Below are 115,343 nucleotides of genomic sequence, written 5' to 3'. Positions count from 1 at the left end.
TAATACCAAGTCGCTCATTCTCGGCGCGAAGGCTGCACTGGATGCATTGATCGCTTCTGAAGGTTCTATCATATTTACTTTGTCTAATTCGGCACTGTACTCCGCTGGCGGAGGCCCTGTATATACTGCATCTAAGCATGCAGGGGTGGGTATTATGAAAGAATTGGCCTATGAGCTTGCGCCTAAAGTACGAGTGAATGCGGTTGCACCGTCAGGTATGAATGTGAATATCAAAGGCGCAGCGTCGCTTGGTCAGGAAAATGTTGGCCTGCTCGATGCACGTGATCCTGAGAAAATTGCACGTGGTATGCCACTGAATTTCTTGCCTGAACCGGAAGATATGACAGGTTCATACGTACTCTTGGCATCTCGTCAAAATAACCGTCCTTTGACTGGCGTTCTGATCAATGCAGAATGCGGTCTGGGAATTCGTGGCTTACGTCAGCCCCGTGCCGGTTTCTTTGACGAATAAAAATCTGCTTTTAAAAATCTCCCCTTACCCCTCTTTATAAAAGAGGGGGAAATCTCCCTCCTTTTTAAAGGAGGGTTGGGGAGGATTTAAGTCTTCCTTTTTGGAGTCTCTCATGGCCGTTAAACTTATTTGTGCATCGCACAGTCCGTTAATGGAATTTGCTTCACCACAGGAAAAGCGTAAAGAACAAGCCGTTCGTGATGCTTTTGAAAAACTCTCTGCTGAAGTAAAAGCTTACGACCCAACTCTGATCATCACCTTTGGTCCTGACCATTTTAATGGTTTCTTCTATGACCTGATGCCAAGTTTCTGTGTCGGTATTCGTGCCAAAGCTGCGGGTGACTGGGATTATGGTAAAGACAATGATCACATTGATGTACCTGAAGACAAAGCATTAGGTTTGGTTCGACGTGTACTCGATGAAGGTGTCGACGTTGCATATTCTTACCGTATGCAGGCGGATCATGGGGTGACTCAGCCATTGCACTTCCTGTGTGACGGCAAACTCGATCGTTATCCAACGATTCCAATTTTTATTAATGGCGCTGCAGCACCGATGCCAACCCCCAAGCGTACCATTGCTTTAGGTCGTGCGGTCGGTCAGTTTATCAAGTCACTGAATCTTGAAAACGAACGCGTACTGGTTCTGGGTACGGGCGGTCTGTCGCATGATCCACCCACACCGCAAATGGGTTCGGTTCCACCACAAGTAGAAGAATTCCTGATTGCAGGTCGTAATCCAACGCCTGAAGCACGTGAAGCACGTCAGGGCAAAGTCATTGCAGTCGGTCAGAAACTGGCAGCAGGCGATACTTCGGTTGCAGTTCCTTTAAATGCTGAATGGGATCGTGCACTGCTTGAAACCTTCAAGAACGCTGATTTTGCGACCTTAGAAGCCATGACAGAAGATGAAATTCGTCGTGACGGCGGTCGTGGTGGTCAGGAAGTCCGTTCCTGGATGGCGGCATTTGCAGCCTTAAGCGAAATGGGCGAATACGACATGACAACACACTGCTATGAAGATATCAGTGAATGGATTGCGGGCTTCGGCATCGTATCTGCAGAGTTAAAAGGTTAATTGACATGAGCAACATCGAAACCATCGTAATTGTAGGGGCTGGCCAGGCAGGTGCAAGCGCGATTTTAGAACTTCGTGGCAACAAGTACGCAGGTAAAATCATTCTGATTGGTGATGAAACGCATCTTCCTTATGAGCGTCCGCCACTGTCGAAAGACGTGATTCTAAAACCTGAGGACACCAAGATTGAAATTCTGTCAGCAGAAAAACTGGCTGAACTTGGCGTGACCACCATTCGTGGCAATGGCGTGACTCAAATCAACGCGACCGCGAAAACGGTTGAACTTCAAAATGGTGATGTTGTTGCTTATGACAAATTGCTTCTCGCAACAGGCGGTGCCGCGCGCCGTCTGCCAAACTTCGATGCTTTGGGCAAACATGTTTATACGCTTCGTAACCTTGAAGATTCACAAGCCTTGGTTCCTGTATTGCAAGCAGGTCAACGTATTCTGCTGATCGGTGGCGGTGTGATCGGTCTTGAACTGGCATCCTCTGCGCGTTACAAAGACTGTCAGGTGACTGTGCTTGAGCAGGGACCAATGGTAATGGGTCGTTGTTCACCGCGTATTTTAAGTGAATTTCTGCTTGAACAACATCGTCTGGCAGGCGTAGATGTTCGCTTAAATACTCAAGTTGCAGCTTGCCGTTTAGATGGTGAAGAAATTGTGGTGACTTTAGCTGATGGCGAAGAGTTACGTGCTGATGCTGTAGTTTATGGAATCGGAATTGTGCCAAACGCACAGCTTGCCATTGCAGCCGGTTTAGATGCTGATCTAGCGATCAAGGTCAATGAAAACTGCCAGACTTCAAATGCCGATATTTATGCAGCAGGCGATGTCGCGACACAACTTCGTGAAGACGGCGAATTCCGCCGTGTCGAGACTTGGGAAAATGCCAATCTTCAGGCAGGCATTTTTGCGCGTCACGTGATGGGGGTGGAACATCCAAAAGCCAATCCGGCCTGGTTCTGGACCGATCAGCTGAATATCAACTTCCAGTTTGTCGGTGATATGGCAGCGACCCAATGGCTGGTTCGTGGCGACATGGATGCAGCCAAAGGCGCAGACAATTCATTTGTGATGTATGGTGTGACAGATGGTCAAATCGTTGCCGGTATTACCGTCAATGCGGCCAAAGAAATGCGTCATCTGAAAAAAATGATCAGCAAGAATACGGCTTTTGAAGCTGAAAAACATTTGGATCTGGCACAAGACTTACGCAAAATTGCTTAAGTTGTATTGAGATATCTTGGAACAGATCTATGTTTTGCATAGGTCTGTTTTTTTATGTTTATCGAATACTCTCTATATGATCACTACCTCAAGTTTCAGTTTTGGTTTGTATTACTTTGCGTAGGTAATGCCTCACTTTTGAGAGATGAGCCATACATGGCGCAAGGTGACAAAAATCTTTTTCTAAACTGAGGATATGTCCATATATCCCAGTTTAGCGGCGGCATCCATGCCGCAATCAGTATTGTCGATTGTGGATTTGAACGAGAAGTTAGTTCAATTCTTTCTGATTAACTTTAATTGAGTCTTTTATGAATTCAAATTCATCTCCCATGGTGGTCACGGCAAGCATTTATGCCTTGCTGGTGCTGATCTGGGCGGCAACACCGCTCGCGATTGTCTGGAGCGTGGCCGAGATTCACCCGATGTGGGTGCTCATTATTCGCTATTTCGGTGCTTCAATCATTGCGCTGTTTCTGCTGAAGGTTATGCGTGACCCATTGCCTTTCGACAGCACCTCATTGAAAAGCTATCTGGCAGGCAGTTTGAATTTAATAGGTGCACAGTTATTTATTTATCTGGCTGCCAACTATCTGACCTCAGGTTTGATGGCGCTGATCTTTGGTTTCTCGCCCTTGATTGCCGGTTTAATCGGTCATGTGATTTTAAAGACCCATAAACTGATCTGGCTGCAATGGCTGGGCATGGCGGTGGCTGTCGCGGGATTGTGTTTTGTGTTTGCCGATTCAGCCGACAGCAAGGTCAATCCTTGGGGTGTGGTGCTGATGCTGATCAGTATGGTGTCCTATATCAGCTCGATTTTCTGGGTGAAACAGATTAGTGCACCGTTGAGCCCGATGTCGCAAGCGACAGGTTCATTGCTGGTTTCCGCGGCCGGTTCACTCATTTTAGTGCCGTTTATCTGGCAGCATTTCCCGACACAGATGCCGAGTACCCATGCCATCATTGGCTTCCTGTTCACCATGATTTTGTCATCCATCGTGGCCATGTTGTGTTATTTCTGGCTGATTCGCCGTTTAAATGCCTCGACAGTTTCCTTGAGTAATGTGATGACACCGGTGATCGCTTTGGTATTAGGAGCGACCTTAAACCATGAAATCATCAGCTCTCATGCTTTTGCCGGTATTGCTGTGGTGATGTTCGGGATCGTGATGTACTTTTGGAAAGAGTGGCGCGAGCAGTATTTTTCCAAGCCTTAGAACCATCAAAATTAAAAGGGCGAAAGCCCTTTTTTATTGCCCTAATTTTTTGTAGATTAACCCTGCTGACAGGTTTACTGCCCCTAAGCTTAAATCAAGTTATTTGAAGCGAATACCAAAATGAGCAGGGTGAGGGCTTTGTATCATTTTGTATTTTTAGACAGAAAGGCATGAGCAATTTTTTGCTCGATCATCCAAGGATTCAACCCGTCAAAAGGCCGATGAAATGTACTTTTTTTGCTAAAAATAACAAAAACATACATGATTTTCTGTGACGGATTTCATACTATGTTGGCGTGTGCCTGTTTTTAGTTTGTATGCTAATTAAAAGATACACCGCTTGAACAGTTCAAGAGGTTGCTGTCTTGCATATAGCGAATAATAAATAGTGGATGTTTATGCAAGATCTTCTCAAAACTAAAAAATTCCAGTTAATCACGGAATCCAGTTGGAAACATCTCTGGTCTAAACCAGTATTCGAGTATCTGCATTCAGCGCATTTCGACGGCAAACAGTTTCGTAATCTTGAACATGCGACTTTATCGCGCGGTCGCTTCGATTTATATAAATGGCTCATTACCCGGAAGTCCAAGACCTGGAATGTCAATCTTGACGAGGAACGTGCCGAGTTTTTTGCGCGACCGCGTGCATTGCCACAGCAGCGTCCCGATGCGCCTTTAGATGACTGGCAAATCTGGTTTATTGGTCACGCCACTGTGCTCATTCAAATCGGGCCTTATAATTTCCTGACCGATCCGGTCTGGGCTGAATATGCCAGTCCTTCAGCCTCTACCGGCCCGCAGCGGGTCATTCCTGCCGGTATTGCGCTAGATGAACTGCCACATATTGATGCTGTGTTGCTCAGCCATAACCACTATGATCATATGGATCTGGCCACACTGGAATGGTTGCATAGCACATTTGAAATGCCAATTTATACCGGACTGGGCAATGCCTGGTATTTGCCAAAGCACTATACCGTGCATGAGATGGACTGGTGGGAAAATGCCTTCTTTGAAGAAATCCGCATTGTCTATACGCCGGCACAGCATGCCTCGGGGCGCGGTATGCGTGATCAGAATTGTGCTTTGTGGGGTGGCTTTTCCTTATTGCATGGTCAGGAACATTGTTTCTTTGCCGGAGATAGTGGTTATGCCTCGCATTTTAAAGAGGTTCGCAAGCGTCTGGGTGCGCCCCGAATTGCCTTGCTGCCCATCGGTGCCTATGAGCCGCGTGCACTGATGCGTGCGATTCATATGAATCCGGAAGATGCATTTCATGCACATCAGGACTTGCAGGCCAAATGCTCACTGGCGATTCATTACCGTACTTTCCAGCTCACTGATGAAGATCGGGATGCACCAGAGCATGAATTGCATGAAATTATCAAACATTCTTCCAAGCTGATTAATCCGTTTTACTGCGTACATGAAGGCAAACGGATTATTGTCTAATGGCTTCACGCTGTTCTTGCTTGATGAGTTGAATGGCAAGCACAGAAAGCATCAGCCAAACAGCATTTCACCTATGCCAGAAAATCCAACCAAGACTTTGGCCAGTACCCGCTCAAAGCCCAGGTTTTGCCAGATTGTGATTTCAGCAGGGGACTGAAACAGTATTTTTGGAATCAGTCCTTGATAGAATCAGCGCATTGCCAAGCTTAGCTGAATGTTGCGAAGTGTTTGGGTGAAAACAGGCTCAGAATTCACGAATAGCATTTTCCAGAAAATGGTGATTATTTTCGCTAGATGGAATCAGGCAATAATCAGTTTTACCAAATAGTTGGTAGCGCTTTAAAGCAACACCACGATACAGAAAGTCGCGGATAAAACGCGGCACTAAATAGCCTGTACTCATTAAATTCAACGGAAAACCGAGATGCTGCATGACTTTTAACAGGGCAGTGGATTCGGTATAAAGTGTGCCAGCTTGGATGACGAGCATCGTGCTGTAATGTGCAGTGGACATCTGGTAATGCTCGAGCAGGGCAACACCTAAAGGGGATTGGGCAGAGACCAGTTTAAACTGTATCTTGTTATCGTATTTAATCAAGAAACGTGCCCAGCCATTACAGATCACACAAACAGCATCAAATAAAATGATGTCGTGTTGTTGAATGATGTCTTCAATATCTTTGCTCATCGTTATATTTTTTCTAGTGACGTATTATTTGTATACTGCTTGATATCACACTAAAAAACCACCCGAGGGTGGTTTTTTATATATCGCTAAGGCAGCTTAAAGCAAGCTGGCTAAGCCTTTGGCTGGATCGGTTTCACGAGCAGCCTGTGCATCTGCCACTGTCATGCCGAGTGCTTGTGCCACGCCTTCGCCATAGGCCGGATCGCAACTATAACAATTGCGGATGTGACGGTATTTAATGAAATCTAGTGCATCACCCATCGCGCCAGCCGTGTTATTAAACAAGGCCTGCTTTTGTTCATCATTCATCAGGTTGAACAGGGCACGTGGCTGGCTGAAGTAATCGTTATCATCTTCACGAAAATCCCAGAAATCGGCAGCACCGGTGATTTTTAGTGGTGGCTCTCTGAATTCCGGTTGCTCCTGCCATTGGCTGAAACTGTTCGGCTCATAATGTGGCAAGGAACCGTAGTTGCCATCCATACGACCCTGACCATCACGACGGTTAGAATTGACCGGACAGCGTGCAGCATTGACCGGAACCTGTGAGTGATTCACGCCGACACGGTAACGCGCGGCATCGGCATAGTTAAATAAACGTGCTTGTAACATCCGGTCCGGCGAGTAGCTGATGCCCGGTACCAGATTGCTTGGTGCAAAAGCCGCCTGTTCCACATCCTGGAAATAGTTTTCCGGATTGCGGTTCAGTTCGAACTCACCGACTTCAATCAGTGGATAATCACCTTTCGGCCAGACTTTGGTCAGGTCAAATGGATGATAAGGAACGCTTTCAGCTTCCAGTTCCGGCATCACCTGGACATACATTTTCCATTTTGGATAATCACCACGTTCGATGGCATCAAACAGGTCAGTCTGGCTACTTTCACGGTCTTTAGCGATTAATGCTTCAGCTTCAGCATCGGTGAGGTTCTGGATGCCTTGCTGGGTACGCATATGGAATTTCACCCAGAAGCGTTCATTATTGGCATTGATAAAGCTAAAGGTATGGCTGCCAAAACCATGCATGTGACGATAACCGTCTGGAATACCACGATCCGACATGACAATGGTCACCTGATGCAAGGCTTCAGGCAGCAGCGTCCAGAAATCCCAGTTATTGGTGGCACTGCGCTTGTTGGTTTTCGGGTCGCGTTTAACGGCTTTGTTCAGATCTGGAAACTTGCGCGCATCCCGCAGGAAAAATACCGGGGTGTTATTGCCGACCAGATCCCAGTTGCCTTCTTCAGTATAAAATTTCAGGGCAAAACCACGGATATCACGTTCTGCATCGGCCGCACCACGTTCACCTGCGACGGTCGAGAAACGCGCAAACATGTCGGTTTTCTTGCCCACTTCCGAGAAAATTTTTGCGCGGGTATATTGGGTAATATCGTTGGTCACGGTAAAGGTTCCAAAAGCACCTGAACCTTTGGCGTGCATACGACGCTCTGGAATCACTTCACGGACAAAGTTGGCCAGTTTTTCATTCAGCCATAAATCCTGAGCGAGTAAAGGTCCACGCGCACCTGCCGTCATACTGTTCTGGTTGTCGACCACAGGCGCACCCGCTTCAGTGGTCAGGTGGGTAACAGGGCATTTTTTAAAATCTTGGCTCATTTTTCCTCTCCAATTTTTGAATATCTTGTAGCGTTTATCCAGTATTTATAAAATATTGAGTTATCTGCGAAGGGCATCAGGTTTTACTCTATTTTCAATATCTTGATATAAATACTGTTAGCGCACAAAGTGGAATTCACAGGATATAATTGAGTGATGTCACTCAAAAAATATTTTTAAAGTTAATAAAGTCTAAAATATTGAAAATTAAATGGTTACTTTTTAAAAGTAGCCGGTTTTCTACTCTTTGACAATATCAAATTCTCTATATTTTAGATAACTCAAATAATGAATCGGATTAAACGAAAATAACAATCTTCAAGTCCCTCATATGTTTTTATCCAAGGATCAAACTAATAGATGAATCGTGCTGTTTAAAATAAATATTATAACTGATTTATTTTAAATGCTTTTTTGATCAGGTTTTGTCTGTGTGAAAAACATCATGAAATGCTGAATGTAATCAGCATGTTTTCCGGCCATAGCACTCATTTTTGTAATACAGAATATCCTGCTTAAATGGTCTTTATTTTTAAAAAAAGCATTGGCAAATATGCTTGAAAATTGTCCAAAATGGCGTATCATTATTTTCCCACTCGCGTGGAAACTCACTGAAATCTAGTTAAAAGGCGAAAGTACAACATGGCCAAGAAGAAAACAGTCGAGCATGTGGTGATCCATAATTTTGTGGCAAAACACATGCATGAAGTCAACAAAAGTCAGGTTTTTGTAGACCGAAAGAAAAATGCAAAACGTGGCTACAACAAGCACAGACAAGGGCGATATTCCATGGAAGATCGCCCTTTTTTAATGGCAGCTTAAGATCTGTAAGGTGGTTGAGGATGACGCGTTGGCTGTTTGGGGTTGGTTCCAAGTGGAGAGAGCGGGGCAACGGGGCGGTTGCTACGATTTTGTGTATTTTGAGTGGAGCGCCGCGATGAATTTGTTGGCTCATCTCGTATAAAATCATTAAATAATTGATTCAGTCTTCCCTGATTTGGCTGTCCATAATGTGCAGGGTGAGGTTCAGTTCTGGCCTGCTGAAAACTGGCAAATTGATCTTTTTGCTGACGATAGAGTTTGGCCGCTATCACAGAGGGATCATTTCGGCCTAAACGCCGTCGCTGGGATGCTGAAATTTCGATGCCCAATAGAGGGGACATTTTAGGCCGATCGGCATAGCCGCTGGCAGGACGTGTATAAGATGAACCGGAATAATCCGCATTTTTCCGGGCCCGCAAGGCAGGTGCAATAATAACAATATAGAACACCGCAATGAGCATGAACAGGATAACCAGAAATTCCATAACCACCTCTACACTCGTCGAGGGACTGGAAAAGTCCCGGATTAGGCACTCACCATACGCGTGGCTGATTTCACCATATCACCCAAACCATGGGTTCTGAAATAATATTCCAGCCAGCTTTTTACCATCAGTGGATTGTCCATTTTTAACACATGCTGTAGCAATTCCTGTGCATCACTCATCGGCACGTGACAAATGGTTTTACGTACCTTCAGGATATTACTCGAACTCATTGACAGGGTATTAAAGCCCATGGCCATGAGCAAAACCGCAGACAGCGGATCACCTGCCATTTCACCGCAGATACTGACCGGTTTTTCATTACGATGACAGTCCTGCACCAGACGGGTCAGGGCACGCAGTACGGCAGGATGTAAATGTGAATAGACATTGGCAACCCGCGGATTATTGCGATCGACTGCCAAAAGATATTGAGTCAAATCGTTAGAGCCAACCGAGAAGAAATCGACCAGTTCGGAAAACTCATCAATCTGATGCAGCACACTCGGCACTTCCACCATGATGCCGAGTTTTGGCTTGTTCACTTTGACCTGTTCTTCTTCCTGAATCGCCGCATGATCACGTTCCAGTAAATAGAGGGCTTCTTCAACCTCACTGACACTGGTCACCATCGGCAACAGAATATGCAGGTTATTCAGTCCGATACTGGCTTTAAGCATGGCGCGAATTTGTGAAGAAAAAATTTCTGGATGGTCCAGGGTAAAACGAATGCCACGCCAGCCCAGTGCCGAATTTTCTTCTTCAATCGAGAAATACGGCAGGTCTTTGTCTGCCCCAATGTCCAGGGTACGCATCACTACCGGTTTATTGGCAAAGTGAGTGAGTTGCTGGCGATAAATCGCGCGCTGTTCTTCTTCGCCCGGGAAGCGGTCGCGTAGCATAAATGGAATTTCAGAACGGTATAAACCAACGCCTTTGGCACCACGTTGCACGCCACGGACCACATCGATCATCAGGCCGGTGTTGACGTATAGTTTTACCGCTACCCCATCTGGGGTAATCGCATCTTTGGTTTCGTACTGACGCAGATCTTTGGCGATCTGTTCTTCTTCTTTTTGAATTTCTTTATAGCGACTGCGCAAACGCCGTGGCGGATTGATGAAGACCCGGCCTTGATGCGCATCAACGATCATTTCTACATCATCCAGGGTATTAATTGGCAGTTCAGTCACACCGACCACAGTCGGAATGCCGAGGGCACGTGCCACAATTACCATATGCGAGTTCATGGCACCTTCAGTGGTGACAATCGCAGCAATTTTATCCACTGGCAGTTCAACCAGAGCTGCAGTGGAAATCTCTTCCCCTATCAGAATACTCTCATCGGTCAGCTCACGATGACTGGCATCAGCTTCCTGTAAACGCGCCAGAATACGGCGGCCCAAGTCTTTTAAGTCTGCCACCCGTTCACGTAAATAATCATCCTGCATCTGGGCAAACTGTGCCACATGACTATCAATCACGATGCGCACTGCACCCTGTGCCCAATGGCCTTCGCGAATGAGCGCCTTGATTTCTGCCGGCAGGGCATTTTCATCCAGCATCCGCAAGAATACGCTAAAGAGGGCGCGTTCTTCGGCCATCAGCGCATCCTGCATCTTGTCATCGAGCGACTGGATTTCTTCACGGACGGAGTTGAGGGCGCTGTCTAATAATTGTAGTTCTTCGCTGATGTCATCGGCTTCACGATCGGGAACGGCGGCCAGATCTGCTGGCGGGTAGAGAATCACGGCACGACCCAGAGCAATCCCGCCTGAACCGGACACACCCTGAAAGGTTTTATAGGCAGGCAGGTTATTTGGCTTGCGGAAGACATCAATATTGCCCACCGCATGGGCATGGGCAATCACGCCAGAGAGCTGCGCGCACAGTGTGACCAGAAATGATTCGGCGGCTTCAGAGAAATCCTGAGATTCTTTATTCTGAACCACCAGCACACCCATTACCTTACGGCGGTACATCACCGGGACGCCCAGAAAAGAGTTATACAGCTCTTCACCGGTTTCAGGCAGGAACAGGAAGCGTTCATGTTTGGGTGCATTGTCCAGATTGACAATTTCTTCACGCTGGCCGACCAGACCCACCAAACCTTCGCCAGTCTGTAACGATACGTGACCTACAGACTCAGCCTTCAGGCCCTTGGAAGCCATCAGCAGATAACGCTGGTTACGTTCATCCAGAAGGTAAATAGAGCAGACATCGACATGCATGGCGTCCGCGACATGCTTGACCATGATATCGAGGGATTCATGCAAACTGGCAGATGCATTGATCTCTTGAACAATACGTCTCAACGTGTCCAGTTGCATATTCGACATAAGGTCTGCTCCGTCTATTCAGAATTTCAGTGATACGTTTATTTATAACAATAGCCGACCAAAAAATCTGCATGATTTATGCGATTTTTTAAGGTTTTTGCTGGGGTAGCTGCTGACACAACTCCACCAGGGCTTTGCGATAAACATCACGTTTGAAATTCACGACTTGACCTAATGGATACCAGTAACTGACCCATTGCCATTGATCAAATTCCGGCGGATCAGACAGATTCAACTGAATATGCTGAACGGGGGCCGTGAGTTTGAGTAAAAACCACTTTTGTTTTTGACCGATGCACACCGGATCGGAGTCCGGTCGTATGTATCGATGCGGCAAACGATAGCGCAACCAGCCTTTGGTTTGCGCGATGATCTGGACGTGTTCGGGCAATAAGCCAACTTCTTCTCTCAGCTCACGATAGAGTGCCTGCTCAGGGGTTTCTCCATATTGGATACCTCCTTGTGGAAATTGCCATGCATTATGACCAATGCGTTTTGCCCATAAAACTTGTCCAGCATCGTTTGCCAAAATGATCCCGACATTTGGTCGGAAACCCTCAGAGTCGATCATTTGGCTACCTAAAAATTGTTTAATTTATACCTTTGCCATCGGGGAGCGTTATTTCTTTATCCAACTCGAAAAAAGCAAAGTTTAAAAATGTTAAAATTGCTATGATCTTAACGAATTTCTATCGACTAGCGGAGATAGATTTACAATTTTTTTCTTAAATTTCAGTTTTTACGAGTATTTTCATGAAATTGGCGCTATTTGATCTCGATCACACCTTGTTAAACACGGATTCGGATCATTCTTGGGGAGAGTTTCTGGTCAGCGAGGGCCTGGTCGATCCGGTGCAGCATCGTGCCATGAATGACAAGTTCTATGACGACTATAAAAAAGGTCAGTTAGACCCCTATGCCTATAATGAATTTGTGTTCCAGTTTCTGACCCAACATGAGCATGCTTATTTAACCGAGTTGCACCAGCTGTTTATGCAAAAGGTGATTCGCCCGCAAATGCGTCCAGAAGGTTTTAAGGCCATTCAACGGCATAAAGACGCCGGTCATGCTCTGGTCGGAATTACCGCGACTTCGGATTTTATTACTGCACCAATTTTTCGTGAATTCGGCATTACTGAAATTATTGCCACCAATGCTGAAGTACTCGATGGCAAATATACCGGAAAAGTGATCAATACCGCGTGTTATCAACAAGGCAAGCTGGTGCGTCTGGAACAGTGGCTGCAAGGTCGCGATGTGACCGAGTCTTGGGCCTATTCAGATTCGATTAATGACCGTTTCTTGCTGGAATATGCCGATCATGCCATTGCAGTGAATCCGGATGACCGCCTTGAAGTTTTAGCCAAAGCGCAGGGCTGGAATATACAGGACTGGTCGATTTAACTGATTGCATTTTATCCATCTGATTGATCCAGCACAACTTCGGTTGTGCTTTTTTATCTGCCCGAATTCAATATAAGTGTTAATGTTTTTTCACAGTCCGCTTGCCTCGGACATGTTATGCTCAAAAAACAGGACATGAAAATAATGGAAAAGTTTGAGGTGTAATGCTATGACTCACGTTCGACCGCGTATGACACATCTGTTTCAGCAGCTTGGCTTGGATGCCACTCAGGAAGGCATTGAAAAGTTTATTCACGAACATCAACTGCATAAAGATCTGACTTTACTCGATGCACCGTACTGGTCAGAAGCACAACGTCAGTTTCTAACCGAAAAAATTGCATCTGATGGTTCATGGGCCATTGTGGTGGATCAACTCAATGAATCCCTGCATGAAAACTCAACCAGTGAAGGATGAAATAAAAGCCAATCGAATGATTGGCTTTTTTAGCTTGAAGGCTTTAGTGAGTGCGTCGCCAGATGCTGACTTGCGACAAGCTATGTTGATATTTTCTGGCGGTTTCACGAATAACAAAAGGCACATCCTGAGGCTGGGTCACCAGCTCAAAATGAGCCTTTAATATTTCCGAGATACCCTCTAGCGTAGTGACCTCTCTGTCTGCCTGCTTGAACCCGCCCAGCCATTCATCACGTGCAGTATGTTCTTCCAGCCAGGTATAAGGCGAACTGAGCAGTAGAATTCCACCCATATTTATCCGTTGATGGATCTGCATCAAAAAGTCTTTGGGATGATGCAGCCGGTCAATTAGATTGGCCGCCAGAATAAAATCATAGCCAATAAAATGTGCTTTCAGATTACAGGCATCGGCCTGAAAAAATTCCACTTTAGAGGCAAGCCGATCCAAAGCGAAATCCTTAAGCGAGCAGATTTTCTCTTCGCTTAATTCACCTTCTACGGGGAGCTGATAACGGATTCGGTGACCTTGGGCCAGAAAGACGGCTTGCTGAATAAAGCGTGCAGAAAAATCCAGACCGGTGACCTGATCAAAATAGTGTGTCAGTTCAAAGCTGGCGCGGCCAGTAGCACAGCCAATATCCAGAGCACTTTTACATGCAGTTTCCCGGAAATACGGCTGTGCCAGCTGCACCAATGTTTTGGCAAAATTGGCGATGCCAAAGTATTCGGCGCCGTACTGAAACTCCAGATATTGAGACACCAACTGGTCACTTTCATACTGTGAAGGAAACTGTTGCAAGGCTTGATCAGAGGCGACATAGCGGAAGCCAGCGTGTTGAAAGAAATGCCGTCTAAAAGCATAACGTGAACTGTGCAGGGCTTCATTGCCTGCTGAAATCCAGGAGCCACCTTTAATAATATTATGCCGTCCATCAAAGGTCGGGGTGCTAAAATCATCATAAAGAGGATGCACCTGAAAGCCATGAAACGGATAGATTGGCGTTTCAGTCCATTGCCAGACATTGCCCTGAATATCATAGAAATCGCCCTGCTGAAAATGATCGACCGGGCAGGAACTGGTGCCATATTTCAATTCGATATTGGCCTGTTCAGGACTGGGTAAATCTGGATCCAGGTCTGAAACCGCATACAGGCGATACCATTCATCCTCAGTCGGGAAACGAATGGTTTTTTCAAGCTGTTGCGATTTCCACTGACAAAAGGCTTTGGCTTCATGATAATTTACGTCTACCGGCCAATCCCAGGGCATGGGGACTTCTTCCAGCATCAGGCGCAATGACCAGCCGAGTTCAGTCTTGCGCCAAAAACACGGATGAGTCGCTTGTGAAAATTGTAGCCAGCCTAAGCCTTCTTCACTCCAGTAGTGTCCGGTCTGGTAGCCATCTGCTTCGACAAAGGCCAGAAACTCCTGATTCGACACCAGATATTTTGCAGCTTCAAAGGCTGCAACTTCGGCTTCATGCTGGCCGTATTCATTGTCCCAGCCATAAAAAGGATGGTTAAAATCTTTCTGTAGATGTACCTGGCCTTCAGGCACAGCAATCAAACTATTTTCCGGGGCAATGCCGGTAATGATATTGGCACGCCACTGCGGATGCTGGTGTACATGTTCTAAAGCATGCTGACGAATCAGCACCGATGACGTTTCCAGATGAATCCGTTCATGTTCGATGCCCATAATCAGCGTCCACCACGGATTGTGCCAGTTTAAGGGCAGATTCAGCGGGGCATGCTCAACAATGTTCAGAATCAGCGCGCGTACCTGATGTCGATAATCCCGGACTGCCTGCACAGTCGGCCAGTCATAATGCACTTCATCCAGATCATCCCAACTCATTTCATCAACCCCGATCGCAAAAATACTTTCAAAATGCGGATTCAGACGTTCAGTAATGAGTTTGCTCAGCAGCAGTTTATTGACAAAAAAAGTCGCGGTATGACCAAAATAAAAAATCAGCGGATGACGCAAATTAATTGGCTTGATAAAAAAAGCATCTTCATGCTTGAGGCATTCAAATAACTGCTCATAGGTATCAAAGGTATTCAGGAAGTAATCACGTAGGCTGTGTCGCGCTGTCTGTTCGTCGGCAAAATCAAGCGCAGGTGTAGGCAACAGCATCGGTTTGGCCGAAAGCCATAGGCTGCTGGCATTTGTTTTATCTTGAGAGAGGGGTTTTAGGGGAGAATCGAGCTGCATCCGTCAGGCTCCATCGAATAATTTTAAGTATTCCTCTGCATCGCAAAAGAATAGATTTATCTTAAAAATACGCGAAAGAAATCCCCAGATGGGTGTATTTAGGTAACAAAATGCTGCACTGTTTTGAATGCAGCATTTTTAGAAATGAATTAAAGAGGCAGGGAACTACTTTGCATAAGTTGAACCAGAGCTTGCGCCGCTTTGGACTGAGTACGACCCGGATGCCAGACCATGCCTAGCCGGCGGTTCATTTCCAGATTGATATCCAGCTGATGCAGATCGTGATTGACCAGAGTTTTTGGCAGCACAGACCAGCCGAGACCAATGGATACCAGCATGCGGATTGATTCCAGCGGATTATTGCTCATGCTGACTTTTGGTTTAATGCCCTGTTTTTCAAACTCGGCCAAAGTAATCTGTGAGGTATAGGTTTGTGAAGACGGTAGCAGGCTCGGGTAATTCAGCAAATCTTCCAGGCACAGATTTTTTTGCTGGGCCAGTGGATGAAAGGGTGCAACTACAAAGACCAGAGGATCATTCCAGATGGTGACATAATTCAGACGTGCATCGCCCCGTGGCGGCAAGGTTAAAAATGCCAGTTCCAGATCGCCGGCAATGACTTGTTCGTGCGCCTGCTCGGAATCGACAAAATGTACATCCAGCCTTACATCCGGATATTCTTGTACATAGCGGCGCAAATGACTTGGAAGATGATGCAGGCCAATATGATGGCTGGTGCCGATTTTCAATTTTCCCTGTACCTGACCCTGTTCATGGCTCAAGGTATAATGAATATCACCGAGTTCATTCAGCCAGTTTTTCACTTTAGGCAATAGCGAATGCGCGGCATGGGTGGCTTGTACACCACGTCCGGCGGATTCAAACAGTTTGACCCCAAAATATTCTTCCAGACTGTGAATACGTTTGGTGACGGCAGGCTGGGTAATAAAAAGCTGATCTGCGGCCAGAGAAATCGAACCAGTTTCCATGACTTTTACGAAGGCTTCAAAAGCTGCGAGATTCATCTTAATCACCTATAAAGAATTTTTATGTGTAATTATATTATTGTTATTTTTTAAGAATAAATCAAAGCATAATTCGCTTGCTTCTATTGCATTGCTGCATTACTAAACATTTTCAAAGCCTTGGGATTTAAATAGCGCCAAAAAAAGACCCTCTTGGATGAGATGGTCTTTGGTCAGGAACATCGACAGAAAAGATCAGGCGGTGATGTCCTCATTCTGCTGTTCGATATTGCGCTCCCAAATTTTTTCGTGGAAGAAGAACGCAACTGCCTGTACTGTGGGTTCCAATAAACTTAAGGCAATTGCCATGGCCAAACTGCCAGTCACCAAATAACCGACAATCATCGCCACCGTGATGTGCATAATGTAATAGCTGAAGGTCTTTTTAAACATACGCTGATTATTGTCTACAAAACGTTGGATATGTGCCATGTCGAAGTTCCTCAAAATATAAATCTCTGTCTATGCAGGAATAATAATAATTCTCATTTGATTTGTAAAAACGAATATTTTTAATAAATTGATCGGAAAAGTAGATTTATAGGAATGCAGCGAAAGCATGATTTTATTCAGCTTTTGAAAGATTCCAAAAAGTTTTTTAACTAATAAAAATGATAAATTAGATTTATGTGACAGCAGCGATATAATCAAAATCAGAGCAAGAATTTACCCAGTCCAGTGGAGTACATCGACATGGCAGGCGCAACCCAAACAGCAAAAACATTATATGATAAATTGTGGGATGACCATTTAGTAACACAACGTGATGATGGTTCTGCCTTACTGTACATCGACCGTCACTTATTACATGAAGTAACGTCGCCACAGGCATTTGAAGGTTTACAACTCGCCGGGCGCAAGCCATGGCGTTTAAGCGCAAACATTGCTACACCAGATCATAACGTACCCACCTCGAAAAAAGAGCGTGAACAGGGTGTTGCCGGCATTGAAGATGAAACTTCGCGCATTCAGGTACAAACCTTGGACGACAACTGCAAGACCTTTAATATTGTTGAATTTGATATTAATGATATCCGTCAGGGGATTGCGCATGTGGTTGGGCCTGAGCAAGGTTTAACCTTGCCGGGCATGACCGTGGTCTGTGGTGATTCACATACTGCGACCCATGGTGCTTTCGGTTGTTTGGCGCATGGTATCGGTACTTCAGAAGTTGAACATGTATTGGCGACCCAATGCCTGGTTCAAAAGAAGATGAAAAACATGTTGGTACGCGTTGACGGTCAGTTGGGTCAGGGCGTGACACCGAAAGATGTGGTCTTGGCGATTATCGGCAAGATTGGTACAGCAGGGGGTACTGGTCATGCGATTGAATTTGGCGGTCAGGTGTTCCGTGACATGTCGATTGAAGGTCGTATGACCGTGTGTAATATGGCAATCGAAGCCGGTGCACGCGTAGGTATGGTCGCTGTCGATGACAAAACCATCGAATATGTTAAAGGCCGTCCTTATGCACCGACTGCAGAACAGTGGGATCAGGCCGTAGTGTATTGGAATACCTTACATTCGGATGAAGATGCACACTTTGATACAGTTGTGGTCTTGCAAGGCGAAGAGATCGAGCCGCAAGTGTCTTGGGGAACCTCTCCTGAAATGGTGATTCCAGTGTCTCAGGCAGTACCAACTTTGCAACAAGCCAAAGACGAAGTACAACGCAATGACTGGAACCGTGCTTATCAATATATGGGTTTAAATGCCGGTCAGGCCTTGGCTGAAATTCAATTAGACCGTGTCTTTATTGGCTCATGCACCAACTCGCGTATTGAAGATATCCGTGCTGCGGCTGAAGTGATCAAAGGTCGTAAAGTCGCGGCAAGCATCAAGCAGGCGATGGTGGTTCCGGGTTCGGGTCTGGTCAAGGCCCAGGCAGAAGCTGAAGGCCTAGATAAAGTGTTTGTAGAAGCCGGCTTTGAATGGCGTGAACCAGGTTGTTCAATGTGTCTGGCAATGAATGCTGATAAGTTACAACCGGGCGAGCATTGTGCATCGACGTCTAACCGTAACTTTGAGGGTCGTCAGGGCAATGGCGGTCGTACGCATCTGGTCAGCCCTGCAATGGCAGCCGCCGCGGCAATTGCCGGTCACTTTGTTGACGTGCGTAGTTTCTAAAAATCCCCCTCAGTCCCCCTTTTAGAAAAGGAGGAAGTTCCCCTCTTTAATAAAGAGGGGGTTAGGGGAGATTTAAAGTGATGACATTCTTTAGGAATAAAGACAATGAAAAAATATACCGTTGAACAAGGTATCGTTGCACCATTAGACCGGGCCAATGTCGATACCGATTTAATTATTCCAAAACAGTTTTTGAAATCAATCAAACGTAGTGGTTTTGGTGCGAATTTATTTGATGAATTGCGTTATCTGGATGAAGGCTATTTGGGTCAAGACAACTCAAAACGTCCTTTAAACAAGGATTTTGCATTAAACCAACCTCGTTATCAAGGCGCGAGCATTTTGATTTCACGCGCCAACTTTGGTTGTGGTTCAAGCCGTGAACATGCGCCATGGGCATTGGAAGAATACGGTTTCCGTACCGTGATTGCACCAAGCTATGCCGACATTTTCTATAACAACAGCTTTAAGAATGGCATGTTGCCTGTGATTTTGTCTGAAGAGATTGTTGATCAGTTATTCAAAGAATGCTTTGCAACTGAAGGTTATCAACTCACCATCGATTTGGACGCACAAGAAGTACGCACACCAAATGGTGAAAGCTTTCAATTTGAAGTCGATCCATTTCGTAAGCATTGCCTGTTAAATGGTCTGGATGATATTGGTTTAACTTTACAAGCTGCGGATGACATTCGTGCTTATGAGGAAAAAACCAAACAATCACGTCCATGGGTATTTGCCGAAATTCAGGGCTAAATCAGCGAAAATTGTCATAGCATGACTGCGATGCCCTTGCTAATATCGGAAGATTATTGGGTTTTTTGATTGGGTAAGACAGACATTATGGCGAATTATTGGAAACAGTGGCTTGCTTTAAGTACGGTGTCGGTGCTGATGACTGCATGTCAAAGCATCGATACCATGAAGCTCAAACATGCCAAAGAAAATGCCGAAAGCAAAAACAATGCGTTGATTTACTGTAAAGGAACATCGGATTGCCAGTTCGAGCGCTTAAACCAGACCATCATTGTCAATAACGACAATGGCCGCCTCAGTAATGAGGCGCGAAAGCAAAAACTGGTACGTTTGCAGGCTAAGAATTTGAATCAGGCCAATCCGATTTACTTGTCAGTACCCGCAGGACAGCATGAATTAGTCGTCCGTTTTTATCCAATCAGTAAGGATAAAGCGGAAATTTTACATGTGTTTCATCGCTTTCAGGCCAACAAAACTTATACCTTGAAAATGTTCCGCGACCGTAGTGCGCGTAGCAGCAGTTTATTAAATGCCTCTGCACCTGATCCGCTTTGCGTGGATTTATTGCAAGAGCAAAAAACCATTCGTCGTTTTTGCAAACCTTATAATGTGGTCAACGGCATTGCAGAGTTTGTAGAAAAGAAAATTTAACCTTTGTCAGGTCTGAATCTGACGCTTTAAACGGAAAATCTCATGTCTAAACAAATTTTGATTTTAGCTGGTGATGGCATCGGTCCTGAAATTGTCAAAGCGGCAGAGCAGGTACTGGATCGTGTAAATGAAAAATTTAATCTTGATTTGACATGGGAACAGGGTTTACTCGGTGGTGCGGCAATTGATGCCCACGGTTCACCATATCCTGAAGTGACCTCAGAACAGGCCAAAAAAGCCGATGCAATTTTATTGGGCGCCGTCGGCGGGCCAAAATGGGATACGATCGAGCGCTCAATCCGTCCGGAACGCGGTTTATTAAAATTACGTAGCGAACTGAACCTGTTTGCCAACTTGCGCCCAGCGATTCTCTATCCACAATTGGCTGATGCTTCAAGCCTGAAACCTGAAATCGTGGCAGGTCTGGATATCCTGATCGTGCGTGAATTGACGGGCGGTATTTATTTCGGTCAGCCACGTGGGATCCGTGAACTGGAAAACGGCGAGAAGCAAGGTTATAACACGGATGTGTATTCAGAATCTGAAATCAAACGCATTGCCAAAGTTGCCTTTGAAATGGCGAAGCTGCGCGGTGCCAAGGTCTGTTCAGTGGATAAAGCCAACGTACTTGAAGTCACTGAGTTGTGGAAACAAACCGTTACTGCGTTGAAAGAAGAACAGTATCCAGAAATTAACTTGTCACATATGTATGTCGACAATGCTGCGATGCAACTGGTGCGCGCGCCAAAGCAGTTTGACGTGATTGTCACCTCTAACCTGTTCGGTGATATCTTGTCTGACGAAGCAGCGATGCTTACCGGTTCAATCGGCATGTTGCCATCAGCCTCGCTAGATGAAAATGCTAAAGGCATGTATGAGCCTTGTCATGGTTCAGCCCCTGATATTGCGGGTCAAAACCTGGCGAACCCATTGGCCACAATTTTGTCTGTTGCGATGATGCTACGCTACACTTTCCGTGAAGAAGCTGCAGCCAAAGCGATTGAAGATGCCGTAGGCAATGTTTTGGATCAAGGCTTGCGTACAGCAGATATTATGTCTGAAGGCATGCACAAAGTCGGTACAGTTGAAATGGGTCAGGCAGTGGTTGCTGCATTGAACTAAGTCTGTTTTGATTAAAAAAATGATTAAAAAACGCAGCCTTGGGCTGCGTTTTTTTATGTCAGATTTCTCGTATCTGGCTCAGGTTAGCAGGTTCGACCTGTAGTACGAACTGCGGTTGCAATATTATCTTTGAGTAAGAAGGTGATCTTACATTGCAGATTGACGTCATAGCCACCTGAAGGACTCACAGGAACCGGAATAGGTACAGCACCGCCTGCTGCCGGAAACTGTGCTACAGGCAAAGGAATTGCAACAGGGCGCTGTACCACATAGCTTAATTGCTGGGCACTGAGTTCAGGCCCACTGACCTGCTGATAACCTAAACGTTTCAGATCCAGAGTTTGATCGATCAGCTGGCTGCTTTGTCCAATAAACTGCTGCAAATAGGCTTCGCGGTCAGATTGGCCCATATTAAGGGAATGTGCACAGCCCGCTATTAAAATACTGGCCAAAATACCGAGCGATAGTTGGAGATAGGAAAATCGCATCATTTCACTCCTGCACAGGAACGACTCATCAATAGTGTAGGCAGGAAGTGTGATTGGTATTGTTGTAATTTGACACGCGGTACAGATGGGAGCGAGAGCTAACTCAACATCAATCCATCCAAAAAATTGGACTACAGGATGACAGCTTAGCAAGCCCTGCCGGTATAGCGAACGGATTGGACAATTTCATCTTTCAGCTCAAACCGGATTTGGCATTTCATCTCGATGTTATAACCGCCATTTGAGGGCGTAGGCATTGGTACACCGATCGAAATACTCTGACTAATATTCGGTGTACCCATCGGAATATTCATGTCCCGAAAAATAGTGTAGCTGAGAAACTCTGTTGTCTGAATCGGTTGCTGGGCGGTTTTAAATCCCATTGCACTCAGATCAAGCTGGCTGCGAACCTGTGCTGCATTTTGACCGACATAGTGTTGTAGCGACTGATTTAGGTGATGTTTGCCGCCTGTGGCACAGGCGACGAGGATTAAGCTGCACAGCAGGACTAAGCACTTCATATTCATGGTTTTAGACATGTTATTTTAATTAAATGAATAGTCGTGAGTTTATAGTTCAGTGTCAAATTATTTTATTTTTCAATAAAAAATTAAAGCAATAAAAAAGCCACTAAAAGTGGCTTTTGCTTGCGCTAAAACTTAGCGTGCACGATAGGTGATACGACCTTTGGTCAAATCATAAGGTGTCATTTCAACCTTTACACTGTCGCCAGTTAAAATACGGATATAGTGTTTACGCATTTTACCAGAGATGTGGGCAATCACTTCGTGACCGTTCTCTAAACGTACACGGAACATAGTATTAGGAAGCGTCTCGGTGACAACGCCTTCGAACTCGATGAGTTCCTCTTTATTGGCCATAGCCTACCTGAATGAATAAATTGGAAAGGCGCAAATTATAGTCAATTTTTTTGCAAAATACAAGGTGAAACGGGTGTTAGACTGATCATCTGTCAGTAAAATAAGCGAACGATCAGGATAAACTTTTTAACTAAAAAAATGTCGGTTTCTGTTGTCAGTTTGGTCAATCGCAGTTAATCTAAAATTAATCTTTTTAAGTATAAATGAAGTACATACAAGGAAGGCTTTTGAGTGAGTCAGCTAACGGATGCATCAGTCGTATTGCGTTTGGGCTATCAGGCGATTCGTCGTGCGGGTTTGCCGACAGAAGAACTTTTGACCAAAGCAGGAGTTGCTTTAAATCAGGTCGAGGCCAATGACCGTACGCCGCTGAGTGCCCAGTATGCCTTTTGGGTGGCAGCTGAAGAAGTCAGTAAGGACCCGGATATTGGTTTGCATCTGGGCGAACATTTACCACTGTATCGTGGTCAGGTGATTGAACACCTGTTTGTTTCATCTGAAAATTTTGGTGAGGGACTGAAACGTGCCTTGGCCTATCAACGACTGATCAGCGATGCCTTTGCTGCCAAGTTGGTGATTGAAGATGATCGCTGCTATTTAACCAATGGCGAGCAGCCTTTTGCTGAAAGTCTGGTCAATCGTCATTTTACCGAGTGTGCCATGTCGGGTGTACTGCGTTTCTTCAAATTTATTACCGAAGGACGTTTTGAACCGATTTATATCGATTTTAATTTTTCCAAAGGTGCTCCTGACGAGGAATATTTCCGGGTTTATGAGTGTCCGGTCAGCTTAGGTCAAAAAGAAACCCGACTTTATTTCGATCCAAGTATTTTAGAGTTTCCGCTGTGGCAGGCTGAACCAGAGCTTTTACAATTACATGAGCAGCTTGCAATTGAAAAACTGCAGGAACTGGCGCGTTATGATCTGGTCGGTGAAGTTCGTCGTGCGATTGGCTCTACTTTGGAAAGTGGCGAAACCACACTGGAAACTGTAGCTGCACAGCTAAACATCACGCCACGCCGCCTAAGAACACAACTGAGTGAAGCACATACCAGCTTTCAACAGATTCTGTCGGATTATCGTTGTCGTCTGGCCAAGCGTTTGCTGGCGAGTACCAGTGAAAGTGTTGAAAGAATTGTCTATCTGACCGGATTCTCGGAACCAAGTACGTTTTATCGTGCCTTTAAACGCTGGACCAATGAAACGCCAGTGGAATATAGGAAACGCAAGCAGCGTTAAAAATCCCTCCTAACCTCCCTTTAAAAAGGGAGGAATTCCCCTCCTTTCAGAAGGAGTTAGGGGAGGTAAATATTCTAAAAAATTTAAAAATTATTCCGGCAGATTCAGCCAATGCGGCCCCAACGGTAATTTAGGCAATTCAAACTGCTCCGGATAGTCGGCATGAATAAAATATAAACCATCGGCAGGCGCAGTCACGCCAGCAGCTTTGCGGTCTTCGGCCGCGAAAATACTATCAATATGATCGGCAGCATACATGCCCTGACCAATTTCCAGTAGGCAGCCCATGATATTACGCACCATATGATGCAGAAAGCCATCGGCCTGAATATCCAGTACCAGATACTGACCATGCTGAATCAGACGGCAGTGGCTGACATGGCGCACCGGTTGATTGGATTGGCAGGCTGCAGCACGGAAGCTTTCAAAATTATGTGTACCTTCAAACTTTTTCGCAGACAGCATCATCTGTTCAATATCGAGTGGAGCATAGACATGGGTGACCTGTTTATGCAGCAAGGCAGGTCGCACAGGATGATTATAGACCACATAGCGGTAACGGCGTGCCTGAGCCTTAAAGCGGGCATGGAAGCTGTGATCCATCTCTTTGATCCACTGAATCGAGATATCTTTGGGCAACTGGCTATTGCAACCCATCAGCCAGCCACGTTCAGAACGAATGGCATCGCTATCAAAATGTGCCACCATATTGGTCGCATGTACCCCCGCATCGGTACGGCCGGCACCATGTAGGCTAATCGGTTGATCGGCAACCCGGCTCAGTACCTTTTCAATGGTTTCCTGCACACTTGCAACACCCGGCTGTTGAGTCTGCCATCCTCGATAATGCATCCCACAAAACTCAATTCCCACCGCAAAACGCTGCATAATGACCTCAAAACCTTATTGATCGTACCAATGACGATGCCATTGCTCTACAGTGTCATATTGTAAATACATTTTCAGGGCTTTTGCATACAGATCCGCATGGCCATAACTTTCATTCAGCAGAATTTTGCAGTGATTGACCCATTCTGCAATGGCATAGCGCTGATCTGTCGCGCCAAAAGGCACCTGGGTGGTCAGTACAGAGAGACAGCCTTGGTCATAGAGTTGATCAATGAGTGCGATCAGGGCCTCATTGACAGCGAGATTACCCGTGCCAAAACCTTGCAGAAATAAAAAATGCGGTGGTCTGGCTAATAAGCTGTGCAGGTTGTTCAGTTGCTGGGCCAGATCAATCGGTTGCATCATGATACTCATGCAGTTAAATCCAGCGGCTTTCCTAATATCTGCAGCTTTGACTTGATAACACTGCTGACTGGCCTGGATTGTAATATTGGCCTCAAGACCTGAGAAGGCATTTAACTCGGTGGTATGCTGTTTGAGTGCCGTCTGGGCATGCATTAGTTGATGATGAAAAGCCAGATAGACCCCGGCGCTACAGGTGCCAACCGAATCTAATGCAAATCTAAGGTTATCCAGCGCATCACTAAATTCGCGCTGCTTATTGCCCTGAGCATTCAGCAGCGGATATTGACTACCAGTCAGTACCACATGTGCCGAGTTGCCGAGAAAATGTGCCAGGACTGCACTGGCATAACTCAGCGTATCTGTACCGTGAATAATCACAAAATATTGGATCTTTCGAGATTGTAGTTCTTGAATAAACTGCACCAATTGCAGCCAGTCCGCTGCTGTACAGGCACTACTGTCTTTAATGGCTGGTGCGCGATGGCATTCAACGAAATATTGGTCTGCGAGTATCTGTTCGAGCTTGGGAATAAATAAATCCGCAGACATCGGGGCAAGTGGATCGCCGACACAGCCGAATGTGCCACCCATATAAATTAATGCAATATTTTTCATCATAAAAAAAGCAGCCAACCCTTGACTGCTTTAGTGTAAATCGAAATGCATCAAGATGCGATTTGATTCAGTAATTGCTCTGCGCGTTGCTGTTGCTCGGCCGTATATTCAGCTTCTCGCTCTGCAATGATCTCACGTGCGGCAACATAGGCACCGAGCTGAATATATTGCTGCGCAAGATCCAGATTCAGACTGGCCTCATTGATGTCCAGTAATTCCGGGAAAGATTGTACCAGTGGATCATGCTGGTCTGTGGCTGTTTGAACTGATGTAGCAGGAATGTCGAAAGTAACACCTGTTGCAGCAGGTTTAGTTTCTGCATGATCTAATTTAAAGTCTAGGCCTGATGAAAGGTCTGTCTGTGTCGCAGATTCACTCACAGGTGCAGCAGCAGAAAGACTAGACAGATCAAACTCAATTGCTGGTTCTGAGGTTTTTTTGGCGACAGGCGCTGGAGTTCCTATAGAAAATGAGAAATCCAGAGGCTTGATCTCTTCAGATACAGCAGCCGCTGTTTCTACTGGAGCAGCCTGCTGCAATTCCAGTTTAAAATCTAAAACAGGTGCAGTTTCTGTTGCTGCCGTAGGTGTAGTTTGCACAACAGCAGATGAAGTATCTTGAAATTCAAAATCTACAGCAGGTACCGGAGTTTCTTCAGATTTTGGCGCTATGACCGGCGTAGTTGTCGGTTCAAAATTAAATTCAAGTGGCTGAATATCCGCAACAGGCTCAATTGCTGGAGCTGGCTTGCTTGGTTGAAACTCTTGTTGCAACTGTTCAAATGCCTGCTCATTTGAAGGAGCGGGAGCGACCAGATCAGCAAAGGCATCGGAAGATGCCGAGGTTTCCTGTACAGATGAAGTTTTAAGCTGTGCACTTGGGAAATCAATCGTATCTTGAACAGCAGATAAAGATTGATCAAATTCACGCTGTTTGGCTTCAGCTTGCGCCAGAATCTCATCTAAATTTAAAGAACGGATATGGTTGAGCAGTTGTGAAATCGCAAACTCATCTTTCTGTAAGATATGAATATCTAACAACAGCAGATAGAGCTCATGCTGGGAATTGTCGCGATTCAATGCCTGGTTAATCTGAGCTTCGGCCGCAAAAAAATTACGTTCCTGAATCAGGCCTTCAATTTTTTTACGCGTTTCTGCGGATAATGGCGTTGCTGATTTTTTTGCGACCCCGACTGGCTCAACTACTTTGGTTTTTTGTGGGGCAGTTTTTGAAGCAGAGCCAGGTTTTTTCGCTTTTACAGTTTTAGTTTTTGCTTTATCTGATTCTTGAGCATCTTGTCGTTTTTTGACGACAATTAATACGATGATCAATATCACTAATGGAATCACATAAATCAGCATGTTTTACCCCTTGAGGATAGAGTGTATTCAATGTTCACTCATCCCAATAAATCGTCATGTGTAACTTTTAATTAACTGGCTTCTTATCTGCTTGTTGGGCTTTAAGCTGTTGTTGCAGCTGGGCCAGACGCGCATTTAATAATTGAATTCTGTGATCCTTCTGATTGAGTGCCAATTCTAATTCGGTTACGTTTCTCTGTAATTTAACGGTTTTTTCTCGGGCTGTCATAACTTTTAATGACAATTCCTTCGATGTTTGATTGTGTTCTGTGTTCTGGTTTGCAGAAAGCTGTCCGGAATCGTGCTGGTTCTCAGCAACCAGACTCATTTCAGCCTGATTCAGACGGTATTTAGTTTTGGTAGCAGGCTGAGAAGGTGCCTGTGTCTGCTTGGCGGCGGTGACTTTGATCGGAGCAGTTACAGTACTCATCATAGCTAAATTCAGTGCTGCACCTTTACGTAAACGATTGGCATTTCCTCCGATAAAGGCATGTTCATTGTTTTGCTTGATTTGCTGCATCACTTCATTAACCGGACGTTGCTGTTCTGCTGCAATTCGTGATGCGATTCCCCACAGCGACTCATTGGACTGAACCATATAAGTCGGTTGAGCTTGGGCTGAGGCACTCTTGGCTGGTGTAACTTTTGTTGTAATTGGAGCTGGGGTCTGTACAGGAGGAGTTGAGCCAGCCGATTTTCTGGCCTGTTCCTCGGCAAATTTCTTGACCAATGGATCGCTGGAAGCGCTTTGATGTTCAGAACCAGTCTCAGCCGGTTTTTGCATAGATACTTTATTTTGCTCTGGAGAAATATGATCTGCTGATAACTTGCTCGCTGGCGTATTTGCAGATACAGACTGTGCCGGCGTTGGTTTTACTGTAGCAACAGGCGGGGAGGGAATCGGCTGCGAAGTATGATGTGTTGAATCTGAAGTGGCCGATGCTGGAGTTTTAACCGTAGTTTGAGTATTGGCAGCAGTTACAGACTCGCTTTTAATTGTAGGAGCGATAGATTGCGCCGGAATCGATGGTGCTGCTGGCGCGAGTGTAGCTTGAGGAATTGAACTGCTAGACAATGTCGGCGGACTAACATGTTGCACAGCCAGCGGCTTTTCTAAAACCGGTTGCTTATTTGAAGTGGCTGGAGAGCTGTTATAATGGGTAGTCACTGGCAGGTTTAAAGCAATATCTTTTTCACTGACCATGACAACTGGCGCAAGTGGGCGTTCATTCTGTTTTAGACTGGCTTTTAATAAATCGGTTTTCGCTTGCAAAGGCGTGCGGATATGTTGCAAACGTGCAGCATTGCCTTCCTTAATTTTGACAATGATATTCAGTTCCCGATCGGTTATTGGTCGAGACGATGTAATGGTAATGACTCCGGTGCCATTAGTGCTACGCCGGGTGAAAAAGTTCAGATGACCAGGCGGTTGATGTGATGCACCCATCGAGATTAAATCTTCAGGCGAAGCCAGACTCACCTCAATCGGTAAATTCATATCAGATTGTCGAAAGGTCATTTCAGCATAGAGTAACTCTCCAGGCGCAGACTGGATCTGAACCGGATCTACGTTAATCGCATAAATATTCTGTGAAGCAACAATGGCTAAAATGGCAAGCTTTAATTTGTTATATACAGTCATCTTAATTGTGAGCTCAGTCATTATCGCATAGCGAAAATTATAGATTAACGGGATGTTTCTTTTTTGTAAAATACTTACGCAATAGTTACATAAAAAAGCCGATCAATAAAGATCGGCTTTTTGTTTTATATCCATCTCGGGATATTAAACGTTTTTATAATCAATCAGGATGCGCAGCATACGGCGTAATGGTTCAGCAGCGCCCCAAAGCAATTGGTCACCGACAGTGAATGCACCCAAGTATTCTTTACCCATGTTGAGCTTGCGCAGACGCCCCACTGGAACCGATAACGTACCTGTCACTGCAACTGGAGTCAGGTCAGTCATCGAGGCTTCACGGGTATTCGGAACCACTTTAGACCAGTCATTGGCACGTGCAATGATGTCTTCGATTTCATCCAGAGGCACGTCTTTACGCAGTTTTAGCGTCAATGCCTGAGAGTGGCAACGCATGGCACCAATACGCACACAGTGACCATCAATCGGCACGATCTGCTGGTTGCCCAGAATCTTGTTGGTTTCAACCTGGCCTTTCCACTCTTCTTTCGACTGGCCGCTTTCCAGTTGCTTGTCGATATAAGGAATCAGTGAACCGGCCAAAGGCACACCGAAGTTGCTGGATGGGAAGCCTTCACCGCGTTGTAATTCAGCAATTCTCGAATCGATATCCAGAATTGGAGAGCGTGGATCATCGAGTAATTCTTTGGTGTTATTGTATAAATAACCCATACCGCTGATCAGTTCACGCATGTTTTGCGCACCCGCACCAGACGCTGCCTGATAGGTCATAGACGTTGCCCATTCCACCAGATTGTTCTGGAACAGACCACCTAGACCCATCAACATCAAGGAAACCGTACAGTTACCGCCAACAAAAGTTTTGGTGCCTTTTACCAAACCGTCTTTGATCACATGCATATTGACCGGATCAAGTACGATGATGGCTTCATCATCCATACGTAAGGTCGATGCTGCATCAATCCAGTAACCATTCCAGCCTTCAGCTTTCAGTTTCGGGAAAACCTCAGAGGTATAGTCGCCACCTTGACAGGTAATAATGACATCCATCTGCTTCAGACTGTTAATATCTGATGCATCCATAAGTGCTGGGGCAGTCTTACCACCAAATGCTGGCGCTTCACCGCCTGCATTACTGGTAGAGAAATAAAATGGCTCAAAATGAGCAAAATCATTCTCTTCAACCATACGTTGCATTAGGACGGAACCGACCATCCCGCGCCAACCGACCAGACCTACTCTCATGTCACTTTGCCTCGGTGCGTTAAAAATTCTAAAGGGATTCGAGTGTATCAAAAAGGGACTCAACTGCAAGTGCTACACAATCAAAACATCAATATTCTTGAGCGAAATATCTGCTTTATGATACATACAAAATTGATAACGTCATTTTTCTTTCAGAAAAAATAATAACTTAATTAAGAGCACGCTTTATGATATGGGTTATCCAAATTGTGGCAATCATTGTCATTTGGTTAAGTTTCTGGTCACTGATCCCACACGATGAATGGTGGATTCGAGGTGCGGATTTTCCACGCTTACAAATTCTGGTCTTGGGCTTTATTGCCTTTGTGCTGTTTTTGGTGGTGGAGCATCCCTGGACTGTCTTGAATCAGCTGATTTTTGTGGCCCTGATTGCGGCTTTGGCTTATCAGCTAAAAATGGTATTGCCCTATACCTTTATCTGGAAAAAACAGGTCAAGCAGGTCAAACAGGATCAACTGGATCCGCAGCGGCAAATCTCCCTGATTGTTTCGAACGTACTGACCACCAATACTCAATATCATCGACTAATTGAACAGATCCAGACCCATCAGCCAGACTTGGTGTTAACGCTGGAAACGGATCAAACCTGGCAAAATGAACTGTCGGTGATTGAAGCAGATTATCCTTATCGTGTGCCTGTGCCTTTGGATAACCTGTATGGCATGCACCTGTATAGTAAACTGGAACTTCGCAATACCCAGGTCAAGTTTATTTTAAGCGACGAGATTCCGTCCATTCATACCACAGTGATTTTAGGCTCGGGACAGCCGGTGCAGCTGCACTGTCTGCACCCGAAACCACCGAGCCCAACTGAAGCCAAGGATTCTACTTTACGTGATGCGGAATTGTTAATTGTCGGGGATCAGATTAAAGATTTAGATGAAAGTTGCATCGTCATGGGGGATCTGAATGATGTGGCCTGGTCTCGTACTACGCGGCTGTTTCAGCGCATTAGCGGGCTACTGGACCCACGCGTCGGACGTCATTATGTAAACACCTTTCATGCAGATTATCCTTTTTTTCGCTGGTCGCTCGATCACGTATTTCACAGTACCGATTTTGCCCTGGTCCATATGGAACGTCTGCCCCATATTGGTTCTGATCATTTTCCGGTCTTTCTGGTTTTACAAACCGGTCGGGTCTTTGAGCATATTCAGGAAGAATTGGAGCAAACCGATGAAGATGAGCAGGAAGCACAAGAGGCCATAGAAGAGGGGATTCAAAAAGCAGAGAAAGAGGAAAAAATGGTGACCGATGAAATTGCCATGGCTTATAAAGATGGCGGCAAAATTTCTTAACTTTTTAAGAGAAAAGTGTAAGAGATTGCTTACATCAGTTTGCGCTTCTTGCGGATGGGCAATCATGAGCAATCCAGGTATTCTAGGTTTATCAGCACAGGGAGTCGAGAAAGGATATTCTCATAAGGAAGACGAAGCTGAATGAAAACATCATGGATATGATGCTGAAAGGGAAATCACAAAAAATAGAACCAATTATAATAGATGAAAGCACAACCTCATTAACCCGGGTTTTACAGGATGTAGAACTCGGGTTAAATTATTTTTAGGATGAATTTTTTTAAATATTTAATTGATTATTAAAGATAATTTTAGGTTTAAAGCTATATTTTTACAGTGCAGAATGGAAAATGTTATTGCCAGTGATGACTCAGTGAATGGATCAGAAATACTTCAGCTCTATCGTGCCAATCCATGGTCTACTGCCGAAAACCACAACATTTATTACAGGCTTTACAACATTCGCATGGTCTGGTCACTGCACGTATAAATGGTCAGCTGGTCGGACTGGCGAATGCGATTTCAGATGGCTCTCTGGGGGTGTATTTCCCCCATTTATTGGTTGGTCTAGACTGGCAACGACAAGGCATTGGTCGGCGGATCATGCAAAGTATGCTGCAATATTATTCAGGATTTCATCAGCAGATTTTAGTGGCCGATCAGCAGATAATAGGAATTTTATCAGGCTTTAGGCTTCACACGTGCGGGACTAACGGAAGCTATGTAGATCTATCAAGGTACAGATCATGAGCAGGATTTTAAACTATAGGAGCTGTAGCGATTTAAAGTCCGGGATCAAACAGATTTAGTAAATTTCCTTATAACCTTCAGGGCGAGTTTTAAAACGGCGGTGGAACCACATATATTGGGTCGGTGCGATGCGTAGCTGCTGTTCAATTATCAGATTCACGCGAGTAGCATCCTCGACTTCATTCTCACTAGGGAAATTCTCCAGTGCCGGTTCAATCAGTACATGGTAGCGTGGATTTTTGATATCGCCATGACGATAGAAATATAAAGGAATCGCAGCAGCTTTGGTCATTTTCAGTAAACGACGGTGCGCGGTGACGGTTGCCGCCGGTACACCAAAGAAAGGTGCCATCACCCCTTGTTTTAAACCATAATCCTGATCCGGACTGTACCAGATTGCATGGCCTTTTTTCAGATTACGTACCAGACCGCGCATATCATCATGATCAATTTGATGGGCATAAATCGTGGCGCGACAACGGTAAATCAGCATGTCCAAAAGTGGATTATTCTGTGGGCGATACACCACATCCGGTTCAAAATATTGTGCACACAGATATCCACCAGCATCCAGTAAGGTCGAATGCGTGCCTAGTAACAGCATACCCCGGCCTTCGGCTTGAGCATTCTGAATATGTTCCAGTCCTTCAATACTGACGCGATCCTGAAACCATTTCGGACTGTACCAGGCATTTAAGGTTTCAAAAACCCCCAGCATTTGATCGATAAAAACCTGACGCGCATTGTCCTGTATTTGCTCGGCAGACCATTCAGGAAAACAGACTTCCAGATTGCGCAGTGTGGTGTCGCGACGTGAGGGCAGATACTTAAAAGACAGATGGCCCAGCAGATAGGCCAGACGATACTGAATGGCCCATGGTAAAATCGCCAAAATCATCAGGAAAATAATACCCAGCCAATTGCCCCAGTATCGAGGTAACAGGAATGACCATTGAAATTCGCCGGGTTGATATGCAGGCTGGGTACTCATAGAACAATATAGGGCTAAAAGATTAAGTGCAGTCTAACAGAGAAGATTCTTGAAATAAAAAAAAGCATCTGTACGAATACAGATGCTTGAGCAAATACTCGTGGAATATTTAGCCGTTGCTAAGGTTATCCAGCTCTTCCCAACGTTCTAATTTTTCCAGTAACAGTTCATCAATTTCTGATAAACGCTGAGACAGTTGCATGGCTTTATCGGAATCACTGACAAATAAAGAGCCATCAGCCAGTTGTGTATTGATCTCGGCTTGCTCTTTTTCCAGCGCTTCCATTTCAGCCGGAAGTTGCTCGAGCGCGCGTTGATCTTTGTAGCTGAGTTTGACTTTTTTGGCAGCAACGGGTGCGGCTTCAGCTTTGGCCATGGCTTTTTTCACGGCACTTTTTTGATCGACCACGGTTTGATCCGGACGCTGTTCAAGATAATCCTGATAACCACCGACATATTCGTCGATATTGCCTTTACCATCAAAGACCCAAGTTGAGGTCACCACGTTGTCCATAAAGGCACGGTCATGCGAGATCAATAACAAGGTGCCTTTGTAGCCACCGAGCATTTCTTCCAGTAACTCTAGGGTCACCATATCCAGATCGTTGGTTGGTTCATCCATCACAATCAGATTCGATGGTTTCAGCAACAGTTTCGCCAGCAAGATACGGTTGCGTTCACCACCAGACAACGCTTTGACTGGGGTACGTGCACGTTCTGGCGAGAACAGGAAGTCTTGTAAATAGCTATAGATATGACGACGGTTACCATTCACATCCACGTGGTCAGAGCCTTCAGAAACATTATCTTTGACCGACTTTTCCAGATCCAGTGCATTACGCAGTTGGTCGAAATAGGCTACTTCCAGCTGTGTACCGGTTTTCACCGTGCCGCCATGCTCCAGCTCGCCCAGAATGGCTTTAATCAGTGTGGTTTTACCGACACCGTTATCACCGACCAGACCGATACGGTCACCGCGTAAAACCAGTGCCGAGAAGTTGTTAATGATCGGTGCATTGTCACCGAATTTCACACTCAGGTTCTCAATCTCAAAGACCAGTTTGCCGGAACGGTTGGCATCCTGAGTCGCCATCGCCACTTTACCTTGTTGCGAACGGCGCGCTTTGGATTCTTCACGCAGTGCTTTTAGAGCGCGAACACGACCTTCGTTACGGGTACGGCGTGCTTTGATGCCCTGACGGATCCAGACTTCTTCTTCCGCCAGCTTTTTATCAAACAGCGCATTCTGCTTTTCTTCAGCTTCCATTTGCATGGCTTTGAGTTCTAAGTAACGTGAATAGTTACCTTCATAACTGCGCAATTGACCACGATCCAGTTCCACAATACGGGTGGCAATGCTGTCGACAAAGGCACGGTCATGCGAAATGAACAACAGGGTCAAATTGTTTTGATCGAGCAGGAATTTTTCCAGCCACTCGATACTTTCAACATCTAAATGGTTGGTCGGTTCATCCAGTAATAAGACGTCTGGCTGAGTCAGCAAGGCACGTGCCAATAGGACACGACGCTTACGACCACCCGACAAATCGGCAAGATCTGCATCTGGGTCCAGACCCATTTTGCTTAAAATCGAATTGACCTTGGTTTCCAGCGCCCAGCCATCGAGCTGGTCCATTTTGTGTTGCAGATTGCCCATGCGGTCACAAGCGTCCATATCGCCCAGTACACAGGCTTCACTGGCTGCATGGTAGGCACGCAAAACTTCCGACGCTTCACCGGCACCGTCAGCCACGATATCCGCCACTCGGCCTGAGTCCATCGGTACATCTTGCGCCAGCATCGAAATCGTGATGCCATTTTGTAATGAAACTTCGCCGCTATCCGGCAGTAAACTTCCTTCAATCAGCTTAAGTAAGGTAGACTTACCCTCACCATTACGGCCAATCAAACACACTCGTTCGCCGCGCTCCAAGTTAAAATTCGCGCCGTTGAGCAGGGCGGGTCCACCAAACGCAAGTTGGACATCCCTAAGGGTAATATAGGCCATAATGTTTCCTGAAATCCCCAATGAGGACTTTAAATGACTAAACAACAAAATCTAAATGATCAGGCGTCATTTTCCGCACCCATTGAAGATTTGCAAGTGCGAATTGCATTTTTAGACGATTTAGTTGAACAGTTGAATGATCAGGTGGCTAAACAGACTCTGGAAATTGCCGATCTGAAAAAGCAAATGAGCCTGTTATATCAACGTGTTGAGTCCTCAGACCGCTCTGAAGGAATTGCGGATTTTGATCCAGTTGCTGATCGTCCGCCACATTATTAATTTGCAAGCAATCATTTAATAAAACCCTTATATGCGATAAGGGTTTTTTTATTACAGCTGCTATTTCACCGATGATTCGATTCATTTAATCAGCTCTCAGCCTGGAATCTAGCGATTTCTGACCTGCTTGCAGCAAGATCAAATATGTAATCTTCCACTCGGTTGGAATCTGGTAAATCCGCTGCAACCTGAATATTCACCATGAAATTATTTGACCTTTCACTCACTTCCTACTCTAATACTGGCTTTCAGGTACATTTCAGAAGCTTGTCCCATGCATCCAAAAGTTGTTCTACTCGACCTCGAAAATAATTTTCCGACGGCCAAGTTACTGCGTGAAATTGTGACGCATTATTCCAGCCTGTATCTGTTTAATTGTGCCGGAACATTTGAATTTTCATTAGAAGATTTAACCGAGCTGGCCGGCTGGATTGCGAGTGGACAGATCATCATTCTGGATACACCTGAATCGCCCCAGAAAGAATATGAATATGCGGTCATTGTCGGTCAGCTGATGGCGCTGTTGGAGCCGGAAACCGAAGTCGAGTTGATCTCGGCGATGGACCGCAGCGAGATGTTGCAGCAGATGCTGCAAGCCTCTGATATTAAATGTAGCCTGATTCAGATTCAGCCCGATGAAGTCTCTATTCCAGCAGAGCATGTTAAAAATTACCTGCCTAGTCTGGAGGCGATCCGCAACAAACCGGCCTTGCAACTGGTGAAAAAGTACTGTGATGCTCTAGGGGAAATGAGTGGTAAGCCAAATACCTTGGAAACCTTAAAAAATTCAGTTGCCAATATTCTGCACGTCATGCCCGTGAAGGCCCAGCATGTGGTCGGCATGCTGATTAACCTGAAAATCGTCAAACGCTATGATGAGCAGATCAGCTTCCGTAAAAAAGTCCTGAAACAGTGGCTACAGCTCAATCTGGATGAACAAGATCCGCTTGAAAATCCAAAACTGGATCAGGTCCTGTCCCGGCTCAAAGTGGATGATGCTCCAGTTGAATCATTGCAAACTCCGATCCAGTCAGCCCAGCAAGACCTGTTTAAAAACTTTAACCGGATTGATCCGGTGCAACTGGAAGTCGCACGTAAACTGCGTGAATTGCAGGGCGATAAACCCAAAGACATTTATGAGTTACGTGATTTACTGGAACAGTTATTTCCAAAATCGGACATTCGCTTGCTGCTGAAGGAGCTGATCGAGAAGGGTTATATTTACTGGAATGGTCACGAAGTTTTATATAGTCATGAAATGTTCTTGAATTAATTTTATCGTGCAAACTTGCGTTTTATATTGTGCTTATGCAACTCTAATAATAGAACATAAAGGTTGAACTATGGAAAACACTGGAATTTGGGTAGCGGTGATCATCATCATTTTTGTCATGGGGTCAATTTTTGGCTTACGTGTCAGCCCAAGAGAAAAAGCGCTTGGCATCATGCGTGACAAAGCCCGCAAAATGGGTCTGCATCCACGTTTGGTGGTTGCACCCGACTGGACCAAAATTCCAAAGGCCACTGAAAGTCGTGCCAGTATGGTTGCGTACTACAGCGTACTCATGCCAGATGCGCGTTTACCCTTGATGCGTGCCCGTGTTGTCGATAATAAACTCGAAATTGTGCAGGGTGATGAGAAATTTAAAGATTTTCCCATTGCATTAAAAGGCATTTATGCTATTGATATGCAGGCCAACTGTGTCGGATTGTATTGGGATGAACATGCTGATTTAAGAGCAGCCCAACTCGACGATATCAAAGCACTATTACACGCTTTGGCTGAACTTTAATTTAGAAATAAACAGGATTAACGGTTAATTATGGCGAACGCTCCTCGGTCCACATCAAAAAGCAGCACAGCAAAGTCTCCCGACGCTGGAAGTAAGCGTGCCTTAGTGATTGTGGAGTCGCCTGCAAAAGCGAAAACAATCAATAAGTACCTTGGTCCAAACTACATCGTAAAATCATCAGTCGGTCATGTCCGTGACTTGCCAACAGGCGGCTCTGCCAAATCGACAGAGAAAAAGCCGGCGACACGCACCAAACTGACAGATGAACAGAAAGCTGAAAAATCACAGAATGCGTTGATTAACCGCATGGGTGTCGATCCGGAACATGACTGGAAAGCCAAATACGAAGTGCTGCCCGGCAAAGAACATGTGGTTGCCGAACTGAAAAAACTGGCAGCGCAAGTCGATGAAGTCTATCTGGCAACGGATATGGACAGGGAAGGGGAAGCGATTGCCTGGCATTTAAAAGAAGTGATTGGCGGCGATGAGTCACGTTATCAACGTGTGGTCTTCAACGAAATTACCAAAAATGCCATTCAGGAAGCCTTTAAGCATCCTTCACGTCTGGACACCAATAAAGTCAATGCCCAGCAGGCACGCCGTTTCCTGGATCGTGTCGTCGGCTTCATGATTTCACCACTCTTGTGGGAAAAGATTGCCCGTGGCCTGTCAGCCGGTCGTGTACAGTCGGTTGCGGTGAAACTGGTGGTTGAACGCGAACGTGAAATTCGGGCCTTTATTCCTGAAGAATACTGGCAGGTGTTTGCCGATACCAAATCGAAAAAAGATGACATCCGTCTGGAAGCAGTCAAGCAAAATGGCAAGACTTTAAAGCTTCGTAATAAAGACGAAACGGATGCACTGTTAAACCTGATTAAAGATGCGGATTATACCGTTTCTGCCCGTGAAGATAAGCCAACCAAAGTCAATCCAAGCGCGCCCTATATCACGTCAACGTTGCAACAGGCGGCCAGTACCCGTCTCGGTTTTTCTGTGAAGAAAACCATGATGCTGGCACAGCGCCTGTATGAAGCCGGTTTCATTACCTATATGCGTACCGACTCGACCTTCCTGAGTGATGATGCGGTAAGCATGGTCCGTGGCCATATCGAATCAGAATTTGGTGAGAAGTACCTGCCGGCCAAACCCAACCGCTATGGCAATAAAGCCGGCGCGCAAGAAGCGCATGAGGCAATCCGTCCATCTACTGTGAGTCTCAAAGGTGACAGTCTGGTCGGTGTGGAGCGTGATGCACAGCGTCTCTATGACTTGATCTGGCGCCAGTTTGTGGCCTGTCAGATGACACCGGCTGAATACCTGTCTTCAACCATTTTAGTCAATGCCAATGGCGTAGAACTGAAAGCCAAAGGCCGGACGCTGGTCTTTGATGGTTTTACCCGGGTGCGTGGTGCCAACAAAGCGGATGACGATATTCTATTACCGGCAGTGAAAGTCGGTGAAGTGCTGAAACTTCAGAAGCTTGATCCATCTCAACATTTCACCAAGCCACCAGCTCGTTTTACTGAAGCCTCACTGGTCAAAGAACTCGAGAAAAAAGGCATTGGCCGTCCATCGACCTATGCTGCAATTATCTCGACCATTCAGGATCGTGGTTATGTGAAGCTCGATAACCGTCGTCTCTTTGCCGAGAAGATGGGTGAGATCGTCACCGACCGTCTGGATGAAAACTTCAATAACCTGATGAACTACGCCTTTACCGCAGATCTTGAAGGTCAGCTGGATAAGGTGGCAGATGGTGAACGTAATTGGAAAGAGCTGTTAGACAGCTTCTACGGCGATTTCAAGCAGCGTTTGACTACGGCACAAGGTGAGAACGGTATGCGCCGTAATCAGCCAGTGGAAGTGGATGCGGTACATTGTAAAGAATGTGAGCGCCCAATGCAGATTCGTACCGGAACCACAGGCGTTTTCCTGGGCTGTTCTGGTTATAACCTGCCACCGAAAGAACGTTGCAAGGGAACCTTGAACCTGACCCCAGTCGAGTCTTTGGCTGCACTGTCTGATGATGATGCGGCCGAAACCGCTGACCTGATGTCGAAGAAACGTTGTCCGGTGTGTGAAACGGCAATGGACAGCTATGTGATTGATGGCGGTCGTAAACTGCATGTTTGTGGCAATAACCCGGACTGTGATGGTTATGAACTCGAAGAAGGAGAGTTCAAGATCAAAGGTTATGATGGCCCAACCATTCCATGCGACAAATGTGATGGCGAAATGCAGCTTAAAACGGGTCGTTTTGGTCCATACTTCGCCTGCAACAGTTGTGACAATACCCGTAAAGTATTAAAGAGTGGTCAGCCGGCACCTCCGCGTGTCGATCCGATCAAGATGGAACATTTGCGCTCGACCAAGCACGATGACTTCTTTGTGCTGCGTGATGGTGCGGCCGGTTTATTTTTGGCTGCCAGCAAGTTCCCGAAAGTGCGTGAAACACGGGCACCGAAAGTTGCCGAGATTCGCTCTGTGGCTGAACAGCTAGATCCGAAATATCAGTTTATCTTGCAAGCGCCTGATGCAGATCCGGAAGGTAACCCGACTTTGGTGAAATTCAGTCGCAAGAACCAATCGCAATATATTGGCTCTGAAAATGCGGAAGGCAAGCAAACCAAATGGTCTCTGGTTTACCAGGATGGAAAATGGGTTGAAGCCTAAATAAAGTTTAAACTTGAAAAAAATGCTGACGAAAGTCGGCATTTTTTATTTATGATGTGTCGATATTTTAAAAAAAATAAATAAGGTTGCTTGGGGATATGTGGAAAAAGATTCGGATTCTGATTTTATTAAGTATTTTATTGATCGTTGCAGTCAATGCCTATCGTGATCAAAATCAGAACTGGTCAAAGCCGGTCATGGTTCTGTTGCATCCGATTAATGCAGATGGATTACCGACCACACAGCAATACATCCAGCAACTGTCAGTTCAGGATCTAGAAACGGCAAGAGACTTTCTACAAAAATCAGCACAGCAATATCGGAATCAACCCACTTATTTTTATTTTAATTTGGGTCGTGAGCTTAAAGTTTTACCGCCTAAAGTCCCTGAGCAGGCCTCAATTTTCGATACTGTTGTATGGAGTTTAAAGTTTCGATTTTATGCCTGGAAACAGCAACAAAGTTCGGACCCTTCTGCCAGTCTGACCCTGTTTTTAAATTATTATGATCCGGCACAAACCCGGCAATTAAAGCATTCAACTGCCTTGCAAAAAGGCCGGATTGGTTCGGTCAACCTGTTTGCCTCTCAAAAGCAGTCTGAACAAAATAAAATTGTTTTGGTACATGAGTTACTGCATGCCTTTGGTGCCAGTGATAAATATGATCTGGCCACAGGTCAGCCGATTTATCCAATAGGTTATGCATTTCCAGATCAGCAACCTGTGTTCCCACAAGCCAAGGCAGAACTGATGGCAGGACATATCCCGCTGTCCGAAACCACGAGTAAAATGCCGGGATCTCTGGATCAGACCCTGATTAATGAGATCACAGCAATTGAGTTGGGCTGGAAATAAAGACTTGTAGATTCTCTTGGATTTATCCAGAATCTAGACTTTATTGATAGATAAAAATAACCATATGCCGCTTACTTTTGTTCTTGCTCCAGATTCCTTTAAAGAAAGTATGAGTGCTGAACAAGCCTGTCAGGCCATGCAGCGTGGCATTCAAAACGTGTTGCCTGATGCTTTGTGCATTCATGTTCCTATGGCGGATGGAGGGGAAGGCACTGTCGATACACTGATCTCAAGTTCAAAAGGACAGCGCATTCCCTGTGAAGTGACCGGCCCATTGCCTGATCAGCGCATCCAGACGTATTTTGGCGTAATTGATGCAGGAAAAACCGCAATCATTGAAATGGCCAAAGCCAATGGCATAGATCTGCTGGAAGCTGCAAGGCGTAATCCTCTGCTGACCTCAACCTGTGGCACAGGAGAAATGATCAAGTCTGCGCTCGATTTAGAGGCCAGTAAAATCATCATTGGCTTGGGTGGCAGTGTGACGAACGATGCCGGTGCGGGAATGGCACAGGCTTTAGGCGCTCGGTTTTTAGATGCCCAAGGATTAGAAATACAGGCTTGCGGTGGAAACCTAGATCAAATCATAGCAATTGATTTATCCGAACTGGATTCACGGCTGGCGGATATTGAAATTATCATTGCATCGGATGTGAATAATCCGCTGTGTGGACCCAATGGTGCTTCAGCGATCTTTGGCCCACAAAAAGGTGCGACACCGGAAATGGTCAAGCAACTGGATCAAAACCTCAGTCATTTTGCCGATCTGGTTGCTCGGCACATTGGACGTGATCATCGTCATGTTGCAGGTGCGGGTGCGGCAGGTGGACTCGGTTTTGGCTTAATGGCATTCACAGCTGCTTCTATTCGATCAGGTGTGGAACTCATCATTCAGCAGACAGATTTAGCCAATAAAATAGCTCAAGCCGATTATGTTCTGACCGGTGAAGGCAAGCTTGATTATCAAACTAAGTTAGGAAAAACACCATTTGGCGTGGCACAAGTAGCGCAAAAATTCAATAAACCGGTAATCGCTTTTGCTGGTCTAATCGGTGAAGGAATTGAGGATCTGTTTGAGTCAGGATTTAGCCAGATTATTGGTATTAATCCACCAGATTGTCCTTTAGAAGAAGCCTTAAAAAATGCAGAAATGAACTTGGAGAAAGCTGTCGCTGAGATAGTTAAAAATCTTTTGACAGAGTGAAAGTATTTCTCTCTCCTGCAATCCAGCACGCCCTGTCATTAGCTAATATCAAATCAGGAAATAAAATTGGAGACAGTTTCAGGACAACTGAAAAGCCATAATTCTGGAAGCGATCTGTTAAACTACATACATCCACAAAATGATGAGTGAAAATGAGTTTAGCCACCCTGATTGATGAATTAAACCCCCAACAAAAGCAAGCAGCGACCACAGAAGCAAAACACAGTTTGGTGCTGGCCGGGGCAGGTTGTGGCAAAACCAAGACTATCGTGGCACGCGCAGCTTACTTGATTGAGCAGGGTGTGCCTGCCAACCAGATTCAAATTCTGACCTTTACCCGCCGGGCTGCCAGTGAAATTGTGGCGCGTGTCGAACTGGCACTTGGTGAAGAAGCCAAGGGACTGCGGGCCTCGACCTTTCATACCTTCTGTATGTATCTGCTGCGCCGTATTCCGAAAGTTTTTGGTCTGGAACAGTTTTCGATTATTGATCGTGATGATCAGCTGATGATGTTCCGCCTGATTCGCGGTCGTGATGACAAGAAAAATCCCAACCATCTGCCTAAGCCTCAGGAACTATGTGATCTATATTCTTTTGCACGCAATACCCGACAAAAACTCAGTCTGGCATTAGAAAAACAGATGCCGGAATATCTGGCCTTAAAGGACCAGATTGCCGAAATCATGAAAGAATATGAAGCACGTAAGCAAGCACGCAGTTTTCTGGATTATGACGATATTCTGGCGGTGGTGGCGACAGCTTTGGCACAATCAGAAGGCTTAGTCGATTATGTGGCTTCAATCTGTCGGCATATGCTGGTCGATGAAATGCAGGATACCAATCCACTGCAATGGGCCTTGCTGGAGCCGCTGAAAGACCGGATCAGCCTATTTTGTGTCGGCGATGATGCCCAGTCGATTTATGGTTTCCGTGGCGCAGACTTTGAAAATATTCATCATTTCAAAGAACGGGTACCAGATGCGCAAATTTTTAAACTGGAAAAAAACTACCGCTCGACCCAGGAAATTCTGGATCTGTCCAACTGGCTGCTGGATCAGTCTGAAATCAAATATGACAAACGTCTGGAAGCTTATCGTGGCGAGGGCCTAAAGCCGCGCATGCATATATTTCCGAATGAGTTTGATGAAGCCAAATGGATCGCAATTGATATTAAAGAGCGTCATTATTTACAGGGCAGCAAATGGGGCGAACATATGGTACTGGTGCGTTCCAGTTTTGCCGCGCGGCATATTGAAGCAGCCTGTATCGCGGCCAATGTACCGTATCGATTTATTGGCGGTATGAAGCTGCTGGAAACGGCACATGTCAAAGATTTGCTCAGCATGCTGCGTGTGGTCGCCAATCCGCTGGATGATATCGCCTGGATGCGTTTCTTGACCCTGTGGAATGGTGTCGGTGATGTCGGTGCAAGCAAGCTGGCGCAACACATTCTGCTGGAACCTGAAATCGATAAAATCTCCGATAAACTGGAGAAATTTGGCAAGATACCTCTAAATGCGATTCTGATCATGAAGCAGATGAGCGTGCTGAAAGGCGAAGTGCAGGCTTGTGTCAGTCTTGCGATTCAGGCAATTGAAACACAACTGGCAGAGAACTATAAAAAAGACTGGCCACGTCGTCAGGGTGATTTTGAACTGGTGAAACAACTGGCCTCCAAGCACTCACAGCTGAGTGAATTTTTAGAGGAATATGTGCTCGATCCAGTGTCGATTTCGGAAATTGAACGCCAGTCCGATCATGATGTGGTGACCCTGATTACCATTCATTCAGCCAAAGGCACAGAGCAAAATGTCTGTTATGTGGCCAATGTCACGCCGGGAAATTATCCGCATGCACGCGCCCAAGGCGACTTTGATGATGTTGAAGAAGAACGTCGTGTGCTGTATGTAGCGCTGACCCGGGCCAAAAATGAATTGATTTTGACCAAACAAAACCTGAATCACTGGGCGCGGGAAACGGTCGATGCGCAGGGGCGTAAAGTCGCAAGTTATTTCTTGAATGATCTCACCCGGCATTTATGTACCACGGAAACCCATTACAAAACCCGGCAGCAGACCGTGAAAAGTGCCTTAATTGAACGTCAATCGATTAATTTAGATTTTGGCATTGATCTCGATTAAACTATAGCAAAGTTGTTGCATACAAAAAGTAGAGTAGGCGCGTGCTTTTTGATATTTTTTGCCTATCTTCTTAAGGTTATCAGATGAAAATTTTAGTTCGTAATTTAGAACGTACGGTCACAGAAGCCGAGTTGCTGAAGTTGTTCCAGGAATATGGCACAGTGAATACTTGTACTTTGGTGCTCGATGCGGCAACCGGAAAATCAAAAGGCTTTGCCTTTGTAGAAATGCCGCATGCACGTGAAGCCATCAAAGCCATTAAAGGCCTGAATACTTTGCGTTTGCACGGACATGGAATCCGGGTAAAACAAGCAGAAGATAAGCCCGAGGCTTAAACTGGAAAAGGAGCACTTGATATGCTCCTTTTTTATGGCTGAAATTTAGCCTTGTTGTGCTCATGGTTGTACTCGTGCAGGCAGTTAGATTTTCTGGATTTCAGTACTGGATGGATTCAGTTTAAACATGTTTTGATTGCGAAATGAAAGCGAACCTTTTACTTTATAAAAGCCAAAATTTGTTTAAAACCTTAGGAAATATCAATGACCCGTGTTGCTCGCTATCATGCGGACCGTACCAATCAAAAACTGTATTTTGCCCGTCTTGCCTGTCAGCAGGCAGAGCAAACCGAGCATGTGCAACAGGCTCAGGCACAACGTGAGGCGACTGTGTTTCATTTGCATGGCGCTTTATTGGCATTTTTGCAGGAACTGGTGCGTTACTATCGCCTGAATGATGCCAATCCGACGTTAAAATCGATCGAAGAACTAATGGCAGCCAAAGGCCAGATTTCACCCGAAGTAGCCGTATTACAACACTTATCCAAGAGCGGTTTCATTGCTGAACTAAAACGTGCGTATCGTCTGTGCCAGTATGCGCCTGAACCGAGTACACCGGAACCCGAAGACGAAACCTCCTCAAATCTCATCATTAAAGTCACACAGTCTCCACAAGCATGGTTACCTGATCCTGCTATATTAAGAGAATGGCATCGTGACTTAACACAACTCATCGATGGTTTTCGCAATGAGATGATTGAATTTTAATCGGATCGACCGTACTTGAAATTAGAATTTTTAACCCTATATCAATTACTCTAATGATGCAAAGTGCACCCGGCTCTTTGCCACCATGTTGAACATGGAGGATATATGTCTATAGAACAGTTGAAAGACTTATTTGGTAATCAAGACGCGATTTTAGAACTCGTTCAACTTGAAGGTGGTGCCTTGGCTTTACGCAATGCAGGTTCGCATAAACAGCCTTTGGTCATGATTCAGTTTAATGACGAGGTGAAGGCTCTACTCGGAGAGCAGACGCCTGTGATTGCGCAGCAGATGATTCAGGCGGCCCTGTATGGCTTGCTGGAACAGCAGGTCAATGAATGGCAGGCTGAAGTCGTAGATGAAGAGCCGAAGTATATGAGTTAAGATTACAATGTATTCAAAAGCACACTATCGGTGTGCTTTTGATTTTAAAGGGTTGGGGAATAAGTTAGATTTTAAGTACGAGCTCAAGGTGAGTTTCAAGAAATGAAAACCTCGTTTCTTTGATTTTACTCCTGATGATTTGAAGTCAGCTTATTACAAAAAATCTTGTGATTATGCATAAAAAAAGTTGCCACATTGGGCAACTTTTTTTATGCAGAGAGATTAATGAGAAGGGGGATGCTGATGCGCAATTTCGATCTGGTTTAAAATATGATTACTCATATTTTTCGCCATTTCTTCTTTGGCATAATACACCGCGCCGATATTATCACGACGGATCGCTTCAGCTTCTTCCTTGCTTTCTGCACAGACCAGTACCTGAATTTGTGGATTCAAGGTCTTAGCAATGTCGACAATTTTATGAATATCGATGATATCCATAGGGGAAATGACCAGTAAGCGCGCATGCTGAATATGTGCCTGAATCAGGACCCCGGCTTCAGTAGCAACACCAGACACCGCAGCAATACCTTTTTCACGCAGATTTTCGACGATGTCACGGTTTTCTTCGGCAATGACCACCTTGATGTTTTCTTCCATCAATGAGCGGGTAATGCGACGACCGACCTCACCATGGCCAATAATCACCACCTGATCGCGCAGGTAATCCTGTGAGACTTCATCGGGTAACATTGCCAGAGGGTCACCACTGCGTTCCAGTAAACGTGCCAGGGTCGAGCGTTCCCGAATCCATTTCTGTACTGGCTCAATTGCGGAGAAGATAAAGGAGTTGAGAGTGATCGAGATCAATGCACCCGCCAGAATCAGGTTTTGACCTTCTAGTGAAAGCAGATTCAGTGACACCCCAAGTGCTGCCAGAATAAAGGAGAACTCACCAATCTGTGCCAGCGAAGCGCCGACGGTCAAGGCTGTATTGATCGGATAACGAAAGAACAGTACCAGTGCCATGGCTGCAATGGTCTTACCAATCATGATAATGCCCACTACTGCCAGTACATGTAAGGGCTGTTCCAGCAGGATACGCGGATCAAACAGCATGCCGACAGAGACAAAGAATAAAATCGAGAAAATTTCACGCAGTGGCAAAGTTTCCTCTTCGGCGCGATGACTGAAATCAGACTCTTTTACCACCATACCGGCAAAAAACGCACCCAGAGCCATAGAAACGCCAAAAATCTTGTAAGCGCCGAAGGCGATAGAAACAGCAGCAGCCACCACGGTTAAGGTGAACAGCTCACGTGAACCAAGACGTGCCACTACCTGTATGATCATTGGAATCAAGCGCTTACCAATAATCAGCATGAAGGCAATAAAGCCTGCGACTTTAAGTAGGGTAATGCCTAAGGTGAGCCAGATATTTTCATCGCTTGCACCTTCCAGGGCCTGACCACCGAGTAGCACTGCAGTCGCAGGTAACAAGACCAGCGCCAATACCATCACCAGATCTTCGACCAAAAGCCAACCGACGGCAATCCGGCCATTAATTGAATCGAGCAGACCACGATCACCGAGTGCTTTGAGTAGAACCACCGTACTGGCACAGGATAGGCTTAAACCGAATACGAGCGCAGAGCCAAAGCTCCAGCCCCATAACATCGAGACTCCCACTCCGAGCAGAGTGGCGACTGCAATTTGCAAAATTGCACCGGGCAATGCAATCCGCCGCACCTGCATCAGATCACTTAGCGAGAAATGCATCCCGACCCCGAACATCAGGAACATGACACCTAATTCTGCCAGCTGGTTGGCCAGATGAATATCACCGACCACACCGGGCGTGTGGGGACTAATCAGAATGCCGGCAATTAAGTAACCGATCAAAGGGGGGAGACGTAACCGTGCGGCGAGATAGCCAAAGACCAAAGCTAAGCCAAAACCAACAGCCAGTAATATAATGAGCTCTACGTCATGTGGCACTAAATACTCCTTTAGCTAGGTTTGCTGGGAAATAAGCACAAAAAGTGCCAAAACATGCAGAAAGTTTATCAAGTGGGGTAAAAAAAATGCAAAAAAAAACGACCTGAAAGGGTCGTTTTTTTTAAAAAGCCAAAATTATTTGATTTTAGCTTCTTTGAAGATTACGTGTTGACGGATTTTTGGATCAAATTTTTTGATTTCCATTTTTTCCGGCATAGTACGTTTGTTCTTAGTCGTGGTATAGAAATAACCTGTACCAGCTGAAGAAACTAAGCGAATTTTATCACGCATGGTTCAGACTCCTTAGATCTTTTGACCTTGAGCACGCAGGTCAGCAACAACCTTTTCAATGCCCAATTTGTCGATAATACGCATACCTTTAGTGGTTAAACGAAGACGTACAAAACGTTTTTCGCTTTCTAACCAGAAACGGTGGTGGTGCAGGTTCGGCTCGAACCGGCGCTTAGTTTTGTTGTTGGCGTGTGAGACGTTGTTACCAACGACTGGACGCTTGCCGGTAACTTGGCAAACCTTAGACATGGTGTAACTCCATTGATTTAGCCAACAGCAAATCTGTATGGCCAGTCAAAAATAAACGGATTGAAATCATTCAAGGGGCGTTTTATATCAAAAATGCGCTTAAAAGACAAGCGATTTTCGTCAAAACGCGGCACGAACTATATCGATAGCTCATGCCTTGATCATTTAGCGGAGAAGGGTCTTCCAAATCAGCTTGTGAATCGGCTTGTTGAACGGCGGCAGAATGTATTTCAAGCTATACAGCTTTGGATTCGACATCACTGAGCGTTCATGCGACAAACTGAAGAAGCCTTCTGGGCCATGGTATTTACCCATACCTGATGCACCGACACCCCCAAATGGTAGATCGTCCTGCGCAACATGGGTCAGTACCGTATTTTGCCCGAAATGCCCTGAATGGGTACGCTGTGCGACATAATCGGCACGCGCCTGATCAAAGTCGAAGTAGTATAAAGCAAGTGGGCGTGGACGGCTATTAATAAAGTCGATGACATCGTCAATTTGATCATATTCCATGATCGGTAACAGTGGGCCAAAGATTTCATGTTGCATGATCTGCATCATCGGGGTGACATTGGTCACGATGGTCGGCGCAATCTTACGCAGATCAGCTGAGTTTTCACTACGCGGATTAATTTCAATGACTTGCGCACCCTGTTCGCGTGCATCATCCAGATAACCTTGCAGACGGTTGTACTGTTTGTCATTCACAATCGAGGTGTAATCCTGATTATGGGTGATATCCGGATACATGCTTTCGACACAGGCTTTAAAATGGTCAATAAACTCAGCGGTCTTACCACGAGGCAGGAACATATAGTCCGGAGCTACACAGGTCTGACCGGCATTCCACAGTTTGCCCACCGCAATCCGCTGCGCAACATCACGTAAGTCAATCGACGGATGTACCAGTACCGGAGATTTACCGCCCAGTTCCAGAATCACCGGAACCAGATTTTCGGCAGCGGCTGCCATGACGGTTTTACCGACCGCAGTTGAGCCAGTGAAAATCAGTTTATCGAAAGGCAAACGACAGAAAGCATCTGAAATCACACCGCCACCATTTACCACAGCGACCAATTCTTTAGGGAAGGCTTCAGCTAGGGCTTTTTCCAGAACTTCACCAAAGGCAGCCGATGCGCTAGAAATCTTGATCATGGCGTGGTTGCCGGCAGCCAATGCACAAATGAGTGGGCCAATGGACAGCAACAATGGATAGTTCCACGGTGCAATAATCCCAATCACGCCCAAAGGCTGATATTGCACCCAAGCTTTGGCCGGTTGATGAATAATGCCGACATGGCGCTTGGAGGGTTTCATCCATCGGGTCAAGTTTTTGCTATAATATTTGATATGTTCCAGACAGGTGAGCAGTTCACCAATTTTGGTTTCCCCAATCGAGCGGTTACCATAATCCTGATTAATTGCCTCTGCAAATTGATCTTGATACTTAACTAAGATACGCTTAAGTCGAGCTAAACGATCGATGCGTTCCTTTGCCGTCGGCAAAGGATAGTTTAAGTAAGCATGTTTTTGTTGTGCCAAAAGCTCATTTAAGTATTGGCCATCAAAAAAATGTGGTGTCATTGATATTGTTTTTGTGTGACTGTTCATGCCGCACTACCATTATTCAAAAATCGATTAATTAATTTTTAGAGCAAATACTCTAATTAGTCAAGTGACTTTGTGTGTTAGCCTGCTAATGCACGAACTGAATGGTTATTTTAGGATGTCCCAAACCAAAACCTTAAAAACTAAAGAGCGTATCTTGCAGCTCAGTTTGCAGCTGTTTAACGAGCGTGGCGAACGATCGGTAACCACCAATCACATTGCGGCTGAACTCGGTATGAGCCCGGGTAACCTGTATTATCATTTCCGCAATAAAAATGAAATTATTAAAGAATTGATGGAACAGTACCAGCACCAGACGCTGGAAATGCTGGCGTTGCCGGATGATCGTGCTCTGGATGCCAATGACAAGATTCATTATTTTCAGGTACTGAGCAGTCAGCTGTGGGCTTATCGTTTCCTGCATCGCGATGTCTATCATCTGGTCGAAAATAACGAAGATTTCCGCAAGATGTATCCACGCTTTGCCGGCGAGGTGATGCAGCAAGGTCAGAAAATCTATAAGGCTTTTGTGAATGCTGGCTTGATGGACATGACCGATTCAGAAATTGAAGCACTGATCATTAACCTGTGGATTGTACTGACCAACTGGACCAACTTCCTATATATGTCAGGTCATCTGACCGATTCCAATACGCTGGAAGAAAAATGGGTCTGGCAGGCACTCCGTCAAATGGTGTTCCTGGAAGGGGCCTATTTACGCGGTGAAAGCCGTCAAACTTATGAAGGTTTGCTAAATAGCCTGGGTTCTTCGGAACTTTTTGCCAGCCTGTCATCTGCAAAAAACACAGAAGTCGAGTCGCCTATTCAGAATATTTCGGAAACGCGCTAGAATACTCGGCTTATTTTTAATTTAACTGATTAGTGACTTAAACCAACATGAATATGACGACTGCTAACACCGCACGTTTATTGATTACTTGTGAAGACAAGCCGGGCATCGTGCAGGCTGTTTCGAGCTTCTTGTATCATCAAGGTGCCAATATTACTGCGCTTGACCAATATGCGACAGCAGCGCAGGGCGGCCGTTACTTCATGCGCGTTGAATTTGAACTGGATCATCTGCAAAGCCGTAAAGAAAGCATTACCCAGACTTTTGCGGTAAATGTCGCAGAGCGTTATGGCATGCAATGGCGTCTGGCTCTGGTCAGCGATGTGAAGAAAGTCGGTATTTTGGTGTCTAAGGTCGATCATGCCTTGCTTGAGCTGTTATGGCGTCATGCCCGTGGTGGGTTGCCATGTGAAATTACCAAGGTGGTATCGAATCACGAGACTTTACGCGAAGCGGTTGAAAACTTTGGGATTCCATTTGAAGTGGTGCCGGTGACCAAAGACAACAAGCCTGAAGCCTATGCAGAAATTGACCAGTTAATGCAGGGCAATGACCTGTTGGTATTGGCACGTTATATGCAGATTCTAGATGAAGAATTTGTAAGTAAGTGGGAAATGAAAGTGATCAATATTCACCATTCATTCCTGCCCGCATTTGTCGGTGCAAATCCGTATAAGCAGGCGCATGAAAAAGGTGTCAAGCTGATCGGTGCGACTGCACACTATGTTACTGCCGATCTGGATCAGGGTCCGATCATCGAGCAGGACGTAGAACGTGTCAATCATGACTTTACCGTTGAACAGTTGCGTGAACTCGGTCAGGATGTAGAACGTAATGTACTGGCACGTGCAGTGAAATGGCATTTGGAAGACCGTATTATTGTCGATGGCAATAAAACTGTGGTGTTCCAATAAAACTTGCATCCCTATTTAAAAAGGCATACTTTTAGTGTGCCTTTTTTGTTTTGATGCAAAAAAAATCAGTGAAAGGCATGATTAGTAGTTGCAAATGAAAACACTTCTCATTTATTATTGGCGTACTTTAATTGTGCTAACCGATGAGCTTGATTGTTTGTTTCACATCATCTCCTCAAGGTAATAGATTTAATGAGTCAAGTTGCTGCTCCCATGCCACCTACACCGCCCAACAAGATGAAAAAGAAAGTCATCTCGATTCTGGCGGCCGTGTTCGTCGGACATGTGGGCCTATTGTGGGCAGTGAGCCAGATGGACGCACCGGAGCTCAAGCCTGTAGAGAAAGAGCCGCTTAAAGTGCGCTTTGTAAAATTGCAGGAAGCACCCAAACCTTTACCGCCAAAGCCGAAGGTCGAGCCACAAAAAGAGCCACCTAAGCCTAAAGAAGTCAAAATTGTCGATAAACCGCTGCCACCACCACCGAAAAAAGTAGAAAAAATCGAGCAGGTGAAAAAGGCTGAAGCGCCAAAAGTAGTCAAAGCACCACCCGTTGAAGCTAAACCAACCCCAAGTCCGGTGGTACCGACAGTGGTCACCGAAACCAAAGTGCAACCGGCACCAGCTCCAGTCGCGCCACCTGCGCCTGTAGCACCGCCAGCACCTGCTGCGCCGCCATCACCAAAAAGTGTCTCGATTGGGGGTGGAGTGAGCTGGCAGCGCGCACCGAAAGTTTCCTTGTCTTCAGGTGAGTTAAGAGCGACTTGTTCGATGGTAGTCGATGTGGCGGCAAATGAGCAGGGTAAAGTGGTTTCTGCGACTGCACGTAATTCGGATTGTAGCTCGGCAGTGAACCGTAAAGTTGAAGCAGCGGTACGCCGCGCGCAACTAACCAAATATGTGGAAAATGGTGTGGCTTATCCAACCCGGGTTGAGCAGCCTTTCGATTTTCAAATTACCAAATAACGGCTAACCCATTAGGAGTTCGAAGATGAACTTTTCAGTTTATTGGCAACACGCTGATGCAGTCAGTAAAACGCTGTACTTCGTGTTATTGGCAATGTCGATTGCGACATGGACCATTTTTGTGCTGCGTTTAATGGGCACTCGCCAGCTTAAACAAGTTGCTTATACCCAGCTGTCTCAAGCATTGGAGCAACTGAAAACCAAATTGGCTCCTTTGGGCTTTGAACAGCGTAAGGCAGTGGCAGAACAGGCGTTGTTACGTCAGATTTCAGCCGAAAAAGCCAATGCTGAAAAAGGGGTATCCGTCCTCGGTACGATTGCTTCGATTTCACCATTTGTCGGTTTGTTTGGTACCGTGTGGGGTATTTTCCATGCGCTGGTTGCAGTGGGTAAAAGCGGTCAGGCTGGTCTGGCACAAGTGGCAACCCCAGTCGGTGAAGCCTTGATCATGACGGGTCTAGGCTTGGCCGTCGCGATTCCTGCGGTACTGGCTTATAACATCTGTGTGCGTTTCAATCGTGGTTTGGCGCATGAGTTACAAGATCAGGCACATGGCTTGTTGATTGACACCATGTTGCAACAGGAATCTGCTGCAAAAAAGTCTGATGAAAAAGTAACACAACAGAGTTTAGTGGGAGGTCAAGCTTAATGGCTTTTCAACTGGGTGAAGACAACGATGTAGGTATGAATGAGATGAATCTCATTCCCCTCATCGACATTATGTTGGTATTGATGATCATCTTCTTGGTGACAGCGACCGTTGCGAACCCATCAATTCCATTAACCTTGCCACAAACCACCGCGGAGATTATTGATCTGCCGCCTGAAAATGTCACAATCAGCATCAATGCGGAAGGTGAGATTGCCTGGAATGGCAATGTCCTGACCCTAGACGAATTGCAGACCCGTTTTAATGAAGCAGGTCAGACCGAACGTCAGCCGACGATTGTGCTGAAAGCAGATAAAGAATCCCGTTATGACATGGTAGCTCAAGTCATGTCGCGTGCGAGTGGAGCCGGACTCAGCGATATTGCCTTTGCAACCGATAACTAAGATTCAGCTAACGAAAAAAAGCGACTGATTTCAGTCGCTTTTTTTATCCCCATTTTTTATGCAAATTAATGGGTTTTTAACAAAGTCATAAATTTACTGCGTAATTTATTCAGTTTTGGCGGAATGGCAAAATTGCAGTAACCTTGGTTTGGATTTTTCGCAAAGAAATTTTGGTGATATTCCTCAGCAGGATAGAAGGTCGGCATCGGGCTGAGTTCAGTCACAATATTCAGGCCTTCATTTTTTAAAGCATCCATGGCTGCTTCTGCCTGAGTTTTTTGTTCAGCATTCAGATAATAAATCACGGAACGATATTGGGTGCCGACGTCATTGCCCTGACGGTTCAAAGTGGTTGGATCATGCGTCGCAAAAAACACCTCAAGGAGCTGGGCATAGCTGATCTGGTTTTCGTCGAAATCAACCAGAATAACTTCAGCATGGCCGGTTTCACCGCCGCACACGGCCTCATAATTTGGCTCAGGGGTATGACCGCCGGCATAGCCACTCAGGACTTGCTGAACGCCCTGAATTTGTAAAAATACCGCTTCGGTACACCAAAAGCATCCACCACCAAAAAGTGCTTGTTGCATGGCTGATTCCTCATTCGATTGAACTGGGCTGATGGTTAAATCCTGGCCCATCAGTATGAAAGATAAAAAAAGCCCGCCAATACAGGCTTTTTGTAGGGAAGTCTTAACGTGGCTGAACTGCACTTTCCAGCTGAATTAACACATTACCATGACGATCCAATAGTTTTAGGGTTTTACCAAATACCTGATAATGCGTCACCTTGGCTAAAGCTTCATTAAATTTTTGATCAAGCTGATCATTATGCATACAGGCCATGCGTGTTGTTGCCATCTGGCTTAAATTCAAAGTATCTTTGCCCGCCGTATAGCTGCCCATGATCCGGTTACAACCATCTGAACCGGAAACACGCTGGGTGCTGGTATCAAATTGCAGACTTGGAAGATGAGGTGCAGTAGCTGCGGTCTTGATTTCAGTATTGCCAATCTGTGTGGCAATCCAGGTACGATTTTGCAAAAGTTGTAAATGATTCGTGGTTTGTGTGGTGGCGGTATTCGGTACGGTTTCGCAGCCCATTACAGCCAATACTGAACCCAATAGGGCGATTGCAGTTAATTTTTTTAGCATGAAAGATACTCTGATTATTGACTAGCTATTTGTATATAAACAAAAAAATGACTCAGGTTCCAGTTGATTTTGTATCTTTATTTACAGTGATAAAAACGCCAGTTAATGTGTCTGAGGTGCAGGCAGGCCTTGACGAAGTCGCTGCGAATATTCCTGGCTGGACAGATCGGCGCTCTGTTTGACTCGTGGATTCACATGCGCCCGTTGGTACCAGGTGTGCATATCCCAGGATTGATCCAGCACTTTCAGATCATAGAGATAATTCGGTAAATAGCCGGACGCTAACAGTCGATAATCTGAAGGCAATTGTTGTTGCGATACTGCCTGAACCATATCAAAGACCAGAGTGGTGCAATTACTGGTCAGGGTGTTATACCACTTGGGTTCTCTGGCCAATTCATCGGCCTGGGCCAGATATTCTTTGAATAAGGCTTTAGCCTGAGCTTGGGGCATATTTACCGGAAAGAAATACACCTGCTCCCCGCGAATATTACTACGTGTATACACAATATCTTTTTCGTCCGATGCCACCAGACTCAATTCATATTTACGGAAAAACCCACCAATTGCAGAAAACTCTTCATGTTTTTCCTTGCGGATTTCAATTGAAAAAGTGAGAGGTTTTTGATTGGCAAAATCGAAGCTGACCAGCGTGTGGGCAATTTTCGGACCCATCCAGTAGGAGGTAATGATATTCACCCCGCTAATCTGGTTCAGGTCAAAACTGCGGCTTTCCCAACGTTCGATATAACGACCATCAGCTTGCCAGTCAAAGTTCCGGATATTGTGCAGGGTGACCTGATTGCCTTGTTGTTCATAGTGCAACAACTGAGCCACTTCAGGATTCCACTCCCGATCCTGACGCGCTTGCAGGCTAAAATAGCCCAGCAGACAAAACAGAAAGACCAGAAGATATAGAATGCTATCGGCTTTACGCGAGATCAGGTGCCGGGTGAAGTAGATCCCGAGTACAAGCAGGGAAAACGTTAACCAAACACCAATCAGGATCAAGCTGCCAATCTTGCCGAGAGGTTGCTGAACCCAGAGCATCAGGCTGAGCCACAGGCTCGACAGAATGACAAAGAGGGTAAACAGGCTACCCAGCAGCCACAGACTCCAGTGCTTGGAAATATATTCGCGTCCCTGCATGGTCACTTTTTCATGAGAAATAGGCTTTATTTTCTGTAGGTTGCAAACTCAAAAGCAATCCCGGTTTTGTCGTCAATATGTTGCTCGGTCGCGACTTTTTTGAATTCTGCCGGAATTTCAGGATAATAGGCATGACCTTGTACATCCAGGTCGACATGAGTCAGTTCCAGACGGTCGGCAATGTCCATGGTCTGTTTAAAGATTTCACCGCCACCAATAATAAAAATAGACGTCGGTTTTTCTGAGCTGTGTACATCAGTAACTGCCTGAATAAGCGCATCTTCAATGTTATGAGCAACTTTAGTGCCTTGAAAAGACCAGTCAGGATCACGGGTAATGACCCAGTTCACGCGTTTAGGGAGCGCACGCCCCATCGATTCAAGGGTCTTGCGGCCCATGATAATCACACCGCCCTGAGTGATTTCTTTAAAATGCTTGAGATCGGCTGAGATATGCCAAGGCAGGTCATTGTCCTTACCAATACAGCGCTGCTGATCCATTGCAACGACATGAACGACTTCTAAATCCTGAAATGCCATACCTACACTCAAAAACAAATAAAAATTTGCTCCTATTAAAATGCAAAATCCCACTTTAAGCAAAGTGGGATTTTGATTTTCTTTGGTTTGGGAACATTTACACTGCAACGGGTGCCTTAATCCCCGGATGTGATTCATAACCAATAATTTCAATATCTTCAAATTTGAAGTCGAACAGGTTTTTGATTTCAGGATTCAATTTAAGTTGGCACAGGCCCAAGGGCTCACGGCTGAGTTGTAATTGCGCTTGCTCGAAGTGATTACTATACAGGTGTGTATCGCCACCGGTCCAGACAAAATCACCGACCTCCAGCTCACAGACTTGCGCGATCATATGTGTCAACAGGGCATAGCTGGCGATATTAAATGGAACACCGAGAAAAACATCGGCGCTACGCTGATACAGCTGACAAGACAATTTGCCATTGTGGACAAAGAACTGGAACAGGGTATGGCAAGGCGGTAATGCCACTTGGCCCGCTTCATTCGGATTCCAGCCAGATACAATCAGACGGCGCGAATTCGGATTGGTTTTAATTTCATTAATCAACCATTTGATCTGGTCAAAACCATCCTGATTATAGCTATTATCTGCATTTTTGCTGGCACCAAAATTACGCCACTGGTGACCGTAAACTGGCCCCAGTTCACCTTCAGGGCGGCCAAAACGTGCGGTCTGTTCGGCGGTTGCCCACTCATCCCAAATCGAAACTTTATGATCTTTTAAATATTGAACGTTGGTGTCGCCTTTTAAAAACCATAATAATTCAATCACGATAGAACGGAAATGAACTTTTTTGGTGGTAAGTAAAGGGAAACCTTGGGAAAGATCGAAGCGCAGCTGATGACCAAATATCGAACGTGTCCCTGTACCGGTACGGTCGCCTTTATCGCCGCCGTTGTCGAGGATATGTTGTAAAAGGTCAAGATATTGGCGCATAGTTCTCTCTATTTGAATCTGTTGAAAATTGCCGTTTTAACAGCAGAACGGATTATTTTATAATCAATTTTCTGTCGAAAGGGACAATTTAAATTGCGCACATCATAGCATTTTTTGATGAGCTTTCATCGCCCAAATTGAGAATAAAAAAGACCTCCTGATGGAGGTCTTTTGATTGCAGTTTAAGCGGTTTTATTGCCCGTATGGACTGTATGAATCAGATCAGACAGATCATAACCCAAGGATTCTGCATAACTTAAATATTCGCGTTGAGTCGCTTCGTCCAGACTGGTACCGCGATGCAATAGCCATAAATATTCTTTATTCGGTTCGCCTACAAGCGCCGTCTGATAATCTGGATCAATTTTTAATACCCAGTAATCACCCTTGGTAAACGGAATCCAACGCAGGCCTTCAGGTAAAAAACTGACTTCCAGCTTGGCATGTTCTGCATCGACAATGGTTGCTTCAGCAATGGCTTCATCCAGCTTGCCCTCGCCATCCAGACAACGGTTCTGAACCCGAACCTTGCCATTTTTATTCAAGCTATATACCGCAGAAATATCGGTGCTGTCCTCGGGTTGGTGCTTCATCGGCAAGCGTGCAATTTCATACCAGATACCTAAATATTGTTCTAAATTAAAATTTGAAATGGTACTTAAATTCTGACTCATTTTTCTTCTCCGTTTAGTTCAATATTTAAAAATGCTGCATCAGTGTAATACAGGGTGCAAAGCTCAAAATGATGTAATCATGTAGTGAAATGTTGTCTAAAAATAGCCGAGCTACAGATTAAATCCCTAGGGTTTGAGGAGAAGAAAATAACGGCTCATTTTCTCTATTTCCGGCTAAAAATGCTTTGCAAGGCGTCGGAGTTGGCTTTGCTTTACATTTTTTTTGCAAAGATGATGGGTTTTGTAACTGTATTAGAAAGAACGGCTTAATTTGAATGCCGGAAAAATAGACAAATTTATTTACATTTTTAATGTGAAAGATAACATTTAAACGACTAGTATTCTCGGCTTGTTAACAATATGAAAGCCTAAATTACAGGCGAGGAGCGGTTGGTAAGGCATGATCTATGATCATCAAGTAAACATGAGCGAAGTATATGCTCCTGTCCAAGCGAATATCATGGTGCGTTCCCAATCGGAGCAAAGACCTAAAAAGTCATCCCAAAAAGCCACTGTCCGTAACGCTTCAGGCGTAAGCAATGGCCATCGTATCAATATCGAGAAATTTACCAGTTATCTGCAAGGCATTACCCGAAATACCAGTACACAGAAATGTGCGCGCAGTATTCGTGTCGGTCTGCAATCCTCGGGTGCGAAAATTGTGAATCATCCGGTCGCAGCGGCAGATTGGGGAAGTACCCTGATGCAGCTGGGTTATAAGAAAATTAATGCTTCTTTTGATCGACCGAAAAAAGGCGATATCTATATTATTGACCGTACTCAGGGACATAAATATGGACATATCGCGGCTTATTCAGGTAGTGCCTGGGTATCGGATTTTAAACAGCGAGATCATGCGGTTTATCGCAATAAAAACGTGACTTATAGTTACTATCGTCTGGAAACTTACTTCTAAGAAAATACTGCGAAGTGATCAGTCCTCAAAACGCTTCGCACGGCTTTCATAGATTGAAACGATAAAAAATCCAATCGCGGTAAAACCAAAACATTGCAGACCCAAAGCAAATTTTGTCGATTGCTCATGTTGCCCGGGTAAATAGCCGAATAGGGTAATTAAGGCAATGATGGGAATCATCCGGCTCAAGGCGCTAAAGCCATTTGCATAGGGATTGGATTTTGAAATTTTCAGGCGGAAATGGTGCAGTAAATGCACGACAATTCCAATCGCTAAACTTACCCCTACAAATACCGGATCTAACTGGGCCACAGTCGATGCTGCATAAATAAAAATACAGGTCGCGATGATGACGATGAGTTTGATTTGACGGCTACAGCGTTCGGAATACCAAAATTCAAGCATGGGGTGGCTCTGGATCCTGAGAGTTCTGATTGAGCAGCGACAATGGTGAAAACAGGCAAATCGCCAGTGCCATAAATGCAATGCCTTGAGCACCCGGAATCAGGATTTCGCCCTGTTGCATATTCATAAAAACTAAAGCAATCAATAAGGCAATTGGAATCCAGGTCAGTAATCTATACAGCAAACCGGTCGGGTTTTTGCTGGCAAAGTGAATTTTGCAGTAACGGCAGATCAGAAAAATGATGCCGGTACCGACAAACATCAAAATCGAATCTAAGGGCAGTGGTTCCATCCAGTACAAGCCTGCAGCTGTCGCTGCAATCACAATAAAGATCAACAGTTTTTTGAGAACAGATACCTGCGGATTAAACCAGAACTCAAGCATAATGATGAAAGAATAGAAGAGATAATCGGCACTTTAGCATATTTTGAGTGTAAAAAAGCGAGGCCTTTGCCTCGCTAAATTAAGCTTTTTTCTTAGCTATTTTTTTGTGGACCCCAGTCATAAATTTTCTTCTGGTAGGCATACCACATCATCCACAAGCCAATCAGGATCATTGGTAGGCTCAGGAATTGTCCTTTGCTCATCCAGCCAATAAATAGCTGGCCATTGTCCGGCTCACGGAAGAATTCAACTACAAAACGTGCCAGACCATAACCGATCAGGAACAGCGCGGAAACTGCCATACGTGGACGCGGCTTAGAACTGAACCACCACAGTACAATAAACAGGATCAGACCTTCACACAGTGCCTGATACAGTTGTGAAGGATGACGCACAAGTTGCAGCGGATCGGTCGGGAAGATCATGCCCCAGGCAAAATTTGGATCGGTTACCTGACGGCCATACAGTTCGCCGCCAATAAAGTTACCAATCCGGCCAAACATCAGGCCTGTCGGTACGCAAGGTGCGATAAAATCCAGGGTCTGGAACCAGGTCATCTTATATTTCTTGCACCACCACAACATGGCCAGAATGACCCCGAGGAAACCGCCGTGGAAACTCATGCCACCGGTCCAGATCTGGAACAGCCATAAAGGATCTGCGAGGAACTGAGAAAAGCCATAGAACAAGACATAACCGACACGGCCACCGATGATGACACCAAGCGCACCGAAGAAAATCAGGTCAGAGACCATATCTGGCGTCCAGCCGCGTTGTTTGGCTCGAAACGTTGCCAATCCCCAGGCAAATAAAAATGCCAGTAAGTACATCAGTCCATACCAGTGGACTTGCAGGGGCCCGAGCGAAATCGCGACGGGATCAATATTGGGATAGGTGAGCATTCCTGTTCCTTGTGATTCTGTTTTGCACAGATTTTAGCTGAAAGCAAAGAAAAATGTTGTACATTCAATGTGTAAAGATCGAGAGCGTAAATTATGTGTATCGTGGCACTGGCTTGGCGGGTTGTGGATGAGACCCCATTATGTCTGATTTCAAATCGGGATGAATTCTATCAGCGGCCTACACAGGCATTGCATGAATGGGAAGATAGTCCGATTATTGCCGGGCAGGATTTGCAGTCGGGCGGCACCTGGATGGGTATCACGGCCTCAGGTCGCTGGGCAGTGATTACCAATTTTCGCAACGGGCAAGATCGGACAGATTATCCGACTTCACGTGGTCATATCATCCAGGATTTTTTAAATTCGGACTTAACGCCGATTCGTTTCGCACAAGATCTGGAACAACGGCAGTGTGACTATGCCGGTTTTAACCTGTTCGTTGGAGACCAGCAGCAGGCGGTGTATATGAGCAATCGCGGCGAAGCACCGCAAGTGCTGGCACAAGGCGTCTATGTGGTTTCGAATGGCCTGATGAGCGAAGACTGGTATAAGACCCGGCATTTGCGTAAACGCTTTACCCAGGAATTTTTACCCATGCTGCAACAACCAGCCATGCCAGAAACTGATCTGTGTCATGCGGTTTGGGATATTCTGGAAGATGAACGCAAGGTGATTCCTGAACTGCTGCCGGAAACAGGGATCTCGGTTGAAATGGAACATCTGCTGTCCTCGACTTTTATTCAAAGCCCGACTTACGGCACCCGTTGCTCGAATTTTCTAAGAATGCAGCAGGGACAATGGCACTGGATCGAGAAGTCACAACAAGGTACAACCGCAGGTCAAACTATTGAGAAAATAATTAGACTAAAATAATCACCGGATATAAAAAATGCCGACAGATGTCGGCATTTTTTAGGTCACTTCAGGGTTTAAGCTTTAGGGGTTTCTAACGACTCACCTGCAATGACACCGCCATCTTTACGGGTAATCACGACTGTTGCTGAGCGTGGACGTGAATACGCACGACCAGTACTGATTAAATGTTCAGCTTGGTTTGCAGGCCAAGTGCCACCTGGATGTTGCACGTTTACAAAAATGGCTTTGTAGTCAGGTGTCATAGTGACCCCTGTAATTTCACAGCCAGCAGGACCAACCAAGAAACGGCGTAGCTTCGAGTCATCGAGCTTCGCACCCATAGGTGTTTTTTGTGTGCCTGTCCCCGCTGTTGCGGTTTGTACAGAACCATCGCTCACTGAACCAGGAAGTGCTGCCAGCATCATGCAGTTGGTTGTATCCGTATATGCACCATCGTCAGTTTGTAACCATAATACGCCTCGGTCATCAAACCACATACCATCTGGGCTAGAGAAGTCATTTGCATCCGTCAAGCCAGAAAGGTTTACACCTGGGATTGAATCTGCTTCGGCACCAAATAGGAAAATATCCCATGTAAATGATGTTGCAGTAACATCGTCGCCTGTTTCACGGAAGCGAATCACGTGACCATTAATATTGCCACGTAGGCGGTTCGTTGTATCATCATCATCTGAATATTGGCGTGGATTAGCTGCATCAATTACATGTGCTGAACCGCGTTGTGAGTTATTGGTTAATGTGACATACACTTCGCCATTATGTGGATTTACCGCAACCCATTCAGGGCGGTCCATTTTAGTTGCGCCCGCTGCATCGGCTGCGATACGTGCATTGACCAAAATATCTGCTCGGTCTGCAAATTTGTATTCTGCATAGTTGGCAATCTTTGGATTAGACAAAGAGAGTTCTAACCATTGGCCTTTAGCTTCGCCCGTTGCTTCATTGAAATCAAATTGAGCAACATAAAGCTTACCGTTATTCATGTATTTGTCGCCAGCTGCATAGCCACCGTTGACATCAGTAGGATTCCATGGAGTATCTGAGACAAATTTATAGATGTATTCGCCTTGTGAATCATCACCCATATAGAATGCAAGTGGTTTACCTGCAATGGCACGGCTAGCACGGCAGTCTTCATGAGCAAAGCGACCTAAAGCGGTACGTTTTACTGGCATACTACGATTATCAAACGGATCTATTTCAACAATCCAACCAAAAGTATTAATCGAGTTGCGATAATCGTCTTGTTCCGATGCACCGCTGATGACCGTGTTCCAACGGCTGAAATAATCTGGCGTAAAGATTTGTGGATTGCTAATGCTTTGCCAGTTATAACCACGTGCGCCATTATTGACTTTATAGCGTTTTAACGCATGTTCGGTATTGGCATCGCGTACATCCCCGCCTTCGGTGTCTTTTTGACGTGCGAGATATTGGTTGAAGTTTTCTTCAGTGGTGAGATAAGTGCCCCAAGGGGTATAGCCGTTACCACAGTTGTTGATGGTGCCACGTGTTTTGGTACCATCTGGGCTAAATGCTGTTTGTACCAACGCATTACCACGTACAGGGCCACGGTATTCCATTTCAGTTGCTGCTGTAATACGGCGGTTAAATGGGGAGTTTAAATCGACCGTTATTTCTTGTGTCTCAGGATTTTTGTTGATTGCAACAATAGAGACACCATGAGAGTTTACTTCACGGATTACTTCATCTTCAGTGATATCATCTTGATCAAATATGCTACCACGAGGGTGTAAGTCATCACGTTGTAAATATTCGTGATTCATCACCAATAAGCCAGTGTCCGATACAGTCGCATCAAAATTTTGCTTGCTGGTATTTAAACCAAAAAAGGTCATACCATCATGGTTGTCACCGACACGGCGTTCGTAGGATACACCACTAGGAATATTGTTTTCATCCCATACAGGTAGGCTTGGGTGTAAAGGATCACCTACCGCATGTAGGACTTTAAAATCATAGCCTTCAGCCACAGTAAATTGCTCTAAAGTGTTTTTATCCACTGGTTTGAAGGTTAATGATTTAGGTGTTGCAGTTAAATCTGGTTCATTCGGTGTTGCAGGTATGCTTGGCGGAGTTGATTCTTCATCATTATCGCTACAGCCCGTAAGTGAGGCTGCTAAGGTTAATGCTACTGCACCACCAGCCGTCTTTTTAATTAAATCGCGACGACTCATCTGTTGGTTAAACAGTTGGTGAAATTCTGGGTTCCCCGAAGTGTTGCTGTCATAATCATCATTAAAAGCAATTTGATCAGTCATATTTTGTTCCTAGCAGTATGTGCTTGGTTGTTTTAAATGGTTATGAGTAAATTAACGGCTAAAAATGACAGGGAAGTGAAAGAATTGTTTCAATAAAATTAAATAAATCAGTATTTTATTGAAAATTAAAAACAAAAAGACAGCAAGAGCTGCCTGAGTAAATCGATATTTTTTTGTTTTGGCTGGTTATTGTTATTCAGTCTTTAACCGACGTTTTTCAATCAGTTTCCCTGCCAGTAAACCCAGTTCAAACAGCAGCCACATCGGGACAGCCAGCATGATCATCGACAGGGCATCCGGGGGCGTCACAAACATTGCTACAAAGAAGCAACCCACAATAATAAAGCGCCGTTTCTCGATCAGAGTCTGTGTCGAAACTGCACCAATCAAGATCAGAACCAAGGTAATAATAGGAATTTCAAAGGTAAAACCAAAGACCAGAAACAGCTTTAAACAGAAGCTGAGATAACTGTTGATGTCGGTCATCGGGGCTACGGTTTCAGGCGAAACACTGATAAAAAAATGCAGAATCGAGGGCAATGCCACAAAGTAGGCAAAGCTGATGCCAGTATAAAACAGCACGATACTACCGATCAGAAGCGGCAAGGCCAGGCTCTTTTCTTTGGCATATAGCGCAGGCTTAATAAAGGTCCAAAGCTGATACAGGATAAACGGCATCGCGATCATCAGCGCGACAAAGAAGTTCAGCTTAAAAGGTGCCATGAAGGTTGCAGTGACATCCGTGGCAATCATGGTTGAACTGGCTGGTAGCTGTGCACGCAACGGTTCGGACAACCATTGATAAGTCTGATTAGCAAAGGGTAATAAGCAGAAAAACAGGCCAATCAGGACAGCAACCACTTTAAACAGATGTTTTCTTAACACCACCAAATGCTGGGTAATCGGCATCTCTTCAAGGTTCAGCGCTGCAGCATCATTTGAAGCAGGTGTGGTCGGTGAAGACGTCATACGGCCACCTTCATTTCTGTATAGCGTTGTTGGGAAATCACTGCTTGAGTTTGTGCAGGCTGAGGTAAATACACCACTGATACGGGCTGTACTACAGGCTGATAGCGAAGCACGGGCTGGGCAGCCTGAGGCTTTACTTTTAATTCATCAGTTGCAATCGGCTGCTGCAAATCTGCCATTTGTGCCTGCATCTTGGCTTCCAGTTGCTGGATCCGCTGCATTTCGGCCTGCATCTGTTCTCGCAGTTCGGACAAGCGTAATTCACGATCCAGATCGTTCTGAACATTGCTGACCATGCGCTTGATCTTGCCATACCATGTTCCGACAAAACGGACTGCCTCAGGCAACTTGTCTGGCCCAAGCACCAGAAGTGCAATAATCCCGAAAATCAGCAGCTCGGTCATTCCGATATTGAGCATAGCGGACTCTTAACTCTTGATCGAGGTTTCAGGGGTTTTGACTTGTGCATCAATCGTTCGCGGTTCTTGCAGCTTGGCCATTTCTGCTTCTTCATCTTTGACTGATTTTTTAAAGTCTTTAATTGCACCGCCGACATCTTTACCCAGGTTTTTCAGCTTCGATGTACCAAACAATAAAATCACCACAATTACAAAAATCAGCACATGCCAAATTGATAATCCTGCCATTATTTTATCCTCTATATTTCATGCCCCTATCTCAGCAGGCTTGTATGACAATGCAGTGACGCTTTAATGACAGTTTGCCGACACGGCAGCAGGGTAATGAGTAATTCATATGAAAAATCTATCATTAGATGAAAAGGATGCTGTGCTAGCATATAACCTGATATGGAAATCTCAGCAGCACTGTCATGGCCTTGATTCTTCCCCTGCTGTCTTTTTTGATTGGTTATTGGGGCGTGCAATATTTAAAGCCAATTCGACCTGTCTTGGCGGCTTTATTGGCACGTGTCCTGATTCCTGTGCTGATTATTTACAATATGGTGTTTTATAAAGCGGGCAGTCTGTGGCTGATGGGCTTTAGTATTTTTAGTTCAATTGTGCTGTTTAGCCTGTTTTATTATTTTGCCAAAGATAAATTGCGTGCGCTGTGTTTTAGCTATTTGAATGGCGTATGGCTCGGTCTGCCGTTTGCCTTAGCAGTGTTTGGCACTGACGCAATGTCGACCATGATTGCACTTTATATTGGTGGCTCATTATTTGGGAATGTCAGTGCTGTCATTGCCGTGAGCCAAACTCGCCAAGATTGGACATTTATTCTGAAAAATGTCCTGCAATCACCACCGGTGATCGCACTCAGTATTGCAGGGGTTTTATCATTTTGGGACTTTAGTCATTATGAGTTTCATCCCATCCTTCAATGGGCATATGCAGCCAATAAATTTTTAGTCACTTTTGCAGGAATGTGCATTTTGGGCATGTGGCTTCGTCATGTCCGTATTCAGCTGAGGGATTTAAAGCGCAGTCTGGTGCTGATCAGCGGGCGCTTTATTTTTGCATTAGGCTTGGCTGGTATTGCCTATATATTATTGCCGATTCCACATCAGCTCCTGACTTATAGTGTAATGATGATGTATTTCTTATTGCCACCGGCAGCGAACATCGTGGCTTTAGAAACCCATTATCAGGGCACAGGGCATTCCGCTAAATATATTGCTTCGGGGACGATTGCGAGTGCAATTTTGATTGGGATCTATGGGCTGGTGTTGCATGCGGTGATGCCTACGCTATAAAGTTTCCTTTTTTGGAGAGAAGGCTAGAAAGAGTTATAAAGTCCCCCTTTGAAAAATGGGGATTTAGGGGGATTCATTAATGTTTAAATCTCTCCCAACCTCCCTTTGGAAAAGGGAGGGGTAAAACAAATTATTTCGCCAAACTGGCTTTAAACAGCTGCATGGCCTGACCACGATGACTGATTTTATTCTTTTCTTCTTTGCTCATTTCTGCACTGGAAATACCGAGTTCCGGCAACCAGAACAGCGGGTCATAACCGAAGCCATTTTCACCGCGTGCTGCTTCTAAAATTTCACCCGTCCAGATGCCCTGGAAAATTTGTGGCAGTGGATCTTCAGCATGTTGAACCAGTGCCAGTACACAGACAAACATGCCTTCAATCGCTTCGCTATCTTTACGCAATGGTTTCAAATCTGCCAGCAGTTTCTTATTGTTGGCGGCATCATTGCCATGTTCACCGGCATAACGTGCTGAGTAGATCCCAGGAGCTCCGCCAAGAACTGGCACACAAATGCCTGAGTCATCGGCAATCGCAGGTTTACCTGAGATTTTAGCCGCGTGGCGTGCCTTGATAATGGCATTTTCAACAAAGCTTAAACCATCTTCGATGGCATCTTCGATATTCAGTTGACCTTGAGGAATCACATCTACCGGCAGTTGCAGTTCCGCAAACATTTTCTCAAACTCGGCAATTTTACCTTTGTTATTACTTGCCAATACCAGTGTGCCTTGGGATAACCAATCTGTAGAAGCCATATGTCACTCATTCTCTAAATATCAATCGTGCTATTTTAACTGCCATTGCGGATTTGTAGGCAATAAAAAAGCACCCGAAGGTGCTATTTATACCATTCAGCTTATTGTGCCTGAATCCATCTGTCGGCACGGTCACGCGCCTGACGGATCTGTTCCTGGGTCAAGTTGGCCGCCAATGCTGTTTTCTTGCCTTCAGAAAGGGTAATCACTTTATTGTCGAGCATGCCATCACGGGTAGACAGTTCATACCACTGATAAGCACCCATGTAGTTTTTCTTTTTCTCTTCCATCATGGCCAGGTTAAAGCTGGCACGGTTATCACCACGGCTGGCTGCTTTTTCAAAATACTGACGTGCCAGCGCTTCATCTTTTCGGGTGCCCATGCCATCTGCCAGCATACGGCCGACATTTAACTGCGCCACAGCTAAACCTTGATCGGCAGCAGCTTTGTACCAGGCAAAGGCCTGTCGTTCATCTTTTTGAATGTCTTTGCCATACTGGTATTTGGTGGCCAGATAAAACTGTGCACCGGCCTGACCTGCTTTCGCTGCTTTGATCAGACTGTTGATATCCATTATTGAATACTGAGCCGCTTGACTGGCAACAGAAGGACTTGGAGCAACATAGTCTGCATGGGCTTGCATGCCAAAAAGTCCCGCCAGTAGCGTCGTACTTAATAATAATTTTTTCATAGCGCGCTCACTCGATAAATTGCGACTTCACCAAATAGATTAGGGAGATGCTTGCTCAGCAAACTATCTTCTTGATTCCCGTTCACAGCGAGTCGATTAATAATTTTGATATTATTTTCCGCACAAAGTGCTTCAAAATCACGAAATGTACATAAGTGGATATTCGGGGTGTTATACCACATATACGGCAAGGCTTCAGAAACCGGCATTCTCCCTTTGATTGCCAAGAAAGAACGGGTCTTCCAATGCGCAAAGTTCGGAAAGGTAATAATGGCCTGTTTCCCTACACGCACCATATCACGCAATAATACGTCAGGTGCATCTACAGCCTGCAAAGCTTGTGCCATGACCACATTGTCAAAAGACTGGTCGGCAAAGCGGCTTAAACCGAGGTTTAAGTCTTGTTGGATGATATTTAACCCGCGACTGACCGCAATTGCAATCTTTTCCTGATCAATTTCTAATCCGTATGCGCGAATATCGTGTTTTTTACTCATTTGTGCCAGCAGTTCACCATCGCCACAACCCAGGTCAAGTACGCTAGAACCGGGCTTAATCCACTTTTCAGCGAGTTGTTGATCGATACGCATTATACGGTCTCCTTCGGTGTGGCTTTCAGGTGTTCTTCACCACCCAGGAATGCACGCAAAGATTTTACATACAGGGGAATCGGGAACAGGAAGGAATCATGACCCTGTTCGGCATCAATATCTAAATAGCTCACCGGTTTATGATTGCTAATTAAGGCATCCACAATTTCCTGCGAGCGGGCAGGGGTAAAACGCCAGTCAGTGGTGAAGGACACCACCAAAAATTTGCACCGGGTATGGGCCATGGCTTTTTTCAGTGACTGTTCATATTCACGTGACGGATCAAAATAATCCAGTGCCTTGGTCATGATCAGATAGGTATTGGCATCGAAGTTACGGCTGAACTGTTCACCTTGATAACGCAAATAACTTTCGACCTGGAATTCGACATCAAAACCATACATAAATTTGCCAGATTTCAGATCACGGCCAAATTTCTGCTTCATGGCTTCTTCGGACAGGTAGGTAATATGACCGACCATACGCGCCAGGATCAGGCCACGTTTGGGATAGCTGTCATTTTCCAGATAACGGCCGTTGTGGAAGTCAGGATCAGACAAAATTGACTGACGTGCTACTTCATTAAAGGCAATATTCTGTGCTGAAAGTTTTGGCGCACTGGCAATAATCACACATTTTCTTAAACGGTTCGGGTAATCCACTGACCATTGCTGTGCCTGCATGCCACCGAGTGAACCACCAATGATGGCATCCCAAGTCTGAATGCCTAAACGATCGGACAATAAAGCCTGAGTTTTAACCCAGTCGCGGACCGTGACCAGCGGAAAATCTGGACCATAAGGACGGTTTTCATTTTCAGGATTTGGTGACGTTGGACCGGTAGAACCGCTACAGCCCCCAATATTATTCAGTGATACCACAAAGAATTTTGCAGTATCAATGGCTTTGCCGGGACCAATACAGGCGTCCCACCAGCCGGCCTTTTTATCATCTTCATGATGATAGCCAGCGGCATGATGATGACCAGAAAGGGCATGACAAATCAGAATGGCATTGGACTTGTCAGCATTTAAGGTACCGTAAGTTTCAACCATCAGTTCAAAACGGGGGAGGATACGACCGCATTCAAGCTCTAACGGCTCTTCAAATTGGAACTTTTGTGGGACAACAATGCCCACTGAGTCAGCTGGAAAAGACACGGGGAGGATTCGCCTTAAAATCTTGAGTATGAATAATAAAAGGATACCACTAGCGGATATCCTTCTAAAGTCATTTTAGTGCTATGAATTATCGCTAATTCTAATACAGCCGGTTAGACCGCAGCAGCGATTACCTGATCAGTGCTTAATACACCTTGATCAATCAGACGGTTGGTACATGCAATAATCGCTTCGATGGAAGAGGTCACGATGTTGTCATGTACACCCGCACCAAAGGCAGACTTGCCAGTGCCTTTGACTTGCAGTTCAATCAAGGCCAAGGCTTTGGCATGCGCACCTGAACTGATGCTGCGCTCTTCATAGTTCACCACATCAATCGGTAACTGAAGTGCATCCAAGATTGCAGAAATTGGACCATTGCCTTCACCGCGAACACGGCGGGACTGACCCTCAACTTCAAGATCCAGCTCAATCACCTGATTGCCATTGTCATCCGATAACTTGTAGTTTTTAGTCGAGTAATGTACATGTTTAACATCGACATAAGTCTCTTTAAACAACTTCCAGATCTCGGTTGCAGAAATTTCAGTGCCTTGTTCATCGGTACGTTTTTGTACAATTTGCGAGAACTCGATTTGTAAACGACGTGGTAAAGTCACGTTGTAATTCGATTCTAACAAGTAGGCGATACCGCCTTTACCTGACTGTGAGTTAACGCGAATCACCGCATCATAGTCACGACCCAAGTCTTTTGGATCGATTGGTAAATATGGCATATCCCACATTTCTTGGTCTTTCTGGAATTCGAAACCTTTTTTGATCGCATCCTGATGTGAACCGGAGAATGCAGTAAAGACCAAATCACCTGCGTATGGATGACGTGGATGTACTGGCAAACCGGTACATTCTTCTACAGTCGCGATAATTTCATTGATATTGGAGAAATCCAGGTTTGGCGCAACACCTTGGGTATACATGTTCAATGCGATTGCTGCCACATCGACATTACCGGTACGCTCACCGTTCCCAAACACACAACCTTCAACACGATCGGCACCAGCCATAATCGCCAATTCAGATGCCGCGATGCCGCAACCACGGTCATTATGACAGTGCACTGAAATGATTACACCATCACGACGCTGAATGTTGCGGTGCATCCATTCGATTTGATCGGCATAGATGTGTGGACCTGAAACTTCTACCGTTGCTGGCAAGTTCAAGATCACTTTATTGGTCGGTGATGCTTCCCAGATTTCAGTCACAGCATCACAGACATCTTTTGCAACTTCTAATTCAGTCGCAGTGAAACATTCCGGGCTGTACTGGAAGACAAATTCAGTTTCAGGCTGTTTTGCGGCATATTCTTTGACTTTTTGTGCTGCATTGACGGCTAATTGTTTTGCGCCCGCTACATCTACATTTAAGACTTTCTCGCGGAAAGTCGGTGAATTGGAGTTGTAGATATGCACAATGGCACGTTTTGCACCCTGTAAAGATTCAAAGGTACGAGCAATTAAATGATCACGAGCTTGAACCAAAACTTCGATATAAACATCTTCAGGAATATGATCTTCTTCAATCAATTTACGAGTGAAATCAAAGTCAATTTGCGATGCTGAAGGGAAACCAATTTCAATATGCTTGAAACCGATTTTCACCAACATCTGGAACATCTTGAATTTTTGCTCCATGTTCATTGGCTCGAAGATCGCCTGGTTACCATCACGCAGGTCAGTACTCATCCAGATTGGCGCTTTGTTGATTTCATTGTTCGGCCATTGACGGTCTGGTAAGTCCACACGTTGATACATGCGACGGTATTTTTTACTTGGATCAGCCAACATCATGAGAGAGCTCCTTGTGTAACCTGATAGAGTCTGCGCTTGGTTGAAGCACTGGCAAAGGTTACCGAATAGATTGTGTCTATAATCGTCTACATACAGATTGGAACCAGCATTAAAACTAAAAATCTTCTGGAATATTTGGGATTTAGTTTTAATCAAAAAAACCTGCATGATCAACTTATAACTTTAAGTTTAATCCAGTTAAACCGAAAAGTTTTTGCTTTTTTAATAGATTTTAGTCGTATCTTAATAAAGATTTTCTTATAAGCTTTAAGTTTTGAAAAATATTCCCATATATTTTAAGTATAGTGTTTTATATTTTCTTTATTTTGAAATAAGCCGTTATTTTTTACACCCAATCATGCCATATCAGCCTATATTTTTAGAAAAAATAGCCCTAGATGGCTAAAGGCATTTAATCCGGGCAAGCTTTTAAAGCTCGGCCCATTTGCGCATGAGGTTGTGATACAAATTGGTCAGTTTCATAACTTCTGCATGCTGATCGCCCAGTTGCATTCTCAAGTTTTGAATGCTTTGATCCAGATTAAACAGCATATGCCGTTCTGCATCATCACGAATCATGCTTTGTATCCAGAAAAATGAGGCAATTCGGCAACCTGAGGTGATTGGGGTGACTTCATGCAAACTGGTGGATGGATACAGAATCATATCCCCGGCAGGCAGTTTTACTTCGTGATAGCCATAGGTGTCTTCAACCACCAGTTCACCACCGGCATATTCTTCAGGTTCACTCAAAAAAACCGTACAGGATAAGTCGGTTCTGAGACGTTCATTCGTGCCACGAATACGGCGAATGGAGTTGTCGACATGAAAGCCAAAAGCTTCGTTATTTTCATAACGGTTGAACAGAGGGGGAATGATATCGAGTGGAATCGCAGCCGATAGAAATAGCGGATGTTGACCCAATGATTCAAGAATAATATGACTTAAATGATGGGTCAGGGGATGATCTTCAGGCAATTGCTGATTCTGTTTTACCGTTGCAGAGAGCGTACCAGCCGTAACCTTGCCATTCACCCACTCGATTTTATTCATCTCCTCCCGGAAATATTGCACTTGTTCTTTGCTCAGTACGTTTGGAATATGATGCAGCACGAAGACTTTTCCTGAATATTTTATATTGAAAATAGCATAGCCCCCATAAGGAGGCTATGCGCTTACATTGAATTAATATTTAAAGTTGATTGCCAATACTGCGCTACGACCTTCTGCTTCAGTGGCATAGTGAGATGAATAGGCCTTGGTGAAGTAACGTTCATCTGACAGGTTGTTGATATTCAATTGCAAATCAACGTTTTTATTGACGTTATAACGTGCCATGGCATCATAACGCACATAACCTGGAACAAACTTGGTATTGGCTGCATTGCCATAAACCTTGTTCATTGCGATTGCACCTGCACCCAAAGTTAAAGCAGGGGTAATAGCATAAGTGGTCCAAAGGGTGGCACTGTTTTTCGCTACGTTTTGAACCTGATTCCCGTTGCTAGGATTTGGTGCATATACAGCAGGTTGACTTGTAGCGGCAGTATTTACAAATCCACCATCAATGAGTTCACTGTCTAAATAGGTATAGCCCGCAGATACCGCCCATTTGTCCGTGATATTACCATTTACACCCAGTTCAATCCCGTCGACACGTATTTCACCAATATTGCTGGTCGTGCCATCATCGGCAGTGGCACGGGTATTTGTTTTTTCAGTACGGAAAATGGCAGCAGTCAGATTCAGCTTGTCATTTAACATGTCCCATTTAGTGCCGAGTTCCATGGTGCGGACTTCTTCGGGCTTAAGATTGCTGATTGCGGCTGTAATGCCTTCAGAGCCGTCCCCGCCATCTACACCGACCGGATTGGCGGAAGTTGCATAACTTGCATAGATAGAACCATTTTCAACCGGTTTAAAGGTCAGGCCGGCTTGATAGTTGATAAAGTCTTTATCATTTTCAAGTTTAACAATTGTGCCTGCTGGAGTCGTTGTATTAAAACGACCTGCAAGCATGGTTTGTTCAGTTGAGTAATCATCCCAACGGACGCCCAGATCTAAAAGCCATTGAGGATTGAACTCAATACTATCCAGGAAATAAACAGACTTGGATTTGCTTTCAATATTATAACGGTCAGCGCCATTGGTACTTAATGTACCTGTCCATGGTCCACGGTTAGGGTTCTGTACAGAAGTACACCAACCTGATGCAATATCGGCAGCGTTACAGGCATTGTGTACATTACCTGTAGCGTTAACACCATCAATAATGTATTGGGTACGGTCAGTTTCCTGCTCTGAATATTCGGCACCCAAGTTAAAACTATGTTTAAACGCGCCGGTATTAAATTTACCTGTTAGAGCGAGTTGATCGGTAAATGCATCAGTATCGGCGACACGTGAGTTGGCACGCGCCCAGACATTGCCATTCAGTAAGAAGTTACCTCTTGAGTCATCTGGATTGGTCCACAGATAATCATTTTTAGAGCTGTTATACACTGCGGTATTGCTAATCGTCAGGTTGTCGGTCAGGTCATGTTCTAATTTAAGCGTTCCGATCTGATTTTCCTGTTTCTGAAAGTCTCGATCTTGCCAGCCATAGTATTGACCTTGTTTAATATCAATAGGCTTGCCGTTGCCATTCAATCCTACATTTGCATTTGTCGCTGCAAAGGGATTGTTATAAGGAACACCTGAATCCGGTGTGTCATCCGATTTTAAGTAGTAATAGCTTAAAGTTGCGCGGGTAGGGCTGTCTAAACCGAAAGTGATACTTGGCGCAATACCGGCACGTTTATATTCCGCACCATCTTTCTGGCCAGCTTTTTCATTATGATGGCCCATTACCGCAACACGTGCTGCGATACCATTTCCGAAATCTTTATTGCCATCTAAAGTAATACGTTGATAGTTATCTGTGCCGCCAGCGACCGAGCCTTCTAAAAAGTCACCTTTCTTCGCAACTTTAGAAATCATGTTGATGCTACCACCGGTCGCTCCTGCGCCGCCCATGGCAGACGCAGAACCTTTAGTCACTTCGACCTGTTCGACAGCAAACATTTCACGGTTTTGTGAAGTGGCATTACGAACGCCGTCTACATACATGGAGCTTTCAGAGTTATAACCGCGAATGAATGGGCGGTCACCATTCGGATTACCACCTTCACCTGCACCCAAGGTAATCCCCGGAACTGTACGCAGTGCATCAGCTAAAGTCGTCACTTGTGTATCGGCAATCAGCTGTTTTGAAATCACTGAAACTGATTTGGGTGTGTCGAGTAAAGGTGCAACAAATTTGCTATTCGCAGATTGATCTACTTTTAAGCTGGGTGCTTGTTCAGCTTTGACTTCTTGATGAATGGTGTCAAGTCGAACTACATTTTCTTCAGCAATTGCATGTGTTCCGACAATTGATAAAGACGAAACAATTGCAGAGGAAACGATTTTTTTACGTGTTTTAATAAAGGTCATGTTAAACCTAAAAAATGAATTTGAAAATGTATGCGAATAATAATGATTCTTGTTTTTACTTTTATCTTTTAATGATGGGAATTCATGATCTTCAAGAAAATATTGAATGAGTTTTTAAATGTAATGATGTAACAATTTTAATTTAAGCTTATGTTTTTAATAAATATTGATAAATTAATCTGATTGTTAACTTTTTATTGAGAATAATGATGTGTATGGAAGTACATATATTGGCAAGACTTTTGGGCACGCTGCTCTGAGGACAAGAAAAAACCCTGCTGGAGGCAGGGTTTTTTTTAAAGCTGTATTTCTTAGAATTTAAAAGTTGTACTTAACTGAACGCGACGACCTTCTTGAGTGTTAGTATAACGATTGTGGTAATCATCGATACTACCACCCACATATTGGTAATCTACAAAGTTTTTATCGAAGATATTATAAAGCGCAACACCGATATCTACATTATCATTCACTGTGTAATTAGTACCAAGATGCCACTGTGTATAACCCTCATAGTCACCTAAAGCATCTTTTACTTCACCAGCAGTACGAATTTGACTGCTTCGGTATTCACCACGTAACCATAATGACATGTTATCAGCAGGAGTATAGTTAACTAAAAGGTTGGCAACATGCTCGGCATTATCAGCGTCTTCGGTTTTGATGCCTAAAGCATCTGTAAGTTCACCTTTTGTCCAAGTATAGTTACCAGAGAGTTTCCATTGGTCGTTTACTTGATAAGCAGCTCCAACTTCAATACCATGTGATTCAGCTTCATCTGCATTATATGGGCGAGCTAAAGTTAAATTACGGTTTGCTGCAGTATTCCAATCAATTCCCCATTCTTGGAATTTTGCATTACAGGCACTAATATTACCTGTACAGTCAAATCCGATTGGGTGACCGTTATAACTAACGCCAGGTACGTAAGTCCCTTTAGCAACTAAATCAGCAATATCTTTATCCTGAATATGAACTAAAGAGTAACCTGCACCTACTGTAGTGATTTTATTTTTAGTCTTGTTTTGGAAGAATGTTACATTGGCATTAAAACCAGCTTGGTTGTCAAAGTACATACCAATTTCGTAGTTTTCACTTGTTTCTGGCTCTAAGGTAGCGCTACCTAAAACAGGCGAACGACCTTGGCTAGCAACGTTGGATAAACCTTGTGTCAATTGCTCTAAACGTGGCACTTTATAGCCTTCAGAATAGCCACCTTTTGCAGTCCATTGGTCATTTACATTCCATACGACATAGGCACGTGGCGTAAAGAAGTCACCAAAGCTACTATGGTCATCAAAACGACCGCCTAATGTTAAGTTTAAATTAGGTAAAATTGTCCAAGTGTCTTCGATAAATAGACCATATTGGTCAAAAGAAAGCTCAGGATTGGTACGGCGGATACCATCTTTTACGCTTGATTCCCACCACTGTGCACCGACAGTTAAGCTATGATTTTCAAATTTTTGTGTACTAAATTTAGTATCGAAATAAGTATCTTCACTTGTCAGTTTGCGGTCATGGAAACTGGTTTTTTCAGCAGTATTTAACATGCCTGCAGGGATTAAACGACCAATAGTTTCAGTTTCAACATGTGAAATACTGCTTTCAAGTTTACCAAAATCAGCATTCCATTCATGTGAGATGTAGCCTTTAGTGCGCTCATATTCTTGGCTTGGACCATAACCTTGTGTTGCTGATGGTGCAATTGGTCGTCCTGTAGCATCTAAATAAGTACCTAGCTGCCCACGACTGTTATCAAACCATTGCTGTGTGTTTTCAACATCTAAAGAAATGGTATGGTCGGCATGTGGGGTAACGGTAATACGTGCACCTAAAGTTTCAATATCAGACTTAGTCGGGCTGTTACCTTGAGTTAAAGCACCAGTAGGAGTTGTTAAGTAAGACTGTTGGCGTTCTGCTTTACGACCACGTAATTGCACGCCAACTAAATCTTTAATCACAGGACCAGATGTAAATACTTCAGCAGAGTATTGATTACCAAATTCAGAGCTTTTTGGTAATACTGTACCGCTTAATGTTACTGATCCGGACCATTCATCATTCACTTTTTTAGTGATGATGTTGATCACACCACCCATCGCATCAGAACCATACAGGGTAGACATTGGTCCACGGATGACTTCGATACGTTCAATCGCAGAAATAGGTGGAATAAAGTTGTTGTTTGACTCACCAAAGGCATTTGGTGTGATGCTACCAACTGAGTTTTGACGTTTTCCATCAATCAATACTAAAGTGTATTCAGCAGGCATGCCGCGCATACGAATATTGAGGGTGCCTGTTTTACCCGCAGAAGGGCTAATATCAACACCTTCAACACCTTTCAAAGCATCAGCGATAGAGGTAATACGTTTAGTTTTAAAATCTTCTTCTGTTAGAACTGTAATAGATGCTGGAGCATCTTTAATTTTTTGTTCATAACCTGCCGCTGACACAACAATCGTGGAAAGTTGAGTTGTCGGAACAGATGTTGTGCTTGTTGTTTCAGCATGAGCAGCAGCTGTTGTAACCCCAAGAATAGCCACAGCTAAAGGTCGAAGATTAAAATCACGCATAACCAAAATTCCAATATGGAGAGAGTTCAAAGTTTTGTATCAAATTTGAAAGTGAATACTAGTGATAATATTTATCATTTGCAATAAAAATATACAATTCCTTCATTTCAATTTAATCGCCTGAATATTTGAAAAGATGCCAATTCAAGTAAAAAAAGGGTTTAAAAACTGGAACTCGCGCGTATTTTTTGTATATCCTTAAATGTTGTCATATAATGTGGCACATTTTTATAAACCTGTTATAACCTAATATATAGAGGAAGCCATGCAAGTAACTTCTGAAGCGGTTTCGGGCGTTGCCCGTCGTTTAAATGTTTCTGTACCGACGAGCCGTATTAATGAGCAATTTGAAGCTCGTTTAAAACGCACTGCTAAAACTGCGAAGATCAACGGCTTCCGTCCAGGTAAAGTGCCTGTAAACGTAGTTCGTCGTGAATACGGCGCGGGTATCTACCAAGAAGTGGTAAACGATATTATTCGTGACACAGTTTTCGAAGCAATCCAGCAAGAGAAAATCAATGCTGTGGGCATGCCAAACATCGAAAAAACTGAAATGAAAGACGACGCGCTGGTATATACAGCGACTGTTGAAGTTTATCCAGAAGTTGAAGTGAAATTCGAAGGTCTGGAAGTTGAACGTAAAGCAACTGAAGTCAACGATAAAGACGTTGAGAAGATGATCGAAAATCTTCAAAAACAACGTGCTGCTTGGGCTGAAACCAAAGGCATGGCTAAAAAAGACATGCAAGTGACTTTCGATTTTGAAGGTACGGTTGATGGCGAGAAATTTGAAGGCGGCGCTGCTGAAGACTTCAAACTTGTACTCGGTTCTGGCCGTATGATTCCTGGCTTCGAAGACGGCATCGTTGGTATGAAGAAAGGCGAAGAGAAAGTGATTGATGTAACTTTCCCTGAAGATTACCAAGCTGAAAACCTTGCTGGTAAACAAGCTCAATTCAAAATCACTGTGAAGCTTGTTGAAAAACAAAAACTTCCAGAAATTGATGCTGAATTCCTGGAAATCTTCGGTGTGTCTGAAGAAGAAGGCGTTGAGAAGTTGAAAGCTGACGTTCGTAAAAACATGGAACGTGAAGTGAAAAACGGCCTGCGTAACCAGGTAAAAGGTGCGACTTTTGATGCGCTTGTTGCTGCAAACGAAGTTGAACTTCCAGCGGCTATGCTTGCTCAAGAAATTGACCGTCAACGTCAACAAATGATTCAGCAGTTCACTCAACAGTTCGGTGCTCAAGGTGCGCAAGCATTTGATTCAAGCATGCTTCCAGACGAATTGTTCAAAGAACAAGCTGAAAAATCTGTAAAACTTGGTGTACTTGTTAGCCGTGTTTTAGCTGATGCGAAAATCGAAGTAGATGCTGCACGTGTTGAAGCGTATATCCAAGACATGGCGTCTTCTTATGAAGATCCAAACGAAGTGATCGAATACTTCAAAAACGATGCGCAACAACGTCAACAAATCGAAGCTGTTGTACTAGAAGACCAAGTTGTTGATTACATTTTGGCTTCTGCTAAAGTAACTGATGCGACTGTAAGCTATGAAGACTTATTGAAAGAGCAGCAAGCTCGTCAACAAGCTTAATTTTAGCTTTCCATAAAAAAGGCGCTTGATGCGCCTTTTTTTCATATTGATGCCTGAAAAAAGCATTTCTGATTTTCACAAAACTAATGCAAAAAATATGATGGATTTATTGGCGAATTTTTTGCAATTTCAGTGATTATCCCTCATATTGTGATTATGGGTTAGGTCACAAAAAATTTAGGAATAAATAAACGTATGTATGTTCCAACGATTGAAAACGCTTTAGTGCCAATGGTGGTAGAACAATCCTCTCGTGGTGAGCGTTCTTTTGATATTTATTCACGCCTTTTGCGTGAACGTGTAATTTTTATGACGGGCGAAGTTGAAGACAATATGGCGAACCTTATCGTTGCGCAAATGTTGTTTTTAGAGGCTGAAAATCCAGATAAAGATATTCATTTATATATCAACTCGCCAGGTGGTTCAGTGACTGCAGGTATGGCAATTTATGACACCATGCAGTTTATCAAACCTGACGTGGTGACCTATTGTATGGGGCAGGCAGCATCTATGGGTGCCTTCCTGCTCAATGCCGGAACTAAAGGTAAGCGTTACTGCTTAGAAAATGCCCGTGTTATGATTCATCAGCCACTCGGTGGTTTCCGTGGTCAGGCTTCGGATATTGAAATTCATGCCCGTGAAATTCTATTTATTAAAGAACGTTTAAATCGTTTAATGGCTGAACACAGCGGTCAGGAATACGAGAAAGTAGCACGCGATACAGACCGTGATAACTTTATGACTGCTCAGCAAGCGAAAGAATACGGTCTTGTGGACGAAGTTTTAACTAAACGTCCATAAGTTTTAAAGATTCAGATAGTGGAGTAAATATGTCCGAACATCCTCAAGGACAAAAGCATTGTTCATTTTGCGGTAAAACGCAGTCTGAAGTCGGGAAGCTGATTGCAGGCGAGGACGCATACATTTGTAACGAATGTGTGGACGTATGCTTAGATTTGGTTCAAACCAGTCAGCAGGTGGAAACCAATGACTGGGCCAATCGTCCTTTGCCGAAACCGCATGAAATTCGTGCGGCCTTGGATCAATATGTGATTGGTCAGGACGTCGCGAAGAAAACCTTGTCAGTAGCGGTTTATAACCATTACAAGCGCTTGAAAGTGCAGAATAATGGCAAGAAAGCTGATGATTCAGTCGAGCTTTCAAAAAGTAATATTATGTTGGTTGGTCCGACAGGATCGGGCAAAACCTTGCTTGCACAAACGCTGGCACGTCTTCTTGATGTTCCATTTGCCATGGCAGATGCAACGACACTGACCGAAGCCGGTTATGTGGGTGAAGATGTAGAAAACATCGTACAGAAGCTTTTGCAAAAAGCAGATTACGATGTCGAAAAAGCGCAAAAGGGGATTATCTATATCGATGAAATCGACAAGATTACCCGCAAGTCTGAAAACCCATCCATCACGCGTGATGTATCGGGTGAAGGCGTTCAGCAAGCATTATTGAAAATGATTGAAGGCACGGTTGCATCAATTCCGCCACAAGGTGGACGTAAGCATCCGCAGCAAGAATTCATTCAGATTGATACCTCGAACATCCTGTTTATCTGTGGTGGTGCATTCTCAGGACTTGAGAAAATTGTGCAGCAGCGTCAGGAAAAAGGTGGTATCGGCTTTACTGCGGAAGTGCGTAAAAAAGATGAAACCAAGAAGCTGTCTGACTTGTTCCGTCAAGTTGAAGCAACTGACTTGGTGAAATTTGGTTTGATTCCAGAATTTATTGGTCGTTTGCCAGTGATTGCCACTTTAGACGAGTTGGATGAAGAAGCACTGATGCAGATTCTGACTGAGCCGAAGAATGCTTTGACCCGTCAGTATCAACATCTGTTTGATATGGAAGATGTGGATCTGGTTTTTGAAGAATCGGCATTACGTGCAGTGGCTAAGAAAGCAGTTGAGCGTAATACAGGTGCACGTGGTCTACGTTCGATCCTAGAAAATTCATTGCTGGAAACCATGTATGACTTGCCAAGCCGTAGCGATGTCGGTACTGTCGTGATCAATGAAGCAGTGATTAAAGGTGAAGCAGAGCCGGAATACCGTGCCGAGCGTCAGCCGCATGATCAGCAAGAGACAGCGACAAAAATAGATTTAAAGGTCGTGAATAGTAAATCTGCTTAATTGCTATTCGTCCGAAACGTGCGAAAACTCCGTGTTTTCGCACGTTTTTTATTTCCAAAAATAAAGCTCGGTGTTAATCTGATTCACTAGGCGTGGATGCCTAAAACTTATAAAAAACAAATCGCAAAGCACTTGCATACAAAAGAATAAAGACGCAGTGAGGGATAAGCATGCGTGGAGTCGCAATTGTACTCATCAGCAGTTTGGCATTGCTGGGGTGTCATGGTAAGAAAGCCGTCGTTGAGCCTACACAGCCACTCAGCACTTTAAAAAATATCGATCTTGAAAAAAAACCGGGCTTCGTCGAGCAGCATCGTATCGGCATGTTCACCATTGGCGGCTGGGTCAATCAAAAGCAGGGCAACCAGTTTCAGACGGTGAAACCGCAGCATGCTGAAGCAGCCATCGTGTATTTATACCGGCCTGATTCCAGATGGAACCGTCAGGAAATTGTTGCTGCCAGCCTGTTTATTAATCAAGAGCATATTCCAAGCTTATTGCATAATCATTATTACTGGATTGAGGTGCCTGCAGGGACCTATCGTTTGAGTACCAGCCGGCCATTAGGCGCGCTACATTTCCAGAAGCCTAAATATCTGGATTTTAGTGTGGAAGCGGGACAGTCTTATTTTATTAAATATGATGAAGAAAATATCAGTACACGCCGGAGTATTTCCGGGCCGCTCATGCTGATGCCGGAAAAAGTTGGCCTGAATGAAATTGCTTTTACTCAGCTAAAATCAGACAGTTTTAACTTCGTGGCACAAGATCAGGAAACTGGCCAGATTCGTAAAAAAGCCCAAAAAATTGAACCGACTGCTTATGATCCCTCATTAGATGTGCAGCTGAAAGCACCTTTTAAACTTTGGGATCCACGGACTTGGTAATTTGGACATTTTTTTAAGCAAACACAATAAAAAAGCACCCATTCAGGGTGCTTTTTTATTGCAATAGAAATTAGCCCGCAGCAGCGTCCACGACTGGAATCTTACCAATTTTTGCTTGCCAGATTTTCGGTGCAGTCGCGTGAATAGAAGTACCATTCACATCAACTGCTACAGATACCGGCATATCTTTTACGACAAACTTGTAGATCGCTTCCATGCCTAGGTCAGCAAAGGCAACCACTTCAGCTTCACGGATGGCTTTAGATACTAGGTAAGCAGCACCACCGACAGCCATGAGATAAGTCGCCTGGTTGTCTTTAATGGCTTCAACGGCAGCAGGACCACGGTCCGCTTTACCGATCATGCCGAACATGCCAGTTGCTTCAAGGACCTGGCGTGTGAATTTATCCATACGTGTAGCCGTTGTTGGGCCTGCAGGGCCTACAACTTCATCACCGACTGGATCGACTGGGCCAACGTAGTAGATAAACTTGCCTTTCAAATCAACAGGAAGTTCTTCACCGTTGTTGAGCATGTCGACCATACGTTTGTGCGCAGCATCACGACCCGTGTAGATTGTGCCGTTAAGAAGAAGCGTATCGCCTGGTTTCCAAGCATTCATCTCTTCTTGAGTAATTGTGTCGAGGTCAACGCGTTTAGAGGTTGAAGAATCCCAAGTGACTTCAGGATAGTCTTCAAGTTTCGGTGCGATGATGTTGGCAACACCCGTACCATCAAGTGTGAAGTGTGCATGACGAGTCGCAGCACAGTTCGGGATCATACCGACTGGCTTACCAGCAGCGTGACAAGGGTAATCCTTGATCTTAATATCAAGAACAGTGGTTAAACCGCCAAGACCTTGTGCGCCAATACCCAAAGCATTTACTTTTTCGAAGATTTCGATACGAAGCTCTTCCATTTTGCTTTGTGGACCACGACGAAGCAATTCGTCCATGTTGATCTCTTCCATCAATGCTTCTTTGGCAAGCATCATGGCTTTTTCAGCAGTACCACCGATCCCGATCCCCAGCATACCTGGTGGACACCAGCCTGCACCCATGGTTGGAACAGTTTTCAGTACCCAATCCACGATTGAATCAGACGGGTTTAACATTGCCAATTTAGATTTGTTTTCTGAACCGCCACCTTTGGCTGCTACAGTGATATCTACTTTATTACCAGGCACAAGCTTGTGGTAAATCACGGCAGGAGTGTTGTCTTTGGTATTCTTACGACCAAAAGCAGGATCGGCCAGAACTGATGCACGAAGCACGTTGGAGTTTTCTAAATAACCCTGACGTACGCCTTCATTGATTGCATCATCCAGGCCCATGGTTAAATCGAATTTAACATCCATGCCCACTTCAACAAATACGTTGACGATACCGGTATCTTGACAGATTGGGCGGTGGCCTTCTGCACACATGCGTGAGTTAATTAAGATTTGCGCGATCGCATCTTTAGCAGCTTTGTTCTCTTCACGATCATACGCACGGCTCATCGCTTGGATAAAGTCTTGTGGGTGATAGTAAGAAATGAACTGAAGCGCATCTTTAACCGATGTGATTAAGTCATCTTGCTTGATAATAGTTGTCATACAAATATCTCTTGAGCGGGCTGATAGCTAGCGGGCTAAATTATAAGACAAAAGAATCGGGTTGTGGGCATTTTGGGCGAGCATTGGCCGAAAGTTTATAGTTTAAGCAATCTGAAGGACGACTTGAGCAGCTCAGCGGGTCAAATATGACAGTAATCGGTCATATTTAGTGTCATATTTCAGATAAAAAATACGCATAATTTTGCTTATTCCGTATTAAGCGATTGAATTTTATTAATTATTTTAAATTTAATAAAAAACCAGATTGTCATATAACTGTCATAAAACTTTTACATAATGCAGCTATTGAAACGGGAGATCTTAACAATGGTTACAGGTATTTTAATGGCAAGTGGTTTTTGTGTATATATCGCTGCAACTTGGATGTACGGTCAGAAAGAAGATCAAGCCTAAGCTTTATCTTCTTTTTTATTTTAAGACATAAAAAATTAACCTATCTTCAAATCTTCAAATCTTCAAATCTTCAAATCTTCAAATCTTCAAATCTTCAAATCTTCAAATCTTCAAATCTTCAAATCTTCAAATCTTCAAATCTTCAAATCTTCAAATCCAGTTATAAAAATATTTGAAAACTCAAATTTAAAAAGCATCTCTCCTATAGCTTACTCAAGCCATGTTGACCATTTACATTTTTAACCCAGAAAAACTCAAAGCCTGAAAACCCTTACACATGTGGCATTTTTTATTGCTTAGACTGTTTCTCTCAACTTCTAGAAACAGGCAAGTAGAATGAACAATTTTAATGCAAGTGATATTAAAGAACATGCTTCAGTCATTGCTTCATGTGGTACTCAAGTCGGGAAGGTAGACCATTTAGAAGGTCAGGATTCAATTAAATTAACAAGAAGTGATGATGAAAATAATGAGCATCATCTGATTCCCTTGAGTTGGGTAAGCGAAATCAAAGACGATAGCGTAGTGCTCAATAAAACAGCAGAAGATGTGCGTAAAGAGTGGACCACCTTATAAAAAATTAAAGTCAGTGGACTGAAAAGCAGGGCTGTCTCAGCTTAATTTTTTATGTCACAGACTTTATTAGTAATCGTTGAAAATGCCAGTTCGAAAGACTGGCATTTATTATGCGTAGTTGATTCTTTTTTATTTGGTTTTGCATTCTGCCAGAAATGGATTTTGAGCCTGTATAATGATTTTATCTGAAAATTTCCCTTCATATTCAAAACCATTTTGTATGATTTTTAGCGTTTGAAAACCATATTTTTCCTAGGCACGACTTCCACCTAAATTATGTCCAAAGACTATCAAGCCTAAACTTTTGAGTTGTAATGGCTTAAAGAAAAACTCTTTGACCAACTTGAGCGCTTCACTGCCATAGCCTTGAGCTGTCCAAGTGATCGTTGAGATGGCAATACAAAATTCGGCATGTTGAGCACAAGATTGATTTCTAGAATTCAAAGTTTACCGATCATTTCATCATGATGGTTTAAACAAATCGCAAAGTCATAACGGGTTGGATCAGCCAAACAGCGCTGAATATGTGCCTGCATATCTTCAAGTGTAAAATGCCATTTCAAGCCGGTCATATAACGCATTTCATCGATTTGCGTGAGCGCTAAAAATGTGAGCAGATTTTCAACTTTCACTAAGTGTAAGTAGATGCGATTCCATTTAAGATCAGTGCTGATTTGATGCTCTTTGAGAGCATTTTTTATTTTTAGAAACGTAATCGACAGATTATAGAATGTCCGACTTTAGAACAAAAATGATTAAAAAAACCACCCCATCTTGCGAGAGGGTGGTGAGTGCGGAGCTATTAAATTTATTGAGCCTGCTGTTCTGCCTGAATCGCGGTTAAGGCGATGGTAAATACAATATCATCGACCAAAGCACCACGAGACAGGTCATTCACCGGTTTGTTCAAGCCTTGCAACATTGGCCCGACACTGACTACATTGGCAGCACGTTGCACAGCTTTATAAGTCGTATTACCCGTATTTAAATCCGGGAAAATAAAGACATTGGCACGTCCGGCCACTTGTGAATCTGGTGCTTTTTGACGGCCAACACTTTCCACCGAGGCAGCATCATATTGTAATGGCCCATCAATTAGCAGGTCAGGACGACGTTCTTTGGCGATTCGTGTTGCTTCAGCCACTTTCTCGACATCGGCACCCATACCTGAAGTTCCGGTAGAGTAAGAAATCATTGCAATCCGCGGGTCAATGCCAAAGGCTTTGGCAGAATCTGCCGATTGAATCGCAATCTCGGCCAGCTGCTCTGCATCTGGATCAGGATTAATCGCACAGTCGCCATAAACATAGACTTCATCTGGCAGCAACATAAAGAACACAGAAGAAACCAGTGAATAATCGGGTGCAGTCTTGATCAGCTGAAAGGCAGGACGTACGGTATTGGCCGTGGTATGTACCGCGCCAGAGACCAGACCATCAACCTGATCCAGCGCCAGCATCATGGTGCCGAGCACCACAGTGTCTTGCAGCTGTTCACGCGCTTGCAGTTCGTTGAGTTTGCCTTTACGTAGCTCGACCATCTTGTCGATATAGTTGTCACGAATCAGATCCGGATCCAGAATTTCCAGATCTTCAGGCAATTCGATACCACGAGCTTTTGCCACTTCTAAAACAGATTCGGGATTGGCCAATAAAATACATTGTGCAATGCCACGCGACTGACAGATTGCTGCAGCTTGTATCGTACGTGGTTCATCACCTTCAGGTAATACAATACGTTTTTTCGCCGCAATCGATTTTTGTACCAGTTCATGCCGGAAGGCTGAAGGCGATAGACGTGGCTTATAAGAACCATTCAACATCTGACCGAGCCATTCCGGATTGATGTGACTCGAAACAAAGCGCGTGACCTGATCTGCACGTTCCGTATCATCTACTGGAATTTCATTGCTGAGATTTGTCAGTTTTTGTGCGGTTTCAAAGGTGCTAAGCGGTGTATGTAAAATTGGTAAACCTTGTTTGATGGCGGTCTGGCAAAATTCCAATACGTGATCATTTGGTTGATGATGTTCAGTTAGCACCAAGCCAGCCAAAGGAATACCATTGCTGCTGGCCAGACTGCTGGCCAATAACACATCAATCCGGTCAGATGCACTGATGATCAATTCACCCGCTACAAATTTATGCAATTCATGTTCAATATTGGCCGAAATCAGGCTGCTGTGCTGGACACGGCGCTGTTTCGCTTCGCCTTCATTAATCCAGTAGGCCTGAATATGTGCCGCCAGATCAGATATACGCGGCACACTTAAAGTTTTACTGAAAGGCACCAGTCCAATTACAGGTAACTTTTCTGAACCAATATGTGGATGGGTTTGCTGGATGGCACGAATAAATTGTGTGGTTTCTTCTGCAAGACGTAAATCCGGATCAAGCGTTACAGGAATCTGTGCAGATTCTTCAGGCAGACCTTTGGTTCGCATCAACAGGATGCCAGACAGGCGGGTTGAACTGGCGCCACCAAAGTTGCGAATCTGGTTTTCAACTTTATCGGCAGTCTGACCTGGCTGCTGGATATTGGCATTGCTGACCACAATCACTTTGGCATCCAAAGCCTGCGCCAGCGAGGCATTCAGATCATCGGCAAAACTGTCCTGAGCATTTGGCAATAGACCTTCGACAATAATCAGGTCATGCTGTCTGGCAATTTGACGATGCAGACGTACCGCTTCTTCCAGCAGTTCATCCTGTTCACCCAGATTAATCTGCTGCAAGACTTTGCTATAACGGATTGGTTCAACAGTTTCACTTTGAGAAATATGACGATACAAAGCCGTAGTACGGTCTTCGACTTCATTCAATTCCTGAGCAAAAGGTTTGAGAAAGCCAGCTTTAACCCCTTGGCATTCCAGTGCATAAATCAGGCCTAAACATGCAGAAGTTAAGCCTACGCCTTCCCCAGTGGGAACCAATAGAATCGTTTTCATAAGTTACGTCAGTCACACAATAATAAAAATCAGTTAAAAAGTGGCCCTGCTTGCTTATGCAAGCGCTACCTCAGCTTCAGACTTTTTTGCGTTTTTTTGCTCCACTTCAAGTTCTACAACGCTATGTACTTCTTGAGCGATACGACCTTCTTCGTCTGTTGGCACTACCCAGATTTGTGGACCTGTACCTGAATCGATACGGCCTTCAGTGCCACGTTTCAGGTCATTATTGGCACTTTTATCCAGGTTGAAGCCGAAGTGGGGCAGATAAGTCATGGTTTTTTCACGGATATAGGCAGAATTTTCGCCAATACCGCCAGTGAAGAACAAGCCATCAATACGTGGCAGACCACAGCTCAGTGCTGCCAGAGATTTGGCTAGACGGTAGCAGAATACTTCAATCGCCAATGCAGCATCTTCATTACCTTGTTCCGATGCTTCAATCAGGGTACGCATGTCATTGGACAGATCAGACAAGCCCAAAAGACCGCTCTGGCTATTCAGCATCTTGTCAATTTTATAGATATCCCAACCCAGGTTCTTTGCCAGGAAGCTGTGCAGGCTTGGGTCGACATCGCCACTGCGGGTGCCCATGACAATACCTTCAAGCGGGGTTAAGCCCATTGACGTATCTACACTTTTCCCATTCCACACGGCACAGGTCGAGCTGCCATTACCGAGATGTGCTGTTAACCAGCCGCCTTGTTTCAGGCTACCTGCCAGTTCAGAACCACGGTCTGAAACATAAGCATGGCTGGTGCCGTGGAAACCATAACGACGCACACCATGGGCTGTATATAAGAATTTTGGCAGGGCATAGCGATATGCATGTGCTGGCATGCTTTGATGGAATGCGGTATCAAATACTGCTATTTGCGGTAAGTCTGGGAACAAGCGTTTGGTGGCTTCAATGCCAATCAGATGTGCCGGATTGTGTAAGGGCGCAAGTGGCGTTGCTTCACGAATCTTTTCAATAATTTCATCATTGATCAATTCTGCTTTGGTCAGGCTGCCACCATGTACCACACGGTGACCAATCGCATCTGGGCGATAGTTAGCCAGACGCTCCAAACCAACTTCAAGGGCTTTTTTATGGTCGGCAAAAGGAATATGGATATCGACTGGTTCGTTACCGACAGTCACGCCTTTGATACGAGCATTCTCTGTGCCTAAGTTCTCAGCTAAACCATGAATACGGAAGTTCTGTTCCTCAAGAAGTAATGCAAACTTGATTGAAGAAGAGCCACAATTAATAACTAATACTGATTTAGACACGATTGATTACCCGATTTTTAATTAAAATTCTCGTCCATTGACTTGATCCAGTGATCAGCAAAAAAGCACTAAGCTGAATCAATATTGATGTTTTAACATTTGTTTTTTTTCTGTCCTAGATAGACTTTAGCAGATTAGACTTAAGCATTATCGACCAGGCTGACAATAATAACTAAAATTTATCAGTTCATAGTTTTCATTTATAAATAAAATGATGCTGAAAATATAATCAATAAAGCTGCCAAATTCTATTTTCAATGTCGTACTGGAACAGATTGCTTTCAGTTTAGTGCCTAAAACAGCAAATATGACTTATACATACAATTCTATACAGAGATTCATCAATAAAATGACCCAAAGGTTCTGATCGATTTCGGTTTTAATTTTTATATCCATAAAAAATCAGCCTTGCGAACAAAGCTGATTTTTAAAGTGATCAGCTGAAATAGTTATTGGCGAATCTGACCATCACCAAATACGATCCATTTTTGTGAGGTCAGGCCTTCAAGACCAACCGGACCACGGGCATGAATTTTATCGGTTGAAATTCCGATTTCCGCGCCTAAGCCATATTCAAAACCATCAGCAAAGCGGGTCGAGGCATTGATCATCACCGAACTCGAATCGACACCGGCCAAAAATTCACGTGCCAGACTGTAATTTTCAGTAATGATCGAATCGGTATGATGTGAGCCATACTGATTAATATGTTCAATCGCTTCTTCTATGCCAGAAACCACTTTGATGGCCAGAATTGGGCCCAGATATTCGGTATACCAGTCTTCTTCAGTGGCCGCAATCACTGCATCAGCAAGAATACGCTGGGTGTCTTTGCAACCACGGAGCTCTACTTTTTTCTCCTGATAAAGTTCTGCGATGCGGGGCAAGAACTCTTCAGCGACTTTTTCATCGACTAGCAAAGTTTCCATGGCATTACACACGCCATAACGATGGGTTTTAGCATTTAAAGCAATGGGTAAGGCTTTTAACAGATCCGCCTGTGCTTCCACATAGATATGGCAATTACCATCCAAATGTTTGATCACCGGGACACGAGCTTCTTCAGTAATGCGCTCGATCAGGCTCTTGCCGCCACGAGGCACAATCACATCGACATATTCGGTCATGGTAATGAGCTGGCCGACTGCAGCACGATCAACGGTATTGATCACTTGTACTGCTGATTCTGGCAGGCCGGAAATTTTCAGCGCATGTTGAATTGCCGCGGCAATCGCCTGATTGGATTCCAGTGCTTCTGAACCGCCACGTAAAATAATCGCATTGCCTGATTTCAGCGCCAGTGAAGCCGCTTCCAGGGTCACGTTGGGACGTGATTCATAAATCATGCCGACCACACCTAAAGGTACACGCATCTTGCCCAGTTGAATGCCAGATGGGCGATAAGCCATATCGCTAATTTCACCAATCGGATCTTTCAGGCCAATCACATCTTTCAGGCCTTCTAACATACCTTTAAAGCGTGCGGGGTTGAGTTCTAAGCGATCAAGCAGGGCACTGTCCAGATTGTTATTATGCGCTTTGGTCATATCTTTCTGGTTGGCAGCCAAAATAGCCGGCTGGCTATTTTCCAAAGCCGTATAAATAGCCGATAGTGCGTTGTTTTTGGTTTGGGTGGACGCACGAGCCAAAATGCGAGAAGCCTGGCGTGCCTGCTGTCCTACCGTTTGCATATATTGTTCAATAGACTCTTGCATAGCGCTTTGATCACTTAGAAATTTCACTTCGATATTAACAGTCTGCTGCCGGACAATGAAGCCCATCTGTTAAAAATCATCCGTTTTCGCGGACTTCTAAACATTTTGAAATTGTTTTCTGTTTAAAAGCAGATAAGTGGTCGCTGAAGCGGTTGCTTGTGAAAAGCCGCTCTGTATAGAATGAAATAAGCGACATTGAAGTCATATATAATTATTAAAGAGCAGGATGCGTGTTCAGGCTCATCGGAATGTGTCTGAAGCATAAGATCTGTTAATCATGACTTGCACAATAAAAATAAGGCAAGGACGGAGGAAAAGGAAAATGAATTCCATTATCCACATGGATGCCCATGTATTGGATTCGCAAAGCCATTATGGTTTTTTTGATCTTTATGATAAGCACAGTTTTAAGCAGCCAGCACGAAGCACCTGGATGGATGGCTGGAAAATCGAATATATGGCGATTGCCCGTCCGGATACCTTGCATCTCAGGCCGATGGTGATCATTGGGGGCGCCTTCCAGAATTTTAATTCCTATAAATATTGTGTCGAACAGCTCTTCGCTGCCGGCCCGATCATTCTGATTGACTTGCCTTCGATGGGAGCCAACCAGCAGATCAGCAATGTGGATACTGGTCTGTCGGCTGGAACTCTGGAGCTTGAAGACCTTGCTGCCATGCTGGGGCAATGGCTGGAGCAGATGCAACTTCCTCAAGTTTCAATTTTAGGCATGTCCTTAGGCTCAGTAGTCGCCTCCTGTCTGGCAGACCAGCGCCCTGAACTGGTGGATCGGATGATCCTGATGGGCGTAATGCAGAAAACCCGCAAAAGCTGGCGCATGCTATTGGAAGAATCCTTGCATCTGATGAAAGAACAGCGCATGGATGAATTTGGTCAGGCGGTCATTTTATATCTGGTCAATCATGCCCGTCTCAAAGAAACCCGCATGTCACCAACAGCAAAGCGCTTATTCTTCAAGCAGATGTCAGAATTCACGGTGACCGAACAAGAGCGTTATGATATTAACTGCAACCGTCTATTGCGTCTGACCCACGTGCCGATTCCACAGTGCAAGGTTCTGGTGGCCTGTGGTCAATATGACAGTTTTACCTTGCCACATGAGAATGCCAATTTTGCCCTGCAATGTCCAAATATGCAGTATGTACAAATTGCCGGTGCTGACCATGTGCCTCAGTTGCAGCGCAGGAAAGAAACTATGCATCTGTTTGCCACCTTCTTGCGTGATGAAGCAGTCGAGCAGTTGCCGGGAATTATTCCGTTTAGCCGTGAACAGATGCAGCAGATTGAACGGCGCGGTGAAGAACGGATTTGTGTGCAACAGCCACAACGTTATTTGAGTCATCGTCATTCGGATCTGCTGTTGAATGTAGAAATTATCGACATGAATTTCTTTGGAGTATTGCTGGAGTTAGACGCAGGACAGACAGAGTGTGCCGCAGCTTATCCGCGTGATCTGGCCTTGCATCTGGAAGATGAAAACGGCGAGTTCAAGATCGAATGTCTGATCTTTGAACAGGATGAGACTCAAGTGCGGGCCCTGTTTAAACATGGCAGTTTTGAAGTGGCAGAACGTTTATTGGCTTTTGTGCAACAACAGAAAATCCTTCAGCAAGAAGACGCTTTCGATGCAGTGATTTAATCGGGGCTTAATAAAAAAACAGCGTCATTTAACGCTGTTTTTTTTCACTGCATGAATCATCCAGACCAGATCACCGAGATGTTCATCCTGCTCCGGTGTCAGATTTTGCTGACGAGGCTCGGCAAAATAACGTTGCGGTTGTTGTACCTCAACCTGATTGAAACCGGCATCTTGAAAAAAGTGCTGTAATTCTTGGGGGGTTTTAAAATGAAAGGTAAATGCACTGCGTGACATGAATTTAAGCAGACGGCTACAGCTCCAAATAAAATTCGCCAATTTATTTTTGACGGGTTCCGGGTAAATGTCGCTAAGGTAATGCAAGGCTGGAAAATGTCGTGCATTCTCTGCAATACCTTGCAACAGAATACGCAACATGCGTTGATCAAAGTAATTAATCAGCCCCTCATTAATTACCACCAAAGGTTGGTCGGGATCAAACATCTGAAAGATACAGTCCAACTCTTCACTAAAAATATCTGCAGTGAGCACTTCGGGAGCCTGCTGATCAATCTGCTGCAAGGCTTGGGTCTTGATTCTGGCCATGTCGGGAAGATCCAGTTCACGATAATTAATCTCGGGAAATTTTTGTCTGAAATTCCAGCTACGTGGAGACAAACCGCAGGCAATTTCAAGAATCTGAAGTTGTGGATGTTGCTCGATCAACTGACACAGATGTTCATCAATCATCTGATGACGCTGCTTGAGTGTGGTACGCATACTGCCACCCACAGAGCGTTCTGCCCATACTTCGAGTGGATGTAGCAGTGTGGCCAGAAACTTGCCTTTAGTCGTGGCAAAGACCGGATGTGAGATCCCCATTTGATACCAGATATAGCCGGTATAATGTGCTGTAAAAGAAATATGGCGATGCTGCGAAAGTGATTTTGGCATAGGGTTCTGACCTTATTGTTATTTTAGTTGGGTGCTACAGAAGTAACGCCTTTTAACATCATAATAAAAAAGGAACACTTTGTCGTGTTCCTTTATCATCTTGATTGGATTTAAAAAGTTTCAGCTAGTCTGCTGCTTGAATACCAGTATTTCATCACGAATCTTGCGCCATTCATCACCCAGATCCAGTTCAGTGCCAATTTGAATCGCTGGAATTTGACCGCGCATACGTTCTAAACGTTCCTGATTTGGCAACGGCAGGTCGGCAATGCCTTCCAGTGCAATACATTGTGCTGCACGATCATTACAGACCAGCCCCATATCACACCCGGCTTTCAGTGCGGCCTGAATTCGGGCATCGGCACCGCCTGCCACACAGGCGGCCTGCATGCTTAAATCATCCGAGAACAGAACGCCGTCAAAACCGAGTTGCTGACGCAAAACTTTCTGAATCCAGAATTCCGAGAATCCGGCCGGATTGGGATCTACCTGACTATAAATCACATGCGCTGGCATTAAAGCATCGAGTTGCGGCTGTAACTGGATAAAGGTCTGCATGTCTTTTTGCTGAATGTCTTCATAGCTGCGCATATCAATGGCTGCGGCAACATGTGAATCCGCTTTGACTGAACCATGACCCGGGAAATGTTTCCCAGTTGACGCCATTCCTGCACGTTTCATCCCTTTTAAAAATGCGCTGGCCAGTGGAATAATATCTGAAATATTTCTGGCAAAGCTTCGGTCACCAATCACATCACTGATGTCGTTTAAATCCAGCACCGGCGCAAAACTGAAATCAATCCCGACAGCCAGTACTTCAATCGCCATCAGCCAGCCGCATTTTTCGGCCAAATCTAAAGCACGCTGCGAATCATGAGCATACAGTTCGCCAAATTTCCCCATCGCAGGGAGCAGGGTAAAGCCCTGTCTTAAGCGCTGCACACGTCCACCTTCCTGATCGACTGCAATCAAAATATCAGGACGAATCTGGCGCATGTGATCGGTTAAGGCACGGACTTGAGCCGCAGATTCGATGTTACGTCCAAATAAAATGACTCCACCGACTTGCGGCGCACCGAATAGTTCAATATCTTCTTGAGTCAGGGTTGTGCCTGCGATGTCGAGCATCAATGCGCCAATCATATGCGGAATCCGTTTTAGAATTTTTCCGGGAAACAATACCTGATTTCTGCAATGATTTGCTACACTTTGTCAGCACAGAATATGATAAAACTACACGACATAAACATATTAAGTTGTTTAAGATGCTGAATACTTTAAATTCTGGTCGAAAAGCAACACGGTCACATTGGTCTCTAGGCCAAGGAAGTACGAATTATTTATGAAATTTCAAACGATAGCTTGCGCCGTTGCGATTGCGACAGGTGGCTTCTTTTTTACCCATGTCGTGAATGATGCGATTGCAGCCAATAGTGCAGAAGTGGTCAGCAAAGCCATTCAGCCATCTCAAGAACAGGCGTTGGTATCACGTCAACTGGCGACGCTGGTGGACCGTCAGCACTATTTGAATATGCGTCTGGATGCCCAGACTTCGCAGCGTATTTTCGATTTCTATATCGATAGTCTGGATCCGGAACATAGCTTATTTCTGGCACCAGAAGTTGAAAATTACAAGAAACGTTATGGGGCCAATTTCGGTGCTCACCTGAAAGCTGGCAATTTGTCGGGTTCTTATGAAATCCATGCGCAATATCGTCAGCGCCTGACTCAGTTCTATACTTATATGCTGGATGAGCTGAAAAAACCACAGAACCTGAATCAGCCAAATGTCTATATCGAAACTGATCGTGAAAAAGCACCATTCTTTAAAACTGAGGCTGAACAGCGCGCGCACTGGTCAAAAATGCTGGTGTCCCAGCTGATCAATCTGACCATCAGTAAAGAAGAAGAACAGGCCAAACAGAAAGCACTGAAGGCCAATCCAGAACTGGCCAATGGACAAGACCTTACCGGTCCTGAAGATCTGACGCCTGCACAAACCTTGACCAAGCGTTATACCCGTCAGCTGGAACGTGTCAGCCGGATCAAGAGTGATGATGTGCTCGACAAGACCTTGAATGCGATGATGCTGACTTATGATCCGCACAGTAATTATTTCCCGCCTGTAGATGCGATGGAGCTGAATCGTCAGACCACTTTGCAGCTCGAAGGGGTCGGGGTCTCGATTCGTCCTGAACGTGGCAATGAAGATTACACCAAGATTGAAACCATTGTCGAAGGTGGTCCTGCGAGTAAATCCGGTCAGGTGAAATCGGGTGATCGCATCATTGGTGTAGCCCAGGATGGCGAACAGATGGTCGATGTGATTGGCTGGCCAAGCAATGAAATTGTCGGTCTGATTCGCGGCAAGCGTGGCACTAAAGTCACTCTACGTTTACTCGGTGCAGGCGCGACCATGGGGCAGGCACGTAACGTGACCATTACCCGTGATGTGATTCAGGAAGAAGATGCCGGTGTGCGTACGCGTGTTGTCGACATTCAGCGCGATGGCAAGAAATATCAATATGGTGTGATTGAAATCCCGTCGTTCTACCTGAACTATCGTGCACGTCGTGCCGGTACAGATTATCGTTCAGTCTCTGAAGATACCAATAAGGCTTTAAAAGAACTGGCGGCCAAAAATGTTGCCGGAATTATTGTCGATTTGCGTAATAACCCGGGTGGCTCACTAGAAGAAGTGGCACGTATGTTGGGGCAGGTGATTAAATCTGGCCCAGTGGTGCAGATTCGTGATGGTAATGGCAATGTTAGCGTCTTTGAAGATGATGATGGCGGTGCACAAACCTATGCGGGTCCTTTGGCAGTAATGATCAATCTGGCCTCTGCCTCGGCCAGCGAAATTTACTCCGCAGCGATTCAGGATTATGAACGCGGGATTGTGATCGGCAGTACCACCACTGGTAAGGGTACGGCGCAGGTGCAACTGGATAGCTTGGCCCATGGTCAGGCGACACTGACACAGCGTAAATTCTACCGGGTGACTGGTGGTAGTACCCAGAATAAAGGGGTTGTGCCAGACATTAAACTGGTCGATATTTATAATGAAGAGTTTGGTGAGCGTAAGGCTAAAAATGCCTTGCAGTGGGATACCATTCCAACCGCACCGTTTAAACGTGAAGGTGCAGTACAGAAATATGTACCTGAATTGGCTAAACTTTCTCAGCAACGGGTCGTGCTGGATTCTCAGTTCAAGTATCTGGAACAGCGTAAGGCGGTGATGAAAAAAGCCGAGGAAGAAAAGCGTCAGGTACTGGACTTGCAACAGCGTAAAGCAGAGTTGATTGCCATGGAGCAAAAAACGCTGGAGGCAGAAAATACCCGCCGTATGGCTACAGGTCTTAAACCTTATCCGAACTGGGAAACTTATCAGGCTTCAATGGATGCACTGATTGAAACCCGTGCCAAAATGAAAGCCAAAGAGCGTCCGGCGCTTCCTGAAGAAGAAGCCTTTGTGATCGAAGCTGCACATGTGTTGCTGGATTATGCCAAGTTACAGGCCAAACAGTAACTTTTAAGCATGTCCATTTAAGTATCTAAGGATCTAAAAAAATAGCCTGTTTCGACAGGCTATTTTTTTATGACATCCGGCTATTTAAAAATCAGAATAAATTTTTCATATGAATTGCTAGCTGTCTAAATAAAAAGAAAAAAATTGTGACGGTGGTCGAATAAATAAACTGGAAAAATAGATTTAAACATTTGCTAAAATTTTCAAGACTCATAAGATAGAAGTCATATTTTATGCTGATGTTCATCATGATTTCAGAATCTGTTCTCGACACTGAATTAAAGAAATATAAATTCTAATTTTATTTAAAACCAGAGGCTTTGCACAGCGACACATGTGCATTGCTTGTCAACTTTACGATTCTGACGGCTTTAAACTTGACCAGGTGGAAATAGAAATACACGTGAGGGGAATAATAACAATGATGACCAATACGGAACATTTTATATGATCCCTATTCAGCATGATATCAGTCTGGTCATCGGATCAACTCTCTTTGCTTTCGTCGCTGGCTATTTTTTGATGCCGATTCAAAAAATATGGTGGCGTGAGTCGCGAAGAAAATTTGCAACACTCATGCTATTTGCAACGGCCGCATTACTGGGGCTGTTGATCTGGTCGATCCATTTCATTGGGATGACAGCAATTCATTTAAGTCATGCCTATCATTTTGATTTCAGCTGGATGTTGCTCTCTTATTTGAGTGTCTTTACGGCTTCTATTTTTACCCTCTGCTTAATGATCCAAAGCATCTGGTCATTTTCCAGAGTGGCTCTCGTGATCGTGGTGATGAGTCTCGGGGTCTCAGCCATGCACTATACAAGTAGTCTTAGGGCCAACTTTGAGAGAACAGAGATTACGCCAATCACAGAATCTTCACATGCGACTTATGATCTGTTGTTCGCGGTTGTGTTAATCAGTGCTCTGTTACTGATTGCCATGATTCGTCTGGTTCTCTCAGAATTGCGTCTGGCATCTCTGAATCGCCAACTGCGATGGGCCAATAAAGAGCTCGAAAATCAAAATATCCAGGATAATCTCACCAAATTACCCAACCGTTTATACCTGGCTGAATACGCAGATATCTTGTTTTCCAAGCAACAACATCAGCAGGAAATTGCCTTTTTATATATTGATCTGGATCGTTTTAAGGCGGTGAATGATGTGTTTGGTCATCAGGTCGGAGACCAGTTGCTGATTCAACTGACTGCGCGTATTCATCAGTTATGGGGTGACCGTTCCAAGCTGCTTAGAATTGGTGGCGATGAGTTCCTGATGGTGCTGGAAAACACGTCCGTCAGCAAAGCTTCAGAAATGTCAGAGCAGATTCTAAATCTGATTCAGGACAGCTTCCTGATTGATGGCAAAACCATTAATATTTCGGGCAGTATCGGAATCGCGATGTATCCGGAGCATGGCAAAAATCTGCAAGATTTACTGGTAAATGCCGATGCTGCAATGCTCAGTTCTAAATATCAGGGCCGCAATACCTATTCAGTCTTTAATTTTTCTTCTGATCAGCATGAATCCAAGAGCCAGAGCAAGCTGATTAATGATCTGTATAAAGCAGTTGAAGATCAGCAATTTGTACTGTTTTATCAACCCAAATTTACCGGTAAACGAAAAATTTGTGGGGTAGAAGCCCTGATTCGCTGGCAGCATCCGTTACATGGGTTGCTGGGTCCCAATATGTTTATTCATGGCGCTGAGAAAACCGGGCTTATTATTCAGATGGGCTATTGGGCACTGGAGCAGGCTTGCAAACAGATCCAACTCTGGGAAAAAAATAATACTGACTTTTTCCCGATTGCCGTGAATTTGTCTGCGGTGCAGTTTGAGCATAAGCATCTATTAGCTAATCTGCAAAACCTGTTTAAACGCTATAAGATCAATCCGCAGCACTTGATGATCGAGATTACTGAATCGACCGCCATGCATTATATCGATGCCAGTATTCGTACCCTTGAACAATTACGTAATATCGGCATCCAGCTGGCGATTGATGATTTTGGAACCGGACATTCCAGCTTCTTATATCTAAAAAATCTGCCCGTGGATGAACTGAAAATTGATAAAGAGTTTATTCAGGATCTTAGCGTCGGCTCTAAAGAAGAAATGATTCTGGAAAGTATTATTCGGCTGGCGATTAAACTGGGTTTAAAAGTGACCGCTGAAGGCGTAGAAACCACGCTGCAAGCAGATATTTTGACTCGACTCGGTTGTCAGCAATTACAAGGTTATTTGCTGGCAAAGCCGATGCCAGTCGAGTCATTGGAAATACAGGATTTTCTGTCTTAATTTGAATTTTTATACGCTACTAATGCGGTACTAAAGAGTACGGTGGACCTATATTTAGCGTTATTCAGCAGGCCAGTTGAATGACACAAACTCCCATATTTAAGCTTCATAACCGTATTATTTCCGACTCAATCTGGGCTGAAAAATCCAGCAGTCAGCAAGTGTAGATCTTATAAATACTGTCATTTCCTTCAGCCGTGGGCATACTTATTGGCTTTAGAAATCTGCTACAATATCGCCAATTTTCATATTGATCGTTTTTGATCTTGAGCACTGCGGTTCTGCAGTAGGTATTTTCCATGAGTTTTAAAGATGAGTTAGCGGCGCAGGTCGCTCAGCGACGTACATTCGCCATTATTTCCCACCCCGATGCCGGTAAAACCACCATGACAGAAAAGCTGCTGTTATGGGGGCAGGCGATTCAGGTTGCAGGTATGGTGAAAAGCCGTAAGTCTGACCGGGCCGCTACATCAGACTGGATGGAAATGGAAAAAGAACGTGGCATCTCGATCACGACCTCGGTGATGCAGTTCCCGTTCAAAGACAAGATGATCAACCTGCTCGATACCCCGGGACATGAAGATTTCTCGGAAGATACCTATCGTACCTTAACCGCCGTTGACTCGGCATTAATGGTGATTGATGGTGCAAAAGGGGTAGAAGACCGGACCATTAAATTGATGGACGTGTGTCGTATGCGCGATACACCGATTATTTCTTTTGTTAACAAAATGGACCGTGAAATCCGTGAGCCACTCGAGCTTCTGGATGAAATCGAAAACGTTCTGAAAATTAAATGTGTTCCGATCACCTGGCCATTGGGTACGGGGCGTGATTTTGCCGGTGTATTTAATTTAATCGAAGAAAAATTCTACATTTACAAAACCGGTTTTGGTTCAACCATTCCTACAATCGAAATACGTGATGGTTATGACTATCCGGATCTTCGTGAGAAAGTTGGTGAGCTGGCGTGGGCTGCATTTGAAGAATCACTTGAACTGGTGCAAATGGCCAATGAGCCATTGGATCGTGAAGAATTTCTGGCAGGCCGTCAAACGCCGGTATTGTTCGGTACAGCCTTAGGTAACTTTGGGGTTGACCATGTGCTGGATGCCTTCAGTCAATATGCACCGCCGCCGAAGGCCCATCCTACTCAGGCTCGTGTTGTCGAAGCTGATGAAGAAGGCTTTAGCGGTTTTGTCTTTAAAATTCAGGCCAATATGGACCCGAAACATCGTGACCGTATTGCATTCATGCGAATTTGTTCAGGTAAATATGAAAAAGGCCTGAAAATGAAGCATGTACGTCTGGATAAAGATGTGCGGATTAGTGATGCCTTAACCTTCCTGGCCGGTGACCGCCAGCATCTGGAAGAAGCGTGGCCGGGCGATATTATCGGACTGCATAACCACGGCACCATTCAGATTGGAGATACCTTTACTTCAGGTGAAAAGCTACAGTTCACAGGTATTCCGCACTTTGCACCGGAAATGTTCCGTCGTGTACGCTTAAAAGATCCTTTGAAATCGAAACAGTTGCAAAAGGGCCTGAAAGAGTTGTCTGAAGAAGGTGCAACACAGGTATTTATGCCACAGCATAATAATGACCTGATCGTGGGTGCAGTGGGCGTACTTCAGTTTGAAGTGGTGGCGTATCGTTTGAAAGAAGAATATAAAGTTGACTGTGTTTACGAACCCGTGAACATCAATACTGTTCGTTGGGTGTCTTGTGATGACGAGAAAAAATTTAACGAATTTAAGAAAAAGGCCCACGACCAGTTGTCAGTCGATGGCGGTGGTCACTTGACTTATCTTGCGCCAAGCCGAGTGAATTTACAGCTCATGCAAGAACGTTATCCGGACATCGTGTTCCATAATACGCGCGAACACTAAACTTTCAGGCATTCAAATATCGTCTAAAAATATCAAACAGCTTCTCCGGAAGCTGTTTTGTTTTATGTTACATTTAAACTATTCATAACCTGATAGATTGTTTAAAAATGAAGTTCAGCAAGGAAGCCGCCCTCGGTGCTGTCATTGGTTTAAGTCTTGTCCTGAGTGGCTGTGATAAAAGCGAAAAAGAACCGGAACTTGACCAGCCGGATGGAAAAACAACCCCAGTTAAGCAAAGTGCCAGTATTTTGCCTTACCTGAATATTCAAGAACAACCGGCCAAGATCGCCTTGCCATTTTGTGAAATCAAAAACTGTATCAATGTCGATATCCAGACTTTATATACGGCTGATCCCTGGATGAATCACTGGATCGAAAAACAGCAGGCCAAGGTAATTCAGGATCAAATTGGCTTAAAACAGGATATGAGTTTACAACAGGCAATGAATGCCTATGTGAAAAAATCGGATGCCTGGCAGGCTCAACTCCAGCTCAATCAGGCTTATGAATTATCGCTGTATACCCGCATTCCCTATCAGCGTAATCAATATGTCTTGCTGCAAATTGGTATTGATAGTAAACAGGAAAATATCAGTGTGTATGAGCGCTATTATTTTTTTGTAGTCGATCGTCAACAGCAAAAAATGCTGACCCCACTGGATATTATCGATCCCAAACAACAGTTGTTAATGGATCAGATCATTCAAACCGCTTATGAAAAATGGTTAAAAGACAATAATCACGAGGTTCAGCAGCAAGCACCGAAAAAACTGTATTGGGGGCAGGCTGAGTGGTTCTTCGATCAGGAAGGGATTGGTCTGCATTATCGTAGTCATGACATTAGCAAAGATGCCAAACAACTGGATATCTATTTAACAAAAGAACAAACACAACAGGTCTTGAAAGCCGAAGTCTATCGGAATATGTTCTAAAGGTCGTAATCCTCTCAGGATTAATTACACGTTTTGAAAAGGGTAATGAATGCCAAAATATAAGAATATTTTTTGTCTATCGATACTGGTATCCGCAGTTTTACTGAGTGCATGTCAGCCGAAGAGCAATGAGCCGAAAGAGCCGACTTCTCCTGAAGTGGTACAAGCCGAGCCAGAAGTCCTGAAACTTAGTGGTGATACCGAAAAACTCAAGCTGGTGATTCCAGAGTGTGAGGGTAAAAACTGTCCGGAAATTTCGATTGAACGCCTGAACAGTAATCAGCGCTTTATTGATGAATGGATCGATCAGCAGATTTTGCAACAGTTAAAAAATATCCTGTCTGTCGATGCGATTGAGCCGGCAAAAGCCACTGCTGCCAGTGAAGCCGAAGTGGCTGCTTCTGAACCAAAAACAGCCTTGTCGACGGTCACTACACCAAAACAGCAGCTTGAGCAGCAAATTCAGCCTTCTATGCAGACCTTCTTGAATCTGGACAAGGAGCTCAAAGCACTGAGTGCCAGTCATAGCATTAGCCTGATGATTAAGCCCAAGATTCTGAATTCGGGTGATCCATTGGCGACTGTGGTACTAAACAGTAGCCATTATCTGGGAGGTGCGCACGGGGCATCTGCACAGCGCTATTATAATTTTGATCTTGAACAGCAAACACTGGTCAAGCTGGATGACATTATTGCAGAGAAGCAAAAAGCCAAACTTGAAGCACAGGCATATGAGGCTTTTAAAGTCTGGGTCATGGAGTCCAAGCTGGCAAAAGATGTCGCTGAATATGAACAGGCCTGGAAGTTCACACTGACCGATAATTTTTATCTGGCCAAAGAAGGGTTGATCTTACAATATGCCGAATATGAAATCGGACCTTATGTGGTGGGTTTGCCGCGCTTAATGATCCCTTATACGCAGCTACAAGGCGTGCTAAAACCACAATATCTGCCGCAAGCTGAAACAGCAGCCTCCGAGGCACAGCCAGCCTTAGCATCTAAAGCCGAATGAAGTTAAAACTGTTCGATACGCATACCCATTTTGATGTTCCCGATTTTGATCATGATCGGGAGCAACTGGCGTATGCGGCCAAAGCGGTAGGTGTGGAGCATCTGGTTTTAATTGGCTTTTTGCAAAACCGCTTTCAGGATTTGTTAAAAACCCATCGTTTTATCAATGGCTTGAAAGATGCACCGCATAGCCATTTGGCACCCGGCTTGCATCCATTTTATATTGAACAGCATCAGGCTGAACATTTACATGATTTAGAGCAGCTGCTTAGAGTTGAACAATGCATTGCCATTGGTGAAATCGGTCTCGACACATTTTTAAAGCAGCATAAACAACCTGAAATTTTTCAAAAGCAGCAAGATTTTTTCGCTGCACAAATTGAACTGGCACAACAATTCGATAAGCCGATTTTGCTGCATATCCGTAAATCACATGCAGAAGTTTTACAAATTTTAAAACAGCATCAGTTTAAACAGGGTGGAATCGCACATGCCTTTGGCGGAGGTGTCGAGGAAGCCAAGGCTTTTGTCAAGTTGGGGTTTAAGCTTGGTGTTACTGGTCAGATTACCAATCCGAATGCCAGGAAACTGCATCAGGTGGTACAGGCAGTCGGTGCAGAACATCTGGTGCTGGAAACCGATTGTCCGGATATGACGCCGTTATGCTGTCAACAGTCAGGTGAGCAACGTACCCGCAATACACCTGCCAACTTGCCTTATGTACTGGAAGGTTTGGCACAAAGCTTAGGGCAAGATCAAGCCAAATTGGCACAGCAGCTCTGGCAGAATACCCATCAGGTTTTGAATTTGGCCGATGAATAATGCCGGTTTTTATTGCCCGGCTGTATCTGCTGTAATTTGGTATCTGTTAAAAAAAGATGCATTATGCAATTTCTAAAATGCCTCAGACTTGGCATCATGCATATATATTATTTTAGGTGAGATTCACATGGCACAAGGACTTTTGGCGGGTAAGCGCTTCTTGATCGCGGGTATTGCGAGTAAATTATCCATTGCTTTTGGTATTGCTCAGGCATTACATCGTGAAGGTGCTGAATTGGCTTTTACTTATCCAAATGAAAAGCTGAAAAAGCGGGTAGATGACTTTGCTGAACAGTTTGGTTCAAAACTGGTTTTTCCTTGTGATGTGGCGGTAGATGCTGATATTGATAATGCATTTGCTGAGCTGGCAAAACACTGGGATGGTCTGGACGGCGTGGTGCATTCTATCGGTTTCGCACCGGCGCATACTTTGGATGGTGACTTTACCGAAATCACAGACCGCGAAGGTTTCAATATTGCACATGACATCAGTGCCTATAGCTTTATCGCGATGGCACGTGCGGCAAAGCCTTTGCTACAAATTCGTCAAGGCTGCCTGTTAACGCTAACTTATCAAGGTTCTGAGCGCGTAATGCCGAACTATAACGTGATGGGTATGGCCAAAGCCTCTTTAGAAGCCGGTGTTCGTTATTTAGCTTCGAGCTTGGGTCAGGAAGGTATTCGTGTCAATGCCATCTCTGCGGGTCCAATCCGTACTCTGGCTGCTTCAGGCATTAAATCATTCCGTAAAATGCTCGACTTAAATGAAAAAGTTGCGCCATTAAAACGTAATGTAACGATTGAAGATGTCGGCAATGCAGCATTATTCCTGTGCTCGCCATGGGCCAATGGCATTACCGGTGAAATCCTGTATGTCGATGCCGGTTTCAATACCGTGGGTATGAGTGCTGATTTAATGGCGGATGCGGAATAAAAATCTATTCTCTGCCGTGGGGGGAGAGTTCCTCCCTTTTTTAAAGGAAGGTTAGGAGGAATTATTTTTCTTTAATCTTGCTAAACCCTTTCTTTAAAAAAAGAGTAAATGAGCAAAATCCCCTTATTCCCCCTTTGATAAAGGGGGAATTCACTCAAGGCCATAAAAAAGACCGCATATGCGGTCTTTTTTAGATTTGCAGGACAGCGATTAAGCCTGACCATCTACAGCGGCAGTTTGTGCACGTTGCATATTGGCTTCAAATTCAGCATCGAAGTTGATTGGGGTAAGCAGCAACTGTGGGAAGCTACCTTTAGTCACCATATCATTCACTGCTTCACGCAGGAACGGGAACAGAATGTTCGGGCAGTATGCGCCCAGGATGTATGGAAGACGCTCTTCTTCAACGCCATCTACCAAGAAGATACCGGCTTGAGTCACGTCGACGATAAAAGCAGTATCACCTTCATTGGTCGCTTGAACAACGACTTTTAAAGCCACTTCAAAATGAGTCTCATCAATTTTTTCTGCAGAAGAAGAAAGATTGATGTTGAGCTCAGGTTGCCATTGCTTGGTAAAAACTTGTGCCCCAGGAACCTCAAAAGAAATATCTTTGGTGTAAATACGCTCTAATGCCAATTGTGGTTGAGCTTGTTGTTCTTCACTCATTCTTTGATCCTTAATATAAAGTGATGATTTTAGTAGAATTAAGCCAGTAATTCATCAAGTTTGCCTTCACGCTCTAAAGCATAAAGCTGGTCGAAACCACCGATGAATTGATCCTTAATAAAAATTTGTGGCACAGTGCGGTGATTGGTACGCTGCATCAATTCAAGACGTACTTCAGGTGCTTCTTGAGATAGATTAATTTCTTTATATGCGACACCTTTACGCTCAAGCAACTGTTTTGCACGCACGCAATAAGGACACACAGTCGTTGAATAAACAATAACGTCAGCCATGATCAATCTCCTGTTCGTGGATTATTTGCTTTTCACCAAAGGTAAACCTTGGGCTTTCCAGTTGCTGATGCCGCCATCAAGACGGTATGCATCGGCATGACCCACTTGTTGTAGCGCAGTACCAGCCACCTGTCCAAGGTTGCAAATGAACACCAAAGGGCGATCAGATGCTTTCAGCTCTTCAACATGCTTTGTAATCTGGCTATATGGAATGTTACGGCTGCCGCTGATATGACCTTCACGGAAGTCTTTGGCATCCCGTAAATCAATCAGCATGGCATTTTTTGCTTTGACTAAAATTCCCAGCGACTGCGGAGAAATTTTACGACCGTTACGTTGACCTTCGATAATGAAGAACAAAACTACCAATACCGCGAGTGTTCCAAATAAGAAGGGGTGATTCCCCATAAACTCGAACCAACGTTCCACAATTCACCTAATTACAATTTTAAAATTGCCAAGAGTATAGCTCATAAATATGGTGATCAAAATCACCGCTTCAAGGGTTGAGGCACAAGAAAATTAATTTTTTTGCTGTGCTTCAGTGATTTCATCGATTAAACGCAAATAGCTGTCCAGTCGGCGCGGTAAAATTTCACCCGCACTCGCGGCCTGACGTAAAGCACATTGTTTTTCATGCTTATGCGTGCAGTTCCGGAACTGACAGTGTCCGAGCAGGTTTTCAATTTCAGGAAAACCGATTTGTACCTTATCTAAAGGCAGATGCCACAGGCCAAATTCACGAATTCCCGGAGAGTCGATCAGGGCAGCACCTTCACCAAAACCGATCAAACGGGTTGAGGTGGTGGTGTGCTGACCGAGTGCCGAGTTTTCCGAAATAATATTGGTTTTCTGGGCTGCATCTGGCACGATCGCATTGATCAGCGTACTTTTACCGACACCCGATTGACCGACAAAAGCCACCGTTTCATTTTCCAGACGATTGGACAATACAGTCAGATCACCATCGGACTGGGTTTGCATTACTTCATAACCGAGATCTTGATATTCTTGCAGCAGATTCAGAATCGGATCATTTTCTTTGAGCAAATCGGCTTTATTCATCACCAGAAGCGCCGGAATATCGGCATCGGCACAGGCCACCAGATAACGGTCGATCAGGCCCGGTGCTGGCTCAGGTAATGGTGCAAACACAATCACAATCAGTGAAATATTGGCCGCTACCGGTTTAACCTTGTGATAGCGGTCAGGACGGGTCAATAAGGATTTACGTGGATGAATCGCCGTAATAATTCCTAAACCGGTATTCGGATCGGCTTGCCATTTAACCCGGTCACCCGTGACCAGTAAATCCAGATTGGTTCGGGTATGACAGCGCCAGACACTGCCCAATTCAATTTCTTTCCAGAAAGGTTCAGGCTCGCCATCGGCAACCACAGGTTTTTCAGGGTGAATGTCAGGAGTAGACAAAGCTTGCACTTCAAGTTGGCGGCCGTAGTGTTGCACTACCAAACCTTCCAGATCACTGGAGGTATCGAGATCTTCTTGACGTGTTTTCTGTTGTTTCTGAATGCGGCGCTGTTGTTGCTCTGTCAGACGACGCTTACGTATTAAGGCCATTCATATCCTAAAAAACCGGGTAAATCAGATGGCAAAAATAGCATGAAGCAGCCCCCGAATGACACCCAAGATGTAATTAATTTGCTACTATAGTTGTTTTTAAACCCAATAAGATTGCACATTTATGAGCAGCACCGCTGATACCCGCCTGATTTGGATTGACCTTGAAATGACAGGTCTAGACACAGACAATGACCAAATTATTGAAATTGCGACGATTGTAACCGATGACAATTTGAATATTCTGGCAGAAGGTCCTGTGCTTGCGGTGCATCAGCCTACACGTCTGTTAAATGCCATGGATGAGTGGAACACTCGTCAACATGGCCAGTCTGGTCTGATTGAACGGGTGCGTCGCAGTAAACTGACGGCTCAGGATGCAGAACAGCAAACCATTGAATTCCTGAAAAAATGGGTCAATCCAAAGTCATCCCCGATGTGTGGCAACTCGATCTGTCAGGATCGCCGTTTCTTGCACCGCCTGATGCCTGAGCTGGAACAATATTTCCACTACCGTAATCTGGATGTATCTTCAGTGAAAGAGCTGGCAAAACGCTGGCGTCCTGAAATCATGAGTGGTCTCAAGAAAAATGCTTCGCATCTGGCGATGGATGACATTCGTGATTCAATTGCCGAACTGAAATACTATCGTCAATATTTCTTTATCATGAATAAAGACTAAATTCCGATGAATTGAAAAGAGGCGAAAGCCTCTTTTTTTATGAGATTGATGCTTTTTTCTTTTGATATAAACTCTCAATCAGTTCAAATATCACCCAGGATATCAGTACCAAAATCAGATGGGTCTGGGTTTCATGGCGATCTAGGATCACATATCCGAATAGGCCTAAAATCAACAAACGAATAAAAATACTCAGCGCATAGTTTTTCTGTTTTTGGCTACTGTAAAAATAAAAATGTAGAGTGATCAGTATAAAATTGAGAGCCAAAAGAGCATTGATCAGCACAGTGTTTGACTCCCATATTTAAAGTTTTATGTATGAATTTTATCCAATTATAAATGTTCCTGAATTTATCTTTCTGATTTTGCTGATAGATTTTGTATCAAAATTTTAGAAGCAGTAAAAAAATGCTGACTTTGCTAAAATAAGCCGTGATTTAACAGCTATTGATGACTTATGACTGAACTGCTTCAAGACGATGAATATGAGCGCCGCTTTGCGGGTGTTGCCAAAATTTATGGAGAAGACAGCTTCAGTCATTATGAAAAAAGTCATGTGATGGTGATTGGCATCGGTGGTGTCGGTTCTTGGGCAGTAGAAGCGCTGGCACGTAGCGGTGTGGGCGAGCTGAGTTTGGTCGATATGGATGTGGTGGCGGCATCCAATATTAATCGTCAATTGCCTGCCATGAGCACGACCTTGGGCCATGAAAAAATTGCAGTGATGGCCGAGCGTTGTCATGCCATTAATCCACGGATCAAGATCAATCTGATTGATGATTATCTGACGCCGGAAAATATCAAAGAAATTTTAGCAGGTAATCCTGATTTAATTCTCGACTGTATTGATGATGTGAAGGCCAAATTTGCCTTGATGCTGCATTGTCGCTTTAACAAGATTCCCTTGATTGTGTCAGGCGGAGCAGGCGGTAAACTGGATCCCCTGAAAATTCGGGTGGCCGATTTATCTAAAACCGAACAGGACCCGATGCTGGCCAAATTGCGTGCCCAGTTACGCGGCAAAGGTATTTGTAAAAAACCTAAAGAAAAATTCGGCATTACCTGTGTCTATTCTATCGATAATCCGTTCTCGAGTGCCGATGTCTGTGCCAGTGCCGGCTTGCGCTGTGGTGGTTATGGCTCTGCCGTGGTGGTGACATCAAGCTTTGCCATGGTCGCTGTGGCAGAAGGCTTGAAGAAGCTGGATAGTAAAAGAGCAAAAGCCTGATTTACAAAATAAAAAGCACAAGATATGTGCTTTTTTTGAGACGGCGTTTAGAATGAAAGGATTCATTTGCAGAACAAAAATAATGTTTTGGAGCAGTTATGTGGTTCTTGCTGGTATTGATTTTGGGGATAGGGGCTTTGGGAATCTGGATGTGGAAACGTCCGGATCCGGTGAAACGTGATCAGGCCAAAGCTGTGCAGCATGATCTATGGATTGAGCAGCTTGATGCACAGCTCAAGCATGCGGCGCGCTTGAGTTCAGATCCTGAACATCCGAATTATGCACGCGCCTATCAGATTTACCAGAATCTTGCCCAGCAACAGGAAATTCCACAGGCTTATGTCGGCATGGGGCTGATGCATTTGCAGGGTCTGGGACATGCGCAAAATACGGAAACAGCCATCAGTTATCTCGATAAAGCCTTTCATCTGGGCAGTGATGACGCAGCTTATCATCTAGGGCAGATTCATGAGGAGCAACGCTATCAAATGGCTGACCCGGAAAAGGCGCTGTACTGGTACCGACATGCCGTAGCCCGTGGCAATCTGGATGCCCAGTACCGCATCACTGAACTTTCTTATACTACAGAAACAAATCCAGAAGAGAAGAACGCTGAACAGCAGCGCTTGGCCTTACTCATTCAAAATGCCGGGCAGGGACATAGCAATTCGCAGTATCAACTGGCGCAGTATTATTTAACAGATTCAGCGGCTCAAGATTTGGTTCAGGGAATTCATTATCTGTTTTTAGCTGCGCAGCAAGATCATCTGGCTGCCAATCAGCAGATCGCCGATGATTATGCGCGTGGACAGAGGCTGCCCCAAGACCAGACTCAAGCCCTGCAATTTATTAAACGCTGTATCAGTCTTGGTGATCAAAAAGGTCTCTATGATTATTATGCTGGCGTACTGCAAGGCCGTATCGATACCGACCAGCGTCAGCGCGTGTTCCAGCATTTGATGCAGCAGTCCAAAGAACATGCCGATGCGCATTCCAAGACTTTAATTGGACTGGCTTATTTTCATGGCTGGTATGTCGATAAAAATGAAACCATGGCGTTTCGTTACTGGTCTGAAGCTGCCAATACTCAGCATCCGCCCGCTTTATGCATGATTGCCGCGCTGTATTTTGAACAGCATCTAGTGGCTCATGAGCCGCAAAAGGCATTTGAACTGTATCAGGCAGCATTTCAGCTTAGTCCCGATGATGCTTATGCACAAATGGGTCTGGCACTGTGTTATTTAAATGGCATCAGTACTGTAAAAGACACAGCCAAAGCCACCCGCATGATTCAGGCAGTGGCCCAGCAATACTGGCAGATCGAGGCTCAGTCTGAGGCAGATTTAATTTATGTGGTCGGGCGTTTTTATAGTCTGGCGGAATATCCATTGCCGACACGCGACAAAGCCATTCAATATCTGAATCAGGCGGTTGCGAAAGGCTCCAAGGAAGCAGCCTGGTTCCTGTATCAGGCTCTGTCAGGTCTTTATCCGGTCTTTATCCTTAATCCAGAGCAGGCCAATCGTTATCTGCATCAGGCTGCACAACTGGGACATGCACAGGCACAGGCAGAATTGGGCTTGGAGTATCTTAAAGGAAAACAGATTGCGCAGGATATTGCCTTAGGTTTGAGCTATCTGCAAAAAGCGGCTGCTCAGCAGAATAGTGTGGCACTGAATGCGCTGGGGGAAGCGTTTGAAAATGGCATAGGCACTGAGGCAAATATCGAACAGGCGGTACAGTATTACCGTCAGGCGGCAGCGCAGGTCAATGCCGATGCTTATAGTCATCTGGGACGTTTATATACCAAGGGAATTGGGGTGGAACGCGATATTGGAGTCGCGCGGGACTGGCTGGAAAAAGGCAGTTTGCTCGAGCATGAGCGATCAACTGAATTATTGAAAAATGTGCATGCCTATTTAGAAATGAAGTAATTTTTATTGACATCACGCAATATAAAAAACCGAAGCCTGAGCTTCGGTTTTTTTCACATTAAAGATTAAGGTAATTGTTGAATGGGACTACCACCTAAAGCTTGCATGAGTGTGACATAGGCATTGTATTGGCTTTGTTTGGTTTGAATTAAAGTTAAACGTGCATTACGCAGGGTTTCTTGCGTGTCTAACAAGTTCTTTAATGCAACCGCACCATTACGATAACGAACTTCCGTCAAACGTGCCGTTTTCTCTGCTAATTCAACGTTACGTTGTTGCAGTTGGACTTGTTTATTGATTTCGTTACGAGCTGACAGTGCATTTTCAACATCAGCAAACGCTTCATACATGGTTTGACGATATTGCAAAATCGATTTTTCATAATCGAGTTCATTGACCTGCAAATCACGCTTCATGTCGTTCCATTGCAAGAATGGTAAAGTTAAACCTGCGCCTAAGGTTGCTACAGGATTTTTTAGTACATTACTTAAAGAAGTGTTTGCTCCAACCCCAACACCAGTGGAAACAGCCCCTGTCAAACTAATCGAAGGATAATAGCTGGCTTTATTGGCATCTTTATTGGCTAAAGCTTTACGAAGACGGAGTTCCGCTGCTTGTAGATCTGGACGACGTGCCAATAAACTTGCAGGTAAGCCAGCTTGAATCGTCGGTAGCTGAATATTGGCTAAGCGTGAAGGCTCATTGAAACTCAATTGCTGCACAGGTTCATTCAACAACACTGCTAAAGCGGTACGCGTTTCCACACGTTGCTGATCAATCTGACTCAGGTTCGATCTTTGGCTTTGAATGGCTTGTTCGGCTTGGGTTAAATCTAAACCTGATACGGCACCTGCACGATATTGCACTTGCACTAAATCATAGGTTTTTTGCGCAGTGGCTAAGTTTTGCTGAACCACGCTATAACGCTCATTCAGGTAGCCTAACTGCCAATATAACTGCGCTGTTGTGCCAATCAAGCTTTGGGCAGTGGCTTGCAAATCTTGCTCGGTTGCTAAGGCTTCCCAACGTGATGCTTCAGTTTGATTAGCAAGTTTGCCAAACAGGTCAATCTCGTAGCTTAAGCCTGGATAACCTAAGCTAATACCAGTGGATGAGTTACCATCACCATCTAAACTAAAGCGATGTCCTGTTGAAATTTTTGCATCACCGATACGGATACCTTGCTGGCTCGCACTTTGTTTGGCTTGAATACGTGCTTGTTGCAAGTTAATGCCGGCAACTGCTAAATCAGTATTGCGCGCGAGCACTTGATCGACCAATGCATTTAACTGAGGATCTTGAAATAAAGTCCACCATTGATCAGCTAAAACGCGCTCATGAATCTGCTGATTCAAACCTGAACTGTTTTGGAAGTGACTTGGAATCTGAACGCTGGGTTGTTCATAAGGCGTTTTCACCACAGCAGCACAGCCGACCAAGGAACTTCCGAGAACAAGGGCACTGGCAAGTTTGGTTAAATTCATTTGCATGACATATTCCTTATTCACGAGACAGAGCATCGACTGGATTTAAACGTGCGGCATTACGTGCAGGAATGAAACCAAACACAATACCAATGAGACTTGAGCAGACAAAGGCAGCAATAATGGAAGTAGTTGAATACGCCATTTGGAACGTACCACCAGCAAAATGAGTAATCAGCTGACCAATACCGAGCGAGAGCAAGACACCCAAAATACCACCCAGAATACACACTAAAACGGCTTCAATCAGGAACTGCTGCAAGATATCACTTTGACGTGCACCAACAGCCATACGTACGCCAATTTCTTGAGTACGTTCAGTCACAGAGACCAACATGATATTCATGACGCCAATACCACCAACCACCAATGAGATCACGGCAATGGCTGAAATCAGCAAGGTCATGGTTTTCGTGGTTTGTTGAATGGTTTCACGAATACTATCGGCATTTTGGGTAAATACATCTTGTGCACCATGGCGTTGAACCAATAGATTCAAGATGGCATTTTCCGCAGCAGCACTTGGGTATTCATCTTTAATACGCACAATAATATTACGCACATTAGACTGACCCAGCATACGGCTCATGACGGTCGAGTAGGGCAGATACACGTTTAAAGTATCAGAACTGCCCATGCCGGCTTGTGCTTCCACAATACCAATAATACGGCTCGGGACACTGCCTAATAACAGCACTTGACCTACGGGATTGGTGCCATCTTTAAAGAACGTATTTTGAGTGTTGGTATCAATCACCACATCTTGGGCTTGTTGAGTCACACTGTGCTTATCAAACGCTTGACCTGATTTAAAGTTTAAACCTTTCACATAGAAGAAATCAGCACTGACACCATTCACGGTTGCAGAGGCTTCAACTTCTTTAAAGCGAGCGGTGACACTACTGGTTACTGATGGACTCACGCCATCCACATAGGGTTGTTCTGCTAGTGCATCTGCATCGGCAGGAATCAACGTTTTGGCTTGGGATGATCTGGAATTATCACCAAAACCACGACCTTGGAACACGGTAATGGTATTGGTGCCCAAGCTACTAATATTTTCTAAAATTTGTTTTTGTGAACCATTACCCAGCGCAACGACCGATACGACCGATGCAATCCCGATAATAATCCCGAGCATGGTCAAGAAGGTTCGCATACGGTGTGCATTCATGGCCAAGAGCGCCATACGGAACGCTTCACCTAAGCGGTCAAAGGCAGCGCGCCATGCCGGAATTTTCTTTTGTGGTGCAGGCACAAGCTCCTGTTTGACAAAACCATCTTCGACTTCAGGTACATTGGGCTGATCGGAAATAATATTCCCGTCAGAAATTTCAATAATACGCGTGGCATTTTTGGCAACGTTGTGATCGTGCGTGACTAAAATAATGGTATGACCTTTGGCATTCAGCTCACGCAAAATGCGCATGACTTCAATACCACTGTTCTTATCGAGTGCGCCTGTTGGCTCATCGGCAAGAATGACATCACCACCATTCATGAGGGCACGTGCAATCGATACACGCTGTTGCTGACCACCTGAAAGCTGACTTGGACGGTTTTCAGTTTTTTCACCCAAACCAAGGTTGGTCAACAGTTCAGTCGAACGCTTATTACGCTCTACCGCATCGGCACCTGCATAAATAGCAGGAACTTCAACGTTGCCTGCTGCGGTTAAATCACCGAGTAGATGATAGCGCTGGAAAATAAAACCGAAATATTCACGGCGCAATTTTGCCAATTCATCCGCTTCAAGTTCACGTGTTTCACGCCCTTTAACTTTGTAGCTACCTGTGGTGGGTTTGTCCAAACAGCCCAAAATGTTCATTAATGTCGATTTACCCGAGCCAGACTGACCGACAATCGCGACCAATTCACCCGGATAAATTTCAAGGTTTACACCTTTTAAAATCTGAATCGTGCTGTCACCCGCAGGAAACTCACGAATCAGATTTTTGACCTCGAGTAGAGGTTGATTAGATTGGGTCATGATTACATTCTCATTGGACCAGCACCTGGGCCACGGCTACCACCGCTGCTACGTTTTGCTGCGTTATTAGAAGAATCAGAGCCATCTGCAATTACAACTTGATCGCCTTTTTTCAAACCTTTGATAATTTGAGCAGTCACACGGTTGTTTAAACCGACAAGAACAGGCGTTGGTTTAGCGGTACCATCTGCTTGGACTACACGAACCATTGCGCGCGTTGCTTTACCTTGCGCAATCAAACTACGTTCTGCATCAGATAATTCTAAACGCTGGGGACGATCGCCTGTACCACGTTCAGCATGTTGACCACGTGTGCTAGCTTCGCTTGCTGCTGCACCTGAACCTTCACCACGGCTACGTTGTGGACGGTTTGAGCTTTCAATCGCAGAAGCAGGAATAGTCAGTACATTTTTCGCTTCATCAAGCACAATATACACTTGCGCGGTCATATCAATACGCAGTTTGCCGTCTTCATTCGGTACATCAAACAAAGCGTTGTAATACACGGCTGAACTTGAAGATGACGCTGTGTTAGTGTCAGTATTAATTGAGTTTGGAGCAGGCTCAACTTGGCGAAGTTTCGCGTAAATTTTCTTTTCACTGTTGCCAAGGGTCGTGAAGTAAACCGATTGGCCTTCTTCCACCTTCATGACATCGGCTTCAGAAATTTCAGCTTTAATGGTCATGTTGTCTAATTTAGCCAGCTTTACAATCGTTGGTGCACTTTGGTTCGCGTTTACCGTTTGACCTTCTTCAGTCACAATCGCGACAATCGTACCGTCCATCGGTGCAACAATTTGGGTATAGCCTAAATCTTCTTTGGCTGTTGCAAGCGTTAAACGCGATTGTTCAATCTGTGCATTGATGGCTGTGATTTCAGCTTGTGCTGTTTTAAAGCTTGCCATTGCCGCTTCTAGCTCAGATTTTGAGGTTGCATCTTGAGCATACATGGCTTTTTGGCGGTTATATTCGGCTTCCACTTTCGCTAAATTCGCTTGTTTTACCGTCAACTGCGCTTGTTGATTTTTAATGCTGGCTTCAGCCGTTTTCAATTCATTTTCTTGACGCACAGAATCAATACGCGCAATCAGTTGACCTTGTTTAACTTGATCACCCAACTGCACATACATTTTTTTGACCTGACCCGAGACCTGAGCACCTACGCTCACCATTTTGGTCGCTTCAAGTACACCTGTTGCCAATACGGAGTTTTCAA

The 115,343-nt window shown here is 44.6% G+C and carries 106 protein-coding genes and 1 pseudogene (2 of these 107 running past the window's edge); 49 read left to right on the top strand and 58 right to left on the bottom strand.

The window, feature by feature from the left end; genetic code table 11:
* From hcaB to FTU45_RS03450, 5 genes are all read left to right on the top strand, one after another.
* Positions 1–472, top strand: the 3' portion of a protein-coding gene (hcaB, locus tag FTU45_RS03470) for a 3-phenylpropionate-dihydrodiol/cinnamic acid-dihydrodiol dehydrogenase (RefSeq protein ID WP_005095434.1). The gene continues 344 nt to the left of window position 1, outside the view; only the last 472 of its 816 coding nucleotides appear in the window; its start codon lies beyond the left edge, outside the window; its stop codon occupies positions 470–472.
* A 112-nt stretch (positions 473–584) separates the two neighbouring features.
* Complete coding sequence (locus FTU45_RS03465; RefSeq protein ID WP_074383973.1) at positions 585–1,550, top strand: 3-carboxyethylcatechol 2,3-dioxygenase; 966 nt, start codon at positions 585–587, stop codon at positions 1,548–1,550.
* Positions 1,551–1,555: 5 nt separating this feature from the next.
* Entirely contained in the window at positions 1,556–2,782 is a 1,227-nt protein-coding gene (hcaD, locus tag FTU45_RS03460; protein WP_179999113.1) for a 3-phenylpropionate/cinnamic acid dioxygenase ferredoxin--NAD(+) reductase subunit, read from the top strand.
* A gap of 311 nt (positions 2,783–3,093) precedes the next feature.
* Positions 3,094–4,002, top strand: coding sequence for a DMT family transporter (locus tag FTU45_RS03455; protein WP_180075934.1), 909 nt, complete (start codon positions 3,094–3,096; stop codon positions 4,000–4,002).
* 398 nt (positions 4,003–4,400) lie between these two features.
* Positions 4,401–5,456, top strand: a complete 1,056-nt coding sequence (locus FTU45_RS03450) for an MBL fold metallo-hydrolase (protein WP_180075933.1) — start codon at positions 4,401–4,403, stop codon at positions 5,454–5,456.
* Between the two features lie 54 nt (positions 5,457–5,510).
* Here the strand turns inward: FTU45_RS03450 and FTU45_RS15570 are convergent.
* The 3 genes and pseudogenes from FTU45_RS15570 to FTU45_RS03435 all read right to left on the bottom strand — a co-directional run.
* A pseudogene (locus FTU45_RS15570) lies at positions 5,511–5,711 on the bottom strand (DoxX-like family protein); the annotation flags it as partial.
* Positions 5,701–6,144 carry a thiol-disulfide oxidoreductase DCC family protein gene (locus FTU45_RS03440; RefSeq protein ID WP_180075932.1) on the bottom strand — a complete coding sequence of 148 codons (444 nt, stop codon included), beginning with the start codon at positions 6,142–6,144 and terminating at the stop codon, positions 5,701–5,703. The pseudogene FTU45_RS15570 and the gene FTU45_RS03440, both read right to left, overlap by 11 nt.
* 96 nt (positions 6,145–6,240) lie before the next feature.
* Positions 6,241–7,761, bottom strand: coding sequence for a catalase (locus FTU45_RS03435; RefSeq protein ID WP_100534654.1), 1,521 nt, complete (start codon positions 7,759–7,761; stop codon positions 6,241–6,243).
* Positions 7,762–8,403: 642 nt separating this feature from the next.
* Between FTU45_RS03435 and FTU45_RS03430 the strand changes: the two genes are divergently transcribed.
* Positions 8,404–8,583, top strand: a complete 180-nt coding sequence (locus FTU45_RS03430; RefSeq protein ID WP_005095450.1) for a hypothetical protein — start codon at positions 8,404–8,406, stop codon at positions 8,581–8,583.
* Here FTU45_RS03430 and FTU45_RS03425 read toward each other — a convergent pair.
* The 3 genes from FTU45_RS03425 to FTU45_RS03415 all read right to left on the bottom strand — a co-directional run bounded on the left by FTU45_RS03425 (position 8,580) and on the right by FTU45_RS03415 (position 11,978).
* Positions 8,580–9,068 (bottom strand): hypothetical protein, encoded by a 489-nt coding sequence (locus FTU45_RS03425; protein ID WP_180039677.1) that lies wholly within the window; start codon positions 9,066–9,068, stop codon positions 8,580–8,582. The genes FTU45_RS03430 and FTU45_RS03425 overlap by 4 nt on opposite strands.
* A 41-nt stretch (positions 9,069–9,109) precedes the next feature.
* Positions 9,110–11,407 (bottom strand): phosphoenolpyruvate--protein phosphotransferase, encoded by a 2,298-nt coding sequence (gene ptsP, locus FTU45_RS03420; protein WP_005172856.1) that lies wholly within the window; start codon positions 11,405–11,407, stop codon positions 9,110–9,112.
* 88 nt (positions 11,408–11,495) lie between these two features.
* Positions 11,496–11,978: an RNA pyrophosphohydrolase gene (locus tag FTU45_RS03415; protein WP_005095455.1), complete on the bottom strand. Its 483-nt coding sequence runs from the start codon at positions 11,976–11,978 to the stop codon at positions 11,496–11,498.
* Positions 11,979–12,160: 182 nt separating this feature from the next.
* Here FTU45_RS03415 and FTU45_RS03410 point away from each other — a divergent pair, with 182 nt between their 5' ends.
* Together FTU45_RS03410 and FTU45_RS03405 are read left to right on the top strand one after the other, a co-directional pair.
* Entirely contained in the window at positions 12,161–12,811 is a 651-nt protein-coding gene (locus tag FTU45_RS03410; RefSeq protein WP_005095456.1) for an HAD family phosphatase, read from the top strand.
* Between the two features lie 169 nt (positions 12,812–12,980).
* Positions 12,981–13,229, top strand: coding sequence for a DUF2789 family protein (locus tag FTU45_RS03405; RefSeq protein ID WP_005095458.1), 249 nt, complete (start codon positions 12,981–12,983; stop codon positions 13,227–13,229).
* 43 nt (positions 13,230–13,272) lie between these two features.
* Here FTU45_RS03405 and ovoA read toward each other — a convergent pair whose 3' ends face one another.
* From ovoA to FTU45_RS03390, 3 genes are all read right to left on the bottom strand, one after another.
* Complete coding sequence (ovoA, locus tag FTU45_RS03400) at positions 13,273–15,447, bottom strand: 5-histidylcysteine sulfoxide synthase (RefSeq protein WP_180075931.1); 2,175 nt, start codon at positions 15,445–15,447, stop codon at positions 13,273–13,275.
* A gap of 149 nt (positions 15,448–15,596) precedes the next feature.
* On the bottom strand, positions 15,597–16,472 hold the full coding sequence (locus FTU45_RS03395) for a LysR family transcriptional regulator (RefSeq protein ID WP_005095462.1): 876 nt from the start codon (positions 16,470–16,472) through the stop codon (positions 15,597–15,599).
* Positions 16,473–16,667: 195 nt separating this feature from the next.
* Positions 16,668–16,904 (bottom strand): DUF2061 domain-containing protein, encoded by a 237-nt coding sequence (locus tag FTU45_RS03390; RefSeq protein ID WP_005172852.1) that lies wholly within the window; start codon positions 16,902–16,904, stop codon positions 16,668–16,670.
* A 261-nt stretch (positions 16,905–17,165) separates the two neighbouring features.
* Between FTU45_RS03390 and leuC the strand changes: the two genes are divergently transcribed.
* The 4 genes from leuC (at position 17,166) to leuB (ending at position 21,128) form a co-directional block, all read left to right on the top strand.
* Positions 17,166–18,599, top strand: coding sequence for a 3-isopropylmalate dehydratase large subunit (gene leuC / locus FTU45_RS03385; RefSeq protein WP_100329282.1), 1,434 nt, complete (start codon positions 17,166–17,168; stop codon positions 18,597–18,599).
* 105 nt (positions 18,600–18,704) lie between these two features.
* Positions 18,705–19,355: a 3-isopropylmalate dehydratase small subunit gene (gene leuD, locus FTU45_RS03380; RefSeq protein WP_005172848.1), complete on the top strand. Its 651-nt coding sequence runs from the start codon at positions 18,705–18,707 to the stop codon at positions 19,353–19,355.
* Between the two features lie 87 nt (positions 19,356–19,442).
* A complete protein-coding gene (locus FTU45_RS03375; protein WP_005095471.1) occupies positions 19,443–20,006 on the top strand; it encodes a hypothetical protein in 564 nt (187 codons plus the stop codon).
* Between the two features lie 42 nt (positions 20,007–20,048).
* Positions 20,049–21,128, top strand: a complete 1,080-nt coding sequence (gene leuB / locus FTU45_RS03370) for a 3-isopropylmalate dehydrogenase (RefSeq protein ID WP_100329280.1) — start codon at positions 20,049–20,051, stop codon at positions 21,126–21,128.
* An 83-nt stretch (positions 21,129–21,211) separates the two neighbouring features.
* On the opposite strand, the gene FTU45_RS03365 is transcribed toward leuB, so the two are convergent.
* From FTU45_RS03365 to infA, 3 genes are all read right to left on the bottom strand, one after another.
* Positions 21,212–21,616 carry a hypothetical protein gene (locus tag FTU45_RS03365; protein WP_100534762.1) on the bottom strand — a complete coding sequence of 135 codons (405 nt, stop codon included), beginning with the start codon at positions 21,614–21,616 and terminating at the stop codon, positions 21,212–21,214.
* 146 nt (positions 21,617–21,762) lie between these two features.
* Positions 21,763–22,143, bottom strand: coding sequence for a hypothetical protein (locus tag FTU45_RS03360; protein ID WP_180075930.1), 381 nt, complete (start codon positions 22,141–22,143; stop codon positions 21,763–21,765).
* 132 nt (positions 22,144–22,275) lie between these two features.
* A complete protein-coding gene (gene infA / locus FTU45_RS03355; protein ID WP_001284370.1) occupies positions 22,276–22,497 on the bottom strand; it encodes a translation initiation factor IF-1 in 222 nt (73 codons plus the stop codon).
* A 231-nt stretch (positions 22,498–22,728) separates the two neighbouring features.
* Between infA and FTU45_RS03350 the strand changes: the two genes are divergently transcribed.
* Positions 22,729–23,736 carry an AraC family transcriptional regulator gene (locus tag FTU45_RS03350; protein ID WP_005095477.1) on the top strand — a complete coding sequence of 336 codons (1,008 nt, stop codon included), beginning with the start codon at positions 22,729–22,731 and terminating at the stop codon, positions 23,734–23,736.
* A gap of 90 nt (positions 23,737–23,826) precedes the next feature.
* Here the strand turns inward: FTU45_RS03350 and truA are convergent, their stop codons facing one another.
* From truA to asd, 5 genes are all read right to left on the bottom strand, one after another.
* Positions 23,827–24,624, bottom strand: coding sequence for a tRNA pseudouridine(38-40) synthase TruA (gene truA / locus FTU45_RS03345; protein WP_180039689.1), 798 nt, complete (start codon positions 24,622–24,624; stop codon positions 23,827–23,829).
* A 15-nt stretch (positions 24,625–24,639) separates the two neighbouring features.
* Positions 24,640–25,608, bottom strand: coding sequence for an asparaginase (locus FTU45_RS03340; protein ID WP_180075929.1), 969 nt, complete (start codon positions 25,606–25,608; stop codon positions 24,640–24,642).
* Between the two features lie 47 nt (positions 25,609–25,655).
* Positions 25,656–26,966, bottom strand: coding sequence for a fimbrial protein FimV (locus tag FTU45_RS03335; RefSeq protein ID WP_100357557.1), 1,311 nt, complete (start codon positions 26,964–26,966; stop codon positions 25,656–25,658).
* A gap of 67 nt (positions 26,967–27,033) precedes the next feature.
* Complete coding sequence (locus FTU45_RS03330; RefSeq protein WP_100357556.1) at positions 27,034–28,629, bottom strand: hypothetical protein; 1,596 nt, start codon at positions 28,627–28,629, stop codon at positions 27,034–27,036.
* Between the two features lie 123 nt (positions 28,630–28,752).
* Entirely contained in the window at positions 28,753–29,871 is a 1,119-nt protein-coding gene (asd, locus tag FTU45_RS03325) for an aspartate-semialdehyde dehydrogenase (RefSeq protein ID WP_100329275.1), read from the bottom strand.
* Between the two features lie 188 nt (positions 29,872–30,059).
* Between asd and FTU45_RS03320 the strand changes: the two genes are divergently transcribed.
* Positions 30,060–31,190 (top strand): endonuclease/exonuclease/phosphatase family protein, encoded by a 1,131-nt coding sequence (locus FTU45_RS03320; protein ID WP_180075928.1) that lies wholly within the window; start codon positions 30,060–30,062, stop codon positions 31,188–31,190.
* Between the two features lie 414 nt (positions 31,191–31,604).
* Positions 31,605–31,940 carry a GNAT family N-acetyltransferase gene (locus tag FTU45_RS03315; protein WP_257223945.1) on the top strand — a complete coding sequence of 112 codons (336 nt, stop codon included), beginning with the start codon at positions 31,605–31,607 and terminating at the stop codon, positions 31,938–31,940.
* 55 nt (positions 31,941–31,995) lie between these two features.
* Here the strand turns inward: FTU45_RS03315 and FTU45_RS03310 are convergent, their stop codons facing one another.
* Together FTU45_RS03310 and FTU45_RS03305 are read right to left on the bottom strand one after the other, a co-directional pair.
* Positions 31,996–32,931, bottom strand: coding sequence for a hypothetical protein (locus FTU45_RS03310; RefSeq protein WP_005095497.1), 936 nt, complete (start codon positions 32,929–32,931; stop codon positions 31,996–31,998).
* 109 nt (positions 32,932–33,040) lie between these two features.
* Positions 33,041–34,939 (bottom strand): ATP-binding cassette domain-containing protein, encoded by a 1,899-nt coding sequence (locus FTU45_RS03305; RefSeq protein WP_005095500.1) that lies wholly within the window; start codon positions 34,937–34,939, stop codon positions 33,041–33,043.
* Between the two features lie 33 nt (positions 34,940–34,972).
* Here FTU45_RS03305 and FTU45_RS03300 point away from each other — a divergent pair, with 33 nt between their 5' ends.
* From FTU45_RS03300 to FTU45_RS03255, 10 genes are all read left to right on the top strand, one after another.
* Positions 34,973–35,218, top strand: coding sequence for a SlyX family protein (locus FTU45_RS03300; protein WP_005095502.1), 246 nt, complete (start codon positions 34,973–34,975; stop codon positions 35,216–35,218).
* 274 nt (positions 35,219–35,492) lie between these two features.
* Positions 35,493–36,491: a hypothetical protein gene (locus FTU45_RS03295; RefSeq protein ID WP_180075927.1), complete on the top strand. Its 999-nt coding sequence runs from the start codon at positions 35,493–35,495 to the stop codon at positions 36,489–36,491.
* Positions 36,492–36,561: 70 nt separating this feature from the next.
* Positions 36,562–37,011 (top strand): ammonium transporter, encoded by a 450-nt coding sequence (locus FTU45_RS03290; protein ID WP_005095506.1) that lies wholly within the window; start codon positions 36,562–36,564, stop codon positions 37,009–37,011.
* A 30-nt stretch (positions 37,012–37,041) separates the two neighbouring features.
* Positions 37,042–39,684, top strand: coding sequence for a type I DNA topoisomerase (gene topA, locus FTU45_RS03285; RefSeq protein ID WP_180001796.1), 2,643 nt, complete (start codon positions 37,042–37,044; stop codon positions 39,682–39,684).
* A gap of 98 nt (positions 39,685–39,782) precedes the next feature.
* Positions 39,783–40,538 (top strand): hypothetical protein, encoded by a 756-nt coding sequence (locus tag FTU45_RS03280; RefSeq protein WP_005172813.1) that lies wholly within the window; start codon positions 39,783–39,785, stop codon positions 40,536–40,538.
* A 64-nt stretch (positions 40,539–40,602) separates the two neighbouring features.
* The gene (locus FTU45_RS03275) at positions 40,603–41,742 is read left to right on the top strand and encodes a glycerate kinase (protein WP_180075926.1); all 1,140 of its coding nucleotides are present in this window, start codon (positions 40,603–40,605) and stop codon (positions 41,740–41,742) included.
* Between the two features lie 152 nt (positions 41,743–41,894).
* The gene (locus tag FTU45_RS03270; protein WP_180075925.1) at positions 41,895–43,883 is read left to right on the top strand and encodes an ATP-dependent helicase; all 1,989 of its coding nucleotides are present in this window, start codon (positions 41,895–41,897) and stop codon (positions 43,881–43,883) included.
* A gap of 83 nt (positions 43,884–43,966) precedes the next feature.
* Positions 43,967–44,218: an RNA-binding protein gene (locus FTU45_RS03265; RefSeq protein WP_005095517.1), complete on the top strand. Its 252-nt coding sequence runs from the start codon at positions 43,967–43,969 to the stop codon at positions 44,216–44,218.
* A 204-nt stretch (positions 44,219–44,422) separates the two neighbouring features.
* Complete coding sequence (locus FTU45_RS03260; RefSeq protein WP_074383987.1) at positions 44,423–44,926, top strand: DUF6586 family protein; 504 nt, start codon at positions 44,423–44,425, stop codon at positions 44,924–44,926.
* Between the two features lie 105 nt (positions 44,927–45,031).
* On the top strand, positions 45,032–45,310 hold the full coding sequence (locus FTU45_RS03255; protein ID WP_004278462.1) for a hypothetical protein: 279 nt from the start codon (positions 45,032–45,034) through the stop codon (positions 45,308–45,310).
* 222 nt (positions 45,311–45,532) lie between these two features.
* Here FTU45_RS03255 and FTU45_RS03250 read toward each other — a convergent pair whose 3' ends face one another.
* The 4 genes from FTU45_RS03250 to FTU45_RS03235 form a co-directional block, all read right to left on the bottom strand.
* Positions 45,533–47,248 (bottom strand): cation:proton antiporter, encoded by a 1,716-nt coding sequence (locus tag FTU45_RS03250; protein ID WP_180075924.1) that lies wholly within the window; start codon positions 47,246–47,248, stop codon positions 45,533–45,535.
* 135 nt (positions 47,249–47,383) lie between these two features.
* Entirely contained in the window at positions 47,384–47,539 is a 156-nt protein-coding gene (rpmG, locus tag FTU45_RS03245; RefSeq protein ID WP_001205031.1) for a 50S ribosomal protein L33, read from the bottom strand.
* A gap of 12 nt (positions 47,540–47,551) precedes the next feature.
* Positions 47,552–47,788: a 50S ribosomal protein L28 gene (gene rpmB / locus FTU45_RS03240; RefSeq protein WP_000048256.1), complete on the bottom strand. Its 237-nt coding sequence runs from the start codon at positions 47,786–47,788 to the stop codon at positions 47,552–47,554.
* A 165-nt stretch (positions 47,789–47,953) separates the two neighbouring features.
* On the bottom strand, positions 47,954–49,402 hold the full coding sequence (locus tag FTU45_RS03235) for a coniferyl aldehyde dehydrogenase (RefSeq protein WP_180075923.1): 1,449 nt from the start codon (positions 49,400–49,402) through the stop codon (positions 47,954–47,956).
* A 115-nt stretch (positions 49,403–49,517) separates the two neighbouring features.
* Here FTU45_RS03235 and FTU45_RS03230 point away from each other — a divergent pair, with 115 nt between their 5' ends.
* The 5 genes from FTU45_RS03230 (at position 49,518) to FTU45_RS03210 (ending at position 53,179) form a co-directional block, all read left to right on the top strand.
* Positions 49,518–50,249, top strand: a complete 732-nt coding sequence (locus tag FTU45_RS03230) for a TetR/AcrR family transcriptional regulator (protein ID WP_180075922.1) — start codon at positions 49,518–49,520, stop codon at positions 50,247–50,249.
* A gap of 47 nt (positions 50,250–50,296) precedes the next feature.
* Positions 50,297–51,163, top strand: a complete 867-nt coding sequence (gene purU / locus FTU45_RS03225) for a formyltetrahydrofolate deformylase (RefSeq protein ID WP_005095527.1) — start codon at positions 50,297–50,299, stop codon at positions 51,161–51,163.
* A 192-nt stretch (positions 51,164–51,355) separates the two neighbouring features.
* Positions 51,356–52,126 carry a TonB-dependent receptor gene (locus tag FTU45_RS03220; RefSeq protein ID WP_180075921.1) on the top strand — a complete coding sequence of 257 codons (771 nt, stop codon included), beginning with the start codon at positions 51,356–51,358 and terminating at the stop codon, positions 52,124–52,126.
* A gap of 25 nt (positions 52,127–52,151) precedes the next feature.
* Positions 52,152–52,775: a MotA/TolQ/ExbB proton channel family protein gene (locus tag FTU45_RS03215; RefSeq protein ID WP_005095531.1), complete on the top strand. Its 624-nt coding sequence runs from the start codon at positions 52,152–52,154 to the stop codon at positions 52,773–52,775.
* A complete protein-coding gene (locus FTU45_RS03210) occupies positions 52,775–53,179 on the top strand; it encodes a biopolymer transporter ExbD (protein ID WP_180075920.1) in 405 nt (134 codons plus the stop codon). Before FTU45_RS03215 ends, FTU45_RS03210 begins: the two co-directional genes overlap by 1 nt.
* A 65-nt stretch (positions 53,180–53,244) precedes the next feature.
* On the opposite strand, the gene msrA is transcribed toward FTU45_RS03210, so the two are convergent.
* From msrA to FTU45_RS03180, 6 genes are all read right to left on the bottom strand, one after another.
* Positions 53,245–53,769 (bottom strand): peptide-methionine (S)-S-oxide reductase MsrA, encoded by a 525-nt coding sequence (msrA, locus tag FTU45_RS03205; RefSeq protein ID WP_005095533.1) that lies wholly within the window; start codon positions 53,767–53,769, stop codon positions 53,245–53,247.
* 103 nt (positions 53,770–53,872) lie between these two features.
* On the bottom strand, positions 53,873–54,334 hold the full coding sequence (locus FTU45_RS03200; protein ID WP_100329269.1) for an META domain-containing protein: 462 nt from the start codon (positions 54,332–54,334) through the stop codon (positions 53,873–53,875).
* Between the two features lie 102 nt (positions 54,335–54,436).
* Positions 54,437–55,483 carry a DUF4105 domain-containing protein gene (locus FTU45_RS03195; RefSeq protein WP_100329268.1) on the bottom strand — a complete coding sequence of 349 codons (1,047 nt, stop codon included), beginning with the start codon at positions 55,481–55,483 and terminating at the stop codon, positions 54,437–54,439.
* Positions 55,484–55,509: 26 nt separating this feature from the next.
* Entirely contained in the window at positions 55,510–56,022 is a 513-nt protein-coding gene (locus FTU45_RS03190; protein ID WP_159138510.1) for a dihydrofolate reductase, read from the bottom strand.
* Positions 56,023–56,119: 97 nt separating this feature from the next.
* Complete coding sequence (gene thyA, locus FTU45_RS03185) at positions 56,120–56,962, bottom strand: thymidylate synthase (RefSeq protein WP_180075919.1); 843 nt, start codon at positions 56,960–56,962, stop codon at positions 56,120–56,122.
* A 182-nt stretch (positions 56,963–57,144) separates the two neighbouring features.
* Complete coding sequence (locus FTU45_RS03180; protein ID WP_180075918.1) at positions 57,145–57,636, bottom strand: lipocalin family protein; 492 nt, start codon at positions 57,634–57,636, stop codon at positions 57,145–57,147.
* A 400-nt stretch (positions 57,637–58,036) separates the two neighbouring features.
* On the opposite strand from FTU45_RS03180, the gene FTU45_RS03175 reads away from it, so the two are divergent.
* Positions 58,037–58,552 (top strand): hypothetical protein, encoded by a 516-nt coding sequence (locus FTU45_RS03175; protein ID WP_005107935.1) that lies wholly within the window; start codon positions 58,037–58,039, stop codon positions 58,550–58,552.
* 18 nt (positions 58,553–58,570) lie between these two features.
* Here FTU45_RS03175 and FTU45_RS03170 read toward each other — a convergent pair whose 3' ends face one another.
* The 3 genes from FTU45_RS03170 to lgt form a co-directional block, all read right to left on the bottom strand.
* Complete coding sequence (locus FTU45_RS03170; RefSeq protein WP_180075917.1) at positions 58,571–58,957, bottom strand: hypothetical protein; 387 nt, start codon at positions 58,955–58,957, stop codon at positions 58,571–58,573.
* Positions 58,950–59,342: a hypothetical protein gene (locus FTU45_RS03165; protein WP_005103145.1), complete on the bottom strand. Its 393-nt coding sequence runs from the start codon at positions 59,340–59,342 to the stop codon at positions 58,950–58,952. The genes FTU45_RS03170 and FTU45_RS03165 overlap by 8 nt, the downstream gene beginning before the upstream one ends.
* A 92-nt stretch (positions 59,343–59,434) precedes the next feature.
* Positions 59,435–60,244 carry a prolipoprotein diacylglyceryl transferase gene (lgt, locus tag FTU45_RS03160; RefSeq protein WP_180075916.1) on the bottom strand — a complete coding sequence of 270 codons (810 nt, stop codon included), beginning with the start codon at positions 60,242–60,244 and terminating at the stop codon, positions 59,435–59,437.
* Positions 60,245–60,337: 93 nt separating this feature from the next.
* Here lgt and FTU45_RS03155 point away from each other — a divergent pair, with 93 nt between their 5' ends.
* Positions 60,338–61,117 carry an NRDE family protein gene (locus FTU45_RS03155; RefSeq protein WP_180075915.1) on the top strand — a complete coding sequence of 260 codons (780 nt, stop codon included), beginning with the start codon at positions 60,338–60,340 and terminating at the stop codon, positions 61,115–61,117.
* A gap of 56 nt (positions 61,118–61,173) precedes the next feature.
* Here FTU45_RS03155 and FTU45_RS03150 read toward each other — a convergent pair whose 3' ends face one another.
* From FTU45_RS03150 to tatA, 4 genes are all read right to left on the bottom strand, one after another.
* Positions 61,174–63,402, bottom strand: a complete 2,229-nt coding sequence (locus FTU45_RS03150; RefSeq protein ID WP_180075914.1) for a PhoX family phosphatase — start codon at positions 63,400–63,402, stop codon at positions 61,174–61,176.
* Positions 63,403–63,594: 192 nt separating this feature from the next.
* Entirely contained in the window at positions 63,595–64,371 is a 777-nt protein-coding gene (gene tatC / locus FTU45_RS03145) for a twin-arginine translocase subunit TatC (protein ID WP_180075913.1), read from the bottom strand.
* The gene (gene tatB, locus FTU45_RS03140) at positions 64,368–64,790 is read right to left on the bottom strand and encodes a Sec-independent protein translocase protein TatB (RefSeq protein WP_005095555.1); all 423 of its coding nucleotides are present in this window, start codon (positions 64,788–64,790) and stop codon (positions 64,368–64,370) included. The genes tatC and tatB overlap by 4 nt, the downstream gene beginning before the upstream one ends.
* A gap of 9 nt (positions 64,791–64,799) precedes the next feature.
* Positions 64,800–65,018, bottom strand: coding sequence for a Sec-independent protein translocase subunit TatA (tatA, locus tag FTU45_RS03135; protein WP_180075912.1), 219 nt, complete (start codon positions 65,016–65,018; stop codon positions 64,800–64,802).
* A gap of 185 nt (positions 65,019–65,203) precedes the next feature.
* Here tatA and FTU45_RS03130 point away from each other — a divergent pair, with 185 nt between their 5' ends.
* On the top strand, positions 65,204–66,085 hold the full coding sequence (locus FTU45_RS03130; protein ID WP_180075911.1) for a permease: 882 nt from the start codon (positions 65,204–65,206) through the stop codon (positions 66,083–66,085).
* 130 nt (positions 66,086–66,215) lie between these two features.
* Here FTU45_RS03130 and rdgB read toward each other — a convergent pair whose 3' ends face one another.
* From rdgB to FTU45_RS03090, 8 genes are all read right to left on the bottom strand, one after another.
* The gene (gene rdgB, locus FTU45_RS03125; protein WP_180075494.1) at positions 66,216–66,842 is read right to left on the bottom strand and encodes an RdgB/HAM1 family non-canonical purine NTP pyrophosphatase; all 627 of its coding nucleotides are present in this window, start codon (positions 66,840–66,842) and stop codon (positions 66,216–66,218) included.
* A gap of 101 nt (positions 66,843–66,943) precedes the next feature.
* A complete protein-coding gene (locus FTU45_RS03120) occupies positions 66,944–67,534 on the bottom strand; it encodes a tetratricopeptide repeat protein (protein WP_100329259.1) in 591 nt (196 codons plus the stop codon).
* A complete protein-coding gene (metW, locus tag FTU45_RS03115; protein WP_004278415.1) occupies positions 67,531–68,124 on the bottom strand; it encodes a methionine biosynthesis protein MetW in 594 nt (197 codons plus the stop codon). Before metW ends, FTU45_RS03120 begins: the two co-directional genes overlap by 4 nt.
* Positions 68,124–69,284 (bottom strand): homoserine O-acetyltransferase, encoded by a 1,161-nt coding sequence (locus FTU45_RS03110; protein WP_180075910.1) that lies wholly within the window; start codon positions 69,282–69,284, stop codon positions 68,124–68,126. Before FTU45_RS03110 ends, metW begins: the two co-directional genes overlap by 1 nt.
* Before the next feature lie 113 nt (positions 69,285–69,397).
* The gene (gene leuA / locus FTU45_RS03105; RefSeq protein WP_005172761.1) at positions 69,398–71,095 is read right to left on the bottom strand and encodes a 2-isopropylmalate synthase; all 1,698 of its coding nucleotides are present in this window, start codon (positions 71,093–71,095) and stop codon (positions 69,398–69,400) included.
* 429 nt (positions 71,096–71,524) lie between these two features.
* The gene (locus FTU45_RS03100; RefSeq protein ID WP_180075909.1) at positions 71,525–72,208 is read right to left on the bottom strand and encodes a Fe2+-dependent dioxygenase; all 684 of its coding nucleotides are present in this window, start codon (positions 72,206–72,208) and stop codon (positions 71,525–71,527) included.
* 72 nt (positions 72,209–72,280) lie between these two features.
* A complete protein-coding gene (locus FTU45_RS03095) occupies positions 72,281–74,569 on the bottom strand; it encodes a TonB-dependent siderophore receptor (protein ID WP_180075908.1) in 2,289 nt (762 codons plus the stop codon).
* 311 nt (positions 74,570–74,880) lie between these two features.
* Positions 74,881–77,148, bottom strand: coding sequence for a TonB-dependent receptor domain-containing protein (locus FTU45_RS03090; RefSeq protein ID WP_180075907.1), 2,268 nt, complete (start codon positions 77,146–77,148; stop codon positions 74,881–74,883).
* Between the two features lie 265 nt (positions 77,149–77,413).
* Between FTU45_RS03090 and tig the strand changes: the two genes are divergently transcribed.
* The 4 genes from tig (at position 77,414) to FTU45_RS03070 (ending at position 81,773) form a co-directional block, all read left to right on the top strand.
* Positions 77,414–78,745: a trigger factor gene (tig, locus tag FTU45_RS03085; RefSeq protein ID WP_005095580.1), complete on the top strand. Its 1,332-nt coding sequence runs from the start codon at positions 77,414–77,416 to the stop codon at positions 78,743–78,745.
* Positions 78,746–78,940: 195 nt separating this feature from the next.
* Positions 78,941–79,546: an ATP-dependent Clp endopeptidase proteolytic subunit ClpP gene (gene clpP, locus FTU45_RS03080; RefSeq protein WP_005095582.1), complete on the top strand. Its 606-nt coding sequence runs from the start codon at positions 78,941–78,943 to the stop codon at positions 79,544–79,546.
* Positions 79,547–79,575: 29 nt separating this feature from the next.
* Positions 79,576–80,886: an ATP-dependent protease ATP-binding subunit ClpX gene (clpX, locus tag FTU45_RS03075; protein WP_004278407.1), complete on the top strand. Its 1,311-nt coding sequence runs from the start codon at positions 79,576–79,578 to the stop codon at positions 80,884–80,886.
* Between the two features lie 170 nt (positions 80,887–81,056).
* Positions 81,057–81,773, top strand: coding sequence for a DUF2846 domain-containing protein (locus FTU45_RS03070; protein ID WP_100355656.1), 717 nt, complete (start codon positions 81,057–81,059; stop codon positions 81,771–81,773).
* Between the two features lie 70 nt (positions 81,774–81,843).
* Here the strand turns inward: FTU45_RS03070 and FTU45_RS03065 are convergent, their stop codons facing one another.
* The gene (locus FTU45_RS03065) at positions 81,844–83,370 is read right to left on the bottom strand and encodes a fumarate hydratase (RefSeq protein WP_100355657.1); all 1,527 of its coding nucleotides are present in this window, start codon (positions 83,368–83,370) and stop codon (positions 81,844–81,846) included.
* A 750-nt stretch (positions 83,371–84,120) separates the two neighbouring features.
* Between FTU45_RS03065 and FTU45_RS03060 the strand changes: the two genes are divergently transcribed.
* Entirely contained in the window at positions 84,121–84,360 is a 240-nt protein-coding gene (locus FTU45_RS03060; protein WP_005095591.1) for a DUF2171 domain-containing protein, read from the top strand.
* A 440-nt stretch (positions 84,361–84,800) separates the two neighbouring features.
* Here the strand turns inward: FTU45_RS03060 and FTU45_RS03055 are convergent, their stop codons facing one another.
* From FTU45_RS03055 to FTU45_RS03040, 4 genes are all read right to left on the bottom strand, one after another.
* Positions 84,801–84,992: a hypothetical protein gene (locus FTU45_RS03055; protein ID WP_100355658.1), complete on the bottom strand. Its 192-nt coding sequence runs from the start codon at positions 84,990–84,992 to the stop codon at positions 84,801–84,803.
* Positions 84,993–85,168: 176 nt separating this feature from the next.
* Positions 85,169–87,307 (bottom strand): phosphate acetyltransferase, encoded by a 2,139-nt coding sequence (gene pta, locus FTU45_RS03050; RefSeq protein ID WP_005172751.1) that lies wholly within the window; start codon positions 87,305–87,307, stop codon positions 85,169–85,171.
* Positions 87,308–87,361: 54 nt separating this feature from the next.
* The gene (locus tag FTU45_RS03045) at positions 87,362–88,582 is read right to left on the bottom strand and encodes an acetate/propionate family kinase (RefSeq protein WP_005172750.1); all 1,221 of its coding nucleotides are present in this window, start codon (positions 88,580–88,582) and stop codon (positions 87,362–87,364) included.
* 449 nt (positions 88,583–89,031) lie between these two features.
* Positions 89,032–90,297, bottom strand: a complete 1,266-nt coding sequence (locus tag FTU45_RS03040; RefSeq protein WP_180075906.1) for a glutamate-5-semialdehyde dehydrogenase — start codon at positions 90,295–90,297, stop codon at positions 89,032–89,034.
* Between the two features lie 322 nt (positions 90,298–90,619).
* Between FTU45_RS03040 and FTU45_RS03035 the strand changes: the two genes are divergently transcribed.
* A complete protein-coding gene (locus FTU45_RS03035) occupies positions 90,620–91,957 on the top strand; it encodes an alpha/beta fold hydrolase (protein WP_005172747.1) in 1,338 nt (445 codons plus the stop codon).
* Positions 91,958–91,981: 24 nt separating this feature from the next.
* Here the strand turns inward: FTU45_RS03035 and FTU45_RS03030 are convergent, their stop codons facing one another.
* Positions 91,982–92,848: a class I SAM-dependent methyltransferase gene (locus tag FTU45_RS03030; protein WP_180072087.1), complete on the bottom strand. Its 867-nt coding sequence runs from the start codon at positions 92,846–92,848 to the stop codon at positions 91,982–91,984.
* 120 nt (positions 92,849–92,968) lie between these two features.
* Complete coding sequence (nagZ, locus tag FTU45_RS03025) at positions 92,969–93,991, bottom strand: beta-N-acetylhexosaminidase (protein WP_005172743.1); 1,023 nt, start codon at positions 93,989–93,991, stop codon at positions 92,969–92,971.
* A gap of 199 nt (positions 93,992–94,190) precedes the next feature.
* On the opposite strand from nagZ, the gene FTU45_RS03020 reads away from it, so the two are divergent.
* The 7 genes from FTU45_RS03020 to FTU45_RS02990 all read left to right on the top strand — a co-directional run bounded on the left by FTU45_RS03020 (position 94,191) and on the right by FTU45_RS02990 (position 104,266).
* Positions 94,191–96,377: a carboxy terminal-processing peptidase gene (locus FTU45_RS03020; RefSeq protein WP_100329248.1), complete on the top strand. Its 2,187-nt coding sequence runs from the start codon at positions 94,191–94,193 to the stop codon at positions 96,375–96,377.
* Between the two features lie 447 nt (positions 96,378–96,824).
* Positions 96,825–98,675, top strand: coding sequence for a bifunctional diguanylate cyclase/phosphodiesterase (locus FTU45_RS03015; RefSeq protein WP_180075905.1), 1,851 nt, complete (start codon positions 96,825–96,827; stop codon positions 98,673–98,675).
* A gap of 299 nt (positions 98,676–98,974) precedes the next feature.
* Positions 98,975–100,567, top strand: a complete 1,593-nt coding sequence (locus tag FTU45_RS03010; protein ID WP_005095608.1) for a peptide chain release factor 3 — start codon at positions 98,975–98,977, stop codon at positions 100,565–100,567.
* A gap of 107 nt (positions 100,568–100,674) precedes the next feature.
* Entirely contained in the window at positions 100,675–101,499 is an 825-nt protein-coding gene (locus FTU45_RS03005) for a hypothetical protein (RefSeq protein WP_159138495.1), read from the top strand.
* 49 nt (positions 101,500–101,548) lie between these two features.
* Positions 101,549–102,511 carry an RsiV family protein gene (locus FTU45_RS03000; protein ID WP_180075904.1) on the top strand — a complete coding sequence of 321 codons (963 nt, stop codon included), beginning with the start codon at positions 101,549–101,551 and terminating at the stop codon, positions 102,509–102,511.
* Positions 102,508–103,332 carry a TatD family hydrolase gene (locus FTU45_RS02995; protein WP_100357524.1) on the top strand — a complete coding sequence of 275 codons (825 nt, stop codon included), beginning with the start codon at positions 102,508–102,510 and terminating at the stop codon, positions 103,330–103,332. The genes FTU45_RS03000 and FTU45_RS02995 overlap by 4 nt, the downstream gene beginning before the upstream one ends.
* Positions 103,333–103,459: 127 nt before the next feature.
* Positions 103,460–104,266, top strand: coding sequence for an enoyl-ACP reductase (locus tag FTU45_RS02990; protein WP_180075903.1), 807 nt, complete (start codon positions 103,460–103,462; stop codon positions 104,264–104,266).
* Positions 104,267–104,476: 210 nt separating this feature from the next.
* Here FTU45_RS02990 and secB read toward each other — a convergent pair whose 3' ends face one another.
* From secB to rsgA, 4 genes are all read right to left on the bottom strand, one after another.
* Positions 104,477–104,935: a protein-export chaperone SecB gene (gene secB / locus FTU45_RS02985; RefSeq protein ID WP_004278389.1), complete on the bottom strand. Its 459-nt coding sequence runs from the start codon at positions 104,933–104,935 to the stop codon at positions 104,477–104,479.
* Positions 104,936–104,973: 38 nt separating this feature from the next.
* A complete protein-coding gene (gene grxC, locus FTU45_RS02980; protein ID WP_100329331.1) occupies positions 104,974–105,231 on the bottom strand; it encodes a glutaredoxin 3 in 258 nt (85 codons plus the stop codon).
* An 18-nt stretch (positions 105,232–105,249) separates the two neighbouring features.
* Positions 105,250–105,657 (bottom strand): rhodanese-like domain-containing protein, encoded by a 408-nt coding sequence (locus tag FTU45_RS02975; RefSeq protein WP_005095619.1) that lies wholly within the window; start codon positions 105,655–105,657, stop codon positions 105,250–105,252.
* A 93-nt stretch (positions 105,658–105,750) separates the two neighbouring features.
* Entirely contained in the window at positions 105,751–106,809 is a 1,059-nt protein-coding gene (gene rsgA / locus FTU45_RS02970) for a ribosome small subunit-dependent GTPase A (protein ID WP_180075902.1), read from the bottom strand.
* A gap of 124 nt (positions 106,810–106,933) precedes the next feature.
* Here rsgA and orn point away from each other — a divergent pair, with 124 nt between their 5' ends.
* The 3 genes from orn to FTU45_RS02955 all read left to right on the top strand — a co-directional run bounded on the left by orn (position 106,934) and on the right by FTU45_RS02955 (position 110,653).
* Entirely contained in the window at positions 106,934–107,491 is a 558-nt protein-coding gene (orn, locus tag FTU45_RS02965; protein ID WP_005095622.1) for an oligoribonuclease, read from the top strand.
* Positions 107,492–107,948: 457 nt separating this feature from the next.
* The gene (locus FTU45_RS02960) at positions 107,949–108,719 is read left to right on the top strand and encodes a ThiF family adenylyltransferase (protein WP_005172727.1); all 771 of its coding nucleotides are present in this window, start codon (positions 107,949–107,951) and stop codon (positions 108,717–108,719) included.
* A gap of 98 nt (positions 108,720–108,817) precedes the next feature.
* A complete protein-coding gene (locus FTU45_RS02955) occupies positions 108,818–110,653 on the top strand; it encodes a tetratricopeptide repeat protein (protein ID WP_180075901.1) in 1,836 nt (611 codons plus the stop codon).
* Between the two features lie 65 nt (positions 110,654–110,718).
* On the opposite strand, the gene FTU45_RS02950 is transcribed toward FTU45_RS02955, so the two are convergent.
* The 3 genes in view from FTU45_RS02950 to FTU45_RS02940 are tightly spaced (at most 10 nt apart) and all read right to left on the bottom strand, a layout consistent with a single transcriptional unit that may run on beyond the window.
* On the bottom strand, positions 110,719–112,143 hold the full coding sequence (locus FTU45_RS02950) for an efflux transporter outer membrane subunit (RefSeq protein WP_180075900.1): 1,425 nt from the start codon (positions 112,141–112,143) through the stop codon (positions 110,719–110,721).
* 10 nt (positions 112,144–112,153) lie between these two features.
* Positions 112,154–114,127: a MacB family efflux pump subunit gene (locus FTU45_RS02945; protein ID WP_153370697.1), complete on the bottom strand. Its 1,974-nt coding sequence runs from the start codon at positions 114,125–114,127 to the stop codon at positions 112,154–112,156.
* 2 nt (positions 114,128–114,129) lie between these two features.
* A protein-coding gene (locus FTU45_RS02940) for a MacA family efflux pump subunit (RefSeq protein ID WP_100329237.1) crosses the window boundary here: on the bottom strand, positions 114,130–115,343 show its 3' portion. 136 nt of this gene lie beyond the right edge of the window; 1,214 of the gene's 1,350 nt are visible here — the last part of the coding sequence; its start codon lies off the right edge, out of view; its stop codon occupies positions 114,130–114,132.

Origin of the sequence: Acinetobacter sp. YH12106, assembly GCF_013418995.1 — a bacterium.
GTDB classification, from domain to species: domain Bacteria; phylum Pseudomonadota; class Gammaproteobacteria; order Pseudomonadales; family Moraxellaceae; genus Acinetobacter; species Acinetobacter pseudolwoffii.
The sequence above is the reverse complement of the archived record's forward strand: the minus strand, read 5'-3'. Positions and strand labels throughout refer to the sequence as shown.

Bases quoted from the DNA above. Each gene is read 5' to 3' on its own strand.
- FTU45_RS02950 (WP_180075900.1), bottom strand. From the start codon at position 112,143: ATGCAAATGAATTTAACCAAACTTGCCAGTGCCCTTGTTCTCGGAAGT.
- FTU45_RS03375 (WP_005095471.1), top strand. From the start codon at position 19,443: ATGGCGAATTATTGGAAACAGTGGCTTGCTTTAAGTACGGTGTCGGTG.
- FTU45_RS03405 (WP_005095458.1), top strand. From the start codon at position 12,981: ATGACTCACGTTCGACCGCGTATGACACATCTGTTTCAGCAGCTTGGC.
- clpP (WP_005095582.1), top strand. From the start codon at position 78,941: ATGTATGTTCCAACGATTGAAAACGCTTTAGTGCCAATGGTGGTAGAA.
- FTU45_RS03040 (WP_180075906.1), bottom strand. From the start codon at position 90,297: ATGCAAGAGTCTATTGAACAATATATGCAAACGGTAGGACAGCAGGCA.
- ovoA (WP_180075931.1), bottom strand. From the start codon at position 15,447: ATGCAGCTCGATTCTCCCCTAAAACCCCTCTCTCAAGATAAAACAAAT.
- FTU45_RS03030 (WP_180072087.1), bottom strand. From the start codon at position 92,848: ATGCCAAAATCACTTTCGCAGCATCGCCATATTTCTTTTACAGCACAT.
- leuB (WP_100329280.1), top strand. From the start codon at position 20,049: ATGTCTAAACAAATTTTGATTTTAGCTGGTGATGGCATCGGTCCTGAA.
- FTU45_RS03280 (WP_005172813.1), top strand. From the start codon at position 39,783: ATGTGGAAAAAGATTCGGATTCTGATTTTATTAAGTATTTTATTGATC.
- FTU45_RS03220 (WP_180075921.1), top strand. From the start codon at position 51,356: ATGAGTCAAGTTGCTGCTCCCATGCCACCTACACCGCCCAACAAGATG.
- FTU45_RS03060 (WP_005095591.1), top strand. From the start codon at position 84,121: ATGAACAATTTTAATGCAAGTGATATTAAAGAACATGCTTCAGTCATT.
- FTU45_RS03340 (WP_180075929.1), bottom strand. From the start codon at position 25,608: ATGATGAAAAATATTGCATTAATTTATATGGGTGGCACATTCGGCTGT.
- FTU45_RS03265 (WP_005095517.1), top strand. From the start codon at position 43,967: ATGAAAATTTTAGTTCGTAATTTAGAACGTACGGTCACAGAAGCCGAG.
- FTU45_RS03305 (WP_005095500.1), bottom strand. From the start codon at position 34,939: ATGGCCTATATTACCCTTAGGGATGTCCAACTTGCGTTTGGTGGACCC.
- FTU45_RS03010 (WP_005095608.1), top strand. From the start codon at position 98,975: ATGAGTTTTAAAGATGAGTTAGCGGCGCAGGTCGCTCAGCGACGTACA.
- rsgA (WP_180075902.1), bottom strand. From the start codon at position 106,809: ATGGCCTTAATACGTAAGCGTCGTCTGACAGAGCAACAACAGCGCCGC.
- asd (WP_100329275.1), bottom strand. From the start codon at position 29,871: ATGAGAGTAGGTCTGGTCGGTTGGCGCGGGATGGTCGGTTCCGTCCTA.
- FTU45_RS03120 (WP_100329259.1), bottom strand. From the start codon at position 67,534: ATGAAAAAATTATTATTAAGTACGACGCTACTGGCGGGACTTTTTGGC.
- FTU45_RS03300 (WP_005095502.1), top strand. From the start codon at position 34,973: ATGACTAAACAACAAAATCTAAATGATCAGGCGTCATTTTCCGCACCC.
- nagZ (WP_005172743.1), bottom strand. From the start codon at position 93,991: ATGATTGGCGCATTGATGCTCGACATCGCAGGCACAACCCTGACTCAA.
- FTU45_RS03425 (WP_180039677.1), bottom strand. From the start codon at position 9,068: ATGGAATTTCTGGTTATCCTGTTCATGCTCATTGCGGTGTTCTATATT.
- FTU45_RS02960 (WP_005172727.1), top strand. From the start codon at position 107,949: ATGACTGAACTGCTTCAAGACGATGAATATGAGCGCCGCTTTGCGGGT.
- FTU45_RS03035 (WP_005172747.1), top strand. From the start codon at position 90,620: ATGAATTCCATTATCCACATGGATGCCCATGTATTGGATTCGCAAAGC.
- FTU45_RS03455 (WP_180075934.1), top strand. From the start codon at position 3,094: ATGAATTCAAATTCATCTCCCATGGTGGTCACGGCAAGCATTTATGCC.
- FTU45_RS03315 (WP_257223945.1), top strand. From the start codon at position 31,605: ATGGTCTACTGCCGAAAACCACAACATTTATTACAGGCTTTACAACAT.
- FTU45_RS03015 (WP_180075905.1), top strand. From the start codon at position 96,825: ATGATCCCTATTCAGCATGATATCAGTCTGGTCATCGGATCAACTCTC.
- FTU45_RS03260 (WP_074383987.1), top strand. From the start codon at position 44,423: ATGACCCGTGTTGCTCGCTATCATGCGGACCGTACCAATCAAAAACTG.
- leuD (WP_005172848.1), top strand. From the start codon at position 18,705: ATGAAAAAATATACCGTTGAACAAGGTATCGTTGCACCATTAGACCGG.
- clpX (WP_004278407.1), top strand. From the start codon at position 79,576: ATGTCCGAACATCCTCAAGGACAAAAGCATTGTTCATTTTGCGGTAAA.
- FTU45_RS03130 (WP_180075911.1), top strand. From the start codon at position 65,204: ATGGCCTTGATTCTTCCCCTGCTGTCTTTTTTGATTGGTTATTGGGGC.
- FTU45_RS03275 (WP_180075926.1), top strand. From the start codon at position 40,603: ATGCCGCTTACTTTTGTTCTTGCTCCAGATTCCTTTAAAGAAAGTATG.
- FTU45_RS02990 (WP_180075903.1), top strand. From the start codon at position 103,460: ATGGCACAAGGACTTTTGGCGGGTAAGCGCTTCTTGATCGCGGGTATT.
- FTU45_RS03200 (WP_100329269.1), bottom strand. From the start codon at position 54,334: ATGCTAAAAAAATTAACTGCAATCGCCCTATTGGGTTCAGTATTGGCT.
- truA (WP_180039689.1), bottom strand. From the start codon at position 24,624: ATGCAGCGTTTTGCGGTGGGAATTGAGTTTTGTGGGATGCATTATCGA.
- tig (WP_005095580.1), top strand. From the start codon at position 77,414: ATGCAAGTAACTTCTGAAGCGGTTTCGGGCGTTGCCCGTCGTTTAAAT.
- FTU45_RS03270 (WP_180075925.1), top strand. From the start codon at position 41,895: ATGAGTTTAGCCACCCTGATTGATGAATTAAACCCCCAACAAAAGCAA.
- FTU45_RS03170 (WP_180075917.1), bottom strand. From the start codon at position 58,957: ATGCTTGAATTTTGGTATTCCGAACGCTGTAGCCGTCAAATCAAACTC.
- FTU45_RS03440 (WP_180075932.1), bottom strand. From the start codon at position 6,144: ATGAGCAAAGATATTGAAGACATCATTCAACAACACGACATCATTTTA.
- FTU45_RS03235 (WP_180075923.1), bottom strand. From the start codon at position 49,402: ATGAACAGTCACACAAAAACAATATCAATGACACCACATTTTTTTGAT.
- lgt (WP_180075916.1), bottom strand. From the start codon at position 60,244: ATGCTCACCTATCCCAATATTGATCCCGTCGCGATTTCGCTCGGGCCC.
- thyA (WP_180075919.1), bottom strand. From the start codon at position 56,962: ATGCGCCAATATCTTGACCTTTTACAACATATCCTCGACAACGGCGGC.
- FTU45_RS03095 (WP_180075908.1), bottom strand. From the start codon at position 74,569: ATGACCTTTATTAAAACACGTAAAAAAATCGTTTCCTCTGCAATTGTT.
- pta (WP_005172751.1), bottom strand. From the start codon at position 87,307: ATGAAAACGATTCTATTGGTTCCCACTGGGGAAGGCGTAGGCTTAACT.
- FTU45_RS03000 (WP_180075904.1), top strand. From the start codon at position 101,549: ATGCCAAAATATAAGAATATTTTTTGTCTATCGATACTGGTATCCGCA.
- orn (WP_005095622.1), top strand. From the start codon at position 106,934: ATGAGCAGCACCGCTGATACCCGCCTGATTTGGATTGACCTTGAAATG.
- FTU45_RS02945 (WP_153370697.1), bottom strand. From the start codon at position 114,127: ATGACCCAATCTAATCAACCTCTACTCGAGGTCAAAAATCTGATTCGT.
- FTU45_RS03430 (WP_005095450.1), top strand. From the start codon at position 8,404: ATGGCCAAGAAGAAAACAGTCGAGCATGTGGTGATCCATAATTTTGTG.
- FTU45_RS03155 (WP_180075915.1), top strand. From the start codon at position 60,338: ATGTGTATCGTGGCACTGGCTTGGCGGGTTGTGGATGAGACCCCATTA.
- FTU45_RS03395 (WP_005095462.1), bottom strand. From the start codon at position 16,472: ATGAATCTCGCAGCTTTTGAAGCCTTCGTAAAAGTCATGGAAACTGGT.
- ptsP (WP_005172856.1), bottom strand. From the start codon at position 11,407: ATGTCGAATATGCAACTGGACACGTTGAGACGTATTGTTCAAGAGATC.
- msrA (WP_005095533.1), bottom strand. From the start codon at position 53,769: ATGCAACAAGCACTTTTTGGTGGTGGATGCTTTTGGTGTACCGAAGCG.
- FTU45_RS03165 (WP_005103145.1), bottom strand. From the start codon at position 59,342: ATGCTTGAGTTCTGGTTTAATCCGCAGGTATCTGTTCTCAAAAAACTG.
- secB (WP_004278389.1), bottom strand. From the start codon at position 104,935: ATGAGTGAAGAACAACAAGCTCAACCACAATTGGCATTAGAGCGTATT.
- FTU45_RS03290 (WP_005095506.1), top strand. From the start codon at position 36,562: ATGGAAAACACTGGAATTTGGGTAGCGGTGATCATCATCATTTTTGTC.
- rpmB (WP_000048256.1), bottom strand. From the start codon at position 47,788: ATGTCTAAGGTTTGCCAAGTTACCGGCAAGCGTCCAGTCGTTGGTAAC.
- tatB (WP_005095555.1), bottom strand. From the start codon at position 64,790: ATGCTCAATATCGGAATGACCGAGCTGCTGATTTTCGGGATTATTGCA.
- FTU45_RS03210 (WP_180075920.1), top strand. From the start codon at position 52,775: ATGGCTTTTCAACTGGGTGAAGACAACGATGTAGGTATGAATGAGATG.
- FTU45_RS03410 (WP_005095456.1), top strand. From the start codon at position 12,161: ATGAAATTGGCGCTATTTGATCTCGATCACACCTTGTTAAACACGGAT.
- rdgB (WP_180075494.1), bottom strand. From the start codon at position 66,842: ATGGCTTCTACAGATTGGTTATCCCAAGGCACACTGGTATTGGCAAGT.
- FTU45_RS03435 (WP_100534654.1), bottom strand. From the start codon at position 7,761: ATGAGCCAAGATTTTAAAAAATGCCCTGTTACCCACCTGACCACTGAA.
- metW (WP_004278415.1), bottom strand. From the start codon at position 68,124: ATGCGTATCGATCAACAACTCGCTGAAAAGTGGATTAAGCCCGGTTCT.
- FTU45_RS03310 (WP_005095497.1), bottom strand. From the start codon at position 32,931: ATGAGTACCCAGCCTGCATATCAACCCGGCGAATTTCAATGGTCATTC.
- FTU45_RS03450 (WP_180075933.1), top strand. From the start codon at position 4,401: ATGCAAGATCTTCTCAAAACTAAAAAATTCCAGTTAATCACGGAATCC.
- topA (WP_180001796.1), top strand. From the start codon at position 37,042: ATGGCGAACGCTCCTCGGTCCACATCAAAAAGCAGCACAGCAAAGTCT.
- leuC (WP_100329282.1), top strand. From the start codon at position 17,166: ATGGCAGGCGCAACCCAAACAGCAAAAACATTATATGATAAATTGTGG.
- FTU45_RS03335 (WP_100357557.1), bottom strand. From the start codon at position 26,966: ATGCTGATTTATGTGATTCCATTAGTGATATTGATCATCGTATTAATT.
- FTU45_RS02995 (WP_100357524.1), top strand. From the start codon at position 102,508: ATGAAGTTAAAACTGTTCGATACGCATACCCATTTTGATGTTCCCGAT.
- FTU45_RS03190 (WP_159138510.1), bottom strand. From the start codon at position 56,022: ATGGCATTTCAGGATTTAGAAGTCGTTCATGTCGTTGCAATGGATCAG.
- FTU45_RS03330 (WP_100357556.1), bottom strand. From the start codon at position 28,629: ATGACTGAGCTCACAATTAAGATGACTGTATATAACAAATTAAAGCTT.
- FTU45_RS03230 (WP_180075922.1), top strand. From the start codon at position 49,518: ATGTCCCAAACCAAAACCTTAAAAACTAAAGAGCGTATCTTGCAGCTC.
- FTU45_RS03195 (WP_100329268.1), bottom strand. From the start codon at position 55,483: ATGCAGGGACGCGAATATATTTCCAAGCACTGGAGTCTGTGGCTGCTG.
- FTU45_RS03180 (WP_180075918.1), bottom strand. From the start codon at position 57,636: ATGAGTCAGAATTTAAGTACCATTTCAAATTTTAATTTAGAACAATAT.
- FTU45_RS03020 (WP_100329248.1), top strand. From the start codon at position 94,191: ATGAAATTTCAAACGATAGCTTGCGCCGTTGCGATTGCGACAGGTGGC.
- tatC (WP_180075913.1), bottom strand. From the start codon at position 64,371: ATGACGTCTTCACCGACCACACCTGCTTCAAATGATGCTGCAGCGCTG.
- FTU45_RS03070 (WP_100355656.1), top strand. From the start codon at position 81,057: ATGCGTGGAGTCGCAATTGTACTCATCAGCAGTTTGGCATTGCTGGGG.
- FTU45_RS03175 (WP_005107935.1), top strand. From the start codon at position 58,037: ATGATCTATGATCATCAAGTAAACATGAGCGAAGTATATGCTCCTGTC.
- FTU45_RS02955 (WP_180075901.1), top strand. From the start codon at position 108,818: ATGTGGTTCTTGCTGGTATTGATTTTGGGGATAGGGGCTTTGGGAATC.
- rpmG (WP_001205031.1), bottom strand. From the start codon at position 47,539: ATGCGTGATAAAATTCGCTTAGTTTCTTCAGCTGGTACAGGTTATTTC.
- FTU45_RS03320 (WP_180075928.1), top strand. From the start codon at position 30,060: ATGATATGGGTTATCCAAATTGTGGCAATCATTGTCATTTGGTTAAGT.
- FTU45_RS03365 (WP_100534762.1), bottom strand. From the start codon at position 21,616: ATGCGATTTTCCTATCTCCAACTATCGCTCGGTATTTTGGCCAGTATT.
- hcaD (WP_179999113.1), top strand. From the start codon at position 1,556: ATGAGCAACATCGAAACCATCGTAATTGTAGGGGCTGGCCAGGCAGGT.
- FTU45_RS03065 (WP_100355657.1), bottom strand. From the start codon at position 83,370: ATGACAACTATTATCAAGCAAGATGACTTAATCACATCGGTTAAAGAT.
- FTU45_RS03465 (WP_074383973.1), top strand. From the start codon at position 585: ATGGCCGTTAAACTTATTTGTGCATCGCACAGTCCGTTAATGGAATTT.
- FTU45_RS03215 (WP_005095531.1), top strand. From the start codon at position 52,152: ATGAACTTTTCAGTTTATTGGCAACACGCTGATGCAGTCAGTAAAACG.
- FTU45_RS03390 (WP_005172852.1), bottom strand. From the start codon at position 16,904: ATGGCACATATCCAACGTTTTGTAGACAATAATCAGCGTATGTTTAAA.
- FTU45_RS03005 (WP_159138495.1), top strand. From the start codon at position 100,675: ATGAAGTTCAGCAAGGAAGCCGCCCTCGGTGCTGTCATTGGTTTAAGT.
- purU (WP_005095527.1), top strand. From the start codon at position 50,297: ATGAATATGACGACTGCTAACACCGCACGTTTATTGATTACTTGTGAA.
- FTU45_RS03360 (WP_180075930.1), bottom strand. From the start codon at position 22,143: ATGAATATGAAGTGCTTAGTCCTGCTGTGCAGCTTAATCCTCGTCGCC.
- FTU45_RS03415 (WP_005095455.1), bottom strand. From the start codon at position 11,978: ATGATCGACTCTGAGGGTTTCCGACCAAATGTCGGGATCATTTTGGCA.
- leuA (WP_005172761.1), bottom strand. From the start codon at position 71,095: ATGATGTTGGCTGATCCAAGTAAAAAATACCGTCGCATGTATCAACGT.
- FTU45_RS03090 (WP_180075907.1), bottom strand. From the start codon at position 77,148: ATGCGTGATTTTAATCTTCGACCTTTAGCTGTGGCTATTCTTGGGGTT.
- tatA (WP_180075912.1), bottom strand. From the start codon at position 65,018: ATGGCAGGATTATCAATTTGGCATGTGCTGATTTTTGTAATTGTGGTG.
- FTU45_RS03150 (WP_180075914.1), bottom strand. From the start codon at position 63,402: ATGACTGATCAAATTGCTTTTAATGATGATTATGACAGCAACACTTCG.
- infA (WP_001284370.1), bottom strand. From the start codon at position 22,497: ATGGCCAATAAAGAGGAACTCATCGAGTTCGAAGGCGTTGTCACCGAG.
- FTU45_RS03255 (WP_004278462.1), top strand. From the start codon at position 45,032: ATGTCTATAGAACAGTTGAAAGACTTATTTGGTAATCAAGACGCGATT.
- FTU45_RS03295 (WP_180075927.1), top strand. From the start codon at position 35,493: ATGCATCCAAAAGTTGTTCTACTCGACCTCGAAAATAATTTTCCGACG.